This window comes from Pedobacter psychrophilus (assembly GCF_001652725.1).
Taxonomy (GTDB): Bacteria; Bacteroidota; Bacteroidia; order Sphingobacteriales; family Sphingobacteriaceae; genus Pseudopedobacter; species Pseudopedobacter psychrophilus.
In genome coordinates this window covers 1-115,343 of sequence record NZ_LWHJ01000022.1, presented here as the reverse complement: position 1 = coordinate 115,343, position 115,343 = coordinate 1, and the positions used below count along the sequence as shown (strand labels likewise).

Annotated in this window: 75 protein-coding genes (1 of these 75 running past the window's edge); 32 read left to right on the top strand and 43 right to left on the bottom strand. The window is 33.2% G+C overall.

Features of this window, described 5'->3' with window-relative positions:
- From A5893_RS05385 to A5893_RS05280, 22 genes are all read right to left on the bottom strand, one after another.
- Positions 1–4,056: the 5' portion of a hybrid sensor histidine kinase/response regulator transcription factor gene (locus tag A5893_RS05385; RefSeq protein ID WP_068821538.1), read on the bottom strand. 45 nt of this gene lie to the left of the window's left edge; 4,056 of the gene's 4,101 nt are visible here — the first part of the coding sequence; its start codon is at positions 4,054–4,056; its stop codon lies beyond the left edge, outside the window.
- Between the two features lie 90 nt (positions 4,057–4,146).
- Entirely contained in the window at positions 4,147–5,907 is a 1,761-nt protein-coding gene (locus tag A5893_RS05380; RefSeq protein WP_068821537.1) for a T9SS type A sorting domain-containing protein, read from the bottom strand.
- 12 nt (positions 5,908–5,919) lie between these two features.
- Positions 5,920–8,085, bottom strand: coding sequence for a polysaccharide lyase family 8 super-sandwich domain-containing protein (locus A5893_RS05375; RefSeq protein ID WP_068821536.1), 2,166 nt, complete (start codon positions 8,083–8,085; stop codon positions 5,920–5,922).
- 10 nt (positions 8,086–8,095) lie between these two features.
- On the bottom strand, positions 8,096–9,280 hold the full coding sequence (locus tag A5893_RS05370) for a glycoside hydrolase family 88 protein (protein ID WP_068821535.1): 1,185 nt from the start codon (positions 9,278–9,280) through the stop codon (positions 8,096–8,098).
- A gap of 253 nt (positions 9,281–9,533) precedes the next feature.
- Positions 9,534–11,777, bottom strand: a complete 2,244-nt coding sequence (gene bglX, locus A5893_RS05365) for a beta-glucosidase BglX (protein WP_068821534.1) — start codon at positions 11,775–11,777, stop codon at positions 9,534–9,536.
- Between the two features lie 26 nt (positions 11,778–11,803).
- On the bottom strand, positions 11,804–14,257 hold the full coding sequence (locus tag A5893_RS05360) for a T9SS type A sorting domain-containing protein (RefSeq protein WP_068821533.1): 2,454 nt from the start codon (positions 14,255–14,257) through the stop codon (positions 11,804–11,806).
- Positions 14,258–14,457: 200 nt separating this feature from the next.
- Positions 14,458–15,771 (bottom strand): glycoside hydrolase family protein, encoded by a 1,314-nt coding sequence (locus A5893_RS05355; RefSeq protein WP_068821532.1) that lies wholly within the window; start codon positions 15,769–15,771, stop codon positions 14,458–14,460.
- Between the two features lie 2 nt (positions 15,772–15,773).
- Positions 15,774–17,411 carry a glycosyl hydrolase family 28-related protein gene (locus tag A5893_RS05350; protein ID WP_068821531.1) on the bottom strand — a complete coding sequence of 546 codons (1,638 nt, stop codon included), beginning with the start codon at positions 17,409–17,411 and terminating at the stop codon, positions 15,774–15,776.
- A gap of 87 nt (positions 17,412–17,498) precedes the next feature.
- On the bottom strand, positions 17,499–18,602 hold the full coding sequence (locus tag A5893_RS05345) for a glycoside hydrolase family 88/105 protein (RefSeq protein WP_068821530.1): 1,104 nt from the start codon (positions 18,600–18,602) through the stop codon (positions 17,499–17,501).
- 52 nt (positions 18,603–18,654) lie between these two features.
- Positions 18,655–19,458 (bottom strand): biopolymer transporter Tol, encoded by an 804-nt coding sequence (locus tag A5893_RS05340; RefSeq protein WP_068821529.1) that lies wholly within the window; start codon positions 19,456–19,458, stop codon positions 18,655–18,657.
- Positions 19,459–19,732: 274 nt separating this feature from the next.
- Positions 19,733–20,437 (bottom strand): ribose 5-phosphate isomerase A, encoded by a 705-nt coding sequence (gene rpiA / locus A5893_RS05335; RefSeq protein ID WP_068821528.1) that lies wholly within the window; start codon positions 20,435–20,437, stop codon positions 19,733–19,735.
- 148 nt (positions 20,438–20,585) lie between these two features.
- Complete coding sequence (locus A5893_RS05330; RefSeq protein ID WP_157687473.1) at positions 20,586–21,770, bottom strand: endo-1,4-beta-xylanase; 1,185 nt, start codon at positions 21,768–21,770, stop codon at positions 20,586–20,588.
- 49 nt (positions 21,771–21,819) lie between these two features.
- On the bottom strand, positions 21,820–23,235 hold the full coding sequence (locus A5893_RS05325) for a hypothetical protein (RefSeq protein WP_198342279.1): 1,416 nt from the start codon (positions 23,233–23,235) through the stop codon (positions 21,820–21,822).
- A 25-nt stretch (positions 23,236–23,260) separates the two neighbouring features.
- On the bottom strand, positions 23,261–24,355 hold the full coding sequence (locus tag A5893_RS05320; RefSeq protein ID WP_068821525.1) for an endo-1,4-beta-xylanase: 1,095 nt from the start codon (positions 24,353–24,355) through the stop codon (positions 23,261–23,263).
- A gap of 214 nt (positions 24,356–24,569) precedes the next feature.
- Positions 24,570–27,008: a glycoside hydrolase family 3 N-terminal domain-containing protein gene (locus tag A5893_RS05315; protein WP_068821524.1), complete on the bottom strand. Its 2,439-nt coding sequence runs from the start codon at positions 27,006–27,008 to the stop codon at positions 24,570–24,572.
- A 66-nt stretch (positions 27,009–27,074) separates the two neighbouring features.
- Positions 27,075–28,736 carry a T9SS type A sorting domain-containing protein gene (locus tag A5893_RS05310; protein WP_068821523.1) on the bottom strand — a complete coding sequence of 554 codons (1,662 nt, stop codon included), beginning with the start codon at positions 28,734–28,736 and terminating at the stop codon, positions 27,075–27,077.
- A gap of 264 nt (positions 28,737–29,000) precedes the next feature.
- A complete protein-coding gene (locus A5893_RS05305; RefSeq protein WP_068821522.1) occupies positions 29,001–30,833 on the bottom strand; it encodes a glycoside hydrolase family 2 protein in 1,833 nt (610 codons plus the stop codon).
- A gap of 82 nt (positions 30,834–30,915) precedes the next feature.
- Positions 30,916–32,589, bottom strand: coding sequence for a RagB/SusD family nutrient uptake outer membrane protein (locus A5893_RS05300; protein WP_068821521.1), 1,674 nt, complete (start codon positions 32,587–32,589; stop codon positions 30,916–30,918).
- A 33-nt stretch (positions 32,590–32,622) separates the two neighbouring features.
- Entirely contained in the window at positions 32,623–35,655 is a 3,033-nt protein-coding gene (locus A5893_RS05295; protein WP_068821520.1) for a SusC/RagA family TonB-linked outer membrane protein, read from the bottom strand.
- 45 nt (positions 35,656–35,700) lie between these two features.
- A complete protein-coding gene (locus tag A5893_RS05290; protein ID WP_068821519.1) occupies positions 35,701–37,413 on the bottom strand; it encodes a RagB/SusD family nutrient uptake outer membrane protein in 1,713 nt (570 codons plus the stop codon).
- Positions 37,414–37,423: 10 nt separating this feature from the next.
- Complete coding sequence (locus tag A5893_RS05285; protein WP_068821518.1) at positions 37,424–40,540, bottom strand: SusC/RagA family TonB-linked outer membrane protein; 3,117 nt, start codon at positions 40,538–40,540, stop codon at positions 37,424–37,426.
- A gap of 163 nt (positions 40,541–40,703) precedes the next feature.
- A complete protein-coding gene (locus A5893_RS05280; protein WP_068821517.1) occupies positions 40,704–44,939 on the bottom strand; it encodes a hybrid sensor histidine kinase/response regulator transcription factor in 4,236 nt (1,411 codons plus the stop codon).
- 520 nt (positions 44,940–45,459) lie between these two features.
- On the opposite strand from A5893_RS05280, the gene A5893_RS05275 reads away from it, so the two are divergent.
- The 11 genes from A5893_RS05275 to A5893_RS05225 all read left to right on the top strand — a co-directional run bounded on the left by A5893_RS05275 (position 45,460) and on the right by A5893_RS05225 (position 60,576).
- Positions 45,460–47,745, top strand: a complete 2,286-nt coding sequence (locus A5893_RS05275; protein WP_082911341.1) for a glycoside hydrolase family 3 N-terminal domain-containing protein — start codon at positions 45,460–45,462, stop codon at positions 47,743–47,745.
- A gap of 23 nt (positions 47,746–47,768) precedes the next feature.
- Positions 47,769–50,024: a glycoside hydrolase family 3 N-terminal domain-containing protein gene (locus A5893_RS05270; protein ID WP_068821516.1), complete on the top strand. Its 2,256-nt coding sequence runs from the start codon at positions 47,769–47,771 to the stop codon at positions 50,022–50,024.
- Between the two features lie 20 nt (positions 50,025–50,044).
- Positions 50,045–50,818 (top strand): ThuA domain-containing protein, encoded by a 774-nt coding sequence (locus A5893_RS05265; protein WP_068821515.1) that lies wholly within the window; start codon positions 50,045–50,047, stop codon positions 50,816–50,818.
- A gap of 58 nt (positions 50,819–50,876) precedes the next feature.
- Positions 50,877–52,376, top strand: a complete 1,500-nt coding sequence (locus tag A5893_RS05260; RefSeq protein ID WP_068821514.1) for a TolB family protein — start codon at positions 50,877–50,879, stop codon at positions 52,374–52,376.
- 23 nt (positions 52,377–52,399) lie between these two features.
- Positions 52,400–53,350 carry a sugar phosphate isomerase/epimerase family protein gene (locus tag A5893_RS05255; protein WP_068821513.1) on the top strand — a complete coding sequence of 317 codons (951 nt, stop codon included), beginning with the start codon at positions 52,400–52,402 and terminating at the stop codon, positions 53,348–53,350.
- Between the two features lie 24 nt (positions 53,351–53,374).
- Positions 53,375–54,388, top strand: coding sequence for a glycoside hydrolase family 5 protein (locus A5893_RS05250; RefSeq protein WP_082911340.1), 1,014 nt, complete (start codon positions 53,375–53,377; stop codon positions 54,386–54,388).
- Between the two features lie 49 nt (positions 54,389–54,437).
- The gene (locus tag A5893_RS17435) at positions 54,438–55,985 is read left to right on the top strand and encodes a family 16 glycoside hydrolase (protein ID WP_082911339.1); all 1,548 of its coding nucleotides are present in this window, start codon (positions 54,438–54,440) and stop codon (positions 55,983–55,985) included.
- 138 nt (positions 55,986–56,123) lie between these two features.
- Positions 56,124–57,479 carry a Gfo/Idh/MocA family protein gene (locus A5893_RS05240; RefSeq protein WP_068821512.1) on the top strand — a complete coding sequence of 452 codons (1,356 nt, stop codon included), beginning with the start codon at positions 56,124–56,126 and terminating at the stop codon, positions 57,477–57,479.
- A gap of 431 nt (positions 57,480–57,910) precedes the next feature.
- Positions 57,911–58,531 carry a YceI family protein gene (locus A5893_RS05235; RefSeq protein WP_068821511.1) on the top strand — a complete coding sequence of 207 codons (621 nt, stop codon included), beginning with the start codon at positions 57,911–57,913 and terminating at the stop codon, positions 58,529–58,531.
- A gap of 33 nt (positions 58,532–58,564) precedes the next feature.
- Positions 58,565–59,896, top strand: a complete 1,332-nt coding sequence (locus A5893_RS05230) for a hypothetical protein (RefSeq protein WP_068821510.1) — start codon at positions 58,565–58,567, stop codon at positions 59,894–59,896.
- 116 nt (positions 59,897–60,012) lie between these two features.
- A complete protein-coding gene (locus A5893_RS05225) occupies positions 60,013–60,576 on the top strand; it encodes a YceI family protein (protein ID WP_198342278.1) in 564 nt (187 codons plus the stop codon).
- A gap of 486 nt (positions 60,577–61,062) precedes the next feature.
- Here A5893_RS05225 and A5893_RS05220 read toward each other — a convergent pair whose 3' ends face one another.
- The 3 genes from A5893_RS05220 to A5893_RS05210 are packed head-to-tail and all read right to left on the bottom strand — an operon-like array spanning position 61,063 to position 62,838.
- On the bottom strand, positions 61,063–61,470 hold the full coding sequence (locus A5893_RS05220) for a hypothetical protein (RefSeq protein WP_068821508.1): 408 nt from the start codon (positions 61,468–61,470) through the stop codon (positions 61,063–61,065).
- 34 nt (positions 61,471–61,504) lie between these two features.
- Positions 61,505–61,930: a hypothetical protein gene (locus A5893_RS05215; protein WP_068821507.1), complete on the bottom strand. Its 426-nt coding sequence runs from the start codon at positions 61,928–61,930 to the stop codon at positions 61,505–61,507.
- 11 nt (positions 61,931–61,941) lie between these two features.
- Complete coding sequence (locus A5893_RS05210; RefSeq protein ID WP_068821506.1) at positions 61,942–62,838, bottom strand: universal stress protein; 897 nt, start codon at positions 62,836–62,838, stop codon at positions 61,942–61,944.
- A gap of 244 nt (positions 62,839–63,082) precedes the next feature.
- On the opposite strand from A5893_RS05210, the gene A5893_RS05205 reads away from it, so the two are divergent.
- From A5893_RS05205 to A5893_RS05190, 4 genes are all read left to right on the top strand, one after another.
- Positions 63,083–63,655 carry an RNA polymerase sigma factor gene (locus A5893_RS05205; RefSeq protein ID WP_068821505.1) on the top strand — a complete coding sequence of 191 codons (573 nt, stop codon included), beginning with the start codon at positions 63,083–63,085 and terminating at the stop codon, positions 63,653–63,655.
- Entirely contained in the window at positions 63,636–64,418 is a 783-nt protein-coding gene (locus tag A5893_RS05200) for a hypothetical protein (protein WP_198342277.1), read from the top strand. Before A5893_RS05205 ends, A5893_RS05200 begins: the two co-directional genes overlap by 20 nt.
- Before the next feature lie 20 nt (positions 64,419–64,438).
- Positions 64,439–65,248, top strand: coding sequence for an outer membrane beta-barrel protein (locus A5893_RS05195; protein WP_068821503.1), 810 nt, complete (start codon positions 64,439–64,441; stop codon positions 65,246–65,248).
- Positions 65,249–65,460: 212 nt separating this feature from the next.
- Positions 65,461–66,441: an ABC transporter ATP-binding protein gene (locus tag A5893_RS05190; protein ID WP_068821502.1), complete on the top strand. Its 981-nt coding sequence runs from the start codon at positions 65,461–65,463 to the stop codon at positions 66,439–66,441.
- Positions 66,442–66,626: 185 nt separating this feature from the next.
- On the opposite strand, the gene A5893_RS05185 is transcribed toward A5893_RS05190, so the two are convergent.
- Both A5893_RS05185 and A5893_RS05180 read right to left on the bottom strand, forming a co-directional pair.
- Positions 66,627–77,795: an Ig-like domain-containing protein gene (locus A5893_RS05185; protein WP_198342276.1), complete on the bottom strand. Its 11,169-nt coding sequence runs from the start codon at positions 77,793–77,795 to the stop codon at positions 66,627–66,629.
- A 205-nt stretch (positions 77,796–78,000) separates the two neighbouring features.
- Positions 78,001–79,011, bottom strand: coding sequence for a fasciclin domain-containing protein (locus A5893_RS05180; protein WP_068821500.1), 1,011 nt, complete (start codon positions 79,009–79,011; stop codon positions 78,001–78,003).
- A 242-nt stretch (positions 79,012–79,253) separates the two neighbouring features.
- On the opposite strand from A5893_RS05180, the gene A5893_RS05175 reads away from it, so the two are divergent.
- Positions 79,254–80,144 carry a hypothetical protein gene (locus A5893_RS05175; protein ID WP_068821499.1) on the top strand — a complete coding sequence of 297 codons (891 nt, stop codon included), beginning with the start codon at positions 79,254–79,256 and terminating at the stop codon, positions 80,142–80,144.
- 92 nt (positions 80,145–80,236) lie between these two features.
- On the opposite strand, the gene A5893_RS05170 is transcribed toward A5893_RS05175, so the two are convergent.
- A complete protein-coding gene (locus tag A5893_RS05170; protein WP_068821498.1) occupies positions 80,237–80,437 on the bottom strand; it encodes a hypothetical protein in 201 nt (66 codons plus the stop codon).
- 72 nt (positions 80,438–80,509) lie between these two features.
- A complete protein-coding gene (locus A5893_RS05165; protein ID WP_068821497.1) occupies positions 80,510–81,097 on the bottom strand; it encodes an RNA polymerase sigma factor in 588 nt (195 codons plus the stop codon).
- Between the two features lie 732 nt (positions 81,098–81,829).
- On the opposite strand from A5893_RS05165, the gene uvrA reads away from it, so the two are divergent.
- The 5 genes from uvrA (at position 81,830) to A5893_RS05140 (ending at position 87,693) form a co-directional block, all read left to right on the top strand.
- Positions 81,830–84,631 (top strand): excinuclease ABC subunit UvrA, encoded by a 2,802-nt coding sequence (uvrA, locus tag A5893_RS05160; protein WP_068821496.1) that lies wholly within the window; start codon positions 81,830–81,832, stop codon positions 84,629–84,631.
- A gap of 253 nt (positions 84,632–84,884) precedes the next feature.
- Positions 84,885–85,262 (top strand): four helix bundle protein, encoded by a 378-nt coding sequence (locus A5893_RS05155; RefSeq protein ID WP_068821495.1) that lies wholly within the window; start codon positions 84,885–84,887, stop codon positions 85,260–85,262.
- A 142-nt stretch (positions 85,263–85,404) separates the two neighbouring features.
- A complete protein-coding gene (locus tag A5893_RS05150; protein ID WP_068821494.1) occupies positions 85,405–86,574 on the top strand; it encodes a trans-sulfuration enzyme family protein in 1,170 nt (389 codons plus the stop codon).
- Between the two features lie 152 nt (positions 86,575–86,726).
- A complete protein-coding gene (locus A5893_RS05145; RefSeq protein WP_068821493.1) occupies positions 86,727–87,140 on the top strand; it encodes an OsmC family protein in 414 nt (137 codons plus the stop codon).
- A 112-nt stretch (positions 87,141–87,252) separates the two neighbouring features.
- A complete protein-coding gene (locus tag A5893_RS05140) occupies positions 87,253–87,693 on the top strand; it encodes an RrF2 family transcriptional regulator (RefSeq protein ID WP_068821492.1) in 441 nt (146 codons plus the stop codon).
- Between the two features lie 152 nt (positions 87,694–87,845).
- On the opposite strand, the gene argH is transcribed toward A5893_RS05140, so the two are convergent.
- Positions 87,846–89,177, bottom strand: coding sequence for an argininosuccinate lyase (gene argH / locus A5893_RS05135; protein WP_068821491.1), 1,332 nt, complete (start codon positions 89,175–89,177; stop codon positions 87,846–87,848).
- Between the two features lie 399 nt (positions 89,178–89,576).
- On the opposite strand from argH, the gene A5893_RS05130 reads away from it, so the two are divergent.
- Both A5893_RS05130 and A5893_RS05125 read left to right on the top strand, forming a co-directional pair.
- On the top strand, positions 89,577–90,842 hold the full coding sequence (locus A5893_RS05130) for a PQQ-dependent sugar dehydrogenase (RefSeq protein WP_068822086.1): 1,266 nt from the start codon (positions 89,577–89,579) through the stop codon (positions 90,840–90,842).
- 24 nt (positions 90,843–90,866) lie between these two features.
- A complete protein-coding gene (locus A5893_RS05125; protein ID WP_068821490.1) occupies positions 90,867–91,280 on the top strand; it encodes a c-type cytochrome in 414 nt (137 codons plus the stop codon).
- A gap of 22 nt (positions 91,281–91,302) precedes the next feature.
- Here A5893_RS05125 and A5893_RS05120 read toward each other — a convergent pair whose 3' ends face one another.
- The 3 genes from A5893_RS05120 to dcd form a co-directional block, all read right to left on the bottom strand.
- Positions 91,303–92,067, bottom strand: a complete 765-nt coding sequence (locus tag A5893_RS05120; RefSeq protein WP_068821489.1) for an enoyl-CoA hydratase/isomerase family protein — start codon at positions 92,065–92,067, stop codon at positions 91,303–91,305.
- A 9-nt stretch (positions 92,068–92,076) separates the two neighbouring features.
- The gene (locus A5893_RS05115) at positions 92,077–94,773 is read right to left on the bottom strand and encodes a TonB-dependent receptor plug domain-containing protein (protein WP_068821488.1); all 2,697 of its coding nucleotides are present in this window, start codon (positions 94,771–94,773) and stop codon (positions 92,077–92,079) included.
- A 78-nt stretch (positions 94,774–94,851) separates the two neighbouring features.
- A complete protein-coding gene (gene dcd / locus A5893_RS05110) occupies positions 94,852–95,388 on the bottom strand; it encodes a dCTP deaminase (protein WP_068821487.1) in 537 nt (178 codons plus the stop codon).
- Between the two features lie 72 nt (positions 95,389–95,460).
- Between dcd and A5893_RS05105 the strand changes: the two genes are divergently transcribed.
- The 5 genes from A5893_RS05105 to A5893_RS18010 all read left to right on the top strand — a co-directional run bounded on the left by A5893_RS05105 (position 95,461) and on the right by A5893_RS18010 (position 99,037).
- Positions 95,461–96,099: a 4'-phosphopantetheinyl transferase family protein gene (locus A5893_RS05105; protein WP_068821486.1), complete on the top strand. Its 639-nt coding sequence runs from the start codon at positions 95,461–95,463 to the stop codon at positions 96,097–96,099.
- A 2-nt stretch (positions 96,100–96,101) separates the two neighbouring features.
- Complete coding sequence (gene lipB / locus A5893_RS05100; RefSeq protein WP_068822085.1) at positions 96,102–96,806, top strand: lipoyl(octanoyl) transferase LipB; 705 nt, start codon at positions 96,102–96,104, stop codon at positions 96,804–96,806.
- Between the two features lie 6 nt (positions 96,807–96,812).
- Entirely contained in the window at positions 96,813–97,508 is a 696-nt protein-coding gene (locus A5893_RS05095; protein ID WP_082911338.1) for an SGNH/GDSL hydrolase family protein, read from the top strand.
- A 186-nt stretch (positions 97,509–97,694) separates the two neighbouring features.
- A complete protein-coding gene (locus A5893_RS05090; RefSeq protein ID WP_068821485.1) occupies positions 97,695–98,177 on the top strand; it encodes an FKBP-type peptidyl-prolyl cis-trans isomerase in 483 nt (160 codons plus the stop codon).
- Positions 98,178–98,179: 2 nt separating this feature from the next.
- Entirely contained in the window at positions 98,180–99,037 is an 858-nt protein-coding gene (locus tag A5893_RS18010; RefSeq protein ID WP_232456805.1) for an FKBP-type peptidyl-prolyl cis-trans isomerase, read from the top strand.
- Between the two features lie 548 nt (positions 99,038–99,585).
- Here the strand turns inward: A5893_RS18010 and A5893_RS05080 are convergent.
- Both A5893_RS05080 and A5893_RS17655 read right to left on the bottom strand, forming a co-directional pair.
- Complete coding sequence (locus tag A5893_RS05080; protein WP_068821484.1) at positions 99,586–101,280, bottom strand: sodium:solute symporter; 1,695 nt, start codon at positions 101,278–101,280, stop codon at positions 99,586–99,588.
- Positions 101,281–101,388: 108 nt separating this feature from the next.
- The gene (locus A5893_RS17655; RefSeq protein ID WP_157687472.1) at positions 101,389–101,565 is read right to left on the bottom strand and encodes a hypothetical protein; all 177 of its coding nucleotides are present in this window, start codon (positions 101,563–101,565) and stop codon (positions 101,389–101,391) included.
- A gap of 272 nt (positions 101,566–101,837) precedes the next feature.
- Here A5893_RS17655 and A5893_RS05075 point away from each other — a divergent pair, with 272 nt between their 5' ends.
- Both A5893_RS05075 and A5893_RS05070 read left to right on the top strand, forming a co-directional pair.
- Positions 101,838–104,432 (top strand): MGH1-like glycoside hydrolase domain-containing protein, encoded by a 2,595-nt coding sequence (locus tag A5893_RS05075; protein WP_068821483.1) that lies wholly within the window; start codon positions 101,838–101,840, stop codon positions 104,430–104,432.
- 404 nt (positions 104,433–104,836) lie between these two features.
- Positions 104,837–105,712, top strand: a complete 876-nt coding sequence (locus tag A5893_RS05070) for an SDR family oxidoreductase (RefSeq protein WP_068821482.1) — start codon at positions 104,837–104,839, stop codon at positions 105,710–105,712.
- 64 nt (positions 105,713–105,776) lie between these two features.
- Here A5893_RS05070 and hemH read toward each other — a convergent pair whose 3' ends face one another.
- The 8 genes from hemH to dacB all read right to left on the bottom strand — a co-directional run bounded on the left by hemH (position 105,777) and on the right by dacB (position 113,880).
- Positions 105,777–106,793, bottom strand: coding sequence for a ferrochelatase (gene hemH / locus A5893_RS05065; protein WP_068821481.1), 1,017 nt, complete (start codon positions 106,791–106,793; stop codon positions 105,777–105,779).
- Positions 106,786–107,478: a fatty acid desaturase gene (locus A5893_RS05060; RefSeq protein WP_232456804.1), complete on the bottom strand. Its 693-nt coding sequence runs from the start codon at positions 107,476–107,478 to the stop codon at positions 106,786–106,788. Before A5893_RS05060 ends, hemH begins: the two co-directional genes overlap by 8 nt.
- A gap of 221 nt (positions 107,479–107,699) precedes the next feature.
- The gene (locus A5893_RS05050; RefSeq protein ID WP_068821478.1) at positions 107,700–108,548 is read right to left on the bottom strand and encodes a 4-hydroxy-3-methylbut-2-enyl diphosphate reductase; all 849 of its coding nucleotides are present in this window, start codon (positions 108,546–108,548) and stop codon (positions 107,700–107,702) included.
- A gap of 37 nt (positions 108,549–108,585) precedes the next feature.
- Positions 108,586–109,227: a carotenoid biosynthesis protein gene (locus A5893_RS05045; RefSeq protein WP_068821477.1), complete on the bottom strand. Its 642-nt coding sequence runs from the start codon at positions 109,225–109,227 to the stop codon at positions 108,586–108,588.
- Positions 109,224–110,210: a glycosyltransferase gene (locus tag A5893_RS05040; protein ID WP_232456803.1), complete on the bottom strand. Its 987-nt coding sequence runs from the start codon at positions 110,208–110,210 to the stop codon at positions 109,224–109,226. Before A5893_RS05040 ends, A5893_RS05045 begins: the two co-directional genes overlap by 4 nt.
- A gap of 110 nt (positions 110,211–110,320) precedes the next feature.
- Positions 110,321–110,944, bottom strand: coding sequence for a lysophospholipid acyltransferase family protein (locus A5893_RS05035; RefSeq protein ID WP_068821475.1), 624 nt, complete (start codon positions 110,942–110,944; stop codon positions 110,321–110,323).
- A 24-nt stretch (positions 110,945–110,968) separates the two neighbouring features.
- Entirely contained in the window at positions 110,969–112,435 is a 1,467-nt protein-coding gene (crtD, locus tag A5893_RS05030) for a 1-hydroxycarotenoid 3,4-desaturase CrtD (protein WP_068821474.1), read from the bottom strand.
- A gap of 50 nt (positions 112,436–112,485) precedes the next feature.
- Positions 112,486–113,880: a D-alanyl-D-alanine carboxypeptidase/D-alanyl-D-alanine endopeptidase gene (gene dacB / locus A5893_RS05025; protein ID WP_082911336.1), complete on the bottom strand. Its 1,395-nt coding sequence runs from the start codon at positions 113,878–113,880 to the stop codon at positions 112,486–112,488.
- Between the two features lie 122 nt (positions 113,881–114,002).
- On the opposite strand from dacB, the gene A5893_RS05020 reads away from it, so the two are divergent.
- Complete coding sequence (locus A5893_RS05020) at positions 114,003–114,311, top strand: ATP-dependent Clp protease adaptor ClpS (RefSeq protein WP_232456802.1); 309 nt, start codon at positions 114,003–114,005, stop codon at positions 114,309–114,311.
- 109 nt (positions 114,312–114,420) lie between these two features.
- Positions 114,421–115,101 carry a hypothetical protein gene (locus tag A5893_RS05015; RefSeq protein WP_068821473.1) on the top strand — a complete coding sequence of 227 codons (681 nt, stop codon included), beginning with the start codon at positions 114,421–114,423 and terminating at the stop codon, positions 115,099–115,101.
- Positions 115,102–115,343: the final 242 nt, after the last annotated feature.

Below are 115,343 nucleotides of genomic sequence, written 5' to 3'. Positions count from 1 at the left end.
TCCAAACTCTTCTTTAAAGCATTTTCTGAAATAAGTTACATTTTGAAAACCTACCATATAAGATACTTCATTGATATACATTTTATGCTGTTTTAAAAGTTGGGCAGCTCTCTTTAACCTGATGTGCCTAATGAACTCTACAGGACTTTTACTAGTAAGCATTTTTAGTTTACGATATAGATTTCCTCTACTCATCCCAATGTGTTGGCTCAAATCTTCTACACTTAAAGATTCTTCGGCAATATTATCTTCAATATATTTCATCACATTTTCTAAAAATTTATCATCAAATGTGGATATACTAGTGTTTGTTGGTTGTAAGGTGATCTCTTTCTGATATCTCAATTTCATTTTCTGACGATTTTCTATAAGGTTCCAAACCTTTACATCTAGTAAATCGAAATTAAATGGTTTTGTAACGTAATCATCTGCACCATTCTCTAAACCTTGGAGCTTAAAAATTAGCGGGCTTCTTGCGGTAAGCAATATTACAGGAATATGGCTGGTGATGATATTTGATTTTAATTTGCTACATAATTCTATCCCATCCATTAAGGGCATCATCACATCACTAATGATGATATCGGGCATACTGTTTAATGCTTCTTGAAGACCTGCTGAACCATCAAAACTTTTAAGTACAGTAAAATTCTCCTCAAAACTTTCAGCTAAGAAATTGATAACATCGGGATTATCCTCTACCAATAACATCGTAAATTTTTCATTATCATTTGCCTGCTGAATCTGATCCTTTCTTTCCCTAAAATTATTTTGTTGTTTTAAACTATATGATTTATAATTATTGATATCCTCGGAAATGAGATATTCTTTGTCCAGCTCTTTATCTGCTAAATATTCTTTACCCAAAGGTATTTTTATAATAAATTTAGTGTAACCTCTATTTTCATGAGTAGCTTCATGACTATCTACAGTTATTGACCCATGGTGCAAATCGATTAATTCTTTTGCAAAAGCAAGCCCCACTCCCGTACCTTTAATATTACTGTGGGTAACATCCAATGGCTTAAATGGCTGAAAAATATCCGGCAACCTATCTTTCGCAATACCTACACCATTATCAGATACCGTTATAATAGCCTGTTGGCTTTCTGTGTTCTCTTCTATCGAAACATCAATTTTGCCATAATCTGGTGTGTATTTAATAGCGTTTGAAATTATATTATAAAGAATTTTTTCTAACGTATCTCTATCAAACCATAATTCTAATTTTTCTTGTTCTGAGGAAAAGGTGAGTTCTAAGTTTTTTACTTTGGCCAGATTATTAAATACGATAACAATTTCTTTTGTAAACCTTACTAAATTACCTTTTGCAGCTTTCAGGTCAACTCCATTGTTGTCTAGTTTTCTTAAATCAAGAAGCTGGTCTATCAAATTAAGTAGTCTTTGCCCGCTTTTATTCATCAATGCTAAATAATTAGCAGTTTTAGTATTTCCCTCATGCATGGCTAAAAGTTTTTGCAGGGGTGCCATGATCATGGTTATTGGAGTTTTAATCTCATGAGATATATTGATGAAAAAACTTAATTTCTTTTGTGAAAGTTCTTGTTCTTTATGATACAAGTCTGTCTCATATTTAATGGTATTTTTAAGTCTTTCTGTATATTTTGTATAGTAATTAAATAAATAAAGCAAACATAAAACCACTAAAAAATATAGAAAATATGCCCAAGTTGTTTTCCACCACGGAGGAAGTACAATAATTTTAAGTTGTCGAGGATTATCATTCCAAATCCCACTGTTGTTAGAGGCTTTTACAAGAAATGTGTAAGTCCCCGGTTCCAAACCTGTATAAGTTACCTCTTTTTGATTTTTTACATAATGCCAGGTATCCTTATTTAACCCTTCTAATTTATAAGCGTAATTATTTCTTTCAGGGAAAATATAATTTAATGCTGCAAATTTTATAGTAAAGTAACTTTCATCATAATTTAGTGTTATTTCTTTAGCGTAATCTATAGGTTTTTGAATCAAGCTGTCAGCATCTTTATCCTTGTTTAGAATTGTAAAATCGGTAAAAATGATGTTTGGAATTTCTTTATTATAACCAATTTTATTTGGTAAAAAACTGTTTAATCCATTTATCCCTCCAAAAAACATTTCACCATCTTTGTTTTTAAATGATGAACCTCTAATAAATTGATTACTTTGAAGTCCATCTAAAACCGTATAATTAGTAACATCAATATCCCTAACCGCTAAAGGAAATTTATCAAATTTAATCACAATCTTAAATATTCCCTTATTACTGCTTACCCATAGCGCACCTTTACTATCTTCTTCTATTGCATGAATATTATTATTACCTAATCCGTTTTGTGAATTAATTACATAAAACTTATTGTTTTTTTCATCTAAATAATTTAATCCACCACCGTTTGTACCTACCCATAATCTGTTTTTAGAATCTGTAAATAAACACGATATGGAATTATTACTTAAACTGTATTTATTGTTCTTTTCAAAAGCGTAAGAATTAATTTTTCCTGTCTGAAGATTTATTTTACTTAGCCCAGAAAGAAGGTATCCTGTCCATAAATATTGTTTTTCTATTAATAGGCAAGAAATGTTATTGGAAATTAATTTACCATTCGCAATGGTGTAGGATTTTATTATTTTATTATTTTTAATGAGATGAAGTCCATTATAATTTGTACCTACCCATAAACCATAAGGAGAATTTAGAAAGCTATAATCGTGGTTAAATTCTACGTTAATACCTTTTTGTATATCCTTAAATTCTGTAAATTTTTTGCTTGGAATATCTAATATTAAAATCCCAGCAGAACTACCTAACCAAAGCTGATTTTTATTAGCATTATCAAAGGCTACATCTTTAATAAAATTATACAGAACATTATCTGTGTTGTATTTATAAACATCAACCTTACCAGTAGCTTTATTCCAATAATTAAGGCCTCCGCCATCCGTAGCTATCCAGAATTTGTTACCCTCATCACCTAAAATGGCATTTACTTCTTTATTTGATAGTGGATTTACATCGCCCTGCCTAATCCCTTTGTAAGAAAATATCTTTGAGAAATTATAGATTAAATTGATACCTCCTGCATAAGTACCCAACCAAATATTTTGGGATTTATCTTTAAATAAGCATTTTACAGAGGGGTGGCTTAAGGAGTTTTCTGAACTTAAGTTGGGAGCATAGCCATAATTTATGATCTCGCCAGATGTGAGGTTTAATATACTGAGCCCCATTTTTGTAGCCATCCATATGTGTTCACTATCTTTAAATAGAATGTCCCTTACTGTATTACTAAGTATACCTTTAGCTTTATTATAATTAAAGATTTGATTTGTTTGTGTTTTATAAACAAATGCACCATCGTTTTCTGTGGCAAACCAAAAATCTTTATTTTCTGATTGTTTGATAGACTGAATCCAAGAATTACTCAAGCTTTCTTGAAGCAGCTTTGGCCCATCTGATGTTTGATGTTTTAGGTAATTATAAATTTTAAAACCTTTTGCAAGGCCTACCCATAAAAGTCCTTTATCATCTTCGTAAATGCTTTGAACTCTTTTATTGATATTAGAGATATTTAACTCTACATCTATTAGTTTATTGGTTTTTTTATCTAAATATTTTAGTCCTTGCTGTGTACCTACCCAAAGTCTCCCTGTTTTATCCTGTGCTATACAATAAACAAAATATCTTTCATCAATCGCATTTTTTATAAGGCTAAAAGTTTCGTTTTTTGGATTATAAAGATTTAATCCGTCATCTGTACCTATCCAAAGTTTTCCCTCTTTATCGATAAAAACAACATTAATTCTATTATGACTTATAGAAGTACTGTCTCTTTCGTTATGACTGTAGACCGTAAAATCGTAACCGTTAAATTTATTTAAACCTCCTAAAGTACCTACCCAAATAATTCCTTTTTTATCTTGTGCAATGGAATTAACAGTATTTTGGGATAATCCATTATCAATAGAAATATGTTTAAATTCTAAATTTTGTGCAAAAGAATTTTGAATCAGAAATAATAGAAGAATAAAAGACTTTATGGATCTTATCATTTGAGAAAATTTGGTCACTTATAATTAGGTGCACCAAAATAAGAAAATTAATAAGGCTTAAACATTTATTTAAGCCTTATTAAAAAGAAATTATCTTAAACTAATTTTTTGCGATATTTTTCCTTTATCACTAGATAAAGTAATTACATAAACACCGGGTTGAAGTTTTGAAGGAATATCGATATAATTTTTACCTTTTTCTAAACTTACATCAACTGTTGCAACTTGCTGTCCGGATATAGAAATTACGTTAATTTTACCATTAACAATTGCTGGGGTGTTTATAACCGCTGTTAAACCACTGTTATCTGTTGATGAACTTACTGACAATGTTAGGTTTTCTGCAAAACCAAAATTTACAGCTACAGTTTCTGATGGAGTTGTTTTACCATCAAAATCTACCTGATTTAAGTGATAATAATTGGTACCAAACTCTGGGGTTTTATCGGTAAAAGAATAATTGATTTTACCATTAGAATTTCCATTACCGGTAACTTTACCGATGCTAGAAAAATCTTTTCCATTACCAGAACGTAAAACATCAAAGTACGAGTTATTTTGCTCGCTTAAAGTAGCCCAGTTTAAGATAACATTATCTCCGGATTTTTTTCCGTTAAAACCGGTTAGGTTTACAGGTAAAGTTCCTGTACCAATGGCAGTACTACCAGTTGGAACAAAAGTTACACTTTTGAATAATGTATTTGCTGGGGCTTCTTTTATTACTAATGCTGTACTTGCAAGTAATGCTTGGTTAGCCGTTGCGGTTGCTCCAGTACCGTAAGTTGTTATAGTAGAGCCAGGTGTATATGCATCTTGAAACGTTAGTAATTTAGAAGTTTCAGTCCCTGTGCCGTCATTTCCCCATGTTGTAACATAAACATCAACTACTGCTTTAGTACCGGTTGATAATGTAGAGTTATACGTTGCCGTTATACTTTTAATATTAGTAAAATTGCCATCTGTAAATCCCGCAGATCCTGATGGTCCATAAAAAATTAATGCAGCACCAGCACTGTTTAGCCAATATCTTCTTATTGAATTACTTGCTCCGTCCACAACATAAATTAGTGTTCTTGTTCCAACTGAAACAAAAGCAACCTGATTAGCTGTTATAGATGATGTAAATGGTCCAGTAACATCAAATGATGTAGAAGTTGTAGGTAAAGGTGTGGCAAAAGGAAAGGATGTGCCTCCGAAACCGTTTGCTACATATAGTCTATTTGCACCAAGAACTCCAGAGGAATAGGTTTTAGCTATAATTAAACTATTTGAGGCATTTTGCTGACCAACTGTATTTATACGAGTGCTGCTAGTACCACCCAATGTTGTATATTGAATTCCATTTTGAGAACCATTCGCCCAAATACCAGTTCCGTCAGTAACGGCAGATCTTGGAAATCCTAATCCTGTTGTGGGATCATTAGAAAGTGTGGTGGTGCTATTGTAACTTTCGTCTGCAGCAATTACACCTACTACCAATCCGTTTGCTGAAGTAGGAACTGCGCCTCCAACAGCTTGGTTATATCCAAAAATGGTTAAATATTTACCGTCTTGGGATAAGGTAGAAATTCCTTCATTCACATATTTACCATTCACATCTCTTCCTAGTCCTGTGAGTTTAAGATTGGTAAAGCTACCAGTTACAATATCTGTAGTTGGAATTGCTCTGCTTTTAACTAAAACACCAGCAGGTGTATATTCGTCTATAAAAACTGGTACAGTAACATCGTTAGCTAAAGCTGCTGTTCCATTTCCGTAACGATACACTGCCAAATTACCAGGAGTAAATTGTGCAGATGCATAAAATGCTCCTAAAGCAAAAATTAATGTTGTGAGTAATTTTCTTTTCATGATGATTAAAGTTTAATTAATTGGTATGTTTATTTGAACTGATTCTCCTTTGTTTAATGAGTTAGGGAGTATTGTAGATTGCTTTTTCCCTGCTATCTCCCAAATTGCCGTTCTAAGTTTTTGTGTAGGGTCTGAAATGGAAACTAACCATCCATTTTTACTTTTTTCAAAAATGTATAAACCTGGTGAGGTAAATTTTAAAGCTGGAAACGTTTTAACTTGTATAGCACTTGGCTCGTAAACCGCCAACATTAAAGTAGTTCTATTTGTAGATGCTACTGCCTGTACATTTTTATTGTTTTGTACAACTGTAAAATCTGGTTTCAAATTTTTAAACTGATTAAGCGTTACATCTGGCACTATTGCATAAGCATAACTACCCGATTTTGAAAATAAATTATGATTGATATCTAAGGTGAAAACTGGTTTAGTAATGGGTTTTTCCTTATCATAAACAAAGGCAATATCTCCCCAACTACCTGTTTGATTTTTTGATGAAATAGCAATAGCCGATGGTTGCAGATTATAATAGCCTATATTATTATGGTAAACCCATTTTATAGCATTAGATTGATAAGTGGTATCTTTTAGTTCTTTAGTATTTCCATCATTAAAATATATTGGGCCTTCTAAATTAGTTTGGTTGATAGTAGTAAATATGGGCTGTTTTAGAACACTAGAAATTTCAGATCCTAAGCATATCAATTTATCATTCAACCAGAAATAAGCTTTATTTCCACTTAATGAGTCACGGTTTAACTTTAAAGCTGATATCCCATTTTTACCGCTTACCACTCCTCCAGTAAAATCGCCTTTATTTCTAAATCCAGAATATCCTAAAACCTTTATCGGTTCTGATGTTTGAAAATTAGTAACCCCAGGAAGTTTTTTCCAGTTTAGGTAAGGGAAGATACCTTCATATTCATCCCCTTTAACATTTATAAAATAATTCCCATCTCCTAAATGGTAACCTTTTAAGTTCTCGCGGTTTACCATTTCTGTAGCTTGAACCCTATTGGATGACATTTTTAGAGTTGCAAACCAATTTGGTGACCTATGAACAGTCATATCCGAACGCCAAAAATGTTTTGTCCCGTTAAGTTGAGGTGAAAAATTTGAAGTGTAATTTCTGGATATGAAAGCTTTATATTGATCTGCATTTGCGGCATCTACAAACGTCATATCAAGTATTGAATAGGCTATCGCCAATGCTTTAATTTTATCTACACCCTTAAAAAACTGCCTTCCAAATGAATTGATATCTAAATATCCTTTCCAGGTTATCCAACTGTACCCTTGCAACATTAAATTTCTTAAAACGGCAATACGCTCATTATCAATCTGTAAAGAAGTTCCAGAAAAAACTCTAGACCAAAAACTTAAGGTGTTCACAAATGATAATCCGTAATTTCCAAATTGCTGTTGAGGACCATGTTGATGAAAACTATTATCTATTTGGATACCTTCTGCCCCAGATATTTTAAGTTCCGAGAATATAGTGTCCCTAGATAGTTTGGCTAAGCTTTCATCCTTTATTAATATTGCTTTAAAGAGTACATTCCCTGCAAGCCAAACTTTATTTTGGCCAGTCATTTTTATTTTAGAATGGTTTAAAACGGTAACTGCTCCTTTAATTTCATCGGCAGAAAGTTCATCCCTTAACATAATAAAAACCGGCCCTAAAGTTTTAGGAATTCCAATTTCATTATACCACCAATTTTTACAAATTAAATTAGCATCAAACCAATATTTTAGTGCACTATGCAATAGGTTTTTAAACTCCGCTTTATGATAGTATTGAGATTGAGGATTTGTGTATAATGAGGTTAATAATAAAATTCTTTCGGTATGTATTTTAGGATCCCAACCAGATTCGTTTTTATCTTCATAGTTGATGTCATTCCATTTTCCTGTAGTTAAATTAAAACTTGATAATAATTGATTTACCTCTTTAACCTCTAATGTTTTTTTCTGGTATACCTCTTTGGTAACCATATCTACTGCATCAGGATCTTGTTCAAGATTATTAATGATGCTGTCTAAGGCGTTATAGCCACTATCGCCTTTTTGATAATAATGTTCAATGTTTTTTTCTAAGGTACCCAGGAAAGATTGGGCAGAACATTGTACTGCAAAAAAAAGTAAAAAAGTAAAAAGTGATAATTTCAATATTTTCATTTATTTAAGCCTAAGAACCAGTTTCAAAGTAATTTTTTTGGCTTCTCAAAAGAGCCTCCAAATAATAATAATCAGCATAAATAATAGGCACATCTACCTCACTTTTGTAAGGTTTGTGTCCTGTACTATGATCTGTTATAAAACCTTTTTCTCCGTTTTCTGGAGATTTATAATTTTTAATCAAGCTCTTTAAAATTTGTTGGGCTTTAGCTTCGTAATATGGCTCTTTGGTTTCGTTAGCCAATTCAAACAATGCTGAAGCTGTTATTGCCGCAGCAGAAACATCACGTGGTGCATTAGGTATTGCAGGGTCGTCATAATCCCAATAAGGCACCATGTCTTCTGGTATTTTAGGAGAATTAAGAATGTAAGTGGCAATGTTTTTAGCCTGATTTAAATAAGTACTATCACCTGTTTCTCTAAAACACATGGTAAAACCATACAAACCCCAGGCTTGTCCCCTTGCCCAAGATGATTCATTTGCATAGCCCTGATGGGTTGTTTTTTTAATAACAGAACCATCTTCGGGATTATAATCTACTACGTGATAACTGCTAAAATCTTTTCTGAAATGATTTTTTAAAGTATTATTTGCATGTTGAACTGCAATTTTATAGAAAGATGAATCTCCACTTAGTTTTGTAGCTTCAAAAAGTAATTCCAAATTCATCATATTATCAATAATCACGGGATATTTCCATAATTCTGGAAGATGCTCCCAAGATTGGATAACACCAGGTATGGAATGAAACCGAGTTGAAAGAGATTTTGCGGCATTTATAAGTACAGTTTTGTAGCTAGTGTCTTTAGTTAACTTATAACCGCTTCCAAAACTATCATAAATCATAAAGCCTAAATCATGAGTGCCTTTATTATATTGTTGACTTTTCAGATTGGTCGTATATTTTTGAGCTTCTATTTTCCACTTGTTATCTCCAGAATATTCATATAAAAACCATAATACACCTGGAAAAAATCCACTGGTCCAATCTCCAGCCACAGACATCTTTAATTTATCACCCTCTACTGTTCTCGGGGAAACTTCTTTGCCGCCCGCTGGTAGATTATTGATTTCTGTTAACATAAAGTCTATTTGATTTTCGGCAAAACGAAATTCACGGTTAACATTAGTCTTTTGCGCATAAGTGGATAAACAGGCCAACATCAATAAGATGAAGCTTAAGGATTTTCGCATTTTAAATAAAGGATATCTTGGTTATAAACTAGTACTAGATTAAAGATTCTAGCACCTTAAATTGTAATGCTAAACTAGGTACATAAGCCTTAAATTATAGATTACATTTGTACCGTGATTAAGGGGCAAATGAGTAAAAAAGCCGCTTTAAAAAACATTAATGGCTTATTGATTTGATTTTTTGAGCATAAAAAAACCTGGCTCTTAAATAGTCAGGCTTTGAGATTATATTTAGAAATAAATTTAAAAGCTATTATTCTTTCAACACAAAATCACTTTTCAACCTAATATCATCGGAAGAACTACCAATCATTACTTCAAAATCGCCTGGCTGTGTTATCCATTTTAAATCATCATTATAAAAAGACAGCTTTTCTTTTTCGATATAAAAAATGAGCTTTTTAGTTTCACCGGGCTTTAACTTTATTTTTTGAAAATCCTTTAATTCTAATATTGGCCTTACAGGTTGTGCAACCTTGTCTTTTATATAAAGTTGTACCACTTCTTCTCCTGAATATTTACCTGAATTTGTTATTTCAACACTTACTTTTATCGTATCATTTAATGCAATCTCGGCTTTATCTAACTTAAGATTGCTGTATTTAAAAGTGGTGTAACTTAAACCATGACCAAATGCATATTGTGGCGAGTTGCTAATATCTAAATAAACAGATCTATAATTTGGGCTTTTACCTTCTTCAAATGGCCTTCCGGTATTTGTTTGCGCATAATAAATTGGAATTTGACCTAAACTTTTGGGGAAAGTTATAGGCAGCTTTCCAGCAGGATTATAATCTCCAAAAAGTACATCTGCCATTGCATCTCCGGCTTGGCTACCTAAAAACCATGTAAATAAAATTGATTTTACATTAGTAGCAGTATAATTAAATACAAGAGGTCTGCCACCCATTACCAAAACTACCAACGGCTTTCCGGTTTTTACAATTGCCTTAACCAATTCTTCCTGCATCCCTGGAATATGAATATCAGCTTTGCTTTTTGCTTCTCCAGACATATCGAAGGTTTCTCCAATTGCCATAACAACTACATCTGCTTTCATTGCGGTTGCTATCGCCTCAGTAAAATCTCTTTTAATGCTATCGTTAGTATTGCAACCTTTTGAGTACAATATATTAGTAGAATTTCCCAATTTATTTTTTACGCCTTCATATAAAGAAACAGGAATATCATCCTTTCCCCATGAAAGGGCCCAAAAACCTCTCATATCTTGATTTGCTTTAACTAAAGGACCAATTAAAGCAATGGTTTTTGTAGATTTTGAAAGCGGAAGAATTCCTGTTTCATTTTTTAACAATACTATACTTTTTTTGGCTACCTCTCTTGATGATGCTTTATTTGCTGAAGAGTTGAGTTCTAATTTTTCTCTTTTTTCATCGCTAAAGCGATAGGGGTTATCAAACAATCCTAGTTCAAACTTTTTGGTTAGTATGCGTTTAACGGCTTCATTAACCTGGTCTATATTTACCTTTCCTTCTTTTACCAAATTGGCTAAATTATTATCGTAAGCCTTGCTTTCCATATCCATGTCGTTTCCGGCGGCAATGGCCATTTGTGCGGCTTCTTTTAAATCTTTGGCATAACCATGTGCAACCATTTCTTTAATTGAATCCCAATCGCTAACTACAAACCCCTTGAACCCCCATGCTCCTTTTAAAATATCTCTTTGCAGATAACTATTTCCAGTTGCAGGAGTGCCGTTTAAACTATTAAATGAATTCATAAATGTTGCAGCACCGGCATCTAAAGCGGCTTTAAATGGCGGCAAATAAACTTCCCAAAGTTGCCTCTTACTCATATCAACTGCGTTATAATCCCTTCCCGCAATTGCGGCCCCATAAGCTGCAAAATGTTTGGCGCAAGCCATTACTGCATTTAAATCTCCTAAACCAGTTCCTTGAAAACCTTGAACCCTGGCTCTTGCAATGGCAGAACCTAAATAAGGGTCCTCGCCGGCACCTTCCATTACTCTGCCCCAACGTGGGTCTCTGGCAATATCTACCATAGGAGCAAATGTCCAGTTTATGCCTGATGAGGATGCTTCTCTGGCAGAAACTCTTGCTGATAATTTAATCTCATCCAAATCCCAAGAGGCAGCTTCAGCTAAAGGAATCGGAAAAATTACCCTATAACCATGTATTACATCCTGACCAAAGATTAACGGAATTTTTAACCGCGATTTCATGGCTTCTTGTTGTAATTCATTGGTGATTTTAGCACCCCTAACATTAAGTAATGACCCCAATTTACCACTACGTATTTCTTCAAGTATGTTTCTGTTTTTTTCATCGCTCGGTCCGGTAACATCACCAGCATTTAACTGGTTAAGTTGACCAACCTTTTCCTGCAAGGTCATCAGGTTTAATACGGAATCTACTTTAAATTCGATAGTGGTTTTTTGGGCTTTGGCTGATATGGTTATCAACAAAAGCGAAAATGTAAGTATCTTAAAATCTTTTGCCAGCTTAATGATTTGCATATATTATTTATAAATTTTTATTGGTTTTATCTTACAATTAACTTTTCGGTTTTCTTTATTCCATTTTGAGTAACCTCTATAAAATAGAAACCTGATTTTAAAATTTCTGGGTTTATGATTACATCACTCCCTTTATTTAAATTAATTAGGCTTTTTTCGATAATTTTCTTAGCTGATGAATCATATAATGATATGATTAGTGTCTTTGCATCTTCATTTAATCTTAATTGGAATAAAGGATTTTCACTACTTGCAGGGTTAGGATAAACCTCCCATTGCTGAGTGTAATTTAAAACATTAATGGAGATTATTTTAGAATAAGTAAAGTCCCCATTTTTATCCAACTGTTTTATTCGATAATAATTAGTCCCATTAAATGGGATTTTATCTACAAAATTGTAAAGCTGATTACCTTTTCCGTCTGTTGAGTTTTTAACGCCTATAGATAAAAAATCATTTCCAACTAATCTTTCAATTTCAAACAACTGTGTGTTTACTAAATCACCAACAAGCCAGTTTAATAAAACGCTTCCGTTACTTTGTTTTTGTGCAGAAAAATTTATCCATGTTAAGGGTAATATATAATTTGTTTCTAAAGGTGCTATCTGACTTGTTGCCTGTGTAATACCATAAACTATTTTTTTAATTAAAGCACCGGTTTTATTAAACACCAATACTACAGTTGTTTGTGCATCAATATTATCCTTATAAAGTACGTTGATATCTGCAAACAAATTAATTTTCATAACGGCAGGATCAGTAACTGGTTGTTCTGATAATTGTAAAGCGTAACCGTAATTGGTTACATCACTTTTGTTTACCAACATTACCGATACCGTATCATTTCTAATAGCGCCAATTGTTGTTACCAAAGTTTGATTATTGACAGATTGGATATAATTGCCTTTAATGTTATCAGAAATCATTTTTTCATGATAATAAGATGAACGAGGTTTTAATGTAACACCAGATCCATCCATATAACCTAAATCTCCTGTTCCTCTACCACCACCGCTTTCATGCACCGACCAGGGCGTAATAGTTAATGCTCCTTTAGACATTCCAACATTAAATGCATCAGCCCAAAATTGCCCATTCAAAAATGAATGAACTCCAACGCCAGAAATATTATTGGTAGTAGGATTACTAAAATTCACATTAAATTCTGTAATTGCCCATTTCAGCTGATCAGCGCCTATTCTGTTATTTAAAACATTAGCATTATTCATTAAATTTAATAAATTATCTACATTATTGGATAAGCTTTGTCCACCAGAAACAACCTGAGACCTTGTTTGCGTCCCGTTAAAAGGATAGGTATGAAAAGATATGACATCTACATAATACCTACCATTAGCATCTTTCCCAGTAATGTCATTAGCACCACCGATTAATGATGGATAATAATTACTGTTATAATAAGCACATTCTGGCCCTACAATTAAAATACTTGGATCTTTTACTTTCATTGCTGAAGAAAAAGATTTAATATAGGTAGCAACGGTAGCAACAGGAGCAGTTGTTGATCCAATATCTGGTTCATTTCCAATTATCCAATACTTCACATTTCTGTTATTTGTGATATTAACATATTGCACCAGGTTTGCAGCTTGTGTGGCAGAAATATTTCCTCTATTAGTAGCTACTTGAACCATTGGTTCTGCGCCTATTTTTCGAATAGAATCTATCAAATCAACCACTTTATCTCCTGGCAACATTGCTCCTTCTGCCCAGGCCCCTCCAATCCTAATCATTTTTACGCCACTCGCTTTTATAGTTGGCCAAAGCACATTAAGTTGTCCGTTATAAACTGCACTACCAAAAGTACCTTTTGGTAGCCACGCATTTTGCCCCATTAAATAATTTGAGATTGTTGGACGATTTAAAAAATTAATGTTTAAGTCATCTATCCGCCAGTTATTTGTAGTTCCAACAGCTCCAGTTCCGTTATTTGCATAAATTCTAACGGTTACAGCGGTGTTGATAGCCCCAATTAGCGGCAGAGAAAATTGGTTACTATAAAGTGTCCATATAGAGCTTGAGTTGATGTTTACTGATGACACATTGGCCACATAATTATCAATACTTGTACGAATTACATACGATGTTGGTCCGCCACTAGTGCCTATAGATCTTGAGCCAAAACTGATACTAGAAATTTTTACTCTTTCTGTTGATGATGGCGTAATGGCAAATTCAAAATAAGATAAGTTAGCAATATTTGTTGCAGCATTGCCTGCCTTAGCGGCTGTTGTGATATTTCCAGTACAGCTTGCCCCGTTATATCCGCTTGATGGAGAAACTGTGGTAAAAAAATCTGAGGTTTTGTCAGTATTATTAGCCGTGACATCACTAGCGGAAAAACCACTTGGAATTCCCGAAGTTGGGCTTCCATTTGCTGCATTAAAATTATAGTTTAACTGTGCATTAGCGGAAAAATAAATTGCACAAAATGATACAAAGAGTAACGTTTTTTTCATACGATCGATTTTGATTTTTTATGGTTTTTTTGAGAAGAAATCTTTTATGAATTTCTTACAATTTGATTTTTACAAGGTTGAATAATTGGCTTCCAATTTTAATTGGATAATTCAAATATCTAGCAATTAAAAATCATAAGAGGTATACATTTATGCTTATTTCGGGCTACAAATGTATTATTTAGAAAGTTGATGAATTTTTAAAACGTTTCTATTTTAGGTGGGTTTTTCATCTCTTCATCCTTAGATGAATAGGTGTATTTTTTAATAAGTTTACCTTTATTATTGAATATAAACATCTGTGTAGATGCAGGTTGTATATCAATTTTTAAAACTGTTTTTAAATTTGCATCAATTGCAATTACATCTTGATTATTTTTGTCCTTATCCAGGTTAAGTTGTAACTTATACTTAAAGCCATTAGATTTATTTTTATTAATAATCATCACAGAAACACCTAATTTATCGCCCATTGGTATTACCGTAATTTCACTCTTATTTTGATGACTTAGGTAGATACTACGGAAATTTTGAGTCAGCATTTGAGTATGATAATAATTGGACCGCGGAAAATATTTTCCTCCAATTAAGTCAAACATCCCTAAATCTGTTCCTTCCCTATCCGCTCCTCCCTCTAAAATACTCCAAGGGCAAATGGTAAAAGCTCCCTCTCGCATTCCCAAATCGTACATCTCGGCAAAAATTTGTCCGTTATAAAAACTGTACGGTAAAAAATCTTCCCCTAAACTTTTGTCTACAATCCAATGTGAATTAAATTCGGTAATTGCCCATCCTATTTTTTCACTCTCTTCTCTTTTTGAATTTATAGGATTTAATAATTGATTTAAATCTTTTACATTTTTTTCAAAACCTGTAATGTCTTTAAATTTGTAGTTATGAAAGCTTACTATATCCAAATAATAGTAATCTTGATTGGGAACTTTTTTAGTCACATCCAAATCACCTCCTAAAAGCCTTGTTAGATATTTTAGTTTGTATGATGCTAAATCGAATCCCATTATTGTTGCCTTGGGGTCGTATCTTTTAATCTGGGCAGCAATTTTTATGAAGTAATCATATACTTCTTCTGGCGAAGACAATTGATTATGATGATCTGGTTCGTTACCAATACTCCAAAATTTGATGTTTTTATGTAATTCGCCATTTAAATAAGAAATCGCCTTAAAAGCTTTATCATCATTTTTTAACTGACGTGGCATTTGAACAATTGGTTCTGCACCAACAGAACGAGCGTAATCAATTAGTTTAATGACCTCTTTATTCATAAAGCCACCGTTTTCATATCCATTTCCGCCTATCCTTATGGTTTGATAATGGACTGCTTTTATATCATCAATGACTTTAAATATTTCGTTTTTTTCCCACGCATTTTGACCAAATAAGTAAGGACTTATTGTAGTAGCTAAACTTTCATTTTTAGATTTAACGTTTTGTTGAGCAATAGTAAAATCGCTGTAAAAGATGATCAGAATAGAGATTAAAATGATTTTCATTTTTATTTATGGGCTTTTAACCGTCTTTCTAATTGATCCAAATAAAGAGATTTTGGCATTAAATGATCCCCAGTACCTATTCCTTCCTTAAAATCTTCTGGAGAAGAATCATACTCATACTCTTTTATTTTCCCGGCAGTTGGCGAAGTTTTAACATCACTAGCTGGGCCACTTGTTCCGATAACATATCCCCAACCAAACTGTTCTGAATCGATAACATAAGGAGATTTTTTTGGATACGCTTCACCAACGGTATTCCAATAAACACTTTGTGTAGTTGGATAACCATGCATATCTGGCAATGTACCCCAAGGTCTGAATTTAGCCTCTAAAAAATCTTTATTTAAAGTAGTGTTATCAAAAAGGTTAGACATACTTAGATGCATGTGAAAATCGCTGGCAAGACTTGAATTTTCTCCCCTGCAACGTAAAATAACATTCCCGTTGCTTTTCATTGTTTTAAAATCGTAATTATGACGGGCGTATGCTGCAAAACAATCTTTAATCAAACAATCATTTGATCCTAAAGTGTACATGTATCCATTACCGCCTTCGCCATAATATTGGGTTTTCTGAAAAGAGCAAGAATCAACCGTTACAAATCTGGAACTCTGCAATAATATTCCACTAGAAACCAAATGAAAATCGTCTTTATTTTCTTCAGGCTTATAGGTACTTACATTTTTAATCCAACAATTAATGGCGCTATTAATCATAATCATGTTAGCACCATGAACTTCATAAGCAGCTGTACCTTTAGTATCAAACTCTAAATTACCCAAACCAGGCAAAACAGATTGCTGATTAGCAATCGAAAAATTTTCTATCCCAACCTCGCTTAATGCAGGCTTCACTTTGTAAATCCTTGCATTGTCTCGCAGTTTAAGAAAATATCTGGTAGGTGCATCAACCTGTATGGTGTTGTCTTTTTTATTGATTGCAGTAATATATCTGTAAAACATAGTTCCTACTAAAGAGGTTGCCCACAGATTATCCATATCATGTTCCTTAATAAATTCTTTGGTAACATCAGATCTTAAAATTATCCAATCTCCAACTTTAAAATCTTTTGTAGATGAAACCGGAATAGTTTGAGTGGGTAGCAACAAATCTTTTGTTATGCTAACAACTTCACTTTCTGGCTTTAGCCAATTTCCGCCAGAAAGTGGTTTAGCCTGTATAATAGAAACGTTTCTAACGTTAGCATTATCATTAAATATAAATGTTTTGCCTATCCCAGCACCTCTTAAAACCACATTGCTGTAATTGATTTTTAAAGAATTAGCTTTAGCAGCAGAAACATCTACTTTATATTTTCCAGCTGGTAAATAAACTACCCCGCCCCCATTTTGGCCTACATCAGTTAATGCCTTTTGAATTGCTATCGTTACTTCTTCTTTGCCTGTATTATCAACAAAATAAGGCGACTTAGTAACATCTGTAATATTCTTTTTTGTATGCGGAATTGCCTTCTCTCCACGATGGTACCCGGCATAAGAAAAATCGTGAAGGAATCTTCCGGCACTATCTTGCATCCCAGGTTTCCAATTTTGTGGATATAAACTACTTCTCCAATTTTGGGAAAAAGCAGGAAGAATAGCGAACATTAAAGCAGCTAGCAAAAAAGGTTTTTTGGTCATTATATTTTTTTAACGATTTAATGTTAAAATAAGCTTAACCTATTTGATATTTGGCAGCTCCATTTATCACTCAAACTAAAATTGAGCTTATTTCATTTTCAGAACTTCGCTACCTGCAAGCAAAAATGCGCCAGTACCGTAATTTTGCCAGCTTTCTGCTGTTGCAGGGCGTGGATCAAATCCTATATTTTGAACAAAGCCAACCATTCCATCTTCTTTTTGAATTTTCAGCAGTGCGGGCCAAGCTTTAGCTACCACAGGCTTAAATTCAGAAGCTTTTAACAATCCGTTGTTAATTCCCCAGGCAATACCGTAAGTAAAAAATCCACTTCCACTAGTTTCTGTGTGATCGTAAGATTCTGGTGAGAGTAAGCTAGTAGTCCACATACCATCAGGTTGTTGTAAGGTTTTAACTTTGGTTGCCATTTCTTTAAATAGTTGTTCAAAAAAAGGACGATGAACATAATTTTTTGGCATATCCTGTAATATTAAGGCAAGACCGCCTAAAACCCATCCGTTTCCCCTAGACCAAAATATTTTCTTTCCATTTTGTTCTTTTTTATCTGTACTTGCACCGGTCCATAAAAACCGATTATCTCTTGCAAAAAGATGTTCTTCTTTATCGTACAATAAATCATAAGTTTCTATATAATGTTTATACATTTCATCAAGCAAAGCAGGATCATTATTTACTTTTGAAAGTACGGTAAAAACAGGTGGAGCCATAAAAAGCGCATCACACCACCACCATAAAGGTTTATCACGTTTTTGGGTTTCTTGATATGCTAAATGTTTTTTTATAAAATCTTCGGTTGGTTTAAGATTGACATCCTTATCTCCAATTGTCTTTAAATAAAGGTATGCATAGCTGATGGCTACATCATCAGCACTATTTATACGGATATAAGTTTGCCAATTATTACTCTTTGCCATTCCTCTTAAAGCATTCAAAAATTCAGGATTTTTGGTTGCTTCATGCGCTTTAACCACCCCTGTATAATATGCTCCATTTGTCCAATCCATAGGCGATTTTTCTACAATTGGATGCGCTTCTTGCCACTGTAAAGCTTTAATCATAGCTTTTTCTGTATCAGAATTAGCTTGATTTGCGGTTACTTTTTTAGTTGTGTTACAAGCTTGTGTAAAAATTATAGTGGCTAATAAAGCACAAATTAAAATTTTGTTTTTCATGATAAGTTTTAGGTTGTATATAACAGGATCAGCTATTTTTTAAATAAAAATTTTATCTCACTTTCCCAGCAACGTTTTCTAATACTACGTTAGAAAGTATTGCAGTATCTGATTTATCAGGAATGTGTGATGTAAAGCCAATGCCAACATAAAAAGGTTCTGTTATACTTATTTTAACTGGATTTCCTAGCTGATGCATTGGTTCTCCGTTTAAACTAATGAACATTGCATAATTATCTCCTTTTTTTTCTATTCCAATTCGCATAGCACCTTTTTCTGGAACTTTCATTTGTTGAATCATGGTGTTTTTTTCTGGCCTCCAAGCCATGTGCATCAAGCCTGCTCCGTGACGACCAACCATTACTTCTTCAGCATCGTCATCAAGGCTTTGTCTGATAATTACTACTGCCTTTCTATCTGAATAACCTTCTGCAACAGGAAATTTAACATCGGCAGCTAAAGATATATCACCAGACATTTTTTTCCACAGAAAACGAAATTCATCTCTTGTATACCAAATGTTATAACCTGCAGAATTGATGGTATACTCTTTTGAAATAGGATCAAAACTTGACGATCCGGGTACAAGAGCAGCCCCTATATCACTTTGCCCATCAAAAATGCCAATGTTTTTATTTGATGTTTTTGTAACTCGATGAAAATCTATTGGTGGTGGGACTTGTTTATGTGTGGAAGAACCTGGAAGTGACCATTCTGGTACAACTACTGCTGTCGTCTTTTTAACTTTACAAGAGATGATACAACTTGTAAACATTAAAATCAAGATGAATAATGATGTATTTCTATTGCTATAAAAATTATAATATCGGTTTTTTAACTGTTTCGAATTTCTCATGTATTACCTAAGTTTATGTATTGTGTTTATAATAAATTAAAATTTTTATTTAAAATTTGGATAATTCGTCAATTCTGTAAAACAAGATGTGCATAGCATATCTAAGCTTTTTGATAAATTGTATTCCTAATTCTAATAAATTGATTGTTTATAAATATTGGTTTAAACCAAATTTACGCTGTTAAAAATTTTAAATAGGGGATGGTATGTTTCTGATTAGGTATACAAATGTTCAAAATGTAGCTTTTATTGATTTCTTAAACATTATTATAATCTATTTAATAGCATTATCATAAATAGGATTAATAATTCTGATTCCCTGTTCACCTGCTATAACTGCTTTATTTGCCATTCTATAAAATAAAGAATGCTCAACAATTCCCGTTATCATTTTAATCTTAATATTTAGTTCATTTAAATCAGGAATGACAGAAAATTTAATGTCGGCCAGAAGGTTTCCATTTTCTGTAATAACGGCACCATCTTTTTGAGAAGCCATTCTAATAGCTACAACAGATTGTGGGTAATGTAATTGAAGTTTTTTGAGAACCAATGATAATGATTCTGGTAAAATCTCTATCACTAAAGGATGTTTATTATTAAGTTTTTCAACAAACTTACTTTCATCTCCAACCAATATAAATTCCTTTGCGCTAGCAGCAATAATTTTTTCGCTGGTATGAATTCCTCCTCCACTTTTAAAAGCATTAAGTTCAGTATCAAATTGATCGCAGCCATCAAAATATAGGTCTAATCCCTCAATGTTAGAAGATAATTGCTCGGTTAAACCTTTTTCGCGTAAATACTGGCGGGTTTTAAAGGAAGATGAAACAAAAGATAAAGATTGTGCTAGAGTTGTGTCTTTTAATATGATATCTATCATATGAAATATGGAAGAACCAGCGCCAACGCCTATTTTTTGCCCATGCTTAATAAAATCTACCGAAGCTTTAGCGGCTTCAAACTTATAATCTTCCATTTAAATCAATTAAATAATAAAAAATTTAAATCTATACTTTTAAATAAACTTTTTAATAAGACTTACATCAAATTACAAATAAAACCATGTGGATAGCTATGAAAATTCTACCCACATGATTGATTATTATACAATCAATTGCAGAAAATTATATTTGTAAACCCTCGTTAAGCCCTTCGTAAAACTGTTGGTACATACTCTTTTTATTGTAATTAGTATCGTAAAGAGTTGCCGTATTATTTGGCCCCTGGCTTGAGTCACCATCTCCAATATTCCATAAAGTGATGCCCCATCTTTGATTTACAGGAACAATTTTTCTATAGAGTTGAGGAATATTAAAGTATCTATAATTTTGTCCGCCTATGGCAGTGCTATTGTTAATATTTGTATTATCCCCTCTAATGTCTAATTCTGAAATATGTACTTTTAAACCAGTATTTTTCATGGTTTGTATTCCGTACTCAACGTTTGCCAATCCATTACCATTCTCAAAAACCTGTCTAGTGTAACTGGTATGCATTTGCAAACCAACACCATCTATAATTTTTTTACCACCAATAAGTGGTTCATTTTGTAAACGATTTACAAGGTTAGCAATTGCATTACTTTTAGTTTTAGAATATTCATGTCCAAAATCATTATAAAATAATTTTAAATCAGGTTGTCCAGCATCAATAGCGGCTTGTCTTGCATATTGAAAAGCTAGCTTAATATAAGTGTATGCCTCACCAGAAATTTTTTGAGTCCAGATACAACTTCTCAAATTTCCATTGTCATCCATTGCCTCATTCACTACATCCCATGATTGTATTCTAAAAGAGCCATCAGGATTTTTAAAGGTTGCATAATGAAAAATTAAATTTCTTATGTGATTTTTCATTATTGAACGGTAAGTTTGGTCGGTTGTCATTCCAGATGTAGTTGCATTGGCTAACCAACTTGGATTACTAGTGTACCAAATCAAATTATGACCATGTACACGATGTATCCCATGGTTTTGAGCAAATAAAACAACTTGATCTCCGCCATAAGTAAAATTACCTCTCGTTAACTCCGTGTTCGCAAATTTCATCTCGTTTTCTGCGGTAATACTGTTGTATTGGTTGCCTGCCAAATTGGTGTAGAGAGAATTGTTGAATCTATTTTCATTAATTGCAGCACCAATCATCACATCATCATTTGCGGCTTTTAATAATGGATTATTTGGCGAATAAGTTACGTTTTGAATCTGTATATTTTTGTCAGAAGAATCAACAAATTCTGATTTTGTTTCTAATTTTTTACAACTTACTGCACAAAATCCCAACACTACGATTAAAGTTAATTTTTTCATTTTCATAGATTTTTGTTAATAAATTTGGTTAGTTATATGGATTAATAATTCAATTATCAAAGAATGCCGTTAGATTAAAAACCTGATCATTTATTATTTTCATCTGTTTTAGAAGCGGTTCATATCTGTTAAGGTCAGAATCTACAATCCCCTTATTAGAATCTCTATTAGAAGGATCCACTTTTAAATTATTTGGATCATTATCCTGATAAGTAAACCAATGCCAACCAACACAATTCTTACTTTTTAGCAGGTCTAATACAAAATTTTGATAAAAGTATCCTCTATCTTGTTGTGTTTTTACCAGCCAACCGGCACCAGTATTATTTTTTAAACCAGAATCCTCACCTTTTGTATACCATTCTGTAATGAGAAAAGGTTTGCCACTCCATTTTTCCCAATCGTTCATTTGGGTAGCATCAGGTTCCCATTTACGATAATGATTAATGGAAATTATATCCATATATTTTCCAGCCACCTTAAATATTTCTGGATTTGTAAGCTCTTGTCTTTCTTGTTGATTAAATCTACAGCCCAAATACATGTGGTTAGGATCATATTTTTTTAGTGCCGCAGTTACTTTCTTCATATAGGTTTCAAAGTAAAAACCAGAAAATGCGATGCGATCTTCTTCTGTAATATCGCTTAAATCAGCATCCTTATTTTTTCGTTTGTCCAACCATTTTTTAGCAGCTATGTAACCTGGCTCATCTTTTTCTAAATTTTTTATTGAGATATCTAAAGCATCAGTTTTCCATGGTAATTCATTATCAGAATAATAGCCTAATAAATATTTATCGTCTTTATATTTGGCTACAGGTTTAAAAGCTGCATCACAATACGCATCAAATTCCGGATCAAATACCATTACCAAATCAAAACGGTATCCTTGCCAACCTGCTGTTTTATACTTTCCTCCAAAACGTTTAATATGTTCGGCTTTATAGCTTGCCATCGCATTTACAATTACCGTGTAAACTATAGGTTTTTTACTTTTTCTAATCAAATCAACATCAGACCAAGCACCAGCACCATTAAATCCTTGACTTTTCAAAAAATCACTTTCTTTTTTGTACCATTTATCAACTGTCCCATATTTTTCTTTCATCGCTTTTTCTTGATTTTCTGAAGAATATGGACGGAACACAGCTACTCCTTTGTTAATAAATGGGAAACCCTCAGGATCAATAATCCACCATCTATCTTTAATTTTTAAACTTCTAAAAAAACCTGTAGGATTCTGTTGGTTAACCTTCCAGCTACCATAAGAATTAAGAGCAGGTTCTTTTTTTGATTTGTAAAAGGGAAGCTTATCAATGGTTTTTGCTGTAAAAGTTTCCCATTTGGGGCTTTCTTTGGCTCTTTTAATTTCTACATTATAATAGTTAGGATTGCTTTGTGCCCATGATTGTGAACAAAAAACAAAGCATAACAATCCAACTAATGATATTTTTAGATTCATCATTTTAAATAATTATATAGGATTTGATTTACTTTAAACCATCAAGAAAGCCAACATAGGCAGGCTTTTTACCATAGTTCTCGTCAAATAATAAAGGGTATTCTTTGTTTCCATTACCACTATCGCGTAACCAAGTATTCTTATCAGTGATTCCCCAAGTTGTCATGGCAAATTTTTGATTGCCTGGAATAGCATTATATAACTTCACAATGTTTTTAAAGAAATCAGATTGTTTTTGTAAATCTGTTGAGTTAACAACATAAGTAGGAGAATTTGTTGTATTTACTTTACAATCTATTTCTGAAAGATGGATCAATAATCCAGAACTTACTAAATCTGCAAAGCCACTATTAATTTGAGTTTGGCTAGTGCTAATACGATAGTGAAATTGCTCGCCCAAACCATGAATTGGAATACCAGCATTTTTAAACCTGATAGCCATATTTTTCATTGCTGTTCTTTTTCCGGCAGCTAAAACAACGTTATAATCATTATAAAATAGTTTAGCATCTGGATCTGCTATAGCGGCATATTTAAAACACCTACCTACAAATCCAATTGGATCTTTAAATTTTCCTTGTATCTGAGATTCTATACGCATGGTACCATCATCATTAAAAATTTCATTTGCAACGTCCCAGCTTTTAATTTTGCCTTTATACCTTCCAACAACAGTTTCTATATATACTTTTACTTTGCTTTCAAATGCCACAGAATCATAATTAGCATTCTTAAACCAATCTGGAAAAGATTGATACCATAATAAAGTATGGCCATGTACAGTCATGTTATTTTGTTGAGCATAGTTTACCAAATAATCTACATTGGTAAAATTATATGACGTTTCTGAATTCCAAATAAAATTCATTTTCATTTCAAACTCGGCAGAAAGCTGGTTATATTCTCCCTTAAAAGTATTATCATAAGCCGACTCTGATTTCAAATTTGCGGTTTTTACAGCTGCACCAAATTTAAATGTTGTTGTTAAATCTTTTATTTTTTGAGTTGTGATAACTGGAGGCAAAACAGGAGGAGTTACAACGATGGGTAAATCGTCAAATTTCTTTTTACAAGAAACCATAATGACAAATAAGGCTAATACTAATAAAATATTCTTTTTCATTTTAATTTAGTTGTTAGAGCAAAATAATTTACTCTGCGGTTGTTTAATTGGTTTATCAATTTCAGAAAATTGATGATACAAATATGATAGCTTTAATATTTTTTAAGGCGTCTGTTTGTCCTTAATTAAGGGTATAAAAATGTTTCTTAAACTGATATGCTATATCAATAATTAAAAACCTGTATCTAACTGTAAATAAGCTATTTTAAAATTTTTATAGTTTAATCTCTAAATCTCCAGTCAATTTAATATCTTCAGAAGAATTACCAATCTTTACCTTAAACATTCCAGGTTCTACTACAAAATTCATGTCCTTATCATAAATAGCTAAATCTTCAGGTTTTATTTTAAATTCAATCGTTTTTGTTTCATTTGGAGTGAGGCTAACTTTTTCAAAACCTCTTAATACAGATTCATAAGTTGTTACGCTACTTTGCAAATCGCTGATATATAGTTGTACTACTTCATCTCCTGTTACTTTTCCCGTATTAGTAACATCAACAACTATCGAAATTTCTCCCTGATTGAAACTTTGAGATGGATTAATTTTAAGATTTTTAAATTCGAAACTGGTATAACTTAATCCATATCCAAAAGGATATAAAGGTCCATTAACTCTAGTTTTGCCATACCCATTAGGTCCAGAGCTAGGTTGATCTGCCTGAGAACCCTTTTTAAACGGAAAGTTCAATTCAATTTGACCTATGCTTTTAGGGAAGGTAATAGGAAGTTTTCCTCCTGGATTATTCTCGCCAAATAAAGTTTGAGCAATTGCTTTACCTCCTTGAGCACCAGGAAACCATGCTTCTAAAATTGCTGTGAGGTATTTATTCTCCCAATTAATGGTTAAGGGTTGCCCGTTTACCATTACCATAACAATTGGTTTTCCGGTAGCATAAAGTGCTTGCAATAGCTGACGTTGCCTACCTGGTAAGTCTAATCCAGATCTTGACATACTTTCGCCTACTCTTTTTTCATCTTCTCCAACAACAGCAATAACAACATCTACTAATTTAGCTTGTGCAACTGCCTCGTCAATATCTTTTTGTTCTTGAATGGTCAATGGAGTTGGGATGATCTCGCTTTCTGGCCAGGTTGCATCAATAATATCACAACCTTTAGCGTAACTAATTTTCACTTTACCACCAACCTCATTTTTAATTCCGTCTAAAACTGATGTTACTGGATTATTTGAAGGACCATACCTGCTTAATTGATAATTAGTTTGAGTAGCCAATGGTCCTGTTACCAAAATACTTTTTATCTTATTTTTATCTAGCGGAAGAATAGGTTCATTTCCATTATTATAAGGTTGGTTTTTTAAAAGCACCATAGACTCCTTATTAAGTTGCAATGCAAAATCATCATCAGCTTGGGTATGCACTTTTTTATCTGATGCTTTCACATCATCTACATAAGGCTGATCAAATAAACCCAACTTAAATTTAACCCTTAAAACATCAGCAACTCTAGAATTTATAGTCTCCATAGAAACTTTGCCTGTTGAAACAAGGTTTCTAAGAGGAAGAATGTAAGTTTCAGGTAACGTAAAATTGGTGCGTACATTAAGCCCGGCTTCTACGGCCAGCCTTACTCCGTCTTCTGCATCTTTAGCAACATGATGTTTGGTGAATAAAAACTCTACAGCCTCACTATCAGATACTACATAGCCTGTAAAACCGTATTGTTTTCTCAATAATTCTGTTAAAAAATAGCTGCTGCCTGTAACTGGCATTCCGTTCCAATCGTTGTAACTACTCATTACTCCTAAAGGATGAGCCTCTTGGATTACTCTTCTGAAAGGATATAAAAAAAGTTCATGTAATTCTCTTGGTGCAACATGCGGATCTGTTCTTGCATTTCCATCTCTACCACCTTTTGGAGAACTGTAAACGGCAAAATGTTTTAAAGTAGATGCTACTCCATTTTCTTGAATTCCTAAGGTCATTTGCTTCCCTAATTCTGCAATTAAAAATGGGTCTTCGCCATAAGTTTCAACAACTCTTCCCCATCTTGGGTCTCTAGAAACATCTAATATTGGCGCATAAACATTGGTATAACCTAATGCTTTTGCTTCTCTACCCACAATATTTCCTGCAGTTCTTACCATCGTCTTGTTCCAGGTGCTTCCAATATTTATGGGAGAAGGCAAAGGAGTGGCCCTGTCATGATTTAAACCATGAATCCCTTCATTGGTAAAATCTACAGGAATCCCTAATCTAGTTTGCTCTACAAACCATTTTTGTACTTGGTTAATAGCGTCGGCATGTTTGCTGAAAGGAAAAGAATATTCTGATTTTGCTCCAGGATTAAATGGTAAACTGTTTAAATGTTCGTCTATATTGGCAATCCCGTCTTTCCAGATTTCGTTTTTCCACTCTGGTGTTGGTAATTGATCTTTTAAAACCCTTTTATAGCCGTAAAGCGTGGCCATTTGGCAGGTTTTTTCATCCAAATTCATTTGAGAAAGCAAATCATTTACACGGGCATCAATATTTTGTACAGGATCTTCAAAAATATCTTTTTTACCGTTTTTATTAAAATCAATCCATTTATCATGATAGATGGATGAGGTTTTATTTTGCCCTAATCCTTTTAGAGTAAAGCTTAATAAAGTTATTACGATTAATGTTTTTAAAGATTTGTCTCTCATGGATATAAGTAAATAAAAAAAGGCTATATCTTGATTATAAGATATAGCCTTCCTATAATAATTTTATTAGTTTGTAAATTTTTTGCTGATGGTTTCTGAAGCAGTTTGTAATGTCGCAACAAATAATCCTGATTTAAGAACTACGGATAAAGAAATATTATTGTATCCTTTTTCTAGCTCAACAGTTTTATTAAAAACTCTTTTCCCGGCTAGATCAAAAATATTGATAGTACCAGAAGTTTTGTTTGCAGAAAAAATATTCAATTTTACTTCATTAGAACTTTGATTTGCATAAATAGTCATATCAGCAGCTTTAAGACCAGATTCTACCGCTACTATATTTGATTTGGCAGAATTACCATCAAAATCAAACTGGTTTAACTGATAATAATTAGTACCGCTTAATGGGTTTGTATCTGCAAAAGAATAATTTAAGGCAGCATCAGAATTTCCACCACCTTTCATAGTTCCAATTGATGAGAATTTTTTACCATCTACAGAACGAGTGATATCGAAATGAGAATTGTTCTTTTCTGAGGCAGTAGTCCAATCTAATTTAATAGATTCATTATCTTTTTTACCAGTGAAAGAAGTTAACGAAACAGGTAAAGTAGCAGTACCTATTGCGGTGCTCCCTTGTGGCGCCATAGTTACACTTCTAAAAACTGTACCTGCAGTTGCGGTTGCTAAAGTTGCTAATGCAGTTGTTGCTGTTGGAGCTGAAGGGCCAGCTGATGGAGTTAAATAAGTGTCCTTAAAGGTCAAAAGCTTTGATGATTCTGTTCCTGAGCCATCATTTCCCCAAGTTGTAATAAATATGGTAATTTCTGTATTTGCGCCAACTACATTAGCTACACCGGTAATGCTTTTTACCAAAGTTAATTGTGGAGTTGTTGTTAAATTAGTACCTAAAGCAATCCAAGTATCGCCAGCGGTATTGGTATTAAATCTTCTAATTTGATTGTTTGCATCATCGGCTGTGTAAATTACTAATCTGTTGCCTAAAGAAAATGTTACCACTTGATTTGTAGTTGGTGTACCTGATAATATCCTAGTAGAAAATGCCGCTGCTGATCCGGTTGGCAAAGGTGTTTGATAAGATAAAGTACCACTACTACCAATTGGAACTGTTAAATTATTATTAAATATAGAAAGGGTTCTAGGAGAATTTTGCCCTGTTGTGTTTACTTGAGCAGAAGTTGTTCCCCCGATTGTTGCATACTGAACTCCATTTCTAAAACCATTTGCCCAAATGTTTGTGCCATCTACAATAGCAGAACGTGGTGCACCAAGTCCTAAAGTTGCGTCATTTGATAAAGTAGTTGTACTGTTGTAACTAAGATCTGCGGCAACGACACCAACTACTAAACCATCTGTTGTAGTAGGAACTGTTGTGCCAACAGCCGCATTATAACCAAATATGGTAATATATTTTCCATCCTGAGAAAGTGTAGACATTCCTTCTTGCTGATAAAAGCCTGTACCAAGTTTAAGTAATCCTGTTAAACCTTTGTTTAACCCGCTAGTTACCGTAGGTATAGCTCTAGTTTTCACTAAAACCCCTGCAGGTGTATATTCATCTAAAAAGGTAGGTGCTAAATTACCATTAGTATAAGCGCCGCCATCTCCATAGCGATAGACCACAACATTACCTGCGGTAAATTGGGAAAATGCCGAAATGCTTGTAAACAGTAATCCAGAAATGAATAAAAGTAATTTTGTTTTCATGTTTAATTATTTAAAGTTTTGAAAAATTGGTTAATAAAAATTTAAATTTTAGAAATTTAAATGCTATTGAATTGGTTTCGAAATTGGTTATCGAATAAACAAATATGAATAGTAAACCAGTTGTTAGAGGTATTCAGATGTACGCAAATAAGGGTCTGAATGTATTGTTATGTAATTATCGAATAATAGCGTTATGAAGCAGTATTTATAAAGCAAAAAAGTCTCGGTTTTTACTAACCAAGACTTTTATATTATTCTATTGAGTTATTTTTTTTGATTAAAGGATTTTGACAACTTATTGTAATAATCGCTGAGCGTAAAAAAAGCTTTTTTCTTTTTCCCAGTATCAGAAATTAATCCTTTTCTATTCCAAAATTCTTGATAAATAGGGTGAGGTCTTCTAGGAGACCTAAAATCAACCAATATCCAAGGCGTCATTCCTCTTAAACCATCAATGGATGAAAGTATTTTAAACTGACTTTCATAAAGTGCTTGTTGATATTCTTCTGAAAATTTGGTGTCTGCATCTGCATGAAAACCTGCTAACGCATCTCCACCAAACTCGGTAATTACTACGGGTTTTTGATATTTGATATCGAAATAATATTTAGTGATTTCTTTAGGTGTACCTCCCCAATACCATCCTGCATATTCATTAAAACTGGCTAAATCTAGTTTTTCGCCTAAAACATCATCTACAATAACTTTATTTCCATCCCGATGTAATTCTAAAGCTGCAGAAACTAAACGAGTGTTATCTAAAGAACGAGCTCTATCTACTAAATTTCCCATAAATTTATTTCTAGGATCGCTTAACGGAGTTTCGTTTCCTACAGACCAAATTATCACACTTGCCCTGTTTTTATCTCTGGTAATTAAATCTGATAACTGATTTTGCGCATTGTTGTAAGTGTCTGGATTTTCCCAGGCAATAGTCCAATATACAGGGACTTCTGCCCATACTAATAAACCCATTTCATCAGCCAAACGAACCATTTCCTCATTATGAGGATAATGCGCTAACCTCACAAAATTACAGTTTAGCTCTTTTGCCCAAGTAAGTAACATTCTTAAATCCCCTTCAGAACGTGGACGCCCAGGTATCAAAGGGTTTTCATCATGCAAGGAGATGCCTCTTAAAAAGACTGATTTTCCGTTGAGTAAAATATCTTTTCCTTTGGTTTCTATTGTTCTAAAACCAATTTTGTCATTTACTTCATCAGTTTCTGAAGAGATTTTAACCTGGTAAAGTTTGGGGTTTTCTGGCGACCAATAGGTTAATTTTTTTACGGCTTGCTTTATATCAGCATATCCTTTTTCATCCGTGTTTACTGAAAAACTTAAAGCTATCTCAGGGATATTTATGGTAACTTTTTGTGATTTTGTTATGCCATTTAATTGTACAAAACCATCAATAAAATTAGCATTACCTTTTGCTAATTGAACTTTATAATCATGAATATAAGTATCCGGAAGTTCTGCTAAAAACACATCTCGGGTTATACCTCCATAATTCCACCAATCTGTATTAATGGTAGGCACTTCATCTTTTTTACGGGTATTATCTACTTTAACTACCAAAGAATTTTCACCTGCTTTTAATAAATCTGTAACTTCAAATTGAAAAGGAGTAAAGCCGCCTTTGTGCATACCTAATTTTTTACCGTTTAGATAAACATGGCTTTCATAATTTGCTGCTGCAAAATATATTACGTAACGTTTGCCCGTTAATGGTTTGGCCATAAAAAGCTTTCTATACCAAACCGTTCCTTCATAAAGTGATAGTCTTTCTTCTTGTGAATTCCAATCGGCAGGAACTTTTAAAGTAGGAGATTTATCAAAATTATATTCAATTAATTCTGACTTATCTACGCTCCTTTTATCATCGTAATAACCACCGACTTTACTTTTAGACTGATCAAATGCTTCTCTTCTGTAATCGTAAAATCCATTTTCATAAGGATCAATAATATAATTCCATTTGCCATTTAAACTTAAGTTATTACGCGAGGCTATATTTTGAATAATTGGCTGTTGCCCAAAAGATGACAAGAAAAAAAATAAAAATATGGTAAAGAATGAAGAAATTTTAATCATGTTTTGTAAAAGTAGTTGGATTTATATTTAAGATAAAAAGATAGTGATTGCATTATTAACAATCACTATCTTTTATAGTTACTTACCAGCCCGGATTTTGAACTAAAGCAGGTTGTCTGTTAATATCACTTTGTGAGAATGGATAAAAATAGTTTTTGTCTGTAAAAACTCTGTTTTCTACTGTAAATCTGGTATAAGTTAATGCGCCTCCATTGTTGGTGATTCTCATGCCTGTTACCGGCTTGTTAAAAAAATCATCACCTTTTTTCCATCTTCTAACATCAAAAAAACGGTGCCCTTCAAAACATAACTCCACCCTTCTTTCATTTTGGATAAGATCTTTCATTTGGTCTTTATTTAATAATGGGGCATTTATTACTAATAAAGGCAAATTAACTCCACTTCTTCTTCTTACCTGATTTAGATAGGTATAAACATCTGCAACCGGGCCTTGAGCAGCATTTAAAGCCTCAGCATAATTCAACAATGTTTCTGCATATCTAAATAGTACCCAAGGGCGGCGAACATTACTGTTTGCTTGTTGATTCCAAGTTGCCGATTCACTTAAAAACTTACGCATATAATATCCGGTTTTAGTGGCATTAACGTTTCTATCTATACCATCTTTGCCACCTACAAAAGTTTCGACAGCAATGTTTTTAAATAAACGGCCATTATGATTAATAACCAAACCTAATCTTGGATCTCTGCCAGCATAAGGATTTGCTGCGCTATAACCTGATGTTGCATCTGTAATAGGTTTTCCGTTTGCCATACCAAAAGCATCCACTAATTCTTGAGTAGGATTTGTTCTTCCGTTTGCACCATCATAACTAATTGGTGCATTATTGATCTCGATAGAATTTATATTATTAGCACTTGTTGCAAAAATAACCTCGTTATTATAAGCAGCAGCATTAAAGTTAAAAACGTTTGTATAAGAGGTGATAATTTGATGTCTGTTTCTATCGATTAAGGCTTTTGCAGCATCCGCAGCTCTTTGCCATCTGGCTAAATCGTTTGTTGGGTTATATAATGGGCTTGCATCATACAAATATAATCTCGATTTTAAAGCCAAAGCAGCTGTTTGAGTTGCTCTACCACGTTGTGCAGAACTCCATGATTGTGTCCATTCTGGTAAGCGAGCAATAGCCGAATCACAATCTAAAGCTATTTGATTTATACATTCTTGATAAGTGTTTTTTGGAAGATTTAAATCTTCTAACCTATCATAAACTTTAGTGGCTAATGGAATTGGACCATATCTTTTAAATAATTCAAAATGAAATAACGCTCTTAAAAAGTAAGCCTCGCCACGTAGTCGCTCTTTATCAGCAGCAGCAGTTAGCCCATCTAATGGTACAATCTGTGCGGTTGGCAAATTCTTTAGCAAAAGATTAGTTTTTCTAATCCCATTGTACATATCTGCATATCTATTGTCAAAAGTTCTGGTAGGACTCCATGTGCCATTATTAAATATATTAACGGCAGAATTTAGATTAGAATTTACAGCCTCGTCAGATCCAGAAGCTCTTAAAGCGCCACCGCCATCCATATCAAATTCGGCAATTAAGTCATTATAAGCATTGTTTAATACTCCTCTGGCGTAATCATTATTTGCCCAAACTTGTTGTTCAGTAATTTCCCCTTCTGTGGTAAAACTTGTAGAACCGTCTTTTAAATATTTATCTTTTTCGCAACCTATTGCAAGAAAAGCAATAAGTAAGATGATTATATTATAATTTTTTATTTTCATGATCTTATAACTTAGTATTTCTTACTTATATAATTAAAATTTAAGATTTACACCTGCAGAAAATGTAGTGATATATGGGTAATCCGAATTAAAACCTGCAGTTGGGATTTCTGGATCAATAGGTAAATCACCCAACTTACTAAAAGTTAACAAGTTAAAACCACTAGCATAAAATCTTAAAGAATTTAGCTTTAATCTTTTAACCACATTTGAAGAAAGTGTATAACCTAGTTCTAGATTCTTTAATTTCAAGAAATCTCCAGAGCGTAACCAGAAATCGGAATTTTGAGTATTATTACCTCTGTTATTTAATGCAATTAATGGATATTTAGCGGTTGAAGCTGTTGCTGGAGTCCAACTCTCTGGACTAAATTGATTGATATATCCCGCAGAAGCGTCAGTTGAATTAATTAAATTATTAATCTGAATAGTTCTACCAGCAACTCCTTGAAACTGTACCGATATATCAAAATTTGAATATCTAGCACTAGTTCCAAAACCATAATAAGTATCAGGTACATCAGAATAATTTGTCATGATAAAATCTAAATCATCTATCACTCTATCATTATTTTGATCTACATAACGAATATCTCCTGGACGGGTTAATGCTGAAAATCTTTGAGCCGGAGCAGCATCAATTTCGGCTTGTGTTTGAAATAAGCCATCAGAAACCAAAAATCTACGTAAAAAAGACCCTCCTTGTACAACACTTCCAATGTTGAAACCTTTTTGTGTTTGATAAGAAGGTATACCAGCTTCCTCATTTATTTGCAGAATTTTGCTATTTGCTTTAGTGAAATTTCCATTAATACTCACCGTAACTTTATTAAAGGTTTTTTGGTAAGATAAAGCGGTTTCAAAACCTGTGTATTGTGCCTCACCATTATTAACTAATGATAAAGATTGACCAATAACATTAGGCAGTAAATCAGCAGTTAATAAATCCTTTCTGTTTTCTTTAAACACATCAAAATCAACTTGTAAACTTTGGTTAAAGAATTTACCATCAAAACCAATGCTTGATTTTGTAGCTTTTTCCCATGTTAAATTTGGATTGGCTAAAATTACTTCTGCTGCACCAGTTACACCTGTATAGCCAGTACCAAAAGTATAACCTGCTGTACCTCTTGTAAAATAGTTATTATAAGCAAAACGTCTGGTACTTAACTCATCACTACCTACTGTACCGTATGAACCTCGTAATTTAAAGTAATTGATTGCTTTAACTTTGTTTAAAAAGCTTTCTTCTGATACAATCCAACCTGCTGATACTGCTGGAAAAAATCCAAAACGCTGACCAATGGCAAAGTTTTCTGAACCTGCATAAGTACCTACAAAATCGGCAAAGTAGCGTTTGTTGAAATTATATGATAAACGATTAGAAATTGCAGTACGTCTAAAATCTAATCTTCCTGGTGCTGCACTTACTCCTCTTAATAACCTGGTAGAAAAATTAAATCCATGTAACCCGGCAGTTTTATCATAATCTAAACCAGCCCAAAACTCATTATTTCTAACGTTACTATTAAAATCACTTGCTTTGTACTGTAAGGGTGTTTGGTTGCCAAATCTTTGGAATGTACCGCCACTTGCAGGTGCAAATATCTCATAGCTTTGTTGGAAACCATAAGAATAAGCACTTGTAATATCATAGGTATAGAATGCATTTGCAGTTAAACCTTTTAAAATAAAATCTAATTTATGCCTAACATCTAAAGTTGCTAAAAGCGTTCTTGATAAATCATTGTTATTTCCGTTGGCAGTTAACATCCCTAAAGGGTTGTTTCTATAAAGTGAAGATCCGCCAAAGGTTCCGTCTTGATTTAATAATGTAAAAGCATTTGCTGGAGTATTATAAATTGTGTTTAATAAAGTTCCGTTACCAGCCGTATTATATTGCAGATTCTCTACCCTACCGCCTACATCTAATTTTACATCTAAACTTTTATTGATGTGTAAATCTAAATTGGTTCTCAAATTATATCTTCTATAGTTTGAGTTGGTGTTATAATCTGGTGTTTCGGCATCTCTGTATAAACCATCTTGCTTAAACATGCTTAATAAAGTAAAGTATTTTGCAAATGAATTTCCGCCACTTACTGTTGCTACATACCTTTGAACAGGTGCTACATCCTTCACAAAACGATTTACAAAGTTATTATCTGGAAAGTTTATCAAATCAGAACGAGATTGATAAGCATTTAAAGCTGTTTGATCATACACTGCTGGTAAACCACTATTGGCAGATATTTGGTTATACTGAGTTGCGAATTGAAATGCGTTTAATGGACTGGTAATATTTACTGGCGCTTGCACACCGCCTTGAGCATCAAAAGTTACTTTTGTTTTTGCAGCATCACCTCTTTTGGTGGTTACATAAACAACGCCGTTTGCTCCGCTCATCCCATACCATGATAAAGAAGCTGCATCTTTTAAAACACTAATGCCTTCAATTTCATTCAAATCCATATTTACAAAATCACGCTCAACCCCATCAACCAATACAATTGGTGCTTGCCCACTGTTGTATGATGATCTTCCTCTGATCAAGAAAGTTGCATCATCTGTACCTGGGCGTGTACCACTTTGTTTGATATATAAACCAGATAATCTGCCTGATAAAGAATTTGTTAAAGTTGATAGTGGTAATTGAGGTAATTCAGAGCCTTTAATAGTACTGATAGAAGCCGTTAAGTTACGCTTCTTTCTAACTCCGAAGGGGATAAAAACATCATCATCATCTCCTGCATCAATTAAGCTTTCCACCAAAGTAATTACTGTATTATCTAACTCTAAAGCTGGTCTTTTAACTAAATTATAACCTTCTTTTTTAAAATAGATCACATCATTACCGGTAACACTTAAAGAAAACTTACCGTCTTTAGAGGTAACATTATCTCCTGCTCTTTCTTGTATTAAAATGCTTACACCTTCTATAGCTACTCCTTTACTGTTCTTTACAGTACCAGAGATGGTGATTTTACTTTCTGGGTCTTGGGCATAACCGCTTGTAGCAATTAGCACAAGGACTAAAAATGTATAAATTTTTATGATTAATTTCATGTTGTTTCGTTTAATGGTTTAATTCATTTTGGTTTAAAGGACAGCTTATTCCCATCCTGGGTTCTGAATTAATTTACCTTGGCTTTTAAAAAACTCACTGCGTGGAATTGGATACCTATGCATATAATCCAAAAATGTTTTCTGTAAACCAATTGGCAAAAGCACCTTATTATAGGTAAATGACCCATTTGTATTCTTAATCACATCCATACCAAACATGGGTTGTGCAACAATCTCAGGCCCCGCTTTCCATCTTTGTATATCATACCATCTGGAATCTTCAAAAGCTAATTCAACAGCTCGTTCATTTCTAATTCTTTTTCTAAAATCATCCCTATTTTCAGGAACATAACCTGCACCGGCCGGATTAGTAGTTTGCAAGGCAGGCATACCCGCTCTGGCTCTAATAAGATTTAATGCAATTAAGATACTAGCATCTGGACCTGAGAATTCATTTTGGGCTTCTGCATAGTTCAATAAAATTTCTGCATATCTGAAATAGATATAGTTCAATAATGCCGTACCTGTTTTATTTACACCATATACTTCTGGCCACATTTTACGGCTATAATACCTAGTTGCAGTATAGTTGATGGTACCATTGTAATCTCTGCCAAAAGTTCTAGCTCCGGTTGTTGGATTTACCTGAGACCACATTTCTAATCTCCTACCTTGCCAAAAAACATCATTATATAAAATGTTTGCTGCCAACCTAGGGTCTCTATTTGTATATGGTGCTGCAGGATTATATCCCGATGCTGCGTCTGTAATTGGACGACCGGTAGTACTCATCTCATACAAATCCACATGGTTTTGTGTAGGATTTAATTGCCCTGTAATACCACCAGCTGATGGAGGTAATGCAAAATCATAAAAAATATTATCTGTATTTGATCTTGGACCTCTAATCTTCGTCATGATATACTCAGTTGAAGTTGGAACGTTCAAAATATCAGCATAAGTAGCTTGTAAAGAATATTCGTTTAAATCCATTACAGCTTTTGCAGCGTCGGCAGCTAACTTCCATTTGTTTAAATCATTAGCATCATTATTAAGTTTACTGGCTGCATAAAGCAATAATCGAGATCTTAAAGCTTTTGAACTTCCAATAGTAGCTCTACCATTATCAACATTTAAAGTGGTGCTGTAATTTAAAGGTAAAAGGCCATCAGCTGCATCTAAATCTTTTAAGATAAAGTCTACACACTCTTGGTAAGTATTTCTTGGAAAATCATTTACTCCATTTGCTTCTAATCTTTCATCAATTAAAACTACGCCGCCAAATCTTTTAATCAACTCGAAATATAAAAATGCTCTGATAAAGTGCATTTCACCCTCTACCCTGTTTCTTGGGCTATTTACTGCTGGCCAGTTAACACCATCAATTTTTGATAACATGACGTTAGCAATTCTGATACCTGCATAAGACCTAGTATATACATCTACAATATCATTACTAAAACCTGTATGATCATGATAGGTGCCTTGTGTAATGGTACGCACAGCTATTTCAGTATTACCTGAAACTGCCTCATCAGAAAATTGACCGGTAATGGCTCGGTGGGTATTAAAACGAGCGTAATCTTGAATTAAAAAGTTGTAAGCGTTATTTGCATATTGAACTGCCAAAACAGGATCGCTAAAAACACGATCTTCTGATAAATTAACACTTGGTGCTTTATCTAAGAACGCCTTTTTGCAGGAAATTGCCATAAAGGTTACAGCAAAAAGGAATATAAGTTGGTTTATCTTTTTCATGATTTTCGTTTTATAGGGTTACGTTTAAACCAAGGTTATACACTCTTGATGTTGGATAAACCGATTGACGGGAGAAATTACCATTATTGGCGTTGATGTTTTCTGGATCTAAATAAAATTTAAACTTAGTCCAGGTATATAAATTTTGGCCGTTTAAGAAAACTCTTAATGAATTTAATTTTAAAGAGCTTACCCATTTTTGAGGTAAATTCCAGGATAATTCAGTATTTCTAATTTTAAGATAAGCCGCGTTTTGCAATAAAAAATCGTTTAAACGATAATTGCTACTACCATTACCTCTGGCGTGTAATGCTGGCCAAGTTGCTGTAGCTGCTGTTTCTGGCGTCCATCTTTCTAAATGATGATCATATAATTGGTAACCATTATTTTGCTCGGTTAAAATCACATCAGAGCTCACATTTGCAACTCCTTGAAATAAAACTGATAAGCTTACCCCTTTATAAGATAGAGAAGGAGCAAAACTGTAAGTATATTCTGGCAGCCTAGAGAAACCAATTGGCGATGTATCATCAGCAGTAATCACTCCATCACCGTCAATATCTTTATATTTTATATCACCTGGGATTCTTGGGCCTAAAGTGGTGGGTAAATAAGAATTTATATCTGCTAATGATTCATAAAATCCTAAAGTAGTAAATCCATAAAACTGACCTACTCTATTACCAGCTTGCAATCTATTAGCAGGTGTATTAATTGGCTCATCTCTTGTTATGATATTATTTCTTGCAAAAGAAACTTGTGTGTTTAAACCATAATCAAGTTTTCCTATATTATTTCTATAGCTTAATTCAACTTCATAACCTTTGTTATAAACTTCCCCAATATTTAGTGCTGGATAATTTAATCCATAAATAACTTGTCCAGATATTTTAGGGGTTAAAATACTTCTCCTGGTTTCGTCAAATAGGTCTACAGTTAAGGATAGAGAGTTTTTGAAAAACGAACTTTCAAAACCGATGTTTCTTTTAGTTCCAGTTTCCCAAGTAATTAAAGGATTTCCCTCTGCATTACCTGTAACAATTACTGTTGGTGAGGTAACAACAGAAGTTGGGAGTCCAAATCCAATTCCTCCATTTTGAACACTAAAATCAGTTAAAAATAAAAAACGATTTGGAGAATTTACTTGATCATTACCAACCAAACCATAAGAACCTCTAATTTTAAGATTATCTATCCATGTAACCTCTTTCAAAAAATTCTCTTTTGATAGATTCCAACCACCAGAAAATGCTGGGAAAAAACCATATTGAAAACCAGGTGCAAAAGCTTCTGAACCATTGTAAGCCATATTAAATTCGGCAAAATATTTTTCTTTGTAGTTATAAGTGGTTCGATTTACAATACCTTCTGAAGCTCTTGGCGCAGCAAATAAACCAGTACCTTCTACTTGATTTATTTGTCTGGTAGCTAATAATACACTTGATACATTATGACTTCCAAAACTTCTGTTATAATTAAAGCCTAACTGGATGTTGCTATTGATATTTCCACTACTTGTTGATATGATACCACTCAATGGTTCGTCTCTAGTTCTGGCTATATCTAAGGTTATTTCGCCAGTTCTTCTATCTTGCCTATAAGCAGCCCAATTGGCATTTCTTCTGGCATTACTCGTGAAATAAGAATCGTAACCAAATACACTTTTAAAAGACAGTCCCTTTGTTATTCCATCTAATTTATAATTGATATTAAAGGTACTTTCAATAGTATTTGCATCATCTACTCTGGTTCCAAACCGGGTAATAACCGCCAATGGATTCCAAATATTTGTACCAACATCTGCATTTTGCGCTATTCTACCATCGGCTAAAAAAACTGGATAAGCGAAAGATGGAGTTTGTAGGATTCTAGAAATCATTCCTTCTACGTTATCATAAGCAAACGCATTACCGCCTAAACCTGCTGGTTGATATCTTTGACCTAACCTACCGCCTAAACGCACACTCACTTGTAAGTTTTTTGTAAGGTTTAAATCAATATTAGACCTAAAGTTATACCTAGTGTAAGAAGGCGTGGTGCTAAACCCGTATGGAGAATCAAACTTTTTAAAAATCCCGTCTTCAAAAAGGTAACCTACAGAAGTAAAATACTTTATTAGTTTAGTTCCTCCGCTTACGTTTACGTTGTGTTGTGTTTGTAAATAGGCTTTACGTGTTACATACTCAAACCAATTTACATCAGGATAACCATAAGGGTCTGATCCGTCTTTAAATTTTTGTAATTCTTCTGCTGTCCAAGTTTCTGCTCTAGAATCATTTCTATCAGCCTCATTCATTAAAAAAGCATTATCATAAGAACTAACAGCTTTAGGTATACCGGTATAAGTTTGCATACTGGTGTTTCCGCTGTAGCTAATTCTTGGTTTACCTTCTTTACCTTGTTTGGTGGTAACGATAATAACTCCGTTTGCACCCTTTATACCAAATATTGCTGTTGATGAAGCATCTTTTAAAACAGAAACCGTTTCTATTTCATTTGGATCAATATCCCCGAAGCTTGCTCTTTCTATCCCATCAACTATAACAATTGCACCAGTGTTACCATAAGTAGCAGCTCCCCTGATATTAATTACAGCTGCATTATTACCGGGTTGGCCACCTTGTTGTACTGCAGTTAAGCCAGCTACTCTACCCACTAAACTGTTGGTGACGTTAGATGTTGGTGATTTTAAGATCTCTTTTGAGCTTACTGTACCAATAGCTCCTGTTAAGGTAGATTTTTTCTGCTCGCCATATCCTACAACTACAACTTCTGTTAAATCATTAATACTTTCTTGTAAAATAATAGTGAGGTTGTTGTTGGTGCCAACAGCTTGCTCTTTAGTTTTAAAGCCTAAGTATCTAAACACTAATGTGGATTGTGGGTTAGGGACTTTAATACTAAAAATTCCTGATTCGTTAGTAGACACACCACTAGTAGTGCCTTTTACAGATACGCTAACCCCTGGAAGGGAAATACCTGTTTGATCTTTTACTACTCCGGTAATTACAGTTTCTTGTGAAAATGAATCTAAACACAACAAACAAAAAAATGCGAATAATGCATTTTTTAGATAATTACCAAATAGATTACATGTAAAAAGTTTCTTTTTGTAAAGATTTCTCATTTTAATCGGTTTGGTTTAAAAATTGGTTTATTATCTATGGATGATAACTATACAAATATGAATACAAACACCCCAAATGAAGGCGTTAAAACGTACTTATATGAGGGGTAAAACGTATCGAATTGTTGTAAAGAAGGGATACAACAACCAAATTCCACAGAATTTATAAATTTTGACTGCTTTGCCTGGCTTGGAAATTTGAGATATATTCTGAAGGGGAAATATCAAATTGCTTTTTAAACTCTTTACTGAAATGCTTGCGATCATTAAACCCTACCATATAGGCAACTTCTGCGACGGAATAGCTACTGTGTTTAAATAATTCGGCAGCTTTTTTTAATCTCATTTGTTTTATTAAATCTGCTACCGCATATCCTGTTAAAGATTGAACTTTTTTATATAATACCGTCCTGCTCATCCCAATTTCGCTAACTAACTCATTCACATCAAAATTAGAATCCTCTATCTTACTTTCAATAATGTTCATTAATTTGTTCAAAAACTTCTCTTCTGGCGAGACGATACTAATTGGAGAAGGTTGTAAAATAAACTGATGCCCAAATTTCTGTCTCATTACTTCCTGGGCATGTAATAAGTTCTTAATATTTAGCTCAAGGATAGAAGGACTAAAAGGTTTTGAAAGATATGCATCTGCACCTTTAGTTAACCCATCAATTTGATGATTAACAGACGCTTTTGCAGTAAGCAAGACAAACGGAATATGGCTGGTAGATTCATTCAATTTCACATTTTTACAAAAATCTAAGCCATCCATCCCTGCCATCATAATGTCGCTTATAATCAAGTCAGGTATTTCTCGATCCATGGAAGCTAGTGCCTCATTGGCATTTGAAAACTGAATGACTTTATATTTATCAATAAGTATATCTGCAACAAGTTTTCTAACCTCATCATTATCTTCTACCACTAAAACTGTATACTTTTTTGAAATATTTAGGTTTGTTAAAACATTATCATTTTCAAGAGGAATATCTTTATTTGATGTAAATGTTTTAAATGAGTAATTAGAATCAATTTCACTTATCAATTCTTCTTCAGAAAAATGAGTGCTTCCTTTTCTTAATGAAACTGTAAAACTTGTTGTACCATTTAGTTTACCATCACTTTCTAAACTTATCAGTCCTTTGTGTAACTCTACAATACTTTTAGAAAGTGCCAAACCAATACCGCTTCCAATATTATGCCTTCCACGGTCATCAACTTGGAAAAAACTTTCAAAAAGATTGGCTTGCATATCTAATGGAATACCCTTTCCGTTATCTAAAACTTTAATATCAATCCAATCCTCGCCTTTTATACTATTTTCAATAATTAAATCAACTTTACCTCCATCAGGAGTAAATTTAAAGGCATTTGACAATAAGTTAAATAATACTTTTTCTAATTGATTTTGATCAAAATAGATAAGGATAGGTTCTTTTGGTGCAATAAATTGGTAATTGATTTCTTTATCAAGGGCAATTGAAGTAAATGATTCATAAATTTCTTTACAGAATGCTATGATGTCTTCTTGCAAACAGTAAATTTTCATATGTCCTTCTTCTGCCTTTCTAAATTCTAATAACTCAGTTACCAGCTTCATAAGCCTATCTGCATTATTTCTTATGGTGTTTAAAGGCTTAGAAAATTCGCTTGCATTACCACTTCTGATAATTTTATCAATAGGACCTAAGATTAAAGTTAATGGTGTACGAATTTCATGAGAGATATTGGTGAAAAAATCAAGCTTCATTTGATAAAGCTCTTCCCTTCTTGTATTAAGAACATGTTCTAAATACAAATCTCTTTTGAGTCTAGATCTATTTCTAAGAAACCGAAAAACAATTGAAATTATAAAGCTAATAATGATAATATAGATAAGGTAAGCCCACCACGTAGCCCACCATGGAGGAAGAACAATAATTTTTAAACTTTTAATATCATTACCCCAAATTCTATCATTATTGGCGGCCTTAACTTTAAATAGATAACGACCAGGAGGGAGATTTGCAAAGTTAACTACTCTTTGTTTCCCTACGCTTTGCCATTCATCTGCTCTGGCCAAACCTTCTAATTTATAGGCGTATACATTATTATCAGGGTTAATAAAGTTTAAAGCAGCATATTTAATGCTAAATGAGGATTGATCATAGGCTAATTCTATCTTGTTAGTTTCTGTAATAGACATTAATAATGGAGAACCTTTTTCTCCAATTTTAGGTATCTTATTATTTACTAAAAGTTGAGTGATTACTACTTTTGGGGGAGCTGTATTTTTAATAATTTTATTAGGATAAAAAATAGACAGCCCATTTACTCCTCCAAATGCAATTTCATTAGATTTTAATCTTAAACCTGCTTTTGTAGAAAACTGGTTGCTGGTTAATCCGTCATTTGATGTGTATCCTGTAACTATTAAATCATTTTTGTTAAAGGGAACGCTAAATTTTTTAAAATGAATTTTATTTATCCCTAAATCTGTACTTAGCCATAAGTTACCAGCTTTATCCTCAACAATACTATGGATTACATTATCTTTTAATCCTTCGTTTTTTCCAATGTTATAAAACCTTTTTGTGCTTTTTTCAAAATAATTAAGTCCACCTTCTTCAGTACCTATCCATAGTCTGTTTTTAGAATCTTTAAATATCGAATTAACATTACTATTAGAAAGCTGAAATTCTGTTGTTCTTACTTTTTGATAGGTATATAAAACTTTTTTATTTTTTATATCATAATAATTGAGTCCATTTTGTGTACCTATCCAAAGAAAGTTATCCCCATCCTTACATAAAGAAGTAATGAAATTATCAATTAAGCCTTTTTTAATGATAGGATCTTCTTTTGGGATTAAAGGGTAAAATATTCCTTTGGTGTTATTGTTTGGTCTAAAGATTAGACTATTTAAATTGGCGTTATTGTTTGCATCCTTTAGTAATATTAAAGATCTCTCGCCATTGTAAATTACATACATCAATCCTCCTCCATCAGTACCTACCCATACACCATCGCTATCCGGTAGTACGCAGATAATTAAGTTTTCTATTAACCTGCCACTTTTAAGTTTAAAATTATATGGAGTATAGGTTTTATTAGTTTTATTGAAAAGCCCTAAACCATTTAAACTTCCTACCCATAAATTACCTTTACCATCATCAGCTAAGGACCTAATACCTGTAGTAGATGATGTAGAACTTTGTGGATTTATAGAATAGTATTTACTTAGGCTTTTGGCCCTATCAATAAAGTTTAAGCCCCCACCAAAAGTACCTACCCATAATGAGCCATCTTGATCTTCTGTTATTGCATTTACTAAGCCATGGTTAAGCCCTATAGATTTCCCTACACTTTCGCCAATATTTTGGAAGTTAGAGTTTCCTTTATAATAAAAATTGATCCCTCCTGCAAAAGTTCCAATCCAAACACACTTATTTTTGTCTTTCAAAAAACTCCAAATGGTATTATCATTTAAACTATTTGGATCAAGAGGATCATGTTTATAATTGGTAAATATTTGATTATTGGTATTTAAGATACTTACTCCATTTCGCGTTGCAAACCAAATTTTTTCATTTTCATCAATTAAAATATCTTTTACCCAATTAGAAGCGATTGAGTTTTTATTTTCATCAAAAGAATAATGAGTGATTGCATTATCTTTTACAGATGCCTTAAAAACACCTGATAATTCTGTTCCGAACCATAAATTTCCTTTTAGGTCTTGCTTAGTTACATATATTTTATTTAAAGCAAAATCCTTGTTTTGATAAAAATAGGATGGTAAAGCAAGGGTTTTACCGGTTGTAGGATCAAAAAGCTTTAATCCGTTATTTGTACCTACCCATATTTTGTTGTCTTTATCAACAAACAAAGAATGTACACTATAGTCTTTAAAATTAGGATCTTGTGTATTTGACTGAACATCCTCTAGCTTAAGCGTTTGAATATTAAGTTTTTTTAACCCTCCAAATGTGCCTACCCAAATATTTTTCTGCTTATCCTCTACAAGAGAGGAAATATAGTTTCTTCCTCCTTTTATTTCTAATATATTTATCCTAGTAAAGGTTTCAAATTCTCTATTATAAAGATTTAATCCATTAGATGTTCCTACCCAAATTTGATGTTTATTATCCTGTAAAATAGCATTAACCCTATTATTACTGATTGTATTTTTATCTGAGATATCAAAAGAAAACTTTTTTAATTCATAACCATCATATCTGGTTAAACCTTTTAAATTACCAAACCAAACAAAGCCTTCATGATCTTGCAAAATACTTGAAACAGGGCTTTGGGCTAAGCCTTCCTTAAAAGATATATGCTTAAAGTTTAAATCTTGTGCAAAAGGAAAAATAGGTAATAAAATGAATAAAATTGACTTAAAGACAATATCTCTCATAAGTTTAAATACATTTTCAAATTCTTTCAATTTTAAATTTAACCAAAAATTAATACTCTTTTACAGGTAATAATTTTAATCATAAACCTTTATTTCTTTTATATTTTTAATAAGAAATACAATAGTTTAGAATGCAAATTATTTTACAATAAATTGTGACTATATAAAATCGAAGAAACTTAATAAGTTTTAAATGAATTGGTCAGGCCTCAAATTAAAACAAATTTTTCATTTTACACAAGCAACTCTGGTACGAACTTACCTTTTTAAAGTTTTTTGATCTTATTAAAAAACTTTAATCCATATCAATTATAACAGTAATGTAAGGCTAAAAAATTATATTAAATAGAATTTGAACATATGCACCCCTAATTAAGTTTTTTTGACGTCTATTACATGTTAATTTTTTTTGAAGTTTGTATTACCAATTATTCTTTTGAGTTAGGCATGCGCCATACCAAAAGCAAATTTTATTAACCAAACAAATTATCAAATCATTTTAATCAACTTGATAACTTTCATGAAAAAACCATTTTTAGGCTGTAATAAAGAAATTCAGACTAAACCAAAAGCTAAAAGTTTTGAAATTCTTTTAAAGAGTCCTTTATTTATATTTTTTATTTTATTGATAAATACTCCTGGATTGTATGCTCAATCTGTAAATAAAAAACAGAGCATGCTTTATAAAGATCCAAATGCAAAAATTGAGGATAGAATCAATGATTTGATATCAAGAATGACTTTGGAGGAAAAAATTCAACAAACTAACCAATTGACTTATGGTAAAAATGCCAATGCCAACAACATTCAATTAAGTAAGAATGCAACCAGTCCAGAAATTGGTTCATTGATTTATAGAAGCATTAATCCGGTTTTTAGGAACGATATTATGCGTAAAGCGATGAATGAATCTAGATTAGGGATTCCAATTTTGATGGGTTTTGATGTGATTCATGGTTATCGTACGGTTTATCCAATTCCTTTAGCACAAGCTTGTTCTTGGAATCCTCAATTAGTTGAAGAAGCTGCTGCGGTAGCTGCTAAAGAGTCTCGACTTTCTGGCGTTGATTGGACTTTTTCGCCTATGGTTGATGTAGCCCGCGACCCAAGATGGGGACGAGTTTCTGAAGGTTACGGAGAAGACCCCTATGCAAATGCTGTTTTTGGTGTAGCTTCGGTTAAAGGTTATCAAGGTAAAAATCTATCCGACCCATATTCGATAGCTGCCTGTTTGAAACATTATATAGGTTACAGTTTATCAGAAGGTGGCAGAGATTACCGTTATGCGGATGTATCAGCACAAACCATGTGGGAAACTTTTATGCCGCCTTATGAAGCGGGAATAAAAGCTGGTGTAGCAACTGTGATGAGCGCTTTTAACGATATTAGTGGTGTACCTGCTTCTGCTAACAACTATACATTGACAGAAATTTTGAAAGATCGTTGGAAGCATGACGGTTTTGTAGTTTCTGATTGGGGATCAATAGAAAATTTAATTCCGCAAGGTTTTGCTAAAGATAAAAAGGAAGCAACCTTAAAATCTTTTACTGCTGGTGTAGAAATGGATATGGTTGATAATCTTTATGTTGAGAATCTTCCTCAGTTGGTTAAAGAAGGCAAAATATCTGAAGCTCAAATTAACGAAGCGGTAAAAAGAATTTTAAGGTTAAAATTCAGACTCGGTTTATTTGATAAGCCTTACGTGGAAGAGTTGCCAGAAAAAGATCGTTATTATCAACCAGCAAGTATGGCGACTGCCTCAAAATTAGCGGAAGAATCTATGGTTTTGCTTAAAAACAACAACCAAACTTTACCACTTTCAAAATCTATCAAACAAATTGCTTTGATTGGCCCAATGGTTAAAGACAGCATTAATTTAATGGGTTCCTGGGAAGGACAAGGCATTGCGTCTTCTGTAGAAACTTTATATGCTGGTTTTACCAAAGAATTTAAAGGCAAAGCAACACTTAATTATGCCAAAGGTTGTGCATTTGATGGCGACGATGAAAGTGGTTTTGCAGCAGCATTAGCAATTGCACAAAAATCGGATGTGGTTATCATTTGCATGGGCGAAAAAAAGGGATGGAGCGGTGAAAACGCAACCAGATCTACCATTGCTTTACCAGCCATCCAAGAAAAATTAGTTGCCGAATTAAAGAAAACTGGTAAGCCAATTATCTTGATTTTATCTAACGGTAGGCCAATAGAATTAGGAAGATTAGATAAATCTGCGGATGCAATGCTGGAAATTTGGCAACCTGGAATTGCTGGAGGTAGCCCGGTTGCAGGTTTAATTTCTGGCAGGTTAAATCCATCAGGAAAATTAGCCATCACTTTCCCACTTACTACAGGTCAAATTCCTACTTATTATAACATGAGAGAATCTGCTAGACCTAAATTAGGCGGCTATCAGGATATACCAACAGCGCCAATGTATTGGTTTGGTCATGGTTTAAATTATACCAATTTTACTTATGGCAAGGTTATTCTTTCTAATGCTTCAATTAAAAAAGACGAAAAAATAACAGCTTCTGTAGAAATTACAAACAGCGGTAAAATGGACGGTAAAGAAACTGCTTTATGGTTTATTGCTGATCCGGTTGCTTCTATTACTCGCCCAGTTAAAGAGTTGAAGTTTTTTGAAAAGCAGAGTTTAAAAGCGGGAGAAACAAAAACATTCAAGTTTGAGATTGACCCAATGAGAGATTTAAGTTTCCCAGATGCAAATGGCATGCGCCATTTAGAGGCAGGAGATTTTTATCTTATGATTAATGATCAAAAAGTAAAATTTGAAATAGTAGACTAATATCAAAAAACACCTAATTAATTATGAGTTCATTTTTAAAAAAGATAAAATATATCAGTTTATTATTAGCGCTGATATTACAGCAGCTTAATCTTAAAGCACAAACTGTTAACAAAATAGAGAGTTTAATTTCTAAAATGACCTTGGAAGAAAAGGTTGGCCAAATGACAAATCTCACCATTGGAAGAATTGCCAGCGAAGTTGGTGATTCTTTAGTGATAGATAAAGAAAAATTGAGAGATGTAATGCTTACGCACAAAGTAGGCTCTTTTCAAAATGTGATTGGTCATGCTTATTCTTTACAGAACTGGCATAACATGTTAAATGAGATTCAGACCATCAACATGAAAGAATCAAGGCTAAAAATCCCTTTACTTTATGCAATTGATGCCGTTCACGGCGCAGATTATACTTTAGGATCAACCATATTTCCTCATAACTTGGGCTTAGCCGCCAGCAGAAACACGGATTTAGTAAAATTAGCGGCTCAAATTACCGCAAAAGAAGTAAGAGCAAGTGGAATCCGTTATAATTTTTCTCCTGTTTTAGATGCAGGCCGACAAGTACTTTGGCCACGTTTAGCAGAAACATTTGGCGAAGACATTAACTTGGTTACAAAAATGGGCTTGGCAGAAATAGCAGGTTATGAAGGAACTGATTTAAAAAGCATCAATTCTGTTGCTGCTTGTATGAAACATTTTATTGGCTATTCTTCCCCAACATCTGGCAAAGACCGTTCATCAGCATTAATTCCAGACATTACGCTTAGAGAATTCTTTTTACCATCGTTTGCTGCGGCTGTAAAAGCTGGTACAAGAACTGTAATGGTAAATTCTGCCGAAGTGAACGGCATTCCTGTACATGCCAGTAAATATTTATTGACTGATGTTTTAAGAAAAGAATTAGGTTTTAAAGGAGTCGTAATTTCTGATTGGGAAGACGTTAAAAAACTAACTGAAAGACATCGCATTTCAACTTCATATAAAGAAGCCGTATTTGCTTCTGTTGATGCCGGCATTGATTTATGTATTGTACCTATGGATTTGGATTTCAGCAAATACTTAATAGAATTGGTTCAAGAAAAAAGAATTCCAATTGCTAGAATTAACGAATCTGTAAGAAGAGTTTTACAGTTAAAAGAAGATTTAGGATTGTTTGACAACCCTTATGTAGAACAAGAAGCTATTAAAAACTTTGCTCGTCCAGAATATCAAAACACTGCTTTAGATGCAGCAAGAGAAACAATTACACTGTTAAAAAATAAAAACAATGTACTTCCGCTATCAAAAGATAAAAAGATATTTATAACTGGCCCGGGTGCAAAATCATTAACTACATTAAATGGCGCCTGGACTTATTCTTGGCAAGGAACCAATCCTAATTATTTCTCTAAAAGACAGTTAACCATCACACAAGCTATCCAACAAAAAGCGAAAAACATTTCTTATGCTTTAGGAACTGATTTTAAAGGCGGAAAGGATGAAATTGCTATGGCTGTTGAAGCCGCTAAAGATGCTGATGAAATTATTGTTTGTTTAGGAGAAGATGCTTACGCAGAAACTCCTGGAAATATTGAAGATTTGGAATTGCCAGAAAACCAATTGAAATTGGTTGTTGAGTTGAGTAAACTGAACAAGCCAATTATCGCAGTATTTACAGAAGGCAGACCAAGAATTATCAGAAAAATTGAACCTCTTTTAAGTGGGATTATATTAGCCTACTGGCCTGGCGAAAAAGGTGCAGATGCCATTGCAGATGTTTTATTTGGTGATTACAATCCATCAGGGAAGCTGCCAATTACTTATCCAAAATATCCTAATTCTTTAATTACTTACGATCATAAATATTTAGATGAGGTTTTTGAAAGTGCTGCTCCTCAAATTTATTCAGAAGAGTTTTACCCTCAATTTCCTTTTGGATTTGGTTTAAGTTATACCACTTTTGACTATAGCTCAATTAGTTTTTCGGCTGATAAACTTAAAGCAAATGGATCAATAACCGTTAAAGTAACCATCACCAATTCAGGAAAAATAGCCGGAAAAGAAACTGTTGAAATGTACAGTTCTGATTTAATTGCATCCATTACTCCATCCGTAAAAAGATTGAGAGATTTCACTAAAATTTATTTAGAACCGGGACAATCAAAAGTAGTAACTTTCAAATTATCAGCTAAAGATTTAGCTTTTGTAGGTAAAGATTTAAAATGGAGAACCGAGGCTGGAGATTTTAATATCAGCATCGGAAATCAAAAGAAAACACTGATTTACAGCGCTCAATAAGCTTAAAAAATTAAATAAAAATGAGACTTAAAAAATTTGGTTATTGGTTTGTATTAGCAACTTGCTTATTCAGCATGCAATCATCGGCGCAAGCCAAAAAACAATTTAACGCTTTATTAATAACAAAAACTGCCGGCTGGCATCACGAATCTATAAATGATGGTGTTACTGCAATTAAGGCTTTAGCAGAAAAAAACTATTTCAATTTAACCTGGAATCAAGACGGAGTACCAATTACCGAAAAATACCTTCAAAACTTTCAGGTAATTATATTTTTAAATACCACAGGCGATATTTTTAATAATGATGAACAAAAAGCTATTGAAAAATTCATCCAATCTGGGAAAGGATATGTGGGTATTCACAGCGCATCTGATACGGAATATGGCTGGCCATGGTACACTCAATTGGTGGGTAGAATGTTCCATATTCACCCGGCAATACAAACAGCAAAATTAAGACTCACCAATAATAAATTTACTGGTTTAGAAGGTTTTACTGATGGGCAATTATGGACTGATGAATGGTATGAGTTTGGTGCAGAAACCACAAAGGGACTTAATTATATACTTGCAGTTGACGAATTAAGCTATAAGCCAAATGCAGAATGGGGAGATAGAAATTTAAAAGGTGTAGGCATGGGAAATTTTCATCCGATTGCCTGGTACCACGAATTTGACGGCGGAAGATCTTTTTACACCGCCTTAGGTCATCAACCAACCGATTACTCATATACAGCTTTTTTAAACCATGTGTATGCTGGTATTTATTGGGCTGCAACCGGTAAAAAATAATGTTAATCAGATAAATATAATTGATCCAATAAGTCGACCCGAATTTTATCTTAACTATATGAAATTAAAGTTTTTGTTATTCATTCTTTTTGTATCTATTCTATCAGAAACAAAAGCCCAAATTCCAAATTCCAAAATTGGTTCTTTCGAATCATTTTTAGATATAGGTAATCCAAAAATAAAAGGTGATGTAAGTTATAACGAGCCATCCCAAATTTATAAGATTACAGGAACAGGCTCTAATGTTTGGGCAGCTCAGGATAGTTTCTCTTTCCTCAGCAAAAAAATGAATGGTGATTTCATTATCCAAACTCAAGTTAAATTTATTGGCGAAGGGCATGAAAAACATCGAAAAGCAGGCCTAATGATTAGAACTTCTACCACTCCAAATTCTGCAGCTGTAGTTTGTACGGTACATGGCGATGGCTTAACTTCTTTTCAATATAGAACTGCCACAGGTGTAATTATGAAAGAGATTAAGTTAACCACTAAAGCTCCAGATGTTTTACAATTAGAGAAAAAAGGAAATACTTTCATCATGTCTGTAGCTCATTTTGGAGAAATTTATCAAACAGAAATACTAAATGATATTGATTTAGGGGAAAATGTGATTGCTGGTCTTTTTGTTTGTCCGCATACCAATAAGTTTGTTGAAGAAGTTGAATTTAGCAATACCAGAATTTTTAATCCTGCGCCAGCCACATTGGTGCAATACAAAGATTATTTAGGCAGCGCTTTAGAAATAATGGATGTGAATACCGGTCATAGAGAAGTTGTAGCTAATTACAAAGGCTCTTTTCAAGCACCAAACTGGACACCAGATGGACGCTCATTAATTTATAACCAAGAAGGTAAACTTTACAACTTTGATATTAATAGTAAAACCGCTACTGTCATAAATACCGATTTTGCCATTAAAAACAATAACGATCATGTGCTTTCTTTTGATGGTAAACAAATAGGAATTAGTAGCCATACGGAGGATAAAGGAAAATCAGTTGTTTATACTTTACCCATTACCGGTGGCGTACCTAAAAGAATCACCGATAAAAGTCCTTCTTATTTTCATGGCTGGTCGCCAGATAATTTGTCTTTAATTTACACCGGAGAGCGTGATGGTGAATTTGACATTTACAAAATAGCGGCAAATGGAGGAAAAGAAATTCGTTTAACTACTGCTAAAGGATTGGATGATGGTTCTGAATATTCGCCAGATGGAAAAACCATATATTTCTGTTCTACCAGAACCGGATTAATGCAAGTTTGGAAAATGGATGCAAATGGTAAAAATCAAACTCAGCTAACTTTTGATGAATTCAACAATTGGTTTCCGCACATATCTCCAGATGGAAAATGGTTGGTTTTTATCTCTTTCTCTAAAAATGTACCAGCGGATAAGCATCCATTTTACGAAAGAGTTTATATAAGATTGATGCCTGTAGCAGGCGGTGAACCTAAAGTAATTTCATATTTATACGGCGGGCAAGGAACTATGAATGTTCCAAGTTGGTCTCCAGATGGCAAAAAAATAGCCTTTGTAAGTAATGGAAATTTTTAACAGATAATCCTAAATTAAAAAATATGTTTCAGTCAAAAAATAAAATAGCAGTCGTTTTAAAAAGATTTGCTATTGGTGCATTTGCAGTAGCTTTTCTTTCTACCTCGGCGGTAGCGCAAAAAAAACCGAAAACTTACCCTTTAATTCCTTCATTAAATGCTTATTCTTTTAATGATTTGATGATGGCTAAAGATGCTAGAGATAAACAACAGGTTTATACGCTCTTTAATTTATTAGATTGGTGCAAAGCAAACCAGATTAAAGGGTTAGATCCTACTGCTTATTTTTTTCCTACCTATCCTGCAGTTCCTTCTGATGAGTATCTTAAAAAATTTAAAGACAGGGCGGCTGAATTAGGAATTATTTTAACAGGAACTGGAATTAGAAATGATTTTGCATCTCCAGATCCAAAAGTAAGAGCCGCTGGAGTAGCATTAGCTAAAGATTGGATTGTTGCAGCTCATAAAATGGGAATTCCCATAGTTCGTTTATTCTCAGGAGAAATACCAAAAGGTTATGAAAATAAGTGGAAAGAAGTAGCAAATTGGATGATAGAAAGCTATAAAGAATGTGCTGCTTACGGAGCACAATATGAGGTTAAAATTGGAATCCAAAACCATGGCGATATGCTACAAACTGCCGAACAATGTAAATATGTAATTAATGGGGTAAACTCTAAATGGGCAGGTTTAATTGTTGACACTGGTAACTTCAAAACTGCCGACCCTTATAAAGACATTGCAGAGGTAATTCCTTATGCCATAAACTGGCAAATTAAAGAAAGCCCTTACGAGATTGGAAATCCTGTTAAAACAGATTACGATAAGCTTATCAAAATAATAAAAGACGGTGGTTATAAAGGTTTTTTACCAGTAGAAACATTGTTGTTGCGTGATAAACCTTATGATCCATTTGCACTGGTTCCTCAAATGTTGGGTAATATCCAAAAAGCTATAGAAAAAGCATATCAATAACTACAAAACTATAGCGACAAAAAAATGAAAAATACGCCATACATTTTGCTGCTACTTATTTTTATAAGTAGCAGTATTTATGCTCAAAAAACAAATAGTAAAAACTACGCTTTTAAGCAGAATGCCAAAATGGGCAGAGGTTTAAATATTATTGGTTACGACCCAATTTGGAATGATTTTTCTAAAGCCCGAATGCAGGAAAAACATTTTAAGTTGATCAAAGAAGCCGGTTTTAATAACGTAAGGATAAAAATAAGTCCTTTTCGGTTTTCCTTAAAAGATTCAGCTTATACCATCAATTCAAAGTTTTTTACCACGTTAGATTGGATTATTAAGCAATCGCTAAAAAATAAACTGATGGCAATTGTAGATTTTCATGAACATGGCGCCATGGAAAAAGATCCGTTGGGTACTAAACCTCTGCTTTTAGCCATGTGGAAACAAATTGCTGAGCATTGTAAAAATTATCCACAAGATGTAGTTTTTGAAATAGCTAATGAACCTAACATGAAGCCGGAGTTGTGGAATCAAATCCATAAAGAAGCTTATGATATCATCAGAAAATCTAACCCAAAAAGAACTTTATTGATAGGTACTGTATACGGAAACCAATTGAGTTACTTAAAAGATTTGGTTTTACCAGAAGCTGATAGAAATATTATTGTTGCAGTTCATTATTACAGCCCTATTCAGTTTACACATCAAGGTGCACCATGGTCTTTTAAAAACAAAGATTTAAGTGGCATTACTTGGACGGCTACAGAAGATCAGAAAAAAGCAGTTCAAAAAGATTTTGACAATGCCCAAGATTGGTCAAAACAACATAACAGACCACTTACTTTAGGAGAATTTGGTGCTTATGAAAAAGCCGATATGGCATCAAGAATAACCTGGACAAATTATATTGCCCGACAAGCGGAAGCCAGAAATTGGAGTTGGAGTTATTGGCAATTTGACTCTGATTTTATAGCTTATGATATGGCTAAAGATGAATGGGTAAAACCAATTAAAGATGCTTTAATACCTTCTAAAAAATAATAATTGAATTTTTCAGATCTTAGGATCTGATTTAAATAAAACCAAAATTATGCACTTATTAAAAACTTATTTTTTACTCCTATTTATTCTAGCATTTACTTCAAGTATTTCACTTGCTCAAGACAATTCTCTCACTAAAAGTGAAAAGCAAGAAGGGTGGAAACTTTTATTTGATGGAAAAACCTCAACCGGTTGGAAAGGTGCTTTTACAGATAACTTCCCATTAAAAGTTTGGAAAATTAAAGATGGCGTTTTAGAAGTTGATGCAAGTGGCGGTGCAGAATCAGCTGATGGTGGAGATATAGTAACGGTTAAAGAATATGATAATTTCGAATTAAAAATTGATTTTAAATTGACGAAAGGAGCAAATAGTGGCGTTAAATATTTTGTATCGCCACAACAAGCAACGCCTTCTAGTCCAAGATCTGCTTATGGATTAGAATTTCAGTTATTAGATGATGCGGTACATCCTGATGCTAAATTGGGTAAAAGTGGAAACAGAACCATTTCTTCTTTATATGATTTAATCCCTGCTATTGATAACAAACCGGTTAAGCCAATTGGCGAATGGAATACCTTAAAAATAGTTTCGAACGGAATACATGTTGAACATTGGCTAAACGGCATTATGGTTTTAACTTACGAAAGAGGAAGCGAAAATTTTAAATCTTTAGTTGCTGATAGTAAATACAAAGACATTCCAAATTTTGGATTAGGTGATAAGGGGAAAATTTTATTGCAAGAACATGGCTTTAAGGTATATTATAAAAATATCAAGATAAAAGAAACAAAGCTAAACGCCTATAATAAAACTGGTAAACTATTAAAAGAAATGCCAGCAGTGGTTTCATTTACTTATCGACATAGTTTTGAGAAAAATTTTGAAGCAACATTAGATACCATTAAAAATCTGGGAATTACCAATATAGAGTTCTCAAATTTATTTAAACAAAAAGCGGATATCATCAGAAAAATGTTAGATGAAAGAGGAATGGAATGCACTTCTTTCGGTGTTAGTTATGACGATATCGTAAAAAACATTGATGCCGTTGGTAAAAACGCTAAAACATTAGGAGCAAGTTTTGTAAGGGTAGCGTGGATTCCTCATGATAAAACTAACTTGACAATAGATATTACTAAACAAGCAGTTATTGATTTTAACGCTGCTGGTAAAATTCTAAAAGAAAAATACGGTTTAATATTTTGCTACCATAATCATGGATTTGATATGCAAACTTATAATAATCAAACCTTCTTTGATTATATCATGACAAACACAAATCCTGAATATGTAAGTTTTGAACTAGATATATTATGGGCATTTCATGCGGGAAGTGATCCCGTAGCATTAATGAAAAAATATGGTTCTCGCTTTAAGCTGATGCATGTAAAAGATTTAAGGAACGGAATAGTTGGAAATTTGACAGGAGCAACTCCCGTAGAAAATGATGTTGCAGTTGGCTCTGGACAAATAAACATTCCCGCCGTGATTAAAGAAGCTCAAAATATTGGGATAAAATATTTTTACATAGAAGATGAGAGCAAAGCTGTAAATCTACAAGTGCCCGTTAGCTTGGCATTTTTGAAAAAACTTTAAGTGCTTTGTTTTAAATGAAATTAACAAATAGAATGTTTTTAACCTTTTTTGAGATTGATTTGAAAATAGAATTGCTATGAAGATTTCTCATATATTTATAAGCTTATAAAAAATTTAACCCAAATAATCTAAAAAATTATGGATAAATCACGCAGAAAATTTATAAAAAATTCGGCAATAGCAGCCGCTGGAACCTATTTGGGCACAGTGGGTATGAGTGCTAAAAGCTATGGAAATATAATTGGAGCAAATGATAGAGTAAGGGTTGGTGTAGTTGGTTTTTCAGATAGGTTTAAAGATGCTTTGATGCCAAGTTTTTTAAAAAGCAACAAAGAATTAAATTTTGATATTGTTGGCGTTTCTGATTTATGGAGTTACCGCAGAGATTTAGGTGTTAATCATATTAAAGGATTAATTGGACATGATATAAAAGCTTGTAGAAATAATGATGAGCTATATGCAATGAAAGATTTGGACGCTGTAATTGTGAGTACTGCCGATTTTCAACATGCATTACACACTATTGAGGCAGTAAATGCTGGTTGCGATGTATATTGTGAAAAACCTTTTGCAGAAACAATGGCAGATAATCGGGCGGCATTAAAAGCAGTAAAAGCATCAAAACAAATAGTGCAAATAGGTTCTCAAAGAAGAAGTGGGAAAAACTATCAAGCTGCGGCAGATTTTATCCAACAAGGTAAATTTGGTGATATCACAATGGTAGAATTGAGCTGGAATGTTAACCAGCCGGGGCGTTGGAGAAGACCAGACTTGGTGGCAAAAATTAAAGAACAAGACACAGATTGGAAACGATTTTTACTGAACCGCCCTTTTGAAGAATGGGACCCAAGAAAATACCTGGAATATAGATTGTTTTGGCCTTACTCATCAGGAATGCCAGGCCAATGGATGAGCCATCAAATAGACACCGTACATTGGTTTACCGGATTAAAACATCCTCGCAGTGTGGCAGCAAATGGCGGAATTTACCAATGGCGAGATGGCAGAAGAAATTGGGATACCACTACCGCTGTTTTTGATTACGGGCCACAGGACAATCAAGAAAAAGGATTTCAGGTTGTATTTACTTCTAGAATGCATAACGGTGATGAAAAACCAGCTGAAATCTATTACTCTAATGGAGGAGAACTTAATCTTATCACAAATACAGTATCTCCAAATGGCGGATTATCAGAAAAACATGCCGCTGCAATGCAAATGAAAGCCAACCTACTTCCCAATATAAAACTTGCAGAATTAGTAAAAGTAGATGCTGCTGCAAATGCTGGTGCAGATGATTTAGTAAGTAACCATATGCGAAATTGGATGGAGTGCATAAGAAGCAGGGAACAAACACATGCTCCTGTAGAGGCTGGATATTATCATTCTATAGCAAATATTATGACAAATGCGTCTGTTAGGACTGGATACAAAGCTACTTTTAATGAAGCTACGCAAGAGGTTATGGTAAACGGTAAAGTATTTGAATATTAGTTTATAATACTTTTTCCAAAATTTTTACAAAAGCCTTCAATGATATCATTTGAAGGCTTTTTTTATTGGAACTTCATTCTAATATTCAATTAGATTGAAGTTATTAACTGCTATCTCCTATTAAATCTACTGCTGATAAACCTAATGTTTTACATCAAATAGCCTATAACATAATTAGTTTTAGTTCAATTTTTAAAACAATTAACACTTCCATATAGGTATCTATTTCAAATAGAACTTTCCTGTAAATAATTTTACGTCAGCTATCACCATGATTATTAATTAATTATGGATTCTAACTATGCGTTTCAAAATTACAGGAATAATTTAATGCAAAACATCACTTTTTTAACTGTTATACATCACTTCCTATTCAAACAGCCACCCATACATTTGACTCATCATTTAAACATAGTATTAAAAAATAAAAAATGAAATCTTTATTAAATCCTATTAAAACAACGTTAAATATCAAAAAGGAAATAGCTGTAGCTTTCTTTTTCATATTGGCTTTTACTGCATTTAATTTAAGTGCACAAACTAGCTATCAGTCAATTCCTGCAAATTCATCTATTAAGGTATCTGGTTCCTCTAATTTACATGACTGGACAATGAAAGATGAGGTTTTAACTGCCGCATCAGCCTTTATTTTTAAGGATGGAAAATTAAGCGACATGACTGCTCTTAGCTTTTCTACCAAGGTAGTTAACTTAAAAAGCGACGAAGATTTGCTAAACAGTAGAGCTTATAAAGCCTTAAACACTGAAAAATATAGTACTATTAATTTCAAGCTGACTTCTGCCACGGTTACTCCTTTAGCAAATGGACACTTTACTATTAAAGCTATCGGAAAATTACAAATCTCTGGGGCTACTAAAGATGTTGTCCTTTATGCAGATGCGATACAAAACAGTGATAAAACAATCAGCTGTAATGGATCTGAAAAACTAAAAATGAGCGAGTATGGCGTGAAACCTCCTACGTTTATGTTGGGTGCTTTAAAAGTAACAGATGAAGTAACCATCAATTACAACTTAAAATTTAAAAATTAAATCTTAAACCTTATCAATATAATAATAAACATCATGAAAACAATTACTAACTTTATTAGAACAGCAACAGCAGTTGCCCTTTTAATTAGCCCAATGCTGTCTCTTGGTCAAGATACCACCAGAGTAGAAGATGGCGTTAAAACAAGGATTTCTAATCTACGTCCTTACGATCAATCAGGAATAAATGTATTTGAAGCACCAAAAGAAATGAATGCTCCTTTTGATGGTTTAAAGGTAAGATTTGGAGCAGGTTTTACACAATCTTTCCAAAATCTTAAACACGAGAACACATTTACAATTCCAGCAAATGAATTGTATAAAATGACTCCTGGTTTTAATACAGCCAATGCCAATTTATATATGGATGTGCAGCTTGCTGATGGTATCCGTTTAAACTTAACCAGTTATTTATCTTCTCGTCACCATAATGAAACTTGGGTAAAAGGTGGTTATATCCAGTTTGATAAACTTCCTTTTAAAGGAGATATATGGGATATGATTATGAGTTTTACCACTGTTAAAATCGGACATATGGAAATTAACTATGGTGATCAACATTTCAGACGTTCTGATGGTGGTGGAACTATTTATAATCCATTTGTTGAAAATTACATTATGGATCAGTTTGCTACAGAAATTGGTGGAGAGGTATATGTGAGATTAAACAGTTTAACTGGTATGATTGGAGTTTCTAACGGAATGATCAAAGGAAACATAGCTGAACTTGTACCAACTACACAAGACGCAAACATCCATAAATCTCCTTCATTTTATTTTAAAGGCGCATTTGATAAAAAATTGGGTGACGATTTAAGATTAAGGTTAGCTGCATCTTATTATACAAATAACAGCTCTGGAGGAAATACCTTATTTGGCGGAGACCGTACAGGATCTAATTACTTTTTAGCAATGGAAAAAATTGGAGCCACTACTGATGCGAATGCTTTTTCAGGACGTTTTAACCCTGGTTTCTCTAAAGAAATTCATGCTGCACAATTAAATGCATTTGTAAAAGCATCTGGTTTTGAATTATTCGGAACTTATGAATTTTCTAATGGCAGAAGTAAAACAGAAACAGATAACAGAGATGCTAACCAATATGCAATAGAAGGTGTTTATCGTTTTGGAGCCAAAGAAAAATTATTTGTAGGCGCAAGATATAATAAAGTTGATGCAAGATTAACCGGAATGACTACTGACGTTTCTGTAGATAGAACTTCTTTCTCTGCAGGTTGGTTTTTAACTCGTAATGTTTTATTAAAAGCAGAATATACAGATCAAAACTATAACGATTTCTTAGCTAGTGATTATAGAAATAATGGTAAATTCCATGGATATGTGGTTCAAGCTGTTGTAGGATTTTAAATTTTTCAGTTTTATTTTAAGTCAGGTTGAGCAATTCAACCTGACTTTTTTAATTCTTCATCATTTACATCATGAAAACTAAAAGCCTTTTTTGTTCACTCCTGTTATTTAGTTCAATGATAGGAGTTTTGTTTCTCTCTTTTAAAAGTCAAGTTTCAAATTCTACTAAATGGGTTATCAATAAAAGTGGCTATTTACAGGTTAAGGGCACTACAACTATAAATACTTTTACTTGTGTAATACCAAATTACAACCGTCCTGATACCATTATCCTTTTAAATAATAAGAGTTTTATAAAGTTGAGAGGAGAAATTTCTTTGAGTGTAAACGCTTTTGATTGCCACAATGTAATGATGACTGCACAACTCCGTAAAACTTTAAAAGCTGCGCAATATCCTAATATTAAAATTCGATTTATTAGCTTAAATGAATTGCCAGATTTAAATGGACAAAGAAAACGTGTAAAAGGATGCGTTGAAATTGTTTTGGCCAATGTAACAAAACGTTGTGACATTGATTATCAAATTTCCCAGGATGAACAAAATTATATTCATTTAACAGGAACCCACAATGTAAATTTTTCGGATTTTAAACTTACGCCTCCAACCAAATTAGGCGGAATGATTAAAACAGATGACCAATTAGGAATCGAGTTTCAATTGCAGTTTAAGGAAATCTAACGTCCGATATTATTTGATTAGTCAAATCCTTAAGCTTCCCTAAACAGCCTGATTAACTTACGATTCTTTAAAACTGATGTAGAATTTGGTCTCAATACAAGAACTTGATATTATAATATTTACAAAATTTCCAAGCATTTCTTCTGAGTTATAACCATACTCATTTATCCAATTGTAATGACGATAAAGATTTAGAATATTAGGAATATCTAATCCCCAATATTAGAATCAGAATAATCATTTAGCAATTTTTAAATACCAACTGGCTTATAAGGATAAATTAGATATACTCTATTACTATCATCTAATATATAATTAGCGATTTAATAGGTCTAATCATTAAATGTATTTAGTTATTATAGCAATAATAAGCGAAAAAATAGTTATTGCACAAAGTTTTAATGAAGCGTTTTTCATCTCCTAAATAATGATAATTAAACCTATTTCAGATTAAATCAAGAGTGTTTTAATGGGGATTGATGCAGTTTAAGGATTCAATTTTGCAAATAAAATACCTGCAACTACAGCCTGAAAAAAACCATATACCAACCAACTTAAAACCATTGTTACAGTTACGTCTAATGCAGAAAAAGTAATCCACATTACAGGTATTAAAGATACTATGGCGTATACAAAGCCAAATTCTAAACCACGGACAATGAAATTACCTTTAAACATCCCTTTAAAACGTTCCCAAAACCAAGCTAAAGCCAAACTCAAAACAAAAGCATGTAAATAGAATAATATATCCCTGCTCCCATCAGAATTGAATAAGGGATTACTGTAGGATGTGAAAAAATCCGGAAAGAACCGGATAGCCATAAATAAAGAACCATATCCTAAAACAAACAATAAAGAACCTACTGCAAGTCCGGATAGTAATATTTTTTTCATTTTTATTAATTTTTAAATGCTTAGATATTCAGTTTTATTTAGAAACATCACTTTCAAACCCTATTATTTCTTTTGAGATATGAAAAATTTCTTTTTTGATATGTTTAAAATTTCGGTTTAAATCTTTCATTTCTTCAACTATCCTATTGCTTTCCAGCTTAAAAAAATAAAAATCGTGATTATTGATGTCTTTAATTTTTACATGCAAATTTTCCTGATGTAGCAATGCATCACGAGAAACGTTAGATTTTATCAATGCTAATTGGGATAATCTGTCATGAATCATTTGACTTTTATTAATATGCTCATGCTTTAATTCATGCATAAAATATTTATTAATCAAACCTTTTAAAAACCTTACTTCATCATCAAAAAAAATCAATTCTGTAATGTGGCGTTTGTTTAGTTTGTAAAGCTTTTCTAGCTCAGTTTCTGATGGAAATTCTTCTTTAATATTCATTTAAATTTAGATTAAGCTTGTCTATTATTGCTCGGTGTTTGATGTTTAGTTTGAGATAGATATTCTGTATAGGTGTAAGGATAAATCAACAATGGAATTTGGGAATAATTAGCCATTTGCTTGCTTACACTGTTATGAAAAATACTTTCGGGGAAATGATATTTTTTATGAACAAGAACCATCACGTCGGTATTTTGATTAATATTCTCGTCACATAAGGATTGTACTATGCTTTTACCTTTAATATTTTTAAAGTTGATATTATTGTAAAGTTCCACATCCTCAAAAACCTCATTATTAAGCTCCTTTTCTTTAACAGTATAGGAAGAAACATGGGCTATGGTTAACTCTGAAATAAAAATTGTAGCCAACATACTTATTGATTTTACAACAGCAGTATCAATTGATCTTAAATCCGTAGCATAAGTTATTTTTTTTACTGATTTAAATTCTAAACCATCAGGAATAATCAAAACTGGGCAAATTACTTTATCTAATAAATCATGGGTATCACTGCCAAAAAACAAACGACTCACTTTTCCAGATTTGGGACCACTCATTACCACTAAACTTATGGCTTTTTGAACTACCATTTCACTAACCAAATCTGCTACAGCGCCAAAGCAATTACTATAACTTATTTCTGGATTAAAATCATCAATATTATTGGTATTATACTTAGATTTAAGTTCTAAAGAAAGTGCTTTAAGCAAATTTGAACTTTCATCTTCAAGATTAACAAAATCTGAAGACCAGGGAATTTGTGAGGCAATAGCGTTTTTCTCAGGTATTCCAAACGCATTAAATAAATGAATATTAGCCTTAATTTTTTGTCCAAACTGATAGGCATAAGATGCTGCGTTATTTGCCTGTAAAGAAAAATCTGTTAACAAGATGATTGTTTTCATTGCCCTAATGATTTTTACTAAAATCCGAAAAAGGATGGGCTAGAAAAATGATAATCATCATAATAAATATGATATATATTCTTAAATGGATAATAAGTTTGATTTGCAGGTTTAAACTCCATTATATTTCAATTTTACTATAGTTTTTCAATCAGTTTGCCATCACATATATTTGCATCATTAAAAAAATTATTTCTGATGCAACCTTTTATGTAAAATCATCATCTTGCATACAGAACCTTATATGAATTTGAAACACAAATACGCTTTAGAAGATATTGTTAAAGGATGCCAAGCTGGAGAACGGAAGTTTCAGGAAATGCTTTACAATACCAGTTCCAGCAAAATGCTGGGAATATGCATGCGTTATGCCAAAGATAATTTTGAAGCTGAGGATATGATGCAGACCGGTTTTATAAAAGTATTTAAAAAAATTAATGATTATCGTGGCGAGGGATCTTTTGAAGGATGGATGAGGAGGATTATGGTGCATACTTCTATAGAGTTTTATCGTAAAAATTTACGCAGTTTAAACGTTGTAAATATCGATGAAACACATGAACAAGCTGCTTCTTCTAATTTTGACATGAGCAGTTTGAATGTAAAGGATTTAATGCGTTTGATACAGAATTTAAGCACAGGTTATAGAATGGTATTTAATATGTATGCAATAGAAGGTTACTCGCATAAAGAAATTGGAGAGCAATTGGGCATTACAGAAGGAGCAAGTAAATCGCAATTATCTAGGGCCAGAGCGATATTAAGGGAACAAGTTTTAAAATTGGAAGGATATAAAAATGAAGCCAATGTTGGATAAAGATTTTGATCAATTATTCAAATCTTCTTTTGAGGATTTTGAAGTGCAACCAGCGGCAAATAGCTGGGATAAAATAACTGATGGTTTAGATAGAAAACCAAAGCGCAAAAATTTTGGAATATTTTGGATGGCAGCCGCAAGTGTGGTAGTTGTTTTAGGTATTGGAATTGGATTATATACCAAACCTACGGAAGTAATTAAGCTACGAGGAAATACCGAGGAAGTTTTAAGCCAAGCCGCTAAAGAACAAAATAATGATGTAGAAAATGTTGATGTAGAAAACACAAAAAGCGAAACTGATAATAACACTAAAAACAATAGTTTATTAGCTAATAATCAATCTACTAAAAAAATAAATAAAAATAATTTAGAGACCCATGCAACCATTAGCAATACTAGCAACGTCTCATTAACAAAAGATACTGAAAATGAACTGTCGCGAATAGTTGCAACAAAGCCGATAAGGACAAAAACAGTAACAGAGCGAATTTTAGAAGAAGAGGCCTCTAAAAATTTAGATGATTCTAAGATTAAAACTCAAACTCTTTTAGCACAAAACACCATTGATGAAAACCTGGAGGAAGATGGATACCAATCTAACAGGAGACAAAAAATAAAATCAGTGGGAGATTTGGTCAACTTTGTGGTAGCTAAAGTTGACAAGCGAGAAGAAAAAATAATAAAAGTGAGCAAGACAGATGAAAGTGATAATGAGATTACTGGAATTAACCTGGGCTTGTTCCGATTTAGAAAAATAGATTAAACATTAAAATTAAAAGAAAGATGAAAAAAATATACTTATTTGTAATTGCACTACTAATTGTAGGCACTACTCAGGCTCAAGAACAAGACACCATCAAAATATTAAAAAAAGGAACTAAAACCTCCATGATTATTGATTCTAATGGTGTAAGCATTACTGTTGGCAAAGCCGATTCAGTTAAAAAAGTGAAAAAGGTGATTAAATATCCTCATGCTACATTTGGTTTAACGTTTGAGCATTTTGATATAGGATTAGGAAAATATCATACAGGATCTGATTTTTCTGCTCCAGCAGGCTATCCATTTTTAGAAAACAGAGCATGGAAAACTTTAAATGTTGGTTTTGATTTATTACAATTTGGAGTAAGATTTAACCCAAATTTTAAACTGATGTTAGAAGCTGGATTAGATTGGAACTTGATTAGATTAGTTCAAAATGTAACTATCCAACCTAACCAACCTACACTAACGGCTACTAATGATGCAATCAATTATGATAAAAACAGGTTTTCTAACCAATATTTGAGAATACCCTTATATTTTGAATATCGTACGCCACAAGGTGAAAAAGGAAAAAGATTTTCTATAGTTGGCGGTCCAGAAGTTGGATTTTTATTAAATGGTAAAGTGAAACAAAAAAGTAGCGAAAATGGAAAAGAAAAATTTAAAGATGATTACAATTTTGAACCTTTCCGTTACGGAGCTAACATAAGAGTGGGTTATGGCGGAGCCGGATTATTCTTTAAATATTATATGAACGATGTTTTTGCTAAAAACCAAGGTCCTGCAGATTATAAAAACCTTAATTTTGGATTAACATTTGGATTCTAACATTAATAATAAATTACTCATAAAACCCTCGTTTTTAATTAAGCGAGGGTTTTTTTGTGATCATTATCGAAAGCTTAATTTCTTTTCCAGATGTGAGGATCACAATTCATTTTGGGATTAAATCTTATAACAAATCATTTCATCCTCTCTTAAACAATTATCAACTCCATCTTAATTTTTTTATCTTTACGCCCCGCTAAAAAATTAGAAGAATGCCCTTATTACAATTAAATAATGTAAGTAGAAATTTTCAAGAAGGAATACCTTCTGGTGTTTCGGGTATTAATCTAAATATTGAAACTGGCGAAATTGTAACCATCATCGGCGAAAGCGGAAGTGGAAAAACCACACTATTAAAACTGATTTACGGCTATCTTATTCCTCAAAAAGGAGAGGTACTTTATAACGGAATAAAAATTAAAGGGCCGACAGAAAAATTGATTCCGGGGCATGATGAGATGAAAATGGTAACCCAAGAACTTACCTTAAATCTTTATGCCAAAGTTTTCGATAATATTGCTTCCCAATTATCTAATACAGATTTACAGGCCAAAAGTCAGCTAACCTTGCAAACCATGGAATTTCTTAGGATTGACCATTTGGCCGAGAAAAAAATTGTAGAATTAAGTGGTGGCGAACAACAAAGGGTAGCAATTGCAAAAGCGGTGATAACAGAACCAAAAGTTCTATTATTAGATGAGCCATTTAGCCAAATAGATAGCGTTCTAAAAAAACAATTACGAGATGATATTGAGCGTTTATCTAAATTTTTAAAGATTACAATCATCATGGTTTCCCATGATCCAACTGATGGTTTAGCACTTTCAGACCAATTATTGATTGTAAAAGATGGTAAAATATTAAGGCAAGGTAAACCCCAAGATTTATATTTTGATCCTCAATTTGCATATGTAGCCAAAATTTTAGGAAGAGCAAATTTGCTAAAAAACCTAAGTTTTTTACCTCAACAGAACATTACTTATGCTGTTTATCCTCATCAAATAAAATTAAATCCTTACCAAGGTGTAGCAGAAGGCGCTGTAAAATCAATTCATTTTAGTGGTGCTTACCAAGAAGTAGAATTGGTAATAGAAAGTAAAGTAATTTTAGTTCACGACCATCAATTTTTGAATTTAAGAACTGGGGATATTGTTTATTTTGATGTGGATAATTTTCAAGAATTAGCTGATTAAGAATAATTTTGAAGTTGTTAACTAAATTATTGGGATTGGCTTTTGCGTTAACGATTGAAGCGGCATCCTTTTTTCTTTTCCTGAAAAAAGATATAGTGTAAAGCGTGTAAAACGCCCTTATAATATTAATAATCTAATAATTAACACAACTTTACATTAACTATGATAAAGGAAAATAAAACTATTTACCTTTTCAAAATCAAATATCCTTTATTCAATTTTCTCTTATTATTTTCATCAGTATAAATGATATAATAATAAACCCCGTCTACCAATTCTTTATTAGAATTTGTTAAAATACCTACGTTTGCAACACCTCTAAAAGAATTTCCTTTGTTATCATATCCTTTTGTACGATAGACTTCATTTCCCCATCTATTAAATATAATGACCTCATTATTTGGGTATTTAGAAATATTATATATGATAAAAGTCTCGTTTCCGTTGCCATCTCCATTTGGCGAAACCAATGGATCTGGATTAATATCTGGATTTTCTTCTGGACCTAAAGGTTTAATTTCTGGATATATATCCGTAATAGCTACTACAGAACCGTTTCCTATAAGTACATAACTAGATTGGTCTGTATTGCTAATTATCGCGTTTACAGATTCGTTATCATCTTTAACATCATCTAAAATAGCACTGATTTTAAATTTTTGGGTAGTGGTAGTTTTACCAGCCGGGATATTGATTGTATTATAATCTCCAGTTAATTTATAATCAGAATTTAAGGTTGCAGTTCCATTAAAGCTTAACGAAACATTTACATCCTCTAATAGAGATTCTGTTAAAACAGCTGTAATATCAATATTTTCACCTTCTTTAATTATACCAGTTGCTGGTGTAAGGTTTACAGTAACAATTGGTTGTATAATTAAAGTTACCAAAGCATCGTCGCATAAATTAAATGGATCACAAGTTCTATAATTGAAAGTATCTATCCCTTTAAACCCTACATTTGGTTGATAAACAAAAGTACCGTTTGTGTTAAAAGTTAAAGTTCCGTTTTTAGGTTGTGAAATAGCTGTGAAAACCAGTACATCACCATCCGGATCACTATCGTTATTAATAACAGTTTGAGAAATTTGCTTGTTTTTTTCTAAGTAAAATTTATCATCTAACGCAATTGGTGGGTCGTTAACAGGTGAAATCGTAATTGTTGCTACCGCTTGGTCACATAAACCTTCAGGGTCGCAAACCTGATAATTAAAAGTTATAACACCATTGAAATTTAATTCCGGAACGTAATTAAAAGTACCATCTGCATTAAATGTTAGTTTACCATTTATGGGAGGCGTAACCAAAGTAAAGGTCAACTTTTCGTTTTCAGGATCACTATCATTTGGAGCAACTGATGCAGTAACGGGAATATCTTCGTTGGTAAGATAAAAATCATTGTTAGCTTTTGGAGGATCATTAACAGCTTCAACTACAATGGTTACAATGGCCAAGTTTGAGCTTAAATCCCCATCGGTTGCTTTGTAAACAAAATTTTCGGTTCCGTAAAAATTCTTTTTTGGAGTGTATGTGAAAGAACCATTATCATTTAAATTAACAATTCCGTTTACAGTGTTAAAAGTGGTTTTTGCATTTAAAACAGTTCCATCCTGCATTACAGGGTCTTTTGCTGATGATAAGGATATTTTAATAAAGTCATCATCCGGGTCAGCATCATTAACAATTATTCCGGGTGTTATAATAGTTATTGGAGTATCCTCTTTCGTTTTGTAAAAATCATTATCGGCATTTGGGGCACAATTTCCAGGTAAAACTTCTGCAACTATTTGTAAAGAACAATTATTAGCATCAATAATATTTACAGAATATTTCCCTGCATTAACATTAATTAAAGTATTATTTTCTCCTCTATTTTTACCGTTCCAAATAAACTGATACGGTTTTGTACCACCATCTACCTCTAACAAAACAGCTCCATCCGGAGAATATTTACAAGTAGTATTTTTAACGTTTATTTTGGCGGCAATTGGCTGGGGCTGTACAATAATTACGGTCTTAGAAATACTACAACCATAAATATCTTTAGCGGTATAAGTGTAATTTCCGGCAATCAAATTATCTATATAATCACCTGTTTTCCCGTTAGACCAACTGATTTGATAAGGAGACTGACCACCTTCTAAACTTAGTTTTATATTACCTTTTTCGCCATAACAAAGAATTTTAGTGATACTTTCTATAACCTTAAATAGTTTTAATGGAGTAATATTTACTTCAATAGATTGACTACAACCGTTTTTATCAATAACTGTAAGTTCATAAGTTCCCGATTCTATGTTATTTAAATTTGGGATGGTTTCGCCTGTGTTCCATTTATATTGATAAGGAGCGGTGCCACCAGAAACCTGAACATTAATCTTTCCGTTTTTTTCTCCAAAACAAATATTATTTTGATGATTTTCTGTAATTATTAAAGGAGAAATAGGTTCTGATAATTTAATTGTTTTAGAAATATTACATCCATTTGCATCAGTAACTATTACAGAGTAATCTCCCTTTTTTAAATTTGATAAATCTTCAGTTGTAGCGCCGTTGCTCCAATTAAAAGTATATGGAAGTTTTCCTCCGCTAATGCTAATATTAATTGACCCAGTTTCACTTCCAAAGCAATTTATATCTTGATGAATTTCTGATATGGAAAGTTTTGTTGGCTCGGTTATGTTGATCTGGTTTGGCATAGAGAAAGTACAACCGTTCACATCTTTTACTGTGAAAGTGTAGTTGCCAGCTGTCAAATTATTAAAAATATTTGAAGCTTGAAAAGTGATTCCATCTTTGGAATATAGATAAACTCCTGTTCCACCCGTTGCTGTCAAGGTTACTTTTGATGTTCCGCCATTGCAAAGGATATCCGTTTTAGTGGATGATAATGTTAATGCTGTTGGCTCTGAAATAATAATCTGACTTAGTGTAGAGAAAGTACAACCATTCACATCTTTTACTGTGAAAGTGTAGTTGCCAGCTGTCAGATTATTAAAAATATTTGAAGCTTGAAAAGTGATTCCATCCTTGCTGTACTGATAAACTCCACTTCCACCTGTTGCAATTAATGTTACCGTTGATGTTCCTCCATTACAAAGAATATCAGTTTTACTTGCTGATAATGGTAATGCTGTTGGCTCTGAAATAATAATCTGACTTGGTGTGGAAAAAACACATCCGTTCGCATCTTTTACTGTTAAAGTGTAGTTGCCAGCAGACAATCCTGAGAAAATATTCGAAGCTTGAAAAGCGATTCCATCTTTGGAATATTGATAAATTCCTATTCCTCCCGTTGCCGTTAAGGTTACTGTTGATGTTCCGCCATTGCAAAGAATATCCGTTTTTGTTGAGGATAAATCTAGTTGTGTTGGCTCTGAAATAATGATCTGACTTGGTGTAGAGAATGTACATCCGTTCGCATCTTTTACCGTGAAAGTATAATTTCCTGCACTTAATCCCGAAAAAATATTTGAGACCTGAAAAGCGATTCCATCTTTGGAATATTGATAAATTCCTATTCCTCCCGTTGCCGTTGAGGTTACTGTTGATGTTCCGCCATTGCAAAGAATATCGGTTTTACTTGATGATAGATCTAGTTTTGTTGGTTCTGCAATTGTAACTTGACTTGGAGTTGAGAAAGTACAATTATTAGCATCTTTTACCGTGAAGATATAATTGCCGGCAATTAATTCTGAGAAAATATTTGAACCTTGAAATGATATTCCATCTTTGGAATATTGATAAATTCCTGTTCCTCCTGTTGCTGTTAAAGTTACAATCGATGTCCCGCCATTGCAAAGGATATCTGTTTTTGATGTTGATAAATCTAGTTTTGTTGGTTCTGAAATAATAATCTGACTTGGTGTAGTGAATGTACAACCATTCGCGTCTTTTACCGTGAAGTTGTAATTGCCCGCTGTCAGATTGTTAAAAATGTTTGAAGCTTGAAAAGCGATTCCATCTTTACTATATTGATAAACTCCAGTTCCACCTGTGCCAGTTAAAGTTACTGTTGATGTTCCGCCATTGCAAAGAATATCAGTTTTTGTTAATGATAATCCTAATTGAGTTGGCTCTGAAATAATAATCTGACTTGGTGTAGAAAATGTACAATTGTTAGCATCTTTTACCGTGAAAGTGTAGTTGCCCGCAATTAATCCTGAGAAAATATTTGAACCTTGAAATACTATTCCATCTTTGCTATATTGATAAATCCCAGTTCCACCTGTGCCAGTTAAAGTTACAGTCGATGTTCCGCCATTGCAAAGAATATCCGTTTTACTTGCTGATAATGTTAATGCTGTTGGCTCTGAAATTGTGATTTGACTTGGTGTAGAAAAAGTACAACCGTTTGCATCTTTTACCGTGAAGCTGTAGTTGCCGGCAATTAATCCTGAGAAAATATTAGATGTCTGAAAAGCGATTCCATCTTTACTATATTGATAAACTCCAGTTCCACCACTTGCCATCAAAGTTACAGTCGATGTTCCGCCATTGCAAAGAATATCCGTTTTACTTGCTGATAATATTAATGCTGTTGGCTCTGAAATTGTGATTTGACTTGGTGTGGAATAAGTACAACCGTTCGCATCTTTCACCGTGAAAGTGTAGTTGCCTGCAATTAATGCTGAGAAAATATTTGAGGCTTGAAAAGCGATTCCATCTTTGCTGTATTGATAAACTCCAGTTCCGCCGGTTGCCGTTAGTGTTACTGTAGATGTTCCACCATTACAAAGGATATCCGTTTTTGATGTTGATAAATCTAGTTTTGTTGGTTCTGAAATAATAATCTGACTTGGTGTAGAAAAAGTACAACCGTTCGCATCTTTTACCGTGAAGCTGTAGTTTCCAGCAGCCAGATTATTGAAAATATTCGAAGCTTGAAAAGCGATTCCATCTTTTGAATACTGATAAATTCCCGTTCCGCCTGTCGCCGTCAAGGTTAGAGTTGATGTTCCGCCATTGCAAATTATATCGGTTTTAGTGGATGATAAAGTTAATGCTGTTGGTTCTAAAATAATAATCTGACTTGGTGTAGAGAATGTACAACCGTTCGCATCTTTTACGGTAAACGTATAATTGCCAGCAATTAATCCTGAGAAAATATTTGAGGTCTGAAAAGCGATTCCGTCCTTGCTATATTGATAAATTCCTGTTCCACCTGTGGCAGTTAAGGTTACCGTTGATGTTCCGCCATTGCAAAGAATATCGGTTTTAGTAGATGATAAAGTTAATGCTGTTGGTTCCGAAACAATAATCTGATTTGGTGTAGAAAATGTACAATTGTTAGCATCTTTAACCGAGAATGTATAATTGCCAGCAGACAATCCTGAGAAAATATTCGAACCTTGAAAAGTGATTCCGTCCTTGCTATATTGATAAATTCCTGTTCCCCCCGTTGCCGTTAAGGTTACTGTTGATGTTTCGCCATTGCAAAGAATATCCGTTTTACTTATTGATAATGTTAATACATTGGGTTCTGAAATTGTGATTTGACTTGGTGTCGAGAAGGTACAACCGTTTGCATCTTTTACCGTGAAAGTGTAATTTCCTGCACTTAATCCCGAGAAAATATTTGAGGCCTGAAAAGCGATTCCGTCCTTGCTATATTGATAAATTCCTGTTCCACCCGTTGCCGTTAAGGTTACTGTTGATGTTTCGCCATTGCAAAGAATATCCGTTTTTGTTGAGGATAAATCTAGTTGTGTTGGCTCTGTTATATTGAGTTGACTTGGCGTCGAGAATGTACAACCGTTCGCATCCTTAACGGTAAAAGTGTAATTTCCAGAAATTAATCCTGAGAAAATATTTGATGCCTGAAAAGCGATTCCATCTTTTGAATACTGATAAATTCCTGTTCCGCCTGTCGCCGTTAATGTTACATTCGATGTTCCTCCATTGCAAAGAATATCGGTTTTGCTTGTTAATAAATCTAGTTTTGTAGGCTCTGCAATTGTAACTTGACTTGGTGTAGTGAATGTACAACCGTTCTCATCTTTTACAGCGAAAGTGTAGTTGCCGGCAATTAATCCTGAGAAAATATTTGATGTCTGAAATGCTATTCCGTCTTTACTATATTGATAAACTCCAGTTCCACCTGTGGCAGTTAAGGTTACAGTCGATGTTCCGCCATTGCAGAGGATATCTGTCTTACTTGTTGATAGATCCAGTTTTGTTGGTTCTATTATCATGATCTGACCTGATGTTGAATAAGTACAATCGTTCGCATCCTTTACTGTGAAGGTATAATCACCTGCAATTAATCCTGAGAAAATATTTGATGTTTGAAAAGCGATTCCATCTTTGGAATACTGATAAACTCCTGTTCCACCTGTTGCTGTTAAGATTACCGTTGAGGTGCCTCCGTTGCAGAGAATATCTGTTTTTGATATTGATAAATCTAGTTTTGTAGGCTCTGAAATTATGATCTGACTTGGTGTAGAGAATGTACAATTGTTAGCATCTTTAACCGAGAATGTATAATTGCCTGCAATTAATCCTGAGAAAATATTTGAGGCCTGAAAAGCGATTCCATCTTTGGAATATTGATAAATTCCTGTTCCACCCGTTGCCGTTAAGGTTACTGTTGATGTTTCTCCATTACAAAGAATATCCGTTTTACTTGCTGATAATGTTAATGCTGTTGGCTCTGAAATTGTGATTTGACTTGGTGTGGAATAAGTACAACCGTTCGCATCCTTTATTGTGAATGTATAATCACCTGCAATTAATCCTGAGAAAATATTTGAACCTTGAAATGATATTCCATCTTTGCTATATTGATAAATCCCAGTTCCACCTGTGGCAGTTAAAGTTACTGTTGATGTTCCACCATTGCAAAGGATATCCGTTTTACTTGCTGATAATGTTAATACAGTGGGTTCTGAAATTGTGATTTGACTTGGTGTAGAAAAAGTACAACCATTCGCATCTTTTACTGTAAAAGTATAATTACCGGCAACTAATCCTGAGAAAATATTTGATGTTTGAAAAGCGATTCCATCTTTAGAATACTGATAAATTCCTGTTCCACCTGTTGCCGTTAATGTTACTATTGATGTTCCGCCATTGCAAATTATATCTGTTTTTGTTGTTGATAAACCTAGTTTTGTAGGCTCGTCTATAATAATTTGACTTGGCGTGGAGAATGAGCAATCGTTCGCATCTTTTACGGTAAATGTGTAATTGCCAGCAGACAATCCTGAGAAAATATTTGAACCTTGGAAAGCAATCCCATTCTTGCTGTATTGATAAATTCCAGTTCCGCCGGTTGCAGATAAGGTTACAGTTGATGTTCCGCCATTGCAAAGAATATCCGTTTTTGATGATGTTAAATCTAGTTTTGTAGGCTCTGAAATTGTGATCTGACTTGATGTAGAAAAAGTACAACCGTTTGCATCTTTTACCGTGAAGGTATAATCTCCAGCAGTTAGGTTATTGAAAATATTCGAAGCTTGAAAAGCGATTCCATCTTTGGAATATTGATAAATTCCTGTTCCACCCGTTGCCGTTAAAGTTACTGTTGATGTTCCGCCATTGCAAATGATATCGGTTTTAGATGTTGATAAATCTAGTTTTGTAGGCTCGTTTATAATAATTTGACTTGGCGTGGAGAATGAGCAATCGTACGCATCTTTTACGGTGAATGTGTAATCTCCAGCTGTCAGATTATTGAAAATATTCGAAGCTTGAAAAGCGATTCCATCTTTAGAATACTGATAAATTCCTGTTCCACCTGTGGCTGTTAAGGTTACTGTTGATGTTCCGCCATTGCAAAGAATATCGGTTTTTGTTGTTGATAAACCTAATTGAGTTGGTTCTGAAATTGTGATCTGACCTGGTGTTGAATAAGTACAATCGTTCGCATCCTTTACTGTGAAGGTATAATCACCTGCAATTAATCCTGAGAAAATATTTGATGTTTGAAAAGCGATTCCATCTTTAGAATACTGATAAATTCCTGTTCCACCTGTGGCTGTTAAGGTTACCGTTGATGTCCCACCATTACAAATGATGATATTATGGCTTTCTGTAAGATTTAATGCCGTTGGTTCAATAATTATAAAATCTAAAGAAACTTCGCAACCTAATCCATCTTTACCTATTACATTATAAATTCCAGCTGGTAAGTTTGTCTGATTTTGATCATGTGAACCATTACTCCAGGTATAGCTATAAGGCGCTTTCCCTCCCGTAGAAATTAAAGTGATTGAACCTAAAGAAGATCCATTGCAAATGTTATTAATCTGATTCCCATTTAATGTAAATGGAGTTAATGGTAAAATATCTACAGAAAGTTGTTTTTGGCAACTATTATCATCTGTAACTGTAACAGTGTAATGTCCTGGAGGTAAACTACTAATGTCTTCTACCACAGCATAACTTGTCCCATCTTTAACCCAATTATATGTATAGGGAGAAGTTCCACCACTAACTGTTAAGTCTATTGCACCTATAGAATTATCATTACAAGAGTTATCAATATGAGTTTCTGAAAGGGACAGAATTGGAGGTTGGGTGATATCGAAATTTTTAATGTTATCACATCCGTTAGCATCAACAATTTTTAATCTATAATTCCCAGCTGTCAGGTTATTATAAACTAATGGTGTACCGGTTATATTAATTGGATTTATAGGAGTAGCTGTATTGAAGCTTCCCTCATTAAAAGAATAAGAAACCTGATAGGGAGCGGCAGCACCTGATAATAACGTAATTTTTACAGTACCATTATTTGCACCGTTGCAGGTAACATTTGTTGTGGGATAGGAAATATTTAAGTTGGAAGTTATTGAAATACCATCTATAAAAGTTCCACAAGATGGGTTTGGCGAACCTGCATCAGTTATCTTTATAATTATTGAGGTTGTACCAGAAAGTGTATTAAAAGGAATATTGCCTATCGCCGGAGAGTTACTAGCTATAAATTCTGCTTGTGGTACAATAACCGCATTTGTATTGGCATCTAAAATTTCAATAAAAGATTTTGAGGCTGAAGGACTCCCACAAGCATCCCAATTTCTATAATTAAAAGTTAAAGTGTAAGCTGTTAATGGTTCTATTGAAATGATAGTTTGTTGAAGAGAGAATTTTTCACCTGTCTTGTTCTTAATAATTGCTCCCTTTATTCCGGTTTGATTCACAATTTTAATTAAATCACCCGAAACTGTAGGTAACCATTTATCTAAAGTAGGATACTCTCCAGAGGTGTAAGTCTCAAATCCACCTCCTGTAACAGCATCACATAAACCCGTTATCGCAACTGCATTAATATAAACATCTTCAGCGGTTGATGTTACTAGATCTCCATTATAATTTGTCCCAACAACATCCGTAACTCCACCCGTTTCATAACTAGAATTGAATCCAACGAATTCATCTGTCGATCCTGTGATTTTCCTAAAAGGATTAATTTTGGTTCTAGTTGGATCTAGATAAGTAGCTTGAGCGCTTGCATGATAAACACCTGTTGGTGCATTTGCAGCAATATTTACAACGATAGTGATAACAACCTTATCGCCTGGAGAAATATTAAAATTTCCAAAACTCATTATCCCAGTAGCACCAATATGAGGTGTAGCATTTAGCGTTCCGGCAGCATCACCTGTTAAAGCGTAAGAAATGCTACTTACTTTAAAGCTAGATGGAAGATTAAACCAAGCTTCTACATTTCCCGCGTTCCCATTTGTGGGTTCATTTTGGATAGTTAAAGTGTAAGTAGCCGTAGTTCCTGCACTTCTTGCACCGGGGGCTCCGGGATGTAATTCTGTAAGGATGGTAGTAAGAATGGGATAGCAAATTGACCCACCACCTTGTAAATGAAGAGGTAAATCTGATGTAATAAAAGAACTTGTTTGTCCATCAGTACCATCTATGGCACCATGTGAAATACCAGCGCCATTATTTGCTTTTCCCGATATACCTTTTGAAACATCTCTAACAATTGTAGCAGATGGAATCTGAGTGTAGATAAAACCTCCTCCTCCTCCTCCTCCAGGACCGTGTTCGTTATTGTTATCCTTTAAAGTATTTCCTCCTCTTCCTCCTTTAGCTTCTAATGATAAATTTGCTGTTGGGCTGGCTGCTAAAGAACGTACAAAAATTGATCCCCCGGCTCCTCCTCCACCAGCTCCATCTGGTGCAGTACCATATACACCAGGTGCTCCATTTCCTCCATTTGATTTAATAACTCCAACTCCAACAATTTTCTCGACATTAATTAATACAATCCCTCCTCCTACTCCTCCTGTTACGCCTGAAAGTGCATCATTTGCATCTCCTCCTCCTCCGCCGCCGCCCATAATTAATCTAGAATAATCTATTGGGAGGAAACTTCCTGGACGTCCACCGCCAGTCTTTGGACTTACATCCCCATTAGCACCCTGCCACCCCATTCCTCCTAAACCTCCATATCCTCCATTACCACCACCGCCACCGCCAGCATTGTGATCATTCCCAGCTCCACCTCCGTTTGCCGGCGCACCTCTTCCATATGATCCAGATGGCAGCCCGTCCGATCCATTATCAACCTGATTAAATCCATCCCACATGTATCGAGGGGTACCACCAATTCCTTCACCTTTGCCTACAGATGTTGTAGATGAAGAAGGGCCTACATAAAATGTACTGTTATTAGCGTTAGATGCTGCTTTTGGGCCATAACCACCTCTAAAACCTCTTGCTGAAGCATCAACAATAAACCCATTAAATTGCATAGTTCCCGCAACATCGAAAGCAATTAAACCACCTACTGAACCGTTATAAGGTGGTGTAGTAATATTTGCTGTTAAAACTAAATTAGAGTATTGCGGAACTCTAATGACTTGAAATCTCTTTTGTCCTGCCGTTGGTGAGGCATTAGAATTTGTATAAGTATTTACACATCCCTTACCAGTTCCATCTCCTCTAAAATTTAGTATGCCACCAGTAATTGGCACATCGCTGGTTGCTACTACATATTCAAATTTTCCAGAATTATTTAGGCTGGTAAAACCAGTTCCTCCTAAATTATCAGGACCACTATTTGCTAATCCACTGCCATATAAATTGCTATTTAGGTAATTAAATGAGGCATCTTGCATTTGAATAATCAAAATTAAATCTCCAGATTTAATAGGTGTTATTCCATAACTCAAATTATAATTGGGATCATTTGGAGGAACTGCATTTAATACAATTGTTTTACTTCCTGCAATTAATGTGGCTGTTGTTGATAATGGGAAATATGTATTAACTGGCGGAACTGCATTCTGAGGACCATCTAATCCCGAAGTACCACAGATTTGAGAAAATGAAGCTGAATTTAAAAATATAAAACTTAAAAACAACAAGACTTTAATTAAGTCTTTCATTTTATTTAATGACTTAAATAATGATTTTTTTTCACTTTCAAGAGCATTAATCTTTCTTGTAAAAACAATCATTTATAAATTGAATAAGGTGTTTTTGAATGAGCTTAATTCTATTTTTTTACGGGAATACTATGGCTAAGTTACAAAATGTTAAAAACAAAAAAAGCCCAGCTAATACTGGGCTTTTATACTATTCATTTTAATTTTAATTTAAGATCACTCTATCAACAACATGTACAACACCATTAGTAGTTTGAACATCTGGTATTACCATGTTAACAGGCACTGAGTTTCCACTGCTTTTTATAGTTAGATAACCATTTGTGTATGCACCTAATGTTACCGATTTTCCATTTAAAGCTGTTATTGTACCTGGATAAAGTTCTGAAGTAAAACTACCAGCACCTACTCCACCTAAGTTAAATACATGCGATAACAAAACTGATTGTACTGTTGCCATTGGCAATTTTCTAATATCAGATGGTTGATTAATCGGGACACCCAATATTTTACCTAAATCCATAAATGCTTGATTAGTTGGAGCAAATACTGTATACTTAGTAGAAGCATCTGATAAAGCTGGAGCTAAACCCGCATATAATACCGCCTCTAATAAAAATGTAAGCTCTGGTTTTACGAAACCTTTTCCTTGAGCAAAGAAAATGGTAGTATTTGCAATATTATCTCCAGAAGCTAAAAGAACACGATCAATTGCATGTACAATTCCATTATCTGCTTCTACATTAGTTGCAATAATTTTAGAACCATTAACATACTTATCAGAACCTCTAAAAACTATTCTTTTTGTAGGATTTAATAGAGATGGCAAAACAGCGCCAGAAGTAAATGAACTTTCTAAAGTACTTCCATTATTAACATGGTATAAAAGGACGTTTGTTAAGAATGAACTTTGTAATGCAATTAAATCTGATGGATTTACTAATCCAATTTTTGCAAAAGCTTCATTTGTAGGAGCAAATACGGTAAAATCACCATTACTGCCAGCTGCTGGATTTTTGTTTGATAAAGTAACGGCAACGCCACCTTGAATTGCAGCTGCCTCTAATTGACTAAATCCCTTCATGCTGACAGCAATCTGAGAAATTGTTTGATCTACATCATCATTGTTTTTTTTGCATGATGTAAATATTATTGATAATATAAAAACCGATAAGGTTAATAAATTTGTCGTTTTGATGAGTCTAAATTTTTTCATTTTGATTTTTTAATTAATGATTAATTATTTCCGATAAGCAACCATTTAGCAATATATACGTTTAAACATTTCTATTGGTTTTATATTTTTTCAAATTGTGATAATTTATAAATCCATATGATTATTTTTTTTCGTACTTCTGCAAAACGATTGTGATTTGATATCGAAAACGTTTTAAAACTAAAAATCCGATAAGCAGTTTTAATAACAACTTTACAATATTAATTTTAAATAAATAAAACATGAGAATATTTACAAAATCAGCAATTTTTAGTTCCGCTTTACTATTAGGTTCTTCTTTTGCTTCTTTTGCACAAACTCCGTTAGATGGGTTTATGCAAGGAAAAAAAGGTGGTAACATCACTTTTTCCATTAACCACGAACATTATAAATCTGTTTATCTATATCCTCAAGAAATTGATGAAACTCCAATTTTTGGTGCGGTTACCAGAAACAGTTTTAACATTTATGGGAATTATGGCATATCAGATAAATTAGATGTTGTTTTTAATCTTCCTTTTATACAATCAACAGGAGATGGAGACCCTATAGTATTACAAAGACTCGGCTATACTAATGAAACCTCTGGAGCTCAAGATTTAACAGCTTTTTTAAAATATGAACTTTTGAAAAAAGGTAATGTATCTCTGCAAGGTGGTTTAGGTGTTACTACGCCAGTGAGCGATTATAAAGTTGATCAAGGGTTACAATCAATTATCGCCATAGGAAATAGAGCCACTACTTATAATGCTATTTTAATTGGTCACTTTAAAGATGATAGAGGTTTTTTTATAACTGGACAAGCAGGATATAGTTTAAGATCTACTGAAGTTCCGGATGCGGTTTTAAGTGAATTGAAAATAGGCTATGCTGCTAATAGATTTTATATTGCGGCCCAAGTAGGAAATCAAACATCTACAGGAGGTGTTGATATTTTAAGACCCGGCTTTACAGGTTTATTTCCTGCAACAAAGGTTAACTATACTAAAGTTGGAGGAACAATATATACGCCAATTGATGGAAACTTAGGCTTAAGCTTTAGTGGAGGTGGTTTAGTTGATGGAAGAAATGTTGGTAAATCTTATTATGGATCAGCAGGTTTAACTTATAACTTTAAATACAGACAATTATAATCAACTCAGCAGTATTATTTTATTGATTTTTATACCATAAAACAGAAAAAGCCATCAAATAGATGGCTTTTTCTGTTTTAATTTTATTCCTATTAGTTAGAGCTAGACCTAGAAAAGTTTAAGATATTTTTTATGGCTTTATCTGTTGGCTGCTTAATTAATTTATTTAATGATGGTTTTAAAGCATCATAAAACTTATCAATATCAGCTTCAGAAAATTCTGTCATTTCTGATTCTTCTAAATTGCTAATAGAGTTAAAATTTAAATTAGGAGTAGTAGAGGTTTCTATCATATCAATTTTTTAAATGTTTAAGATAAAAACGCATCTATTTACATAATATTTTAAATTAAGTCCAAATAATTATTAACCAATTTTAAGAGTAAGTTCTTTACTTACCATCATTTTTCTAAGATTGTTTAAAGCGTATCGCATTCTTCCTAACGCTGTGTTTATACTTACATCCGTTAAATCTGCAATTTCTTTAAAACTTAGTTCTCCGTAATGTCTCATAATCAAAACCTCTTTCTGTTCTGATGGTAATAAATGAATTAAGTATTTTAAATCTTTATGGGTTTGCTCCTTAATCATTTTTTCTTCCATACTATCATCATGGATTCCTAAAACATCAAATATATCAAAGCCATCGCTATTGGTAATAGTAGGGTTTCTTTTCTCACGTCTAAAGTGATCGATAACCAAATTATGGCCAATTCTTAAAACCCATGGCAGAAACTTACCTTCTTCGTTATATTTCCCAGCTCTTAATGTTTTTATAACTTTTATAAAAGTATCCTGAAAAATATCTTCCGCTAAGTATTCATCTTTTACTAAAAGGTAAATAGAAGTGTAAATACGTGATTTGTGTTTAGTGATTAATTGCGAGAGTGCAGCTTCCTTACCCTTTAGATAAAGGTGCACCAGTTCTTGGTCTGTTTTATTTTGAAAGTCCATAATTACTCCTAATTAAATTCTTGTTAATGATAAATCTTTGAGTAATGGTTTTTTCTATATGGAATCTCCTATGTTAAGTTTGCTAATGTATATGATTTAATCAAATGAAATAATAATTATTTTAAAAACAAAATATTAAATTGCTTAAAACTCATAATATGACATTTAATTTTGCATTTGGTTTAAAATACGAATACTAAATTTTATAATTAAACTGATTTATAGTAATTACGAAATATTGCATCTTAATGCTACAAAATTTACTATTTATGACAAAATAATTATAAAAATGGGATTTAACCACAGAGGCGCAGTATAACACAGGGTTTGCAAAGATTCTTTTCCAAGAATTTCACTATTTATCACATTCTTATCTGAATCTTGATTAATTTGATTTTAGGATTAACTTGATTAATTGAAAAATTACCATCATGCAAGAAACCTTAAAAAATCTTTATTCGTGAATATTAAGATTTGGATAGGTTTGCGTTAGGGATTGCAGCGGCAGCTTTTTTGTTTTTCACAAAAAACTATAGCGGAAAGCCCGATCCGCCAGCTGGCGGAAATCGCCCAAATAATTCTTCAAATTAATATGAATCTCATTTTTTTTGAATACTCCTATTTATATGGTCTGCATTTCTCCAACTCGTTTATTATTATGGATTAATAGCCTTATTTTTGCAGGCTGAAATCAGTAATCGCATTTATTGATTTAACAGGTAGAAAGAGCAAATGATAAAATTAGAAGATTTAGACCCGCAGAAAAATATTTTGATTAAAGGTGCGAGGGTACATAATTTAAAAAATATTGATGTTGCTATCCCTAAAAATCAATTGGTGGTAATTACTGGAATGTCAGGCTCTGGAAAATCTTCCCTTGCTTTTGATACGCTTTACGCCGAAGGACAAAGGAGATATGTAGAAAGTCTTTCTTCTTATGCCCGCCAATTTATGGGCCGCATGAATAAACCTGATGTAGATTATATCAAAGGTATTGCGCCTGCAATTGCCATTGAGCAAAAGGTGATTACTTCTAATCCGCGTTCTACGGTTGGTACTTCAACAGAGATTTATGATTATTTAAAATTGCTTTTTAGTAGGATTGGAAAAACGATTTCGCCTATTTCCGGTAAGCAAGTACAAAAGGATTCTGTTACTGATGTAGTCAATTATTTATCGGCTTTGCCAGAAGAAAGTACAGTTACTATACTTTGTCCGCTTTACCCACACAATGAAAGAACTTTAAAAGAGGAGTTAGCAGTTTTGCTTCAAAAAGGCTTTTCTAGAGTTGTTATTGGGAATGAAATTAAGAAAGTTGAAGAAGTTTTAGAAGATGAAACAATTGAAAATAAAGAGATTACGGATGAGCATGAAATCCTGATTTTAATAGATCGGATTGTTACCAACCAAGAAGATGAGACGATTAGCCGTATGGGCGATTCTGTTCAGACTGCTTTTTTTGAAGGTAAAGGTGATTGCTATGTTGATTATGATGGAGAACGCAAACATTTCTCTGATAGGTTTGAATTGGATGGGATGAGGTTTGAAGAACCTACGCCAAACTTTTTCAGTTTTAACAATCCTTATGGGGCTTGCCCAAAATGTGAAGGTTTCGGGAAAGTGATTGGAATTGATGAAGATTTGGTGATTCCTGACAAGTCTAAATCGGTTTATGATGGTGCTATTGCGCCTTGGCGTGGTGAGAAAATGAAAGAATGGGCAGATGCCCTGATAAAATCTTCTATAAAATTTGATTTTCCTATTCATCGCTCTGTTAGTCAGTTAACTAAAGCTGAACGCAAACTTTTATGGACAGGAAATAAATATTTTAAAGGTTTAGATGAATTTTTTAGATTTTTAGAAGAACAAACTTATAAGATTCAATATCGCGTCATGCTTTCACGATACCGTGGAAAAACGGATTGCCCTGATTGTTTAGGTAGCAGATTGCGTCCTGATGCAAATTATGTAAAGATTGATGGCCATTCTATTACCGAAATTGTATTAATGCCATTGAAAAAAGCTTTGCCATTTTTTGATGCTTTAAAACTAGATGAGCAGCAAAAGCAAATTTCAAAAAGATTAATTCTTGAAATTAGAAGCAGGATTTTATTTTTAAATGAGGTGGGTTTAGGCTATTTAACTTTAAACCGTTTGTCTAATACTTTATCTGGCGGGGAATCTCAAAGAATTAATTTGGCGACCTCTTTAGGAAGTTCTTTAGTAGGTTCTGTTTATGTTTTGGATGAACCGAGTATTGGTTTGCATCCAAAAGATACGAATAGATTAATTGGAGTTTTAAAATCTTTAAGAGATGTTGGAAACACTGTTTTAGTGGTTGAGCATGAAGAAGAAATGATGCAGGCTGCCGATTATTTAATTGATATTGGACCTGAAGCAGGTACTTTAGGTGGTGAATTAATTTTTGCAGGGAAATACGATGATATTTTAAAAGATAAAAACAGCCTTACCGGAAAGTATTTGAGCGGTGAGGTAAAAATTGAAATCCCTAAAAAAAGGAGAAAACCTACAGATTTCATCGAAATAAAAGGCGCAAGGGAAAATAATCTTCAAAATATAGATGTAAAGTTTCCTTTAAATGTGTTAACTGCCGTTACCGGAGTTTCTGGTTCGGGGAAAACATCTTTGGTAAAAAGGATTTTGTATCCTGCGCTGCAAAAAATAATCGGAAATTATTCTGGCGAGCAAACTGGTTCTTATGATGGTATTGAAGGTGCAACTTCAGAAATTCACTCTGTAGAATTAGTTGACCAAAATCCAATTGGGCGTTCGTCTCGTTCTAACCCAGTTACTTATGTTAAAGCTTGGGATGAAATTAGGGCTCTATTTTCTTCACAACCATCGGCGAAAGCTGCAGGTTTAAAACCTTCGGCTTTTTCTTTTAATGTAGAAGGCGGTCGTTGTGATGTTTGCCAAGGCGAGGGAGAAGTAAAAATTGAAATGCAATTTATGGCAGACATTTATTTGCCTTGCGAATCTTGCGAAGGCAAACGTTTTAAACAACATGTTTTAGATGTTACCTATCAGGATAAAAATGTTTCTGAAGTTTTAGAAATGACCATTGATGAGGCTTTGGAATTCTTTACTAAAGAACATAAGATCACCAATAAATTACAACCTTTAGTTGATGTTGGTTTAGGTTATGTGCATTTAGGTCAGTCTTCTAATACATTATCCGGAGGTGAAGCGCAGCGTATTAAATTAGCTTCGTTTTTAATTAAAGGGAATAATAGCCATAACACATTATTCATTTTTGATGAACCAACTACTGGTCTGCATTTCCATGATATTAAAAAGTTGTTGAAATCTTTTGATGCTTTAATTGAGCAGGGAAATACCATTATTGTAATTGAGCATAATATGGATGTGGTAAAATGCGCTGATTGGGTGATTGATATTGGTCCTGGTGGTGGAGATGAAGGCGGTAATTTAGTTTTTGAAGGAACGCCTGAAGAATTGATAAAGTTTAAAGGGAGTTTTACTGGTGATTATTTGAAGGAGAGATTTAGGTAGTTGAATTAGTTAATAAGGCATTGGTTCATTAGGATTATATAGTTTCAAGTAGTTGAATTAGTCATTAGGCTTATATTATTTAAAAAAGTTCGATAAGGTTTTTTTACTATAAATAAAGCCAAATTTAATTAAACGATATTTTCCTATTTTTATCAAATTCAATATGTTTGAAGAACTTATTATACTAATGCCTAATAAATTAACTATATAATAGACGAATAATAATGACTAATGAATTATTTCAATTAAAATTATGAGCTTTAATAGTCTTGAAGATTTAGAAGTTTATAAAAGAGCTTTTGCTTTATCTGATGAAGTTTGGAAAGAAGTTGGGCTTTGGAAAGATTTTTTTGTTAGAGACACCATCGGGAAACAATTAGTTAGGGCAGCTGATTCAATAGATGCAAACATTGCCGAAGGTTATGGACGTTTTCATTATAAAGAAAATAAAAACTTTTGTTATTACAGTCGAGGTTCTTTGCTTGAAACAAAAGGATTTATCCATAAATGTAAAAACAGAGAGTTGATAAATAGAGAAAAAGCAGACCAATTGATAAACGAAATTGACCAAATACATAAAATGTTAAATGCTTATATCAGTTACATAGGTAAAAAGAAACAAGAAATTTAGACAATTATCAAAATAGGATTCTGTTTGATGAACTTGATTGCCATCGTGAAAACACTAATGACGAATACCTAACGAACTTTTTAATTATTATGCAGGTACTTAATGAAACTAGTTCAACTATTGAACTAAATGAACTAAAAAAATGAAAGAGGAATCTAAACTTATACGTATACAAGCAAATCGAACTCAAAATAGGGAACATTCTGTTCCGCTATATCTTACTTCAAGTTTCATTTTTGATGATGCGGAGCAAGGCAGGGCTGTTTTTGCTGATGAAGAAGAAGGTATAATTTATAGCAGATATTCTAACCCAAACACGACTGAGTTTATTGATAAAGTTTGTGAAATGGAAGGCGCTGATGCTGGTTTAGCATTTGCTAGCGGTATGGCGGCGGTTTTTGCTTCTTTTGCAGGTTTGCTAAAATCTGGAGACCACATTGTGGCTTTCCGTTCTATTTTTGGATCTACGCATCAATTATTGACGACTTTATTTCCTCGCTGGGGTATTAATCATACTTACGTGGATGCTGCCGATCCTGATAGTTTAGAGAAAGCGATTTTGCCAAATACCAAAATGATTTTCTTGGAAACGCCTTCAAATCCTGGTTTAGAATTGGTTGATTTGCAATGGTTGTGTAAAATCAAAGAGAAATATCCTCAAATCATTATCAATGTAGACAACTGTTTTGCAACTCCTTATCTGCAAAAGCCAATTGCTTATGGTGTTGATATCGTCAGCCATTCGGCGACAAAATATATGGATGGGCAAGGTCGTGTTTTGGGAGGATTGGTTTGTGGAAGGGCTGATTTAATGAAAGAATTGATGTTTTTCATCCGTCATACAGGGCCGGCAATGTCGGCTTTTAATGCTTGGTTATTGAGTAAGAGTTTAGAAACATTGCCAATTCGTATGGATAGACATTGTTCTAGCGCTTTGGCTGTTGCCGAGATTTTAGAGCAACATGAGGAAGTTGAAGTAGTGCGTTACCCGCATTTGAAATCTCATCCTCAATATGAATTGGCAAAAAAGCAAATGAAGCAAGGTGGCGGAATTGTAACCTTCATCATTAAAGGTGGTTTTGAAAGAGCAAAAAGATTTTTGGATGCTTTAGAAATGCTTTTAATAACTTCCAACTTAGGAGACAGCAGAAGTATCGCAACGCATCCTGCATCAACTACACATTCTAAATTAACCGAAGAAGAAAGAGCAAAAATTGGGATTTTTCCTGGTTCTATCAGGCTTTCTATTGGATTAGAAAATTTAGACGATATTATTCAAGATGTTGTTGGGGCTTTAGAGAAATCAAGATAGATAGTTAGGTTGTTGGTTGGTTAGGTTGTTAGGCTTATTGAATCTGAACAATGAAAATTTATTTATAGTGCGTTTAATAAGTAATAAGAATACAATAATATTTGAGCTTGCAGATTCTCATATCTCACATCTCAATACTCAAATCTAAAAAAATGAAAATAGAACTAAATAGATTAAACGACGCTGTACATTTTGAAGCTAAAGGCAGCGGAAATGTGAAAGTTCTTATCGATGGTTCTGAAGCAATTGGCGGCCAGGGTTTAGGCGTACGCCCAATGGAATTGGTTTTGATGGCTTTGGGTTCTTGCAGTTCTTTGGATTTAATTACCATCCTAAAGAAACAACGTCAAGAAATCACTGACTTTTTTGTGGAAGTTGATGGAGAAAGAAGAGAAGAAATTCCAACTATTTTTACAAAAATTCATATCTTATTCCGGTTAAAGGGAAACATTGATAAAGACAAAGCAGAAAAAGCAGCAGAGTTAGCCGTTAAAAAATACTGCTCAGTTCATGATATGTTGGTTGGCGGCGGAGTAGAAGTGAGTTATACTTTGGAAATTGGTTAGGTTTTAGGTTTTAGGTTTTAAAAATTTGTGAAATAATCTATAATTCAAATTCATTCTTCAATATTATCATTTATTCAATCATTCAAAATTCTTTCATTCAATATTAAAAAACTTGTTATCTAAAAAGACAAAATACGCCATTAGGGCATTGATTGCATTGGGAGAAAACTTTGGTGGCGAAGCCATGAACATTCTTTCCATCTCACAAAAAGAAAACATCCCGAAAAAATTTTTGGAACAAATTCTTTTGGAAATGCGCAATGCTGGTTTTTTGTTCAGTAAAAAAGGTGCTGGAGGAGGTTATTCTTTATTGAAAGATCCACAAGAAATTAATTTAGTGCAAGTGATGCGTTTAACAGGTGGACCAATTGCACAATTGCCTTGTGTAAGTTTAAATTTCTATCAGAAATGTGAGGAATGTAGGGATGAAGAAACTTGTGGCATTCGTGATACTTTCAGAAGTGTGAGAGATGCTACTTTAAAAATCCTGACAGAGACTACCATTGCCGACTTGATTTCTAAGGAGAAGAATTTGAGTGAGGTTTTAAGTTAGAAGTTTTATCTCCCGCAGATTTCGCTGATTTAGCAGAAGAAATACGTCGATTTGACACACTTAATGAATCTTAATTTCTTCATGTTTTATTCTACTACTATTAAGGCATTAAGAAAAATTAAGGTTTAAAGGATAATACATTTTAAGAATAATTATTCAACTAAATTCCTTAAAGCCTTCTCTACCTTTTCAAAATTAAATTGACCTATTATTACTTCCATCATTTTATTGACTTCTTTTAAATTTAGATTTCCGATACTGCCTTCGTGGGTGTGATTGATTTCATAATTTCCATCAAAATTACCTGCTTCAATATCCATCCCCACTTTTTTGTAAGCTTCTCTAAAAGGTGTTCCGGCTAAAACCAATTTATTTACTTCTTCTACAGAAAAAAGGTGTTTGTATTTTGGATCGTCAAGGATTTTGTCTTTTATTTTGATGTTTTTTAACATCAGTATAGTCATATCCAAACAAGCCATTAAACTTTGAAAAGCTGGAAATAAAGTCTCTTTTTGCAACTGCATATCACGATGATAACCAGAAGGTAAATTGGTGGTTAACATCATAATTTGATTTGGCAAAGCCTGTAATTGATTTGTTCTACCTCGAATGAGTTCCCAAACATCTGGATTTTTTTTGTGTGGCATGATGCTGCTGCCTGTTGTCAATTCATCAGGAAAAGAAATAAATCCGAAATTTTGGTTCATGAATAAACAAGCGTCCATAGCCATTTTATTTAATGTTGCTGCAACAGAAGACATGGCTTGGGATAAAATCCGCTCGGTTTTTCCACGACCCATTTGGGCATAAACCACATTATAATTTAAATTATCAAAACCTAATAAATTGGTTGTCATGGTGCGGTTTAAAGGAAAGGAAGAACCATAGCCAGCAGCAGAACCTAATGGGTTTTTATTACAGATCTTATAACTCGCTAATAAAAGTTCTAAATCATCAATTAAACTTTCTGCGTAAGCACCAAACCATAATCCAAAAGAGGATGGCATAGCAATTTGCAAATGTGTATAACCAGGCATTAATTTGTTTTTATGTTCTTCGGCGAGTTGAAACAATAATGTAAAAAGTTCATCTACAGAAATTACCATTTCTTGGATTTGACTCCTAAAAAAAAGCTTTAGATCCACTAAAACTTGATCGTTACGAGAACGACCACTATGGATTTTCTTTCCTGCCTCGCCAATTCTTTGGGTCAATAGCATTTCTACTTGTGAGTGGACATCTTCTATCCCATCTTCAATTGTAAACTTACCCTCTTGTATTTCTTGATAAATATTTTTAAGCTCTTTTTGAATAGCAGTTAAATCGATTTTGTCCAATAAACCAATGCTTTCTAACATTTGTGTATGCGCTAAAGAACCCAATACATCAAATTCGGCTAAAAAAAGATCCATTTCACGGTCTTGTCCAACTGTAAAAGTTTCAACTTGTTTATTAGTAGAAGTTTCTTTTTGCCAAAGTTTCATGCTGATGGTGGTTTTGTGCAAATATAAACTTTTTGAGATTGTTGAACAGGTATTATAAAAACATAGGAAACGAAGATGTTGAACAGTAGTTAAAAAATAGTCGGTTAGATGAATCACAGAATTAAATGTAAATTCATTTGTGTTTTAATTATGTAAATCTTTAAATCCTGTAAATCGGGATTCAGATTCTTTTTCAAGATTTATATGTGCGTTAGGGATTGAAACGGCATCCTTTTTTTCGCCTTTTTTGGCGAAGAAAAGATACAGTGTAAAGCCCGTCAAAACGCCCAAATCATTTATCTTTCTATCATTTTAATGATATTTGACTTGCTTTATATCAAAAAATTTACTTCCGTTTTTAAACCTCTATATGTACATTTAGATTTAAACTTATTTGAAATGAAAAAACCTAATTATAAAATTTTCTCATTAATAGCAGCGGTTATATTGATGTCTTATTCTTTTACAGATAGAAAAGATGATATTGAAAACGCCGGTTTGACCTTACCAGCTGGGTTTTCTGCAGCTACAATTTCTGAAAACATTGGAAGAGCTAGACATATTGCCATTAATAAAAATGGGGAGGTTTATGTAAGATTAGCCAAACTAGTTGATGGAAAGGGAACTTTATTTTTAACTGATGATGATAAGGACGGTAAATTTGAAGTGAAATTTAGCTTTGGTGATTTTTCTGGGACAGGAATTTATATTAAAAATGGATATTTATATGCATCGTCTAATGAAGAAGTTTTTAGGTTTAAATTAGACAAGGAGGAAAGGGTTATAGACCCAAATAATCCAGAGAAAATTATAACTGGTTTAATTGCTAAAAATCAACATGAAACAAAATCTTTAGTCGTTGATAATCAAGATAATGTTTACGTTAACATAGGTGCATACTCAAATTCTTGTCAGGTAAAAGATAGAAGTTTAGAATCTCCAGGAATGGTTGGTTGCCCAATTTTAGATTCGGCAGGTGGAATATGGAAATTTAAAGCAGACAAACTAAACCAATCTTACAATAATGGCGAACATTATGCTACCGGATTAAGAAATGTGGTGGGCTTAGATTGGAATAATGCCACTAATAGTCTTTTTGTGATGCAGCATGGAAGAGATAATTTAAATTCTTCCTGGCCAAAACTTTATACAGAAAAACAATCTGCAGATTTACCTGCCGAATGTTTATATCAAATTAAAAAAGGCGACAATGCTGGATGGCCATATATGTATTATGACCAAATCCAGAAAAAGAAAATATTAGCTCCAGAATATGGTGGTGATGGCAAAAAAGAAGCAGACAGTAAATTTATAAATCCCACAGTTGCTTTTCCGGGTCACATGGCGCCAAACGGATTATTATTTTACACAGGAAATCAATTTCCAGAAAAATATAAAAATGGGGCATTTATAGCATTTCATGGCTCTTGGAATCGCTCTCCATTACCTCAAGAAGGATATTATGTGGCATTTGTTCCTTTTAAAGATGGGAAACCTTCTGGCGATTGGGAAGTTTTTGCAAAAGGTTTTGCTGGAGTTGAAGTGATAAATTCTACAAGACAAGCTCAACATCGTCCTTGTGGTTTAGCCCAAGGACCTGATGGCTCATTATTTGTTACTGATGATGTAAAAGGCAGCGTATATAAGATAAGCTACAATCAATAAAACTGAACTCATTAATTAAAATAAATGAAGAAATTAATTTTTATCCTGGGATTTTTATTATATGTTGGCAGTACTAATGCTCAATTTAAAAAAGGCAGTCCTTCTTCCCCTTCTTTATTAAAAGGTAAAGCGGTATATACGCAATATTGCTTGCCTTGCCATCAAGCAGATGGCGGCGGAGTAATGAATATGAATCCTCCTTTAATTGAAACAACTTATGTTTTAGGAGATAAAACTCAATTGATAAATATTTTATTAAAAGGATTAAATAAACCTATTGTGATAGATGGGGATAAATATACCAACCCAATGCCTGCTGTTAGCCATTTATCAGACCAACAGATTTCAGATGTTTTAACTTATGTACGCAATAGCTTTGGGAATAAAGCAAGCGCTGTTTCTGCAGCAGAAGTAAAGGCGGTTAGGGCTAAGAAATAGATTTAAAATTTACAAGCTAAATTTATTTCTTAGCTTGTAAATTTCCTATGATTGTTTTTAAAATTGATCTTGTACTTGGCGACCACCATTGATTAAGCATTTTTTCTAGCGTAGCAGTTTGGTCTTGAGAAACTTTAGCGATTAAATCCCTTCTCATATTCATTTTGCTTTCTTGCCACGTAGTAGCATCAAACTGAATGTAAGTGTTCATTTTCTTTTGAGCAATAGTCATTAAAGATTCTATTGGAGCGCTTTCATCTATTAAACCAATATTTCTAGCTTCTTCAAAACCCATTAGTTTTCCTTCTAATAAATTGCGATAAGCATTGGCTTTACCAATCCAAAAAGCATACAGTTCAAAAATACTATCTGGTACTATGATACCAACAGGCACCTCGTTTAAACCTATAATATATTTTCCCTCTGCCATTACCCTATAATCGCAGCAAATGCTTAACACACAGCCACCAGCAGGGCTATGCCCACTTATTGCAGCTACCATTGGTTTTTTAAATTTGGTAAGTATTGCAACTAGATCAAGAAAGTCTATCCAAAATTGCTTGATTTGATTTTCATCATAATCGTAAAGTTCAATTAAATCTAACCCAGCACTAAAAAAACCTTTTTTGCCTGTTAAAATAACACCTTTTATATTATCATCGCTTTCAATACTCTTTATAATTTTTTTTAATTCGGAGAGCATTTCTGCATTAATAGTATTAGAACTACCATTATTTAAAGCAATAATAGCAACACGATCTTGAGTGGTTATTTGTAGCGTATTCATTAAGATATATTATGGATTTACTTTATAACGGCTTACATTCCTACCAATATGTCCATTTAAATCCATCCCTTCTAAAATTATTTTATAATTCCCTGTACCATCCGCATTATAGAAATTAACATTTGCCGTTCCGGTTGAATCTGTTATTACTCTTGGATTCCAATAAATAGTCGTTCTTAAATCAGCGACAGCAGCATTTATTTTAGGATCTGCGTAGTTTGGAGAATAAAATTGCTTTGGTTGAAAGATGCCAATTGGCGAATAAGTTACTATTCCAGGTGCGTAGGTATTGCTTACATAACCTGGTTCGCCTCTTTTTGTGGTAATAATGATTACTCCGCCACCGCCTCTGCTTCCATAAATTGCTGTGTAGCCAATACTTTTAAGTATTTCTATAGTTTTTATATCTTGTACAACAATCGTGTTTAAAAAATCTGGTTCTACGTATATGCCATCTAAAATGATTTGAGCTGGTTGGTTTCTTATATAAGCAATTCCATTAATAATTTGCAAACCAGCTACCCTTCCCTGCAATGCTTGTTCTACAGAAAAAGCATTTTGAAAATCTCTCTCTGTTAAAACCCGATCTGCATTCCCTGCCCCGTTTAAATTATCAGATTTTTCTACCAATGGTTTTGTATCTACTACTTTTACTTCACCCAATAAAATTGATCTATTCACAATTCCATTCTTTAACCATTCTTCGTATTGGTTTTTACTGTTTTTAAGATAAGCCTCCATTGAACCGTTAATGTTTATGGTTAAATCTGGAAGGTTTGCGTTTTTAGTAACAATTTGTGGGGCATTATTATAAAGCTCAATATCAACGCCTTTCTTCCCTTTTTCATTTCTAGCCTGAATTACAAATTTTGTACTGTCAGGAAAATAAAGACTGTCTATTTTGAATTCTCCATTAGCATCGGTTTTCTGTTGTATCAAAAATGAAGTTCCTGATGATGAGAATAAAGTTACAGTACCACCAACTACCGGTTTTTTACCTTGAGTTACTTTCCCACTAACAAACAGCGTTTTTTCTGGCTTAAATGATAAAGATGGGCTAACATTATTGATGATATTTGTCCAGTTGAAACGCCTCCAACCTTGCGTCATCATTAAAATATCTAAATCAATTATTTTTTGTTCGGTTACATCATGAAAATAATAATTTGGATTTTCTACATATCCTTTAATATCTGATGTCAGCAATAAATCGGTGAAAATAGTGTGTTCTTCGTCTTCTGTTACTGGCACTTTTGATTCGTCAGTTATGGCCATAGAAAAAGAGCCAATAATTGGTTTACCATATGGGTCTAAAGCTTTAATATTCAAATTGGTTTTTTCTCTTTTCGTATAGGTTTCTTTATCTGGCTTAACTGTTAACGACAAAACATTTTTAGGTAGCATAAATGATAATCTCTCTGAAATAGGGAGCATATTTTCATCAAACAATGTAAACTGGGTAATCCCAGACGGAAATCTATCTTTTGCTAATTTTGCCGCAAATGCTACTCCATTAAGGTTTGTTTTGGCTGTATAAATAACCTTACCAGAATTTTGTGCAATAACAGTAAAGCTTTTACCTTGATTTTTTGAAGCAAAATTTTGGTTAGCCGCTACTTTAACTATTAAACTATCTGCTATGTTATTTACCAAACCCAAAGAAATTCCTTCTGCTTTGTTTAATGGTAAATTGATTTTTTTTTCTGAACCATCTTCAAATTTGACCATAGCATAATAGGTTTTGCCTTCTATAGGTGTTATACTAAAATAACCCATCCCAACATTCCTACTTTCAAAATTTGCTAATTTTTCTCCATTACTATCAGCAATATATCCTGATATTTTTTGTCCCAAACCATCGGCACCTAAAGCTTTAAAAGCAACTCTTCCCCTCACATTATTTATCATGTCTCCCCCTTCAGGAAAAAACTGAACATCAACTTGGTTACTGGTACTAATTATCGGAATGTATTTATTTACTATCGTATTTTCGGCGATTTTTAACGAGGTGGAAATCCTGCCATCTTTCGCTAAAAAAGGTTTATCATTGGTAAATTGAATATTAATGTTTCCATCTGCATCAGTAATCGCCTTACCTTTTGCAATATTCCTGAAATCAATCTCTACTTGGTAGCTTACTTCTTTATTGGCATAAGGGAAACCATCTATATTACTAAAATTTATTTTTGCAGCTACTTTTTCGTTATTTCCTTCTTTGGTATAAGTATAATCTGTTTTAGTAATCAATTGGTTTGTCCAGGCATTCCCAATTTTAACAGTTCTATCAAAATAAAAAGTATCTCCAAAGTTTCTCATCCAATTGGTATAGGCTCTTATTCTATAATTACCTTCTTGCAATGAATCTTTTAATTCGAAATTACCGTTACCAAAACCTGCAACCAACGGGATTCTAAGCGTTTTCTTAACAGAATCACGTCCGTTAATCAAATCAACATATAAAATATTACTTTGAGAAGTTGGTGTTAATGTTTGGGCATCAACCACGTAAGCTTTAAACCAAATTTCATCGCCTATGGCATAATATGGTTTATCTGTATGGATATAAACCTTTTCCTGGATGTTTGTTTCTTGGTATTTTTGAAAACTTTCTAGCGCTTTTTTAAGTAAATCATCATCGGCTATAAAGCCAACAAAACCAATAAAAGCAATAGCTAAAGTTGAAAATATTATTTTTCTGTTTTTCATAAATTCTTAGATAGACAAACGTTAAAAAGGATTAATATCATAAAAAATAAACCCCCAAAAAGTTTGAGGTTTATTTTTTTAAAATTGATTTTTCCACATCATACTTTCTACAGGTTTTGTGGTTTTGTTATTATATTTTGCATCTGATTTGGTGTTGTACATAGTTTCTACATCGCCCTCTACAACAAAATAAATCAATTGTCCAATTGGCATCCCCGCATAAATTTTAACTGGTTGTGTAGCAGAAATCTCTAATGTCCAGGTGTTACAAAAGCCAACATCACCTTTGCCAGCTGTTGCATGTATATCAATACCCAAACGCCCAGTACTAGATTTTCCTTCTAAAAAGGGAACATGTTTATGCGTTTCGGTATATTCTAACGTTACGCCTAAATATAAAGTGTTGGGCTGCAGCACAAATCCATCTTTTGGTATTTCAAAATGATCAATTTCATTATGTTTTTTCGCATCTAGTTCCCTGCTTTTATAACAGGCTAAATGCTTTCCTAGGTGCACATCATAAGAATTTGTTCCTAGACATTCTCTTTTAAATGGTTCTATTACAATTGTTCCTGCATCTATTTCCTTTAAAATGAGTTGATCTGATAATATCATTGTTAAATTTTTGGTTTTGTCTAAATTATGATTTATTTAAAATAATTTTGCAGAGAATTTATATATTTAAAAATGCCCGTTTCGTTTCATGATAATATTGATCAGGACACTTCAATAGGTCTGTGGCAAATTACAGAATCTAGTATTGATTTAGAATCAAGATTACAACTTAAAACACATGAATTATCACATTTAAATTCTTTAAGTAAAGGAAAAAGAAATTTGCATTGGTTGGCAACCAGGGTTTTGTTAAGAAAAATGCTAAACACCAACGAATATATAGATTGCAGGGCGGATGAAAATGGCAAGCCTATACTAATAAACCATCCTTATCACATCTCTTTAAGCCATTCTTATGATTATGCTGCTGTAATGATTAGCAAAACAAAAAAGGTAGGTATAGATATAGAAATTATCAAAAATAAAATTGAACGGGTACAAAACAAGTTTTTGAATTTAAAAGAACTCGACGCTATTGATAATAAAGATAGAATTGAAAAATTATACATTTATTGGTGTGCAAAAGAAGCATTATATAAATTAAACGGTAAAAAAGAAACTTCTTTTAAAGATCATATCCATATAAAACCTTTTAATTATTTGCCTTACGGCGATTTGAGCGCAACTATTGAAAAAGATAATTCTATAGATACTTATACCGTTAATTATAAGAAAGTAGATAATTATATGTTGGGTTATGTTTGTAAATGAAGATGAAAAACACAACAGTTAAATATCAGGATTGGGGTTTGGTGGATTATCAACAAGCTTGGGATAAGCAGGAGGAGATTTTTTCATCAACAGTAGCCATTAAAACCAAAAACCGTAATGAGCCAGAAAACCAAATCCAAACTGAAAACTTTCTGATTTTTGTGGAGCATCCTCACGTTTATACTTCAGGGAAAAGCGGCAAACCAGAAAATCTGTTATTAAACGATCATCAATTAAAAGATAAAGATGCTACTTATTATAAAATAAACCGAGGTGGTGATATTACCTATCATGGTCCTGGGCAAATTGTTGGTTATCCCATCTTAGATTTAGACCATTTTTTTACTGATATCCATCTGTATCTGCGCACATTAGAAGAAGCCGTTATCTTGACTTTAAAAGATTATGGGATTGAAGCCGGAAGATATGCAGGTTATACCGGCGTTTGGATAGATGCTGATAACGAAAAAGCTCGTAAAATTTGTGCAATGGGTGTAAGATGTAGTCGTTGGGTTACTATGCATGGTTTTGCATTTAATGTAAACACAGATTTAGATTATTTTAAAAATATTGTGCCTTGTGGTATTGATGATAAAGATGTCACTTCCTTGCAGAGAGAATTGGGCAAAATAGTGAATATAGAGGAAGTTAAAGAAAACTTAAAAAACCATATTTCCGTTCTTTTTGGTATGAATATCACCAAATAAAAGAACATGAAATTTACCATTTTTGCAATTGCCCTTTTTACTGTAATAAATGCTTGTAAAGTAAAATCGAACCAAATAGATTACGCTGAAAATAAAAACTTGAAAACCTACACATATTTAGCTTTAGGCGATTCATATACCATTGGCGAATCAGTAGATTTGGATAAAAATTTTCCTAATCAATTAGCTGCTTCATTAAAAAATGATAGCACTTTAATTGAACAACCTAAAATTGTAGCTAAAACAGGTTGGACAACCGACGAATTGATTTCTGCAATTAAATCAACAGAATTAAAGAATAAATATGATTTTGTGACGCTTTTAATTGGTGTAAATAATCAATATAGAGGTTACGATATTGAAGAATATAGATTAGAATTTAAGCAATTAATAGAGATTGCAATTAATAAAGCAGAAAATAATCCTCAAAAGGTTTTTGTGGTTTCCATACCTGATTATGGAGTTACGCCATTTGCACAAAACAGCGATAGCGAAAAAATTGGAAACGAAATAGATCAATACAATCAAATTGCACAAGAAATTACCAAAAGCTTTAATGCTAATTATTTAGATATTACACCAATCTCTCGACTTGCAAAAACTGATAATTCTCTTATCGCTGATGATGGTTTACATCCATCTGCAAAAATGTACCAGCTTTGGGTAAACGATTTAGTAAAACAAATTAAAAGTCTGCAATAAAAGGGATTTAGCTCAACTGAATTTTAATACTCTGCATTGTAACATCAATATGTAATTTATCAAAAAGCGTATCGCTTTAATGTAAATCATCGTAACCTTTAACATAAAACTTATACTTTTTCGTTAAAAAACGTTAATGTTTAGGTTTTACTAAAAAGAAAGATAAATTTGCAAATTATTAAAAAAATGAAGAATTACATTATCATATTATTTATTGCTGTTTTAGGTTTAGGTTCTTGTATCAAAGGAGATAATACCGACCCCTTTGCAGAAGCAAAAGCACAATTAGCAAAAGACACTGTTATCATCAGGAAATTTATAACAGATAATAAAATCCCAGCAATTAAAGATGCCTCTGGTTTGTTTTATCAAATTATACAGCCAGGTTCTGGTAACACTACTTATACCATTAACACTCAAATCGAAACTATTTACACTGGTAGATTATTAAATGGGGCAACTTTTGATAGTTCTGTAGGTAAACCTAATTTTAAAACAGCTTTAGGAGGCGTTATAACAGGCTGGCAAATTGGTGTTCCTCTAATACAAAAAGGTGGTAAAATAAGATTAATAATACCAAGTGGATATGCTTATGGACCATCTGCTAATGGTTCTATAGGGGCAAACTCTATATTAGATTTCGACATAGAATTAATTAACGTTCAATAAAAATGATAAAAAAATATTTAGGCATTATGCTTTTGGCTTTAGTTTTACTAAACTCTTGCGAAAAAGAGACTAGGGATTTAAAAACAATAGAAGATCAAGAGATTCAAGCCTTTATTAAGAATAATAACCTTACAGGATTTAGCAAAGATACATCAGGCTTTTACTATCAAGTATTAAGTCCTGGTACTGGTGAACAGATTAAATATTCTACTTCGGTAATTTTTTCTCAAAAAACCACTTCTATTAATGAAAGCGTAAATTTTGAAAACTCAATCTATACACCTATTGGTAATTATGTGGGTTATATCACTCCAATCTCATGGCGTCAAACTATGATAAGGGTTAATAAGGGTGCTGTTTTAAGAATCTTAACTCCATCTTATTTAGCTTTTGGTAAAGATGGTTCTGGAAGTAGTATTCCAGGAAATGCGATATTAGATACTAAAATTACAGTTGCTAATGATGCAGACAGACCAGCTTATGAAGATAATTTAATTAAAGATTTTTTAGCCACAAATAAAATCACAGCTACAAAAGACGCTGCGAGTGGTTTATATTATCAAATTATCACACCTGGAACTGGAAATGCTGTTTTATCAACTTCAACTATTAAAGCAGTTTATACAGGTAGATTGTTAACAGGTGCAATATTTGATCAGGCAACAAGCGCAAACCCTTTAACCATTGCTTTAAGTAGTGTTATTCAGGGTTGGCAAATTGGATTACCATTTATTAAATCTGGAGGAAAAATTAGATTATTTATTCCTTCAAGGTTAGCTTATGGTTCTTCGGCACAAAATAGTATTCCAGCAAATTCTATTTTAGATTTTGATATTGAATTGGTTGAGGTAACCAATTAATAATTTTTTGATTAATTTTCATGAAAGCCCTAGATTCTAAGAATCTAGGGCTTTTTTGTTTTAATAATTTTTTTAATTGCGAATTTCAATATTTTATCCTCGGTCTGTGTCCTCACAGAATGAAATTCCAAACTATTTGACTATTTAATTTTTGTTTGGTTAAGAATGTATAAACATGATATTTAGAAAAAATTTTCAAGTTTTTTGTCCTCGGTCTGTGTCCTCACAGACCGAAATTCTTAACTAAAGGATACTTAATTTTTGTTTGGTTAAGAATATATAAACATGATTTAGAAACAAATCTTCAAGTTTTTTATCCTCGTCTGTGTCCTCACAGACCGAAATTCGTAACTAAAGGTTACTTAATTTTTGTTTGGTTAAGAATATATAAACATGATATTAAAGCAACTCTCTAAGCTCATGGATATATCAGTTAAATTCTGTCTGTGAGGACACAGACCGAGGTGGAAAGAGGTTATAGAGACTTTGTGTTAATAAAAAATAATTCTTTTAGTCTATATTATAAAATTTTGCTCAATTTTTCAATGTTAAGCTTTATCAGTATCAAATTTCCCCAAAACCCTTTCCAAAACCAACCCAAATCCAATCACCAAAACACACCCAAATAAATTTAACCACAAATAAGCCATCCAATCAAATTTATAGGCTATAAAAACAAAGACTTCTGTTAATAAGGCAGCATAAAAAACAGCTTTCCCTCCAACAAATTTTACGTAAAAAGCAACTAAGAAAACACCTAAGATAGTACCATAAAATAAAGAACCTAATATATTCACGGCCTCTAATAAATTTCCTAATTTACTGGCAAAAAGAGCCATGGTAATGCTAACGATTCCCCAAAACAATGTGGTGAGTTTACTGATGTTCAAGTATTTTGAGTCGCTTCCTGTTTTATTAATGAGTCTTTTATAAATATCTACGGAAGTTGTAGAAGCCAGAGAATTTAATGCGCTCGCAGTAGAACCCATAGAAGCCATGCAAACAATAGCTATCAATAACCCAACTAATCCTTTAGGAAGATATTTGGTAACGAAAGAAAGAAAAACATAATTGGTATCGTCTAAATCGGCATCTTTGTCATTCTTTTTCATCACAGCCAAAGCTTCGGCCCTTTTTAGCTGAAGGTTGTTATTAGCTTCTTTAACCTCAGCACTCGCATCTGCAACATTTTTTTTGTTGCTAAGCGCATATTCTAAAGCGATTACTTTTGTCTTTTTATCGGTGAAAGCCAGATCAAAACTTTTTTGCTTTTCTTTAAACTCTGCTTTATAGCTAGAATTTTCAATCTTATTTAACTCTACGCTATTAAAAAAAACAGGTGGTTTTTCATATTGATAAAACGCGAAAACCAATATCCCAATTAATAAAATTAAAAACTGCATGGGTATTTTTAACATGGCGTTCATCAATAAACCTATTCTACTTTGCCCAACAGAACTCCCTGTTAAGTAACGCCCAACCTGAGATTGATCGGTACCGAAATAAGATAATTGTAAAAACAAACCTCCAATAATTCCTGTCCAAACGGTGTATTTATTATCTAAATCAAAGGTCCAGTCTATTACGTTCATTTTGTCCATTTTGCCGGCAATATCTAAAGCTTTTACAAAAAAAACATTTTGTGGCAATATACTAACCACTACAAACCCGGCAAAAAATAACCCTGAAAATATAATGCTCATTTGCAGCATTTGGGTATAAGAAACTGCTTTTGTGCCTCCATAAACCGTATATAAAACTACTACGCTGCCTATAAATAAGGTGGTATAAGTGGTATCGATGTTTAAGATGGTTGATAAAATAATGGAAGGTGCATAAATTGTAATCCCTGTAGAAAGTCCGCGTTGAATTAAAAACAAAAAAGCTGTTAACGCCCTGGTTTTTAAATCGAACCGTTGTTCTAAAAACTCGTAAGCGGTATAAACTTTAAGTTTATGGTAAATAGGGACAAAGGTGATGCAGAGGATAATCATGGCAAGCGGCAGCCCAAAGTAAAACTGCACAAATCGCATTCCATCGGCATAAGCCAAACCCGGAGCAGAAAGGAAAGTGATGGCACTTGCCTGGGTTGCCATAACAGATAAACCCACGCTATACCAAGGCATAGAACGGTCGCCAAGTAAATAACCGTCTATATTTTTTTGACCCCGACTTTTATAAATTCCATAAATCACGATAAACAAAATGGTACAAGAAAGTACAATCCAGTCTATCCAACTCATGAAAAACGGTAAGTAATTAAGCTAAAAATTAAGATGAGTACAACTAACCAACATAAAACAATCAAGTAAAATTGGTTCCAACTCTTTATAAACGGTGGAAGTTCTTGCTTACTGAACTCCTTCACGGCTTTTATTAATCAAATACTGGAAAAGTCCGCCAGTTAACAAGCCTAATATTGCCCCAATAATCACTTGGCCAACTGCCAAACCCGTTAAAGCACCACAAACTAAACCAATAACATAATATACCCAATTGTAGTCTTGAAAATCTATTTTATCTTCCATAGTGTTTTATCCTTTTGTGCAAATTTAATCAAAATATTTATTCTGTTTAATGATTGAAGGAATGAATTTTGAAGGATTGAATAAAATAATTACTGAAGGAATGAATTTTGAAGGATTGAATAAATATCTTTAAAGATGAATGATTCAAATATCAAACACTAAAACTTCACATAAATTCAATCATCCTATCATTCATTAATTCGAAATTTAATAACATTCAATCCTTCTATCATTCACTAATTCAAAATTAATTACTATTCAAAATTTACCTCATGAAAGAAACTGAAAAGCTTAAAAATCCTCAAACTTGGCGTAAATGGGGCCCTTATTTATCAGAAAGGCAATGGGGAACAGTTCGTGAAGATTATAGCGAAAATGGTGATGCTTGGGATTATATCACTCATGACATGGCGAGAAGTAAAACTTACCGCTGGGGCGAAGATGGAATTGGAGGTTTAAGCGACGATAATCAGTTTTTATGTTTAGCTACCTCTTACTGGAATGGCGAAGACGATATTTTAAAAGAACGTCTTTTTGGATTAACCAATAACGAAGGAAACCATGGCGAGGACGTTAAGGAAATGTATTATTATTTGGATAATGTGCCTTCACATAGCTATATGAAGTTTTTGTACAAATATCCACAAACAAAATTTCCTTATGAAAAACTATTAAAAGAAAACCAAAAAAGAGGAAAACAAGATCCAGAATATGAACTAATTGATACAGGCATTTTTGATGAGGATAAATATTTTGACGTTTTTACAGAATATGTTAAAAATAGTGAGAACGATATTTTAATACAATATACCATACATAATAGAGGAAGCAAAAAAGCTAATTTACATTTTTTACCCACCCTTTGGTTTAGAAATACATTAGAATGGAGCGAAGCAGACAAGCCAACTATTTCTACAATGGACAGCAATGTTCTATTACTCCAAAGCAAAAAATTGGAAAATTATTATTGTTATTTGGAAGAAGAAGCAACATTTTTATTTACAGAAAATGAAAGCAATGATAAGAGATTATACGGAATAGATAATCAAGTTTCCTATGTTAAAGATGGCATACATGAGTTTGTGGTTAATGGGAATAAAAAAGCAGTAAGTCCGCAGCAAAGCGGTTCAAAAGCAGCAATATATTATCAAAAAGAAATCTTGGGGAAAAATAGCGTGACTATTAGACTACGCTTAACCGATAAAAAAACAGAAGCTCCTTTTAAAGATTTCGATAAAATCTATAAGCAACAATTGGCTTTCGCCGATGAATTCTACAACGAGAAACATGGCGAAAAAAGTGAGGACGAAAAATTGGTGCAACGCCAAGCCTGGGCAGGGATGCTATGGAGTAAGCAGTTTTATTATTACTATGTTAAAAACTGGTTAGAAGGAGACAAAGGCGAACCCACACCTTCAGAAAGTCACCAACATGGGAGAAACTTTGATTGGAAGCATGTAATGGCAGCTGATATTATATCTATGCCCGATAATTGGGAATATCCTTGGTTTGCAGCATGGGATTTAGCCTTCCACTGTATCCCATTGGCAAGTATAGATGTTGGCTTTGCAAAGGACCAAGTATTGTTATTTATTATGGAGCGCTACATGCATCCAAACGGACAGATGCCTGCTTATGAATGGAATTTTAGCGATGTAAACCCACCTGTACATTCCCTTGCCGCCTGGAAAATTTATCAGATGGAAAAAGAGCAAACAGGCAAAGGAGATATAGAATTTTTACAAAAGGTTTTTCATAAACTGATCCTAAATTTTAATTGGTGGGTAAATAGAAAAGATACAGAAGGCAACAATATTTTTGAGGGCGGTTTTTTAGGTTTAGATAATATAGGGGTTTTTGACCGAAGTAAACCAATGCCGGGTGGCGGAGTTTTAGAGCAATCTGATGGCACAAGTTGGATGGCTATGTATGCACTTAGCATGATGCGCATAGCGATGGAAATTTCTTATCATCACCCCGTTTATGAAGATATGGCCGTCAAGTTTTCTGAACATTTCTTTTATATAGCGGGTGCAATGGCTAATATGAATAATACAGAAGGTGCTGGACTTTGGGACGAGGAAGATGGTTTTTATTATGATATGTTGCACACCGATGATGGCAATTGGAAACGATTAAGATTAAGAACTTTAGTGGGTTTATTGCCTCTTATCGCTGTAGAAGTAATAGAGGAAAATAATTGGGAGAAACTTCCCGGCTTAGTATCTCATATTGAATGGTTTACACAAAAAAGACCAGATTTAGCGTCATTAGTTAGTAAATGGGTTGGGCAAGATGGAAACAGTAACATGCAATTATTGAGTTTGTTACGTGGGCATAGAATGAAATGCCTATTGCGACGCATGTTGGATGAAAATGAGTTTTTATCAGATTTCGGAATTCGTTCTATCTCTAAAATTTATGAAGAAAACCCATTCGAGATTGAGATTGAAAACGAGACTTTTAATGTAAAATATACTCCTGCAGAAAGCGATACAGGTATGTTTGGCGGTAATAGTAATTGGCGTGGCCCTATCTGGATGCCTGTAAACTATTTATTAATAGAATCCATGCATCGTTTTCACGATTACTATGGAGATGATTTTAAAATTGAGATGCCTACCAACTCTGGTAATTACGCTACTATTGAAGATGCTGCAAACCAGGTAGCTAAACGATTAACTTCTATATTCCTAAAAGATAAAAATGGAAATAGGGCTGTTTTTGGTGATAACAAAAAATTGCAGGAAGACCCACATTTTAAAGATTATATTGTTTTTCACGAATATTTTAATGGTGATAATGGCAAAGGTTTAGGTGCGAGCCATCAAACCGGATGGACAGGTTTGGTTGCTTTATTGATTTAATTTATACATGTTAAGACTTACGAAGTTTTAAAAACTTCGTAAGTCTGTTCCTATTTTAACCAAGGTTTCAGGATAAAAAAACCATCATGTCGATCCGCTAGCTAGCGGAGAGAACCTCTCACAAATAAGAATTAGGTAGAATGGCAACCTTGCTAATGAGATGTCTCGTTTCCTCGACATGACGGAAAGCAGAGAATTTAATACTTTAAGACTTACGATTTTTAAAAAACGTAAGTCATATAGTTTTTTTGCATTAGGGCTTTACACTGGTTAAAAACAATTAAATTATCCAGAAATCTTTTCTTGTTTTTCATGATCACAAATCAATAAACAATATTATTATTCGTATATTTTCAATCTGATTTCAATACCAGAAACCAATTATTAATCATAAAATAAACATCATGTATAACCAACCAATGTTAAGGGATAATGCCTTAAAAGATAAAACTTACGTAGTTACTGGCGGCGGAACTGGCTTGGGAAAAGCAATGAGCACTTATTTATTAGAGTTAGGGGCAAACGTTGTCATTACCTCGCGTAAATTGGATGTTTTGCAAAAAACCGCTGCTGAATTAGAAGAAAAAACGGGTGGAAAGGTTTTAGCAGTTGCCTGCGATGTACGTGATGCCGACCAAGTAGATAACGTTTTAAAGGAAACTTTAGCAAGATTTAAAAGTGTAGATGGTTTGTTAAATAATGCGGCAGGAAATTTCATTTCGCCAACAGAACGCCTTTCGGCAAATGCTTTCAGCACCATTATAGATATCGTTTTAAAAGGAACAGTTAATTGTACTTTGGCTTTTGGTAAACATTGGATTAAAGAAAAACAACCTGCAAGCATTTTAAATATAGTTACCACTTATGCTTTTACTGGTTCAGGCTATGTTGTGCCATCTGCTTGTGCAAAAGGAGGCGTATTAGCGATGACAAGGTCGTTAGCCGCTGAATGGGGACATTATCAAATACGGTGTAATGCAATTGCACCCGGACCTTTCCCTACAAAAGGTGCCTGGGATAGGTTATTGCCAGGAGATTTAGCTGAAAAATTTGATTTTAAAAATCGTGTCCCACTTAAAAGAGTTGGACACCATCAAGAATTAGCCAACTTAGCTTCTTACTTATTGTCGGATTTTTCTGGTTATATAAACGGAGAAGTGATTACCATTGATGGCGGCGAATGGTTGCAAGGTGCCGGTCAATTAAATGGTTTAGAAGTTGTAACCGATGAAATGTGGGATGGATTGGAGAAAATGATAAGAGGAACAAAGGGGAGTTAAACGTCTTCATTTAAGTTTAGAGAAAGCCGTCTGAATCTTAAATCAAGATTCGGACGGCTTTTAATTATTTATTCAAAATAATATCCTCTAACGCATCAATCCAGGCTGGATTATCATTCAAGCTTTCTACCAATTGTATTTTTTCTCCTCCTAATTCCACAAATTCTTCTTGGTATTCAAAACTAATTTCATACAAAGTTTCTAAACAATCAGACACAAAAGCGGGACATAAAACCAGTAAACGCTTTGCTCCTTTTGCAGCTAATTCTTTTAAAATATCTGAGGTATAAGGTTTCATCCAGGGATCATTTCCTAAACGGGATTGATAGCAAATGGTAAAATCTTCCTTTTTTAAACCTAATTCGTCAGAAATTAATCTAGCGGTTTGGTGGCATTGTGCCGAATAGCAGTATTTATTATTTTCTGTTAGCACACTGCAACAGTTTTCTACTTTTAAGCAATGCTCGCCAGAAACATCTGCTTTTCTCATTTGCCTTTGTGGGATGCCGTGGAAACTGAATAAAATATGATCCCATTTTTGATCTAGATGTTTACGAGCATTATCTGCAAAAACCTTAATCATTCCAGGATGATCATAATAACTATTTACGAAACTAATTGGAGGGATTGCCTGCCATTTGCTTACAATTTCCATTACCAATTGATGTACAGAACCTGTAGATGCAGAAGCATATTGAGGAAATAAAGGAACTACTTTTATGCTATCAACTTTAGCTTGTTTAAATCTTTCTAAAGCATCTGGAATGGATGGAGTTTGGTAGCGCATGGCCAATTCTACCATGTAATCATCTCCTAATTTTTTTGTAATTTCTTCATGTACTTTGTTTCCATTTATTAACAAAGGCGAACCTGCGTCTGTCCAGATTTCTTTATAAATTTTAGCAGATTTTGGTCCACGAAACGGAACGATAATTCCTTTAACCAATAATGTACGACCAATTGCATTGATATCAATTACACGTTCGTCCATTAAAAATTCGTCCAGATATTTTCTTACATCAGCAGTAGATGGACTATCTGGAGTGCCCAGATTTACCAATAGAATTCCTTTTTTACCCATTTTTTGTATTGATGCTTTGTTCTTTTACTTGCCATAAACGCCACCAAGGTGTGCCAGGCGAATCATGATGTTCATAATGATAGCCGAAAAAATAGCAGCTAAAAAATGCCCAAATATGGTTTTTATCTTGTGTTTTAGATTGATATTTATTTTGATGCTCGCCTTTATGCGGCAAATATGTACCAAAATAAAATAACTGTAATGTGCTTAACAAAGAGGGTAACACCCAAAAGAGAACTAGGTTTTTTTCTGGAATATAAATTTTAAGAATATTATAAATAATTGCCATTGCTAAAATTTGCCACCAAGTAATGTATTGTTTAATAAAGTTAAAATACCAAACAAAAAAATTCCCTTCATGATAATCAGGATCATTTTTGGTGTGTACAAAATCATGATGTTGATGGTGTTTGGAGTGGAGATTTTTTAAGGGAAACAATGCGTATAAAGCTGTACAAATTTGCCCTAAGGCGATATTTAGTTTTGGATTTTTTGGGGCAATTGTACCATGCATTGCATCATGAGCCGTGATAAAAAGTCCAGTATAAAGATGCATTTGAATTAAAACGAAAATATATAATAAAGGATTTGTAAAACTCAAATTAGTTTTCATCAATATTACAATGCTAACCATCCACAAAGTGATGATGATTATTGCTATGTATGTTCCCTTTGAGTTTTTCAATTGATGTTTTATAAAGTTTTCTTAGGTTTTATAGGTGCGTTAGGGATTGGAACGGCATCCTTTTTTGTGCCTCGGAAAATGTGTAAGGGGAACAAAAAAGATATAGTGAAAAGCCCGACCCATCCGCTAGCTAGCGGATTGGGAACGCCAAAAATATTTTTAACAGCGTTTATTAATCCTTTATATTTTTAAAAAATAAATATTGAATTGATATTATCAATTTAATACATTTCAAGTTGCTCTTTCACTTGTTCCATTAACCACATTGGGGTTGATGTTGCGCCACAAATCCCAATCTTATCCCCTTCATTAAACATTGCTTTCTCTAAATCGTTTGGTTTGCTGATAAAAAAAGTAGCTGGATTATGCTTTCTGCAAACTTCGTAAAGTACTTTACCGTTGGATGATTTTTTGCCAGACACAAAAATTATTTTGTCGAAGTTCTTTACAAATTTCGGCAATTCTTTATCTCTGTTAGAAACCTGACGGCAAATTGTATCGTTTGCTTTAATCTCATAACCACGATCTATTAATTGATTTTTTATGTCGTAAAACTTCTCAGTAGATTTAGTGGTTTGGCTATACAAAGTGAATGTTTTAGGCAACTCAACATTATCTAGCTCTGCAATATCCTGAAAAACGATGGCTTCATTATTAGTTTGCCCTTGCAAACCAATCACTTCTGCATGGCCATGTTTGCCAAAAATTACGACTGGTTCTTTAGCATCATGAGTAGTTTTTATGCGATTTTGCAGTTTTAAAACTACCGGACAAGAAGCATCTATCAACGTAATATTATTTTCTAAAGCTACTTTGTAAGTTTCTGGCGCTTCGCCATGCGCCCTAATCAGTACTTTTTCGTTATGTAAAGTTTTTAAATCATCGTTATCAATAATTTTTAAACCTTTTGCTTTTAAGCGGATAACTTCCTCATCATTATGTACAATATCGCCCAGGCAATAAAGATAACCTTCTTGTTCCAAAATTTCTTCGGCCATATCTATGGCATAAACAACACCAAAGCAGAAGCCGGAATCTTGATCTATGGTAACTTTTAAATTATATTCCATGTGATGATAATTACCTACAAAAATATAAAAAATTTAGTCAGATAACGGTAAGATTAAGCCCTAAGAAAAATAGAAATTGACAGATTATCAAAGTTAGTGCAACAGGATTACTCTTTCTAAATTCTAACTCATAGTAGACTCTTAATAAAACAAAGGCCACAAAAAACCATGCAATAAAATTTTGTAATGGAATTTCGCTGTTCTCCCAACTCCAATAATCAAACCTTACTGCAACTGGCTCAATTAAAAAATCTAAAACAACTAATATTACCGCACCAATTGCTGCTTTCAAAGTCCTTTGATGTTTCAGATATTTCTTTAAAACAGCACCAACACAAAAAACGATGATAAACCAGTTTACGCCAATCAATAATGGGACATTGGCTAACTTTATTCCCAATGTTTCACCATAATGATAAACTCCAAAAACTGCTCCTGATGAAACGCCAACAACTTCTACTAAAAATCCGCCGACGTAAACAAATACCAATGCCGACCAAAAATTTTTGTTAAACTCTTTTTGGTTAGCCAATAAAATGCCAGCCATTAAAAGCAAATGAAAGGGTACAAAAGACAAGAAAAAATCGTGGTATTGTGGTAATGAAAAGCCAATAAAACCTACCAAATGGAAAATGATAATGAAAATTCTTGATAAGGCTGTTTTTTCTAAATATTTCATGTATGTATCGTTCTGCCTTTCCAGTATAAGGTTTTGCTTAAGGATTTTTTTATGGATAAGGTTGCGATTACCAATAAATTAATCATTTGTAAAATGTGAAAAATGATATTCATTAAAACATTTTGTCCCGATAAATAAGAAATCATCAATCGGCTAAAAATAATTAAAGTTATTGCAAAATAAAATAGCTGAAAATTGAGAAAAAATAAGATGAAAATTGGTCCAAAAACTACCAAGAAAAGATAAACTAAAAGGCCAAAAATGCTATTACCAAAACCCGATAAAAGATTTTTACTGAACCCTTCAATGCTTTCTTTATAGCTCTTATACATCCTACAATAAATATAACCGTTAGCCAATAAAGCTTCGCCATTTAGCTTGTTCTCTTTAACTAATTTCATAATCTCGATATCTTCTACAACTTTGGCTTTTACTTGTTTATGCCATTGGTTTTGATGATAATCCTGAGCTCGAAATAGCATAAATTGTCCACTTGCAGCAGATAGAGAAGGCAATTTTGACAATTTTACCAATCTTAAAGGCAACAAATTCAATAACAAATAATGCATTAACGGTACTACTGCTTTTTCGCCAAAAGTTTTGGTAATTTGGTTGGTAAACAAACTCAATAAACTGAGTTTGCCAATTTGCATTCGGTATAAAGAATTATTAATCAAGCCATCCTTTACCATTTCATCAGCATCTAAAAATAACAGAAAATCGCCCTTGGCTTGCTTCGCTAATTGATAACAAGCATAATTTTTACCTAACCAGCCTTGTGGTAAAGGTTCTCCTTTAATTATTTTAAAACGATTGTCTGTTTGGCAAAATTCATTTACTATTTGATAAGTTTCATCATCAGAATTATCATCTAAAACAATTACTTCTATGTTATAATAATCTTGCGATTTAATAGAGTTTAAAAGCATTAAAATATTCTCTTCTTCGTTTCTGGCGGGAATTAAAATGGAAACTAAATCCATATAATTTTTTGGAGAATGGGTTAATTTTGGATTGGAAATAAAGTTAAAAAGCGTAACCGTAAAGCGCAAAATCAAAAAGAAAAATATAATGTAAAAGAAGTAAATCATGCTTAAACCTTAATTTCAGATTGCTCTTTTAACGATTTTTCATAATGCTTGTTATAAGCACTTTTTATGACTTGTAAGCTGCTGTATTCTTGTGCTTCCCAGTTTTCTAACGATATTTTGATGCTCGGTTTTCTGAAATTAAAATAATCAGTTAGGACAGCAGCAAAAATATACTGAAATTTCTTTTGCGACGAGCTGATGATTTTTCCTACTCCTTTTTCAAAAGCGACCGAACTTACATGAGAAGAATGCAACTCACCCTGAGGAAAAATTAAGACCAGATTTTTTGGATTATCTAATAATTTTGCAGCGTAATCTAGAGATTGGATTAAGCTTTTTGCATTTTTTTGAATGCTGAAACATCCCATATATGGCAAAAATTTTACTTCTTTAAGTGTATCTTCTAAAACCATTACATGAAAATGTTTTTTGAAATATATTTTATTAAGATGAAAGATGATAAAACCGTCCCACCAACTAAAATGATTGGATAACAACAAAATAGATTTATCTGCATCAAATTTTTCTTTATTAAACTCAAACTTTTCAAAATCAGAACCAATGATATGGCTGATGTACCAGGAAAAGAAACCGTGAATTAATTTATTTGATTTAGGTTCTATCATGTTTTTACTGAACAGCTAATTTAATCATTCGTTTTTTATGATATCTGCAACAATTTTTGCAGATAATAAAGCCAACGGAATTCCACCTCCGGGATGAACGCTGCCACCAACAAAATACAGATTTTTTATTTTTTTGGTGAAATTAGCATGGCGTAAAAAAGCGGCAAACTTTCCGTTAGAACTTGTTCCGTAAAGCGAACCTCGATAAGATGAAGTTTTTGATTCAATTAAAACAGGGTCCAAAACTTCCTCGGTTTCAATTAAACTTTCTAAATCAATTCCTAAATTTTTATTTAGCTTTTTTATGATGTTTGCCCTTGCTTCGGTTTTAAAAACCTCCCAATTTTGTCCAATGTTGTTAGGGACATTAATCATGGTAAACCAGTTTTCACAACCACTTGGCGCATCGTCTTTTTTAAATTTTGAGCTAATGTTGATGTAAACTGTTGGATCGTTAAAAATGGTTTTGCTTTTAAAGAGATGATTAAATTCATCTTTATAATTATCACTAAAAAAGATGTTATGCAATCCCAATTGAGGGAATTCTTTCTTTATTCCCCAATAAAAAATCAAAGCAGAGCTAGAGCGTTCTTGTTTCAATATTTTTTGCGGTTGGGCTTCATCTTTTAGCAATTTTTTATAGGTAAAATAAACATCAATATTTGATGCAACTACATCCGCCTCAATAATTTCACTATTTATTTTAATGCCCTTAACCTTTTTATTTTCGACTAAAATCTCATCAACCTTTTTTTTATAATAAAATTTTACGCCTAAATCTTCTGCTAACTTTACCAGGCTTTGGGTTATAGCGTACATTCCATTTTTAGGGAAATATGCCCCAAAATTTTGTTCTAAGTGCGGGATAACATTTAAAGTTGCCGGAGCTTGATAAGGGTTTGAACCATTATAAGTAGCAAACCTGTTAGCATATTGTACCATTTTTGCATCGGTAAAAAAAGATTGATTTGCTTTTGCCATCGTTCTAAAAGCATCAATTTCTCCAAATCTTAAAAAGGATTTTGCCGTGTTTACGTTTGTGTAAGTATTTAAAAGATGAAGCGATTTTTCTAAAAAAACTTCATGAGTGACATCATAAATAGTTTCGCTTTTCTTTAAAAACGTGTTAATTTCTTGTTGAGTAGATTGGGTGTTTTTTTCTATTTCTTTTGCAAATTTATCAATATCGGCGTAAGCTGTTAAATGTGTTTTATCATCCCAAAAATACCGACAAACCTCTTCTAATTTTTCGTACTCAAAATAATCTGAGGGCTTTTTACCTGCCAAATTAAAAAGTTTATCTACGTATTGCGGCATGGTAAACAAACTTGGTCCGGCATCAAAACGATAACCCTGTTTATTAAACTGAGATAATTTACCGCCCGGATAATCATTTGCTTCAAATACAGAAACTTCGTAATTATCAATTGCCAATCTTATAGCAGTTGCTATCCCTGCAATTCCGGCTCCTATTATTATTGCTTTTGGCATCTTCTTCAAGAATACAAAATAAAATCACATCCTGTTTTAAAGGGAAGCATTTATTTTAACGAATCTAATAAAGCAAACATTTTTTGCCTCATGGCCGATGAGCTTCCATTATAATTATTGATGATGATCGAAAAGCAAAGAGGTGTTTTACCAGCCGAATTCACATAACCCGAGTATCCTAAAACATCTGCAATAGTGCCGCTTTTCATATGTAAATCATTATAGATTGGGAAACTCAAAAAATAACTATCAAACCAGTTTTCTTTTTTTGCCAGATATAAAACCTTCGTCATGGTTAAAGTAGTTATTCTATTTTGCGGCGAAAGTCCGCTACCATCTACAATATTTAAACTTGCAATATCAATTCCTTTGTCTTTCCAAAATTTCTGAATTGCAGTCACTCCTTCAGTAATTGAGGCGTTTTTACCAAATTTCCAACCTATTGTTCTCACCAATTGCTCTGCAAATAAGTTGATGCTTTTCTTGTTTAACCAATAAACTATTTCCTTTAAAGAAGGGGAAGTAATTGTTGTTAATGGTTTTAAATCTTTTTGAATTCCTTTCGTTTTGGCTGCTGCCGTTGGCTTTGTTTGGAAACCATTTTTAGCTAAAAAATCGGCAACATCATAAGCCATTGCTAAAGCTGGGTCTGGCAATGAAACTCCAATTTCTTTTTTTAAATCTTTACCATAAGTTCCCCTTAAATAAATTTCTGAGGTGTAAGGAGCCGAGTAAGCAAAAACGTGATCTCCAGAACCATTTTCTCCAGTTTTTAATTCATTTGTGATATTTAAAAAAGGATAAACTTCCTTTAAGCTATTAATTTTCACATCAGAACCCACTACTTTACCCGGTGTAAAACTCAACTCAAAAAGATTTTCTCCCCAGCATAATTGCGATGTTCCTGCGCCGTAATAATTGCCAATATCTTCCCAAACCCAGCCAATCGGCAAAGATTGCGTATCCCAATTACTTACTTCTGCAATCACATTTCCATTTATAATTTTAATTCCTTTTTGTTGTAAGGCGAATAAGATTTTATTTAAAATTTGAGGCTTTTTTGTTTGATCCCAACGTGAGCTTCCTAATGTGGGGTCTCCACCACCTTTTATAATGATATTCCCGTTTAAAACTCCATTTAAAATCTCACCTGTATAAGCAATCTCTGTTTTGAAAGTATAATCTTCACCTAATAAAGCCAATGCAGTAGCAGAGGTTACAGTTTTTAATGTTGATGCTGGTGCGACGCCAACATTTTGATTATTTGCAAAAATGAGGTCACCATTCGCTGCATTTAAAACTGAAAAAGATATAGTGGCATATTTTAATTGTTCGGTTTTAGAGAAATTTTCAAATGCGTGAGTAATTTTATTTTCTAAGGTTTGGGCTTTCGCCGATGCGATGATGATTAAAAAAACAAGAATAGTGAAGATGGATTTTTTCATTAATAGCAAAATTAAAAGATGTTGGTTGACAAACGAATTTATATTTCAATTAGCACTTATAAAACCCCGTTAAATAAATCTTAAAATCTTTTTCCATTTTTTACTAAATTTAGCTTTTAAATATGCTACAATCTTTGCCAACCAAAATGGCTGATACCCAAACACAAGAAGAGACTTTTACTTTAGATGAAGTTTTAAGCTCGTTAAAAGTAGTACATCGCTTAATTTTATGGAATGATGAGGTTAATAGCTTTGACCACGTGATCCATTGTTTAATGAAATATTTGGATTACTCGCAACCGCAATCAGAAAAAATAGCCTGGACAGTACATAACGATGGAAAATGCGCCATTTTAGAAGGCTCCTTTACAGAAATGGAAGTCTACAGAAAAATTTTGCAGCAAGAAGGTTTAACCGTTTCTGTTGATTAGGTTTTTTTTAGAGGGGTTGAAAGTGAGAAGTTGAAAACCAAATAACCCCCGATATATATGTTAGCTGCAAGGCTCAAACGACAGTACTACTAAAAGAAGTCATCAAGTAATGAAAGCAACCATTTATTCTCATAAGACAATCATAGGAACAGTCGACTTGCAGGTCGGTGACGAGAGTATGGGATGTGTTTATGGTGAATTCTTACCTAACCAAAATTATTACAAAGACATCCAAAAATTTATTTGGGAATTTTGGGATTCTAAGAATCTTGACTATAGAAAATGGAATTCTTTGAGGTTTAATGCTCGCCTAGAGAATGAATATTTTCTGTTTCCACATGGTGGATATACTTTTGATGACATTTCTGACTTACCAGATGAACCTATAAGAATTGATATTATGGGAATCAATATTGAAACTCTAAACTTCAAAAATGACACAATTCTTGAACCTTGGGAATCAATTACTTTAGAACAAAAACTCGCTTATGAAGATGAACTTTTAAAAGAAATTACCCCAATTAAATCTGTATTCAATTTTAAAAATAAAGACCATCACATATTATTAAATTCAGAAATTTCAGCATTTGCAAAAAATGGAACTAACGACGATATACTTTTTGAAATTAAAAAGAACGATATTGAAAATCAATTTGCAATCGTTCATTTAACTTGGACGGAAAATGAAAGTCTTAAATCCAATAATTATCCTAAGACATCTTTTTATTTTGACTTCAATGAGTTTATTCAAAAGAAAATGAAATCTGACAATATAGAATGGAACTTATAAAGAAGAAATTTAACATGGAATATAAAAGCCCAGCAGCTAACCACAAATTTGTATTATAATGGCTGAACTGCTTTACGTTATTTCATCGCAATTAACTAAGTTTATACGGGCAGACAAGTTTTTGCTTTCTATGCCATTACAATACAAATTCGCCAATCGTTATGCGTCACCCTACCGACCAGTACCAAAGTAGCAGGCAGACAAATAACGAAACAAAAATCAAGCTTATTTTGCGTAAATTT

Coding starts and splice junctions, on each gene's coding strand:
- A5893_RS05380 (WP_068821537.1), bottom strand. CDS start 5,907: ATGAAAAGAAAATTACTCACAACATTAATTTTTGCTTTAGGAGCATTT.
- A5893_RS05375 (WP_068821536.1), bottom strand. CDS start 8,085: ATGAAAATATTGAAATTATCACTTTTTACTTTTTTACTTTTTTTTGCA.
- A5893_RS05370 (WP_068821535.1), bottom strand. CDS start 9,280: ATGCGAAAATCCTTAAGCTTCATCTTATTGATGTTGGCCTGTTTATCC.
- bglX (WP_068821534.1), bottom strand. CDS start 11,777: ATGCAAATCATTAAGCTGGCAAAAGATTTTAAGATACTTACATTTTCG.
- A5893_RS05360 (WP_068821533.1), bottom strand. CDS start 14,257: ATGAAAAAAACGTTACTCTTTGTATCATTTTGTGCAATTTATTTTTCC.
- A5893_RS05355 (WP_068821532.1), bottom strand. CDS start 15,771: ATGAAAATCATTTTAATCTCTATTCTGATCATCTTTTACAGCGATTTT.
- A5893_RS05350 (WP_068821531.1), bottom strand. CDS start 17,411: ATGACCAAAAAACCTTTTTTGCTAGCTGCTTTAATGTTCGCTATTCTT.
- A5893_RS05345 (WP_068821530.1), bottom strand. CDS start 18,602: ATGAAAAACAAAATTTTAATTTGTGCTTTATTAGCCACTATAATTTTT.
- A5893_RS05340 (WP_068821529.1), bottom strand. CDS start 19,458: ATGAGAAATTCGAAACAGTTAAAAAACCGATATTATAATTTTTATAGC.
- rpiA (WP_068821528.1), bottom strand. CDS start 20,437: ATGGAAGATTATAAGTTTGAAGCCGCTAAAGCTTCGGTAGATTTTATT.
- A5893_RS05330 (WP_157687473.1), bottom strand. CDS start 21,770: ATGAAAAAATTAACTTTAATCGTAGTGTTGGGATTTTGTGCAGTAAGT.
- A5893_RS05325 (WP_198342279.1), bottom strand. CDS start 23,235: ATGATGAATCTAAAAATATCATTAGTTGGATTGTTATGCTTTGTTTTT.
- A5893_RS05320 (WP_068821525.1), bottom strand. CDS start 24,355: ATGAAAAAGAATATTTTATTAGTATTAGCCTTATTTGTCATTATGGTT.
- A5893_RS05315 (WP_068821524.1), bottom strand. CDS start 27,008: ATGAGAGACAAATCTTTAAAAACATTAATCGTAATAACTTTATTAAGC.
- A5893_RS05310 (WP_068821523.1), bottom strand. CDS start 28,736: ATGAAAACAAAATTACTTTTATTCATTTCTGGATTACTGTTTACAAGC.
- A5893_RS05305 (WP_068821522.1), bottom strand. CDS start 30,833: ATGATTAAAATTTCTTCATTCTTTACCATATTTTTATTTTTTTTCTTG.
- A5893_RS05300 (WP_068821521.1), bottom strand. CDS start 32,589: ATGAAAATAAAAAATTATAATATAATCATCTTACTTATTGCTTTTCTT.
- A5893_RS05295 (WP_068821520.1), bottom strand. CDS start 35,655: ATGAAATTAATCATAAAAATTTATACATTTTTAGTCCTTGTGCTAATT.
- A5893_RS05290 (WP_068821519.1), bottom strand. CDS start 37,413: ATGAAAAAGATAAACCAACTTATATTCCTTTTTGCTGTAACCTTTATG.
- A5893_RS05285 (WP_068821518.1), bottom strand. CDS start 40,540: ATGAGAAATCTTTACAAAAAGAAACTTTTTACATGTAATCTATTTGGT.
- A5893_RS05280 (WP_068821517.1), bottom strand. CDS start 44,939: ATGAGAGATATTGTCTTTAAGTCAATTTTATTCATTTTATTACCTATT.
- A5893_RS05275 (WP_082911341.1), top strand. CDS start 45,460: ATGAAAAAACCATTTTTAGGCTGTAATAAAGAAATTCAGACTAAACCA.
- A5893_RS05270 (WP_068821516.1), top strand. CDS start 47,769: ATGAGTTCATTTTTAAAAAAGATAAAATATATCAGTTTATTATTAGCG.
- A5893_RS05265 (WP_068821515.1), top strand. CDS start 50,045: ATGAGACTTAAAAAATTTGGTTATTGGTTTGTATTAGCAACTTGCTTA.
- A5893_RS05260 (WP_068821514.1), top strand. CDS start 50,877: ATGAAATTAAAGTTTTTGTTATTCATTCTTTTTGTATCTATTCTATCA.
- A5893_RS05255 (WP_068821513.1), top strand. CDS start 52,400: ATGTTTCAGTCAAAAAATAAAATAGCAGTCGTTTTAAAAAGATTTGCT.
- A5893_RS05250 (WP_082911340.1), top strand. CDS start 53,375: ATGAAAAATACGCCATACATTTTGCTGCTACTTATTTTTATAAGTAGC.
- A5893_RS17435 (WP_082911339.1), top strand. CDS start 54,438: ATGCACTTATTAAAAACTTATTTTTTACTCCTATTTATTCTAGCATTT.
- A5893_RS05240 (WP_068821512.1), top strand. CDS start 56,124: ATGGATAAATCACGCAGAAAATTTATAAAAAATTCGGCAATAGCAGCC.
- A5893_RS05235 (WP_068821511.1), top strand. CDS start 57,911: ATGAAATCTTTATTAAATCCTATTAAAACAACGTTAAATATCAAAAAG.
- A5893_RS05230 (WP_068821510.1), top strand. CDS start 58,565: ATGAAAACAATTACTAACTTTATTAGAACAGCAACAGCAGTTGCCCTT.
- A5893_RS05225 (WP_198342278.1), top strand. CDS start 60,013: ATGATAGGAGTTTTGTTTCTCTCTTTTAAAAGTCAAGTTTCAAATTCT.
- A5893_RS05220 (WP_068821508.1), bottom strand. CDS start 61,470: ATGAAAAAAATATTACTATCCGGACTTGCAGTAGGTTCTTTATTGTTT.
- A5893_RS05215 (WP_068821507.1), bottom strand. CDS start 61,930: ATGAATATTAAAGAAGAATTTCCATCAGAAACTGAGCTAGAAAAGCTT.
- A5893_RS05210 (WP_068821506.1), bottom strand. CDS start 62,838: ATGAAAACAATCATCTTGTTAACAGATTTTTCTTTACAGGCAAATAAC.
- A5893_RS05205 (WP_068821505.1), top strand. CDS start 63,083: ATGAATTTGAAACACAAATACGCTTTAGAAGATATTGTTAAAGGATGC.
- A5893_RS05200 (WP_198342277.1), top strand. CDS start 63,636: ATGAAGCCAATGTTGGATAAAGATTTTGATCAATTATTCAAATCTTCT.
- A5893_RS05195 (WP_068821503.1), top strand. CDS start 64,439: ATGAAAAAAATATACTTATTTGTAATTGCACTACTAATTGTAGGCACT.
- A5893_RS05190 (WP_068821502.1), top strand. CDS start 65,461: ATGCCCTTATTACAATTAAATAATGTAAGTAGAAATTTTCAAGAAGGA.
- A5893_RS05185 (WP_198342276.1), bottom strand. CDS start 77,795: ATGAAAGACTTAATTAAAGTCTTGTTGTTTTTAAGTTTTATATTTTTA.
- A5893_RS05180 (WP_068821500.1), bottom strand. CDS start 79,011: ATGAAAAAATTTAGACTCATCAAAACGACAAATTTATTAACCTTATCG.
- A5893_RS05175 (WP_068821499.1), top strand. CDS start 79,254: ATGAGAATATTTACAAAATCAGCAATTTTTAGTTCCGCTTTACTATTA.
- A5893_RS05170 (WP_068821498.1), bottom strand. CDS start 80,437: ATGATAGAAACCTCTACTACTCCTAATTTAAATTTTAACTCTATTAGC.
- A5893_RS05165 (WP_068821497.1), bottom strand. CDS start 81,097: ATGGACTTTCAAAATAAAACAGACCAAGAACTGGTGCACCTTTATCTA.
- uvrA (WP_068821496.1), top strand. CDS start 81,830: ATGATAAAATTAGAAGATTTAGACCCGCAGAAAAATATTTTGATTAAA.
- A5893_RS05155 (WP_068821495.1), top strand. CDS start 84,885: ATGAGCTTTAATAGTCTTGAAGATTTAGAAGTTTATAAAAGAGCTTTT.
- A5893_RS05150 (WP_068821494.1), top strand. CDS start 85,405: ATGAAAGAGGAATCTAAACTTATACGTATACAAGCAAATCGAACTCAA.
- A5893_RS05145 (WP_068821493.1), top strand. CDS start 86,727: ATGAAAATAGAACTAAATAGATTAAACGACGCTGTACATTTTGAAGCT.
- argH (WP_068821491.1), bottom strand. CDS start 89,177: ATGAAACTTTGGCAAAAAGAAACTTCTACTAATAAACAAGTTGAAACT.
- A5893_RS05130 (WP_068822086.1), top strand. CDS start 89,577: ATGAAAAAACCTAATTATAAAATTTTCTCATTAATAGCAGCGGTTATA.
- A5893_RS05125 (WP_068821490.1), top strand. CDS start 90,867: ATGAAGAAATTAATTTTTATCCTGGGATTTTTATTATATGTTGGCAGT.
- A5893_RS05120 (WP_068821489.1), bottom strand. CDS start 92,067: ATGAATACGCTACAAATAACCACTCAAGATCGTGTTGCTATTATTGCT.
- A5893_RS05115 (WP_068821488.1), bottom strand. CDS start 94,773: ATGAAAAACAGAAAAATAATATTTTCAACTTTAGCTATTGCTTTTATT.
- dcd (WP_068821487.1), bottom strand. CDS start 95,388: ATGATATTATCAGATCAACTCATTTTAAAGGAAATAGATGCAGGAACA.
- A5893_RS05105 (WP_068821486.1), top strand. CDS start 95,461: ATGCCCGTTTCGTTTCATGATAATATTGATCAGGACACTTCAATAGGT.
- lipB (WP_068822085.1), top strand. CDS start 96,102: ATGAAAAACACAACAGTTAAATATCAGGATTGGGGTTTGGTGGATTAT.
- A5893_RS05095 (WP_082911338.1), top strand. CDS start 96,813: ATGAAATTTACCATTTTTGCAATTGCCCTTTTTACTGTAATAAATGCT.
- A5893_RS05090 (WP_068821485.1), top strand. CDS start 97,695: ATGAAGAATTACATTATCATATTATTTATTGCTGTTTTAGGTTTAGGT.
- A5893_RS18010 (WP_232456805.1), top strand. CDS start 98,180: ATGATAAAAAAATATTTAGGCATTATGCTTTTGGCTTTAGTTTTACTA.
- A5893_RS05080 (WP_068821484.1), bottom strand. CDS start 101,280: ATGAGTTGGATAGACTGGATTGTACTTTCTTGTACCATTTTGTTTATC.
- A5893_RS17655 (WP_157687472.1), bottom strand. CDS start 101,565: ATGGAAGATAAAATAGATTTTCAAGACTACAATTGGGTATATTATGTT.
- A5893_RS05075 (WP_068821483.1), top strand. CDS start 101,838: ATGAAAGAAACTGAAAAGCTTAAAAATCCTCAAACTTGGCGTAAATGG.
- A5893_RS05070 (WP_068821482.1), top strand. CDS start 104,837: ATGTATAACCAACCAATGTTAAGGGATAATGCCTTAAAAGATAAAACT.
- hemH (WP_068821481.1), bottom strand. CDS start 106,793: ATGGGTAAAAAAGGAATTCTATTGGTAAATCTGGGCACTCCAGATAGT.
- A5893_RS05050 (WP_068821478.1), bottom strand. CDS start 108,548: ATGGAATATAATTTAAAAGTTACCATAGATCAAGATTCCGGCTTCTGC.
- A5893_RS05045 (WP_068821477.1), bottom strand. CDS start 109,227: ATGAAATATTTAGAAAAAACAGCCTTATCAAGAATTTTCATTATCATT.
- A5893_RS05040 (WP_232456803.1), bottom strand. CDS start 110,210: ATGGATTTAGTTTCCATTTTAATTCCCGCCAGAAACGAAGAAGAGAAT.
- A5893_RS05035 (WP_068821475.1), bottom strand. CDS start 110,944: ATGATAGAACCTAAATCAAATAAATTAATTCACGGTTTCTTTTCCTGG.
- crtD (WP_068821474.1), bottom strand. CDS start 112,435: ATGCCAAAAGCAATAATAATAGGAGCCGGAATTGCAGGGATAGCAACT.
- dacB (WP_082911336.1), bottom strand. CDS start 113,880: ATGAAAAAATCCATCTTCACTATTCTTGTTTTTTTAATCATCATCGCA.
- A5893_RS05020 (WP_232456802.1), top strand. CDS start 114,003: ATGCTACAATCTTTGCCAACCAAAATGGCTGATACCCAAACACAAGAA.
- A5893_RS05015 (WP_068821473.1), top strand. CDS start 114,421: ATGAAAGCAACCATTTATTCTCATAAGACAATCATAGGAACAGTCGAC.